The organism is Microbacterium sp. NPDC055683 (assembly GCF_053617895.1).
This window is the reverse complement of record NZ_JBSHGQ010000011.1, coordinates 1-88,229: the sequence shown is the minus strand read 5'-3', so window position 1 is coordinate 88,229 and position 88,229 is coordinate 1. Positions and strand designations below refer to the sequence as shown.

Sequence of the window (88,229 nt, the reverse complement as noted above, 5' to 3'; positions counted from 1 at the left end):
GCCCCCGCTTCCGCGGGGGCCTCGTGCCGTCAGCTCAGCGCTCGTTGCCGATGGCGCCGTCGAGGTTGTCGCGCACCTCGTCGATCTTGCCGTCCACCGAGTCGGGGAGCACCTTCTTCGCGAAGTCGGCGACGCCGCCGAGCACCTTGTCGCTGATGTCCTCGGCCTGGTCGCTCTTCAGCGCCTCGTCGACCTTGTCCTTGTTCTGCTCGTACAGGTCCTTGCCCTTGTTCACGAGGTCGTCGAGACCCATGTCACCCTCCTCCACGGCGCCGGCCATCGGCGCCGCGCTCATTCTGGCATCACGCCGTGGACGAGCGGAAGAGGTCTCGGGTGGCTGTATCCCCGGGGAGCGTCAGGAGGCCGTCTCGCCCGGGAACAGGGCCGCCTTGCCGGTCTTGAGCAGGATGACGATGTCGCCCATGACGCTCCAGTTCTCGACGTACGAGAGGTCGAGGCGAACGCTGTCGTCCCACGAGAGCGTGGAGCGTCCGGACACCTGCCAGAGGCCCGTGATGCCGGGCTTGACGAGGAAGCGCCGGTACACGTGCTCCGCGTACTGGTCGACCTCGCGCTGGATGGGCGGGCGCGGGCCCACGAGCGACATCGAGCCGCCCAGCACGTTGAAGAGCTGCGGCAGCTCGTCGAGGCTGAACTTCCGCATCACCCGGCCGACCTTCGTCACGCGCGGGTCGTCCTTCATCTTGAACTGGACCTCGTTGCCGTGATCCTGCTGCGCGATGAGCTCCTCGAGCAGGTGCTCGGCGCCCACCACCATGGAGCGGAACTTCAGCATCTGGAACTCGCGGCCGTGCCGCCCGATGCGCGTCTGCTTGTAGATCACGGGACCGGGCGACGACACCTTGACGACGAGCGCGAGCACGAGGAAGACGGGGCTCAGCAGCGTCACGATGACGAGCGATCCGAACAGGTCCATCATCCGCTTCACGAAGCGCTGACCGGGGGAGAACCGCGGCGTCTCCACGTGCATGAGCGGAAGGCCGGCGACAGGGCGCATGTGGATGCGGGGGCCGGCGATGTCGGTGATGCTCGGCGCGAGCACGAGGTGCTGGCGGCCCGCCTCGAGCGCCCAGGACACCTGCTTGACCCGCTGCGGACCGAGCTCGTCTGTGCTCGTGATGACGATCGTGTCGGCTCCCGTGACCTCGATGGCGCGTTCGACCGAGCCCACGGACCCCATCACGGGGATGTCGGTGTCGGTGAGCTGGCCGGCGACGCGGCCGGTGGGGATGCACGCGCCGACGATCCGGTAGCCCGCGCCCTTCGAGCGCTTCAGCTCACGGGCGATGTGCGCGACGGATCCCTCGGAGCCGACGAGCAGGACGCGTGCCGAGTACTCCCCCGCGGCGCGGCGGCGCGCCAGCCACCTGCGCCAGAGGAAGCGCTCGAAGAAGAGCGCGAGCACGCCCGTCGGGAGCGCGATGAGCAGGTAGCCGCGGGCGATCTCGACCTTGAGGAGGAACGCGGCGATCGCGATGACGCCGAACAGCATGAAGCTCGCGTCGAAGATGCGCTTGTACTCCGCCGTGCCCACGCCGATGACGCGGTCGGATCGGGTGTCGTTGAGCGCGAGCACCATCATCCACAGCAGCACGACGACGCCGGAGAGCAGCGTGTACGACGTGAGGCCAGGCCATGTCGGGATGGGCATGGCGATCACGGTGTGCATGCCGAGCCAGCTCAGCTGCGTGCCGAACACGACGATCGTGAGGACGATGAAGTCGGTGAGGCGGAGGAATCCCGCGTAGCGGCGGCGCCAGCTGTAGGCGGGAGGGGCGCTGGCCGCGACGACGGGCACCTTGCCGCTCGCAGTGCGCAGCACGGCGGGGAAGTCCGTCGGTCCGGTCAGCGCGCTGTGGACCGCCGCCGCCGCGGCGGAGGAGTCCGCCGGGCCGGCCCCGGATGCGCGCGTGATCTCGGTCGTCAAACGTCTGCCCCCGGTCGATCGTCGTACGGATTGACTGACCGAGTGTACCGCGCGGAATATCCCTGGCCGGTATCACCGCGCTCGCGCGGGCAGGACTCCCCGTCAGCCGCAGGGCGTGACGGTGCCCGTCGTCGTCTGCACCATGGGCGTCGTCCGCAGCGCCAGGGGGCCGAAGTCGCCCTCCCCCGAGAACGTCGCCGTCACGGTCGCGAGCTCCGACGGGTTGAGGTACGTCTCGAACCAGGCGACCGGCCGGTCGAGGTCGACGACGTCGTCGCGCTTGAGTGCGACCTCCTCGCCCTCGACCGACACCGACTCGACGGTCGTGCCGGGAGGACCGTAGACGTACACCTGGGTGCGGAACGTGGTCGGCCCCCAGTCGAGGTTGCCGCTCTTCACGTAGTCCGGCAGCGCGTCGGCCGCCTCCTGCGTGATGTCGAGGTGGAGGGTCGTCGTGACCTGCACCGACGAGCCGCCGTCGGTGCACGTCTGCGTCGCGTCGACGTTCGACTTCATGTAGTAGTCGATCTTCGACGCCGACTCGTCGCGGAAGAAGACGCCGACGGTCGTCTGATCGACGTTGTCCTTCGGGAGGATGCCTGCGACGCGCTCACCTGCGATCTGCGTCTGCACCTCCTCGTGCGAGGAGTGGAAGAGGATGTTGCCGCCCTCGATGCCGTGGTTGATGGCCCACAGCATGGACTGGATGTCGAAGTCGCCCGTCGACACCTTCGCGAACACCTGCTCCGCGACGCTCGCGAAGAAGTCGTCGACGACGGCCGGGTCCTCGTAGCTGTTCCACCGGCTGTACACGTCGCTGAGGAGCAGCTGCGCGGCGTTGCCGCTGTCCATCACATCGCCCGTCGTGAGGGTGATCGGCCCCGTCGCCTCGAGGATGTAGCCGAGCGCGATGGGATCGATCGAGGCGACGCCGTCGATCGTGTCGTCGGCGATGTCGCGCTGCCAGAACCTCGTGACGATGTCGGCCATCGTCGGGAAGTCGGGTCGCGACGACGACGTGTTGATGTGGTGCACGAGGTAGTCGCTGTAGAGGTCGATGGCGCTCTGGTCGACGTCGGCGTCGACCGGCACGAACTCCTGGTAGTCGGCGCTGGATGCCTGGTTCGCGATGGCGAGGTTGCCGGAGTCGGCGGTCATGAGCGTCTGCGAGGCGGCGGAGCCGCCGAGACCGACCGACTCGGCGTTGTTCTGGAAGACGAGCAGGTAGTTGCGCGCCCCGTTGGCGCCGAGGAGCTCGGGCCCGTATTCGAACGCGGGGGCGGCGACCTGCATGACGGAGTCGACGAGGTTGACGCCCGTCTGCACCTGCGGGATGAGCGCGCCGGAGTCCTTGACGGAGGCGATGCCGTCAGCGATGCGCACGACGTCGTCCGTGGAGCCCTCGAGGAGCGGCAGCACGCGCGCGATGATCGACTCGTCGGTGTCCTTCGCCATCTCCTCGAGGGCGGGCGTGCCGATCTTGTTCGTCACGACGTCGAGGGCCTCGGCGGCCAGGCGGACCCCCCGCAGGTTCTCTCCCGCCCACGGGACGAACTCGGCGAGCCGCCACACGGGGTCGACCGACACGGCGGCCGCGGCCGCGGCGTGCTCGCCGAGGATCGGGACCGACACCGGCAGCGTGCCGCCGTCCTGGATGTGGTTGACGACGCGCTGCGCCGCCTCGAGCTCGCTCTTCACGATGAGGGCGCGGGCGCCCAGCCAGAGCACGGCGAGCAGCAGCACCGACACGGCGATGAGGATGCCGTTGCGGATGCGGCGCCGGCGGCGACCTCGGTCGGCGCCGTCGGCGGACGGCGGCACGGGGGGCTCGGCGGGCGGACGGGTCATGTCGAGGCGCTCCGTCGGGGTCTCGTGGGCCGCGGGCAGGATGGTCGTGGCCGGCTCTGCGACGCCGGGAACCGCGGGCGCACCGGGCCCCGCGGGCGCACCGGGCCCCGCGGGCGCACCGGACGCCGCGGGCGCCGACGCGGCGGCGGGGTCGCCGTCCGGCCCCGTCACGGCGGCGCGGTCGAGGATGCCCCCGCGCGGCTTCCCGAGCTCGAGGCGCGCGGTGGCCGCGGCGTCGATGCCGGTCGCGTAGAAGCCGGCGACCTGCGTGGGGTCCGCGGCGCGCGCGGCCTCGGCGGCCTCGCGCGCGCGGCGCTGCTCGCGCCGGCTCTGGGGCGCTCCGGAGGCGCCGTCCTGCGTGTGGGGCATCCCCTAACCCTACGGAACGTTCTGGGAGAAAACCGCGATCACTCCTCCGGACGCGCGGACGTCTCGGAGGGCGATGGCGTCGCCGACGGCGTGCCCGTCGGCTCCGGCTCGTCGGCCGCCGAGAAGTCGCCCGCGAGGAACACCGCCTCGCCCGTGAGCGGCACCGTCACCTGGCCGTCCTCCGGCTGCAGCGTCGTCACGGCGCCCGACGCGTCGGTCATCTCGATGGGTCCCGACGCCGTGTAGGTCGCCGTCGCCTCGCCGTTCAGCGTCCACGCGACGCGCACGCCATCCTCCTCGTCGCCGAACAGGAACGAGAAGCTGCCGTCGCCGACGTCGTCCGCGCCCGCCGCCGGTCGCCCGCCCAGCTGGTCGATGAGCATCGCCTGCGTGAACGCCGCGGGCTTCGGGGCGGCCGTCGCGACCGACTGCGCCTCCTGGTAGAACATGCCGAAGTTGCCCTCGTGGTTGTTCGCATCGGTGCTGTCGTCGACGAGGTCGTACCAGTAGTACTTCTCGACGCCGTTGGCGAGGCTCACGACCTGCGCGGCCACGACGTTCTGCGCCTGCACGTCGAGCGAGCGGGCCTGACCGAGCTCGTTGCCCGTCGTCCATCCGAACTCGGTGATCCAGATCGGGATGGTCGACCCCGCGCCCGCGTTCATGTTGTTGTTCGCGTCGGAGATGGCGGCCGCGACGTTCTCGGGCTGCTGGTAGTAGCTCGGGTTGTAGGGGTGGAAGCTCATCGCGTCGGAGTGCGCGAGCGCATCGGTCTGCGACCACAGCTGCGCGAACCACGGGCTGTCGTAGTTGGCCGTCGACCCCGACACGACCGGCACCGACTCGTCGACGTTGGCCTCCACGGCCGAGATGAGCGGTGCGTAGCACGAGGGCGCCGTGCCGCATCCGCCCGTGTTGAAGCGCTCGTGGTTGAACTCGTTGAACACCTCGAGCCCGACGACGTCGAACCGGTCGGCGATGGCGCCGGCGTACCGCCCGTAGGCGTCGAGCGCGGTCTGCGAGGACGGCGGGTTGCCGCCGTCGTAGAGGGGGTTGCCGTAGTTGACGATGCCGAGGAGTCCGATGCCGTGGGCGTGCATCTTGTCGAACTCAGTCGTGTAGTGCTCGCTGAAGCTGTACACGCCGGGCGAGGTCTCGTTCTGCTCCCAGAGCACGTCGTTGCGGGCCGAGCCGAAGCCGACGGAGGACAGGATGTCGGCGGCGTCGGCGTACCAGTACTGGTCGACGTGCGTGATGGCTCCGATGCGCTCGTCGGGGGCGATGCGGGAGCCCTCGTAGTCGACGACGGCGACCGGGGTCGACACGCTCGCTCCCGACGCGTCGGCGACCGAGACGGTGTAGTAGCCCTGCGTGACGCCCTCGAGCGGCACCGACGAGACGCCGTCGCGAAGCGGGGCCGTGCCCTCGGCGGCGACCGAGCCGTCCTGGCGCGTGACGCTCCAGCTCGCTTCGCCCGCGGCCATCCGAACCCCGAGCGCCGCGCTGTCCTGGCGCAGCACGAGGCTGTTGTTGAGGATGCCCCAGTCGGCCGTGACCGACTCGAACGAGGGGTTCGGGACGACGTTCTCGCCGCCGTCGGCGGAGAGGACGACGTCGTCGACCCCGAGGCCCGTGACGGGCCCGTCGATCTGGATGGCGACGGTCGCCTCGGTCGCGCCGGCGGGCGCCGTGTACTCCCCCGTCACCTCGGTCCACGTCGCGTCGAGCTCTGGCAGCTCGATGCGCGTCTCGCCGACGAGGATGGCTGCGGAGACCGGCTCGGGGAGCGTCGCGAGCTGCCGCACCTGCGCGGAGAACGCGTACGTCGTGCCCTCCTGCACGGGGGCGGTGGTCGTGAGGGCCGCGACCGGCGCGTCGACGACGGGCGCGTCGACGTACGCCGCCGTCTCGCCGCTCGCGGCATCGCCGGTCTGCGCGCCGACGTCGGCGAGCTGCGCCGGCGAGGCGCCCGTCCACCCGTCGACGGCGCCCTCCACGGGCGTCGAGACGGGGAGCGCGACGGGCTCGGGGGTCGGCGTCGGGGTGGGCGTGGGCGACGGCGAGGCCGTCTCCGTCGGCGTGGGCGTCGCCGCCTCCGTCTCGACCGGGGCGGGCTGCTGCGTGAGCGAGAGGGCGAGCGCGGCACCGCCTCCCAGCACCGCGACGGCGCCGACGGCGCTCGCGGTGATGATGGCGATCTTCTTGCGGTTCCGGCGCGGTGACATCGGCCTGTCCTTCCCCCGAGGGCTGTCGATGCGTCCATCCTCGCATCCGCCCGCGTCGCGGCGAGCCAGGCGCCGCCGGAGCGCCGCCTCTCAGCAGTAGACGTCGACGACGCGCACGGGCGTCTCGCGGATCATCGGGGTCGACGTGACGTCGAGCTCGGGGGCGTCGACCCCTTCCGCGCGGAAGCGCACCGACACCTCGTCGGACGCCCCCGCCGCGAGAGCCACGCCGATCGTCACGACCGTGCGCCCGTCGTAGCGGCCGATCTCGAGGTCGTCGAGCGCGATCCGCGCGGCACCCTGGCGCACGCCGTCGACCGCGAACCCTGGCGGGGCGACGACGTCGACGCGCGTGACGGTCGTGCCCTCGGGCAGCTCGGCGTGCTGCAGCGCCTCGGGGAGGCCCTCGGCAGGCACGGACGACACGAGCGACGCCGTCACGGTGATGGCCGTCTCGTCGGCCTGGCAGCGGTCGGCGGCGACTTCGACCGTCGCATCCAGCCGCGCGTCGAGCTTGAGACCCGTGAGGTCGTTGAACGCGACGGCCACGTCGCTCTCGCGCACCTCGTTCTCGAGCTCGCCGGCCAGCCCCGTCCTCTCCACGAGTCGCTGCTCGGCGGCGTCGGCCGACCAGATCGAGAAGCGGCCCTGCTGCGCCGATTCCGCGAGGGCGGCGACGAGGGGCGGGAGCGGTGCCTGGCCGTTGACGACGGCGAGGAAGATCGACGAGCTCGCCCCCGCGTAGAAGGCGTCGTGCTCGAACGGGTCCGGATAGCGCTCGTAGACGTCCCACAGCAGCGTCTCGGCCGCGTTCTCGGACGTGAGCTCCGTGCCGTCCGACAGGGTCACGGGGCCCGTCGCCGCGAGCAGGTTCCCGAGGGCGACGGGGTCGAACGACAGCACGCCGTCGACGGCGTCGCCCGTGACCTGCTCCCAGCGCGTCGCGACGACCTGCGCCGTCGTCGCGAAGTCGAACGCCATCGCGGCGTGGTCGACGCTCGTCGCGGCCCCCTGGCCGAACAGCGCCACGGTCTCGCCGTCGACCGCCTCGATCTCGTCGTCGGCTGGCTCCCGCAGCTCGGCGGCGTCGACCGCCGGCGCGATCTCGATGCGACCGCCGTCGACCGTGAGCTCGGCGAACGCCGTGAGGGCGCCGCCGTGGGTGCGCAGCTCGGCGTTGTTGGGGAAGACGAGCACGTAGCGCCGCTCCCCCTCCGCGCCGAGAGCGGCCGGCAGCACGTCGGCCGCCGTCGCGAGCCCGTCGACGATGTCGCCCACGCGGGCGAGCTGGTCGCGCAGCTGGGTGACGGGAGCGGCCACGGGACCGATGAGAGCCGAGGTGTCGATGCCGTCCAGCACCTCGCGCGCGGCGTCGATCGTCGCGTCGGCGTCGCGCACGGAGGGGGCTGTCGCCGCGAGCGCCGCCAGATCGATCAGTCCGTCGACGGGGCGGAACGCCTCGATGTCGATGCCCGCGGCCTCGGCGACCGCTCCCTCCGCGACGGCGACGGCGAGATCGGCGGTCGCCGAGACGGCGCGGAGATTGGGCCCAGCGAGCGGGATGCGCTCGGCGGCGCGCCACAGGTCGTTGTCGACTGAGGCGGCGGCGTCGCGCGTGTGCCGGAGGAAGGCGTCGAGGTCGTCGTCGAGCGCCTCCCGGTCGTCGGAGACGATGTCGGCCTGGATGTCGGCGACGAGCGGCATGGCGCGCTGCAGCGCCGCCCGCGCGTTCGACGCGCTCACGAGGACGACGGCCGTGCACGCGGCGAGTGCGGCGACGACGAGCCCGACCGCGCTCCAGACGATCACGCGCCGCCGCAGCCGGCGGCGGCGGAGGTCGCGCGATCGAGGGGCGACGAGGGCGTTCACGACGTCGACGCGGGGTCGCCGTCGCGCACGGACGCGGCGGCCGGCTCCGCGGCGGGCCTCTCCGCGGCGGGACTCTCCGCCGCGGGCCTCTGTGCGGCGACCGGTGCCGCGGCGGCGGGCCGGCGCCTCGCCCGATCCTCCCGGCGGATGCGCGACGCCCATGCCTGGGCGGGCCGCTCGACCGCCCAGTACGTCGCCGACGCGGCCGCGACCGTCAGCAGCGCGACGACGACGACGTTCTGCGCCGCGCCGAGGGGGGTCTCGCCCGCGAACCAGCCGAGCCGGGTGACGACGATGAGCACGGGATAGTGCCAGAGGTATGCGCTCAGCGAGATGACGCCGAGGTAGTGCAGGGGCTGCACGTCGAAGGCGCGCGCGAGCCGCGAGACGCCGCCCGCGTGGGTCGGCAGGAGGAGGAAGAGCACGAGCGCCGCCGAGAACAGGCCGAAGGCGGCGCTGATGAAGCGCGGGGCCGTCGCCATGCACACGGCGGTGAGGGCGAGGCCCGCGAGGCCGACGACCACGCACAGCAGCCGCAGGGGCAGCCGCCCGATGCGGATGTCGGCCCCGGATTTCACGGCGAGGAAGAGCACGACGGCGATCATGCCGAGCCCGAAGTTGTCGCTCCAGACGAGCAGGCTGCGGCTGAAGACGCCGAGGGGGTTGTCGCCCCACTCCGCCTCGAGGATGCCCATGCCCGACGCCTTCTCGATCACAAGGCCGACGACGCGCGCGACGATGCCGATCGCGAGGAGCGCGATCGCGGGCAGCAGCGCCGCGGTGAGGCGCCCGACGCCGCGCCGTGCGACGAGCCACGCCGCACCCGCCGCGAGGAGCGGGAGCAGCGCGTAGAACGTCAGCTCGACCGTGAGGGTCCACGACGGGTTGAGCCCCGTCTGCAGCTCGCTCGGCAGGTAGTTCTGCAGCACGGTCATGTGCAGGAGCACCCGCAGCGGGTCGTGGATGCCGCCCGTGCCGGCGTCGGAGTAGTGCTCGAGCGACAGGGTCGCGTTGGTCACGTACACGGCCGACAGCAGGACGGCCGAGAGGAGGAAGATCGCGAGGTAGCCGGGGTACACGCGCAGCAGGCGCGACGTGACGTACACCTTCAGCGACGGCTGCGGGCGGTCGCGCAGGAGGGCGGCGGCGAACGGCCAGTAGATGAGGAACCCCGACATGACGAAGAAGACGACGATCGCCTGCCCGAAGATGTCGAAGCGCACCGTGGAGAGCACGACGGGGTTGAGGGCTCCCATGACGTGCACCGTGATGACGCACAGCAGCAGGATGCCGCGCAGGCCGTCGAGGCCGACGAGGCGGTCGGTTTTCTGGGCAGCGGCGGCGCTCATGCGGACTGCTCCTCTCGGATGGCGGGGGCGGAGATCGGGACGGGTTCCGAGCGCGCGGGGATGGTCGCGACGACGTCCTGCGCGCGCTGGACGAAGACGAGGAAGAAGGCGAAGGCCGCGGTCACGGGCGGGATGGTGATGACGGGGAAGTCGAGCTGGAGCGCGATGGCGGTGAAGCCGATGAACCCCGCGCCGACGAAGCCCGCGCGGGGGTCGTGGCTGCGCAGCTGCCGCAGCGACGTCGCGAGGCCGTAGAGCAGCACGGCGCAGAACGCGAGGCCGACGAGCAGGCCGCCGCGGTAGACGGCGAGGAGCGGGGCGTTGGCGACGTGGTTGACGCTGATGCCGACGGCGCCGTCGCGGAACTCGATGCGCCCCCAGCCGAGTCCGAAGAGCCACGCGCCCTCCATGTGCTTGGGGAAGTCGCGCAGCGCATCGGAGCGCGCGGACGAGCCCACGTCGCCCGCGCCGAAGGAGTCGAAGATGCGGTCCTGGACGCTGGGCACGGCGAGGAGCACGGCGGCGCCCGCCGCCGCGAGCATCACGAGGCCGGCCTTGGGCCCGAACCGGTCGCGCTGGAAGAGGATGTACACGGCGAACGCGACGACGACCGCGCCGAGCGCGGCACGGCTGAGCGTGAGGACGAGGGCCGCGACGAGGATGCCGGCGAAGACGACGCGCCACACGCCGCCGTAGAGCGCGAGCGCGAGGATGAACGCGACGAAGAGGAAGATGCCGCCGGCGTTCGGGTCGACGTACGTGCCGGTCATCCGCACGGTCATGGTGCCGCCGTCGACGACGTAGCGGAGGTTGTCCTCGCCGCTCGTGCCGTATCCGAGGAACGACAGCATCGCGAGGCTCGAGCCGCTCCGGTCGAAGGCGAGCAGCGCGAGGCCGTATGCGCCGGCGAGCACGGAGCCCACGACGTAGGCGCGGCCCATGGTGCGCAGCGCCTCAGGCTGCAGACGCAGGGCCGAGACGGTCGTCGACGTGGCGATGAGCCACTTGGCGAACTCGGTCACGTCGTACTGGGTCGACAGCGTGATGACGACCGACAGCGCGGAGAAGACGACGAGCGCGAGGACGAGCCAGTCCATGGGCAGCAGGCGCTCGGAGCGCCCGGCGGGCAGCTGCACGACCGCGGTGACGCCGATGAGCAGCCCCATCATCAGCACGAGCGGCAGCGGCGACGACGGCAGCACGCCGAACGGCACGGCCGCGAGCAGGAAGGCGTACGCCGTCATGATCCACAGCGGACGGCGCAGCGCGACCCAGATGCCCAGCGGAAGGCCCGTCAGGAGCAGCGCCGCGAGCCGCACGAGCTCGTTCGCGTCGCTCGCGAGGGCCGCGCCGAGCACGGGTGCGACGAGCGCCAGCAGCAGGATCACGACCCTCATGCGGCGAGCCACTCCTCGATGCGGCGGTGGGGCACGCGGTCGTCCCAGCGCGAGCGGTTGACCTCGTAGAGCCGGTCGCTCTCGCGCACGGCCGCGTCGCGGTCGAGCAGCATCCGCCGACAGCTCTGCACGAACTGCTCCCGTTCGTCGGCGACGGGGATGCCGAAGATGTCGGTGTGCGAGCCGAGCGCGGCCGCAGTGCCGACGACGGGGAGTCCGCGGCTCGCCGACTCGAGCAGCTTGACGCGCACGCCGCCTCCCGTGAGAACGGGCGCGACGAGCGCTCGCGCCGACTCGAGCACGGCGTCGAGGTCGTCGGCGAAGCCGATGTCGGTCATCCCGTCGGGCAGCGCGCGCGGTCCGTCGCCCGCGCGGCGCTTGCCGACGACGACGAGCTCGGCCCCGGGGATGCCGCGGGCGATGTCGGGCCACCACTGCGCGATGAGCTCGAACGCCTCGTGGTTCGGCGGCCACGTGCGGTCGCCGAGGAAGACGAGCCGCGTGCCGGTGCCCGCGACGGGCGCCTGCGCGGCGGGGGGCAGGGTGAGGTCGAGCCATGAGACCCGCGGGACGCCGCGCGACCGGTACATCTCGGCCTCGTCGCTGTCGTACACCCCCACGGACACGGCGGCGCGCGCCGTGCGCACCTCGTCGGCGAGGATGCGTACGGCCTCGAGGCGCCCCGGCACCCCGCGGATCTCACGGAAGATGAGCGACTCGGAGTTGACGGTGTTGAGGTAGAGGGGCGTGCGCCCGCGGTGAGCCGAGCGGAGGAACGACTCCGTCATGTAGTTGTGCTCGGCGACGAAGAGGTCGGGCTCGCGCCGCTCGATCTCGGCGCGCAGGGCAGGCACGTCGAATCGCTCGTGCACGGTGCTGCGGCGGTTCAGCAGGCTGCGCGCGACGAGCCGGGGCGCCGCGACGGGCGGCTTGGCGATGCGGGTGACGTCGGCGTCGGGCGAGGGCTCCGGTCTCCGCGAGAGCGCGATGGAGTCGACCGACATCGATTCGCGCGCGATCCGCATGACGAGCCGCGACAGCGCGATGTCGCCGCCGTGGTCGACGGTGGGGTCCTTCGCGAGCAGGAAGGTGGCGCGTCTCACTGCGGTGTCCTCTCGGGCGGCGGGGTGGGGGCGTCGACGGGAAGGGCGGGGGCGTCCACGCGCGGGGCGGGGTCGAGGACGGAGGGGGCGGGGTCGAGGACGGAGGGGGCGGGGTCGAGGACGGACGGCGCGGGGTCGACGTCCGCGGGGATCGGCGGGGCGCCGGCGGCGACGGGCTCGACGGGCGCGGCGAAGACGACGGGCTCCGCGGCCGGGGCCGGTTCGGGGGCCGGGGCCGGGCCCGGGGTCCACGCGCGCACGACGCGCAGGTACCAGACGACGAGGACGACCTCGGCGACGACGCAGGCGACCGCCGCGCCGATCGCCCCGGCCTCCGCGAGGAGCGCGACGAGGCCGAGCTTCACGGCGGCGGCCGTCCAGCCGGCCGCGACGCGGTGGCCGTCCTGGTGCTGCACGTAGAGGATCGTGGTGAGGATGAGCGCGAGCGCGTGCAGGGCCACGAACACGCCCATGATGAGCAGCACCACGCCGAGGCCCGTCCACGGGTTCGGCACGACCGAGAGCACGAGGCCGACGATGCTCGTGCCCCCGCCGAGGCCGAGGCACACGATCGCGATCACGCGGGCGCTCGGCCCCGCCTTCGGGTCGCCGCCGGCCTCGCGGAGGCGCTCGTGGTAGGTCTGCACGAACATCTGCGCCACCGTCGTCGCCGCGAGGGCGAGCACCGAGGCGAGGGAGAAGACGCCGGCGATCTCCTCTGTCGTGAGGAGGCCCAGGAGCAGGATGTCGCCCTGGAGGTACACGGCGAGGGCGCCGGCGTCGAGCCACAGCAGGCCCATCTCGCGCGGCCGCCCGGGCACGGCGGGCCGAGCGCCGCGCGCCGTCCACAGTGCGAGGGCGCACACGACGAGGTAGGGCGTCGCGTAGAGGAGCATGGCGACCGCGAGCTCCGCTCCTGGCGCGAGCACGAGGTACCCGCCCGCCACGAGGATCGACGCCGCCTGCCGGGCGGCGTCGCGCCGCATGACGACGTGGGGATGCCCCTCGCGGAGGCTGCGGCTCTTGAGGGCGTTGAAGGAGATCTCCCCGCCCGCGATGAAGAGCGCGAACCCGATGGACGGCGACAGCGCGAAGACGGCGGCCCCCGCGGCGAAGAGTCCTCCGCCGACGAGGGCGCGCGTGATCCGCTCGGCGCGGAACCGCTCGTCGTCGACGCGCAGCGCCCGGACGAGGAAGATGTTGTCGACGGGCGCGGCGATGATCGCCGAGACGGCGTAGGCCATCGCGTACACGCCGTAGTCGCCGATGCCGAGCTGCGCGATGAGCAGCAGCGTCCACAGCAGCCCGATGACGCGGCCGAAGACGACCCACCCCGAGGCGAGGCCGGCGCGCAGCAGGTGCGGGTTCCGCAGCAGGGCGAGCAGCTTCACGAGCTCCTCCAGAGCGCGAGGTAGTCGTCGACGACCCGCTCGGCGGAGCGCGACATGCGCAGCGCGCAGGCGCCCGCCGCGAGCGCCGCGAGGCGCTCGTCGTCGTCGACGAGGGCGTTCGCCGCTCGCGCGAGGTCGGCGCCGTCCCCGTCGACGACGACGGCGCAGCCATCCGCCTCGAGCTCGCGGAGCGAGCCCTGCGCACGCGCGATGACGGGCGTGCCGTAGGCGATGGCGCGCGACACCGTGCTGGCGGCCGGCACCGCCTCGAGACCGTAGATGCGCCGCGCGACGTACGGCACGACGAGCGCGCGGATCGAGGTGAAGAACGCGTCCTCGTCGGCGCCGTTCACCTCGCCCAGCACCTCGACGCCGTCGATGGGCGGCAGCTGCTCGGTGCCGCGCCCCGCGACCCGGATCGCGATGGAGGGGTCGAGGTGCGCGCGCAGCTCCGCGAGGCTGTCGAAGCCCTTGCCGCGGTAGACGTAGCCGAACAGCCCCACGGCGCGCGGTCGCTCCGACACGGGGGTCGCCTCGTCGCGCTCGGGCACGAACAGCGACGAGGCCCGCACCTCCGAGCGCGTCATGAGACCGCGCAGGTGGTCGGCGCCCGTGCGGCTGAGCGCGAACAGCGTGCGCCCGGCGTTGACGCGGCGCTCGAGCCGCGCCGTGAGGCCCTTGATCGGATAGTGGATGCCGTGGCTCAGCAGCCGCCTCGACGCCACGAACCGCGTGCGGAACGGCCACCACACGGCGAGGGGAGGATCGTGCACGGTCGAGGTGACCGTGACGCCGTCGAGCCCGTACGGCCCCCAGAACGGCAGCATCTCGCCGCCCGACTGCTCGGTGTGCACGATGACGGGCCCCGCCGTCTCCGCGACGATGCCGCGCACCCGGCGTCGGCCCGCCCGCAGGCCGCGCACCGTGTCGGTGCCGGGGCCGTCTGTGCGGATCTCGACGACGCGGCCGACATGCGGGCGGACGACGTCGATGAACTCGTCGGCGTAGTCGCCCACGCCGCTGCGACCGGAGCGGGGGGCGATGTAGACGAGCGTCGCGGAGGAGAGGTCCATCAGAAGAACGGCGGGCGGTAGCTGGGGCTGTACGCGAGCTTCGACTCGCGCTGGGCGCGGACCTTGGCCGGCACGCCCGCGGCGATCTCCATCTCCCCGATGTCCGAGGTCACGAGCGACTGGGCGCCCACGACGGCGCCGCGGCCGATCGTCACGTCGGGCAGCACCGTCACGCGGCTCGCGATCCAGGCGTGGTCGCCGATGACGATGGGCTTGAGGGAGTAGTCGAAGGTGTCGGAATGCGGGTCGTGGCTCCCGGTGATGAAGTGCACGTCGCTCGCGATGACGACGGAGTCGCCGATCGTGAGCCCGCCGCGCGCGTCGAGCAGGCAGCGGAAGGCGATCACGACGTCGTCGCCGATGTCGATGCGGTCGATGCCGAGCACGGTGGTTCCGCGGAAGATCCCGGAGCGCTTGCCGATCTTCGCGCCGAACAGGCGCAGCGTTCCGAGGCGCAGGGCGTGTCCGGGCAGATGGGTGATGAAGAAGTTGAAGAAGACGACGCCGAGCCGGTCCCAGATGCGGCGGGCCGTGGACGGCGCGTACTGCGGGTCGATCTCTTGCACGGGCTGATCCGTTCTCGCGGGGGCGGTCAGAAGAACTTGGGGCGGTAGACGGGGCGGTACGACAGGTTCGACCGCCGGTCGGCGATGTGCTTCGCGGGGATGCCTGCGGCGATCGTGCGCTCCGGCACGTCCTTGCGCACGAGCGAGCACGCGCCGATGACGGCGCCGCGCCCGATGTCCACGTTCGCGAGCACCATCGACCGGCTCGCGATCCAGGCGTGATCGCCGACCGTGATGGGCGCGAGGATGTACGAGAAGTCGTCCGAGTTCGGCAGGTGGTGGCCGGCGATGAAGTGGACGTCGCTGGCGATCACGACGGAGTCGCCGATCGTCAGCCCGCCGCGGGCGTCGAGCAGGCAGCGGAAGCCGATCACGCTCGCGTCGCCGATGTCGATCCCCCTGATCCCCAGCACCGTGGTCCCCCGGAAGATCGCGCTGTCCTTCCCGATGCGCGCTCCCCACAGGCGCAGCATCGCCTGCCGGAAGCGGTGCGAGGGGACGTGCGTGAAGACGAAGTTGTAGAGCACCTCGCCGAAGTGCACCCACACGGCGTGCAGCTTGGTCCGCACCTTGTTCATGCCTTCTCCCTGATCCGTTCGATGGGCGTGGGGGTCGATGCGAGCCCGGCGTCGCGGGGCGCGACGCCGACGACGGCGATGCCGCGCAGCGTGCCGGCCGGCGCGAGTGCGCGGACGGCCGCCTGGAGCGCCCCTCGTGTCGTGCGTCCGACGCGCGCGACGAGCACGACGTCGGAGACGTGGCGGGCGAGCTCGCGCGTCGATGCGCGGTCGTGGACGGCTCCTCCGTCCACGACGACCTCGTCGTGATCGAGCGCCGCCTGCTCCAGGACGGCGGCCAGCACCTCGGCGTCGAGGAACGCGGCGGCGCCGGCGGGGAGCCGGCCCGTCGTGAGGGTGCGGACGGCGGCGCTCCCCCGCCAGGCGCGGACGGCGGTCTCGAGGGGCTGCTCGCCCATGACGACGTCGACGAGCCCGCCGGCATCATCCGCGGCGTCCGCGCCTGCGGGCGTGGAGCGTCGGAGGTCGGCGTCGATGAGCAGCGCCGCCGCGCCCGTGCGCGACGCGGCGAGCACGAGCCCGGCCGCGACGGTCGACGCTCCCTGCCCGCGCTCGACGCCGAGCACGAGCGTGACGCGACGCGCGGGCCCGGGCGCGGCGTAGCGCGCGGACCAGCGCAGGGCGTCGACGCCGGCCGCGACGGGGCCGTCTCCGTCGCCCGCGGCGTCGACGGGATCGCGGCGGCGCACGACGGGGAGGATGCCCAGCACGGGCACGCCGGAGGCCCTGCGGACGTCGGCGACCGAGCGGATGCGCCCGTCGAAGCTCTCGAGGAGCAGCAGCGCCCCGAGACCCAGCAGGCCGCCCGCGAGGGCTCCCTGGCCGAGCGAGGGCCAGAGCAGCGGATAGGCCGCCGCCGACGGCACCGTCGGCTCGCGGACGACGACGACGGAGAGGGCGCTTCCCTCGCCCGTCATGGCGGACTCGAGCTGCAGCTCGATGACGTCGGCGAGCTGCTGCGCGACGGCGCCGGCGATCTCGGGCGCCTCGGTGTTGAAGGGGCTCGACGCCGTGATCTCGATCATCATCGCGTCGACGAGCGGGGTCGCGACGACGCGCTCCGCGAGCGCGTCGGGGGTCGTGTCGAGATCGAGCTCGTTGATGACGGCCTGCAGCACCACGGGGGTCGACACGATCTCCGCGTAGCTGAGCAGCCGCTGCTGCGCGTAGACCGACACCGCCAGCTCTCCCAGCGGCGTCTCCGCGCCCTGGACCGTGAAGGCGACGGTCGCGTGCGCGTCGAAGCGCGGCGTCGAGAGCGCGGCGGTCGCGAACCCTCCGAGCATCCCGAGCAGGAGGAAGACGGGCAGCACCCAGGCGCGGCGGCGCACGGCGCCGAGGGCGTGCAGGATGCGCGCCATCATGTCGCCGTCACCTCCGCGACGACGCGCCGCAGCTCGTCGGCGAAGCGCGCCTCCGAGAAGCGCTCTCCCGTGGCGAGGATGGCCCCCTCGTCCCAGTCGCGCTCCTCCAGCTCGTCGATCGCCCGTACGATGAGGCCGGGCTCCGGCTCATCGAAGTAGACCCCGGTCTCGCCCTCGCGCACGGTGTCGAGGAACCCGCCCCAGCGCAGCACGGCGCTCGGCCGTCCGAAGGCGGCGGCCTCGATGGGCGTCAGCCCGAAGTCCTCGTAGCTCGCCGCGACGACGCCGCGGCTCACGGCGTAGAGCCAGCGCAGCTGCGCGTCGGAGAGGTCCTTGACCATCCGGACGTTCCCGGTCGCCAGGGCGCGCAGGCGTGCTTCCTCCGGGCCGCGGCCGACGACGACGAGCCGCCGGTCGGGCATGCGGGCGAACGCCTCGATGACACGGTCGACGTTCTTGTACGGCAGCAGCCGCGACACGCACAGGTACGCGCCCGGCTCGATGCCGTCCACCGGCTCGAGCGCTCCCGCCACGTCGGTGGAGTGGGGGGCGGGGACGATCCGCGCGTCGCGCGCATAGGCGTCGCGGATGCGGCCCTGCACGACGGTCGAGATCGCAAGGTAGCGGTCGGCGGTCGCGGCGGCGCGGCGGTCCCACGTGCGCAGGGCGCCGCCGGCGAGCGAGAGGACGGCGCGCTTGAGCGTCCCCGAGTCGCCGAGATACGCGTCGGTCTGGTACAGCCAGCGCGCCGGCGAATAGCAGTAGACGATCTTCCGCCCCGTCGTCGGGAAGCCGTGCGCCCATCCGCTGCTGCTCGCCAACACGACGTCGGCAGGGACGCGCAGCCGGCTCGCCGCGAACGGCAGCGCCAGCAGGGCGCTGCGGTGGTCGCGGCGGAGCCTGCCGATGCGATTGAGCGGCGAGACGCGCACGTCGAGCTCGCGGAACTCGGGAAAGGTCCCCGCGGGGTCGTAGAGCGTCGTGTAGATGGGCGCCCCGGGGAACGCCCTCGCCATCGACAGCACGACCCGCTCGGCGCCGCCGCGCTGGGTGAGGTAGTCGTGGGCGATCGCGATTCGCGGCTCCGCGGGCATGTCGTCGCTCAGCTCTCGCGCGAGCTCGCGCCCTCGTACGCGTACCCGTACGACCCGTAGGCGTCGGGGCCGCGCGTGGCGAGCATGTTGACGACGATGCCGAAGATGTGCGCCCGGATGCTCTCGAGGTTGTGGAGCGCGTGCGTCAGCTGCGTCGTGCGCGTGCGGCCGACGGCGCACACGACGAGGGCGCCGTCGGCGACCTTGCTGAGGACGGCGGCGTCGGTGACGGGCAGGAGCGGGGGCGCGTCGATGACGATCTGGTCGAACTCGCCGCGCAGCTCGGTCAGGAGGTCCTCCAGCGCCTTCGAGCTCAGCAGCTCGCTCGGGTTGGGAGGCCGCGTGCCGGCCGCGAGCACCGCGAGCGAGTCGGATTCGCCCCACGGCTGCAGCACGTCGGCGAGCTCGGCCGATCCGACGAGCACGTCGCTGAGGCCCACGCCGCCCTCGATCCCGAGGTAGTCGGCGGTCTTGGGGCGCCGCAGATCGGCGTCGACGAGCAGCGTGAGCTTGCCGGCCTCGGCGAGCGCGATCGCGAGGTTCGCCGCCGTGGTCGTCTTCCCCTCGCCAGGGAGGGCCGAGGTCACGACGACGACGCGGTTGTCGGCGCCCAGGCTCGCGAACTGGAGGTTCGTGCGAAGCGAGCGGAAGGCCTCCGCGCGCGGGGCGAAGGCGTCGGCGTGCACGATGAGGGGCTGCTTGGCGGCCTCGGTGTCGAAGGTCATCCCGGCGAGGATCGGCACATCGGTGTGGCTCGTGACGTCGCGCTCGCTGTGGATGCGCGTGTCGAGCGTCTGACGGGCGAAGCCGACCGCGAGGCCCACCACCAGGCCGATGACGCCGCCGACGACGAGGTAGAGCGGGATGGACGGCGCCGACGGCGATTCCGGGGCGACGGCCCGCTTGACGAGCGCCAGGTTGACGAGGCTGTCCTCGTCGCCGACCTGGCTCTCGAGCTCGTCGACGACGACCGTGCGGAGGTTGTCGGCGACGGCGTTGGCGAGCTCCGCCGCGCGCTCGGGCGAGGCGTCTTCCGCCGTGATCTCGATGAGCACGGTGTCCGGCAGCACCCGGGCGGTGATCGCGCCCGCGAGCTCCTCGGCCGTCGTGTCGAGCTCGAGCTGCTCGATCACGGGGTCGAGCACGACGGGATCCGTCGCCACCGTGACGTACGACTGCATCCGCGCCTGGGTGTAGCTCGATCCCTGGAACGCCTCGACCGCCGACCCCACGGTCTGGGTCGCGACGAACAGCCGGGACGAGGCCTGGTACTGCGGCGTCGCCACGAGGGCGAGCCCCAGCGCGGCGGCGAGACCGAGGAGGACGGCGATCGTGATCGTGATCCACCGCCGTCGCAGGGTGTCGACGAATTCGCGCAGCTCCATCGGGTCAGGCCACCTCTTCCGAGAGTCGTCAGATCCGAGGGCGCACACGCGCGGGCTGGGTGCCCGGGCACATGCGGTGGACCCTCGAGAACGACCACGGGGGAGACGGTCGCGGCTCGAACACTACCGCACGGTTCGACCGGTATTTCGACCGCGGAGTTTCGCGAAGGTTTCGGCGAGCAGGGTGATCTCCTCGTCGATGCGATCCGCGGCGTCCCGGTACCCGGGCCGTTCCCCGCCGAACGGGTCGGCGATCTCCGTCGCGGCGGGGTCGTCGACGGGCGGGATCGTCCCCCGGCGGCGGGCGGCGGCTTCCGTCATACGACGCAACACGTCGGCGTCGTCGCCGTCCGACCGCCATTGCCCCGGCGGCCGCTCCGCGAGCGACGCCGCGAGGCGGGCGTACTCCGGAAGCGTGAACGCGCGGCGCAGGAGCCCCGGCACTCGACGCACCGCCGCCGTGCGCTGACCGCGCGTCATGGTGAGGACGAGGTCGGCGCGCGCCAGCAGCTCGTCGTCGAGCCCGCGGGGCGGCGAGTCGTCGACCGCTCCGCCGAGCCGCTCGATCTCCTCGCGGACGGCGGCCGGCTGCGACACGCCCGAGGCGGGTCGCGTGCCCGCGCTCTCGACGATGAGCGAGCCGGCGTCGACGACGGCGCCCAGGCGGTGCGCCAGCAGGCTCTCCGCGATGCGCGATCGGCACAGATTGCCGGTGCAGAGGACGAGGACGCGGAAGGGGCCGGTCGGGCCCTCCGCCTGCGAGCGGCGCAGCCGTTCGACGATCGAGGAGAGGGGCACCGGCTGATATTACGGTATCGTCCCGGCGGGGGCGCTCTTCGCGCCCGCTCCCCGATGCCGTCGCCGTCATCACGCCCCGACTCCCCGAAGGGACCGCCATGACCTCTGCTCGACGTGCCCGCATCGCCGTCACCGGCGCCGGAGGGTTCGTCGGCCGGCACGTGGTCGAGGTGGCGATGGCGCAGGGTCACGAAGTGGTCGCGATCGTCCGCTCCCCCCTCTCGAGCGCTGCTCTGGACGGCGTCGCGGACGAGGTCGTGATCGCCGACCTGGCCGCGGGGTGGCCCGACGTCGGCGCCGATGCGATCATCCATCTCGCGGGGCACGCGGCCGTCGGGGAGTCGTTCGACCATCCGCAGCGGTACATCGCCGACACGAGCGCGATGATGACGGCGCTGAGCGAATCGATGCTCGCCGCCCCCGATGCGCGCCGCCCCCGATGCGTCATCGTCTCGACGGGCGCCGTCTACGCATCGCCCGTCGACGACACCCCGCTCGACGAGGAGGCGCCGATCGCGCCGTCGTCGCCGTACGTCGTGAGCAAGATGCTCCTCGAGTTCCAGGCCGAGCACTATCGCCGCCGCGGACTCGACATGGTTGTGGCCCGGCCGTTCAACCACATCGGCCCCCGTCAGCGCAGCGGATTCCTCGTGCCCGATCTCATCGCCTCCCTGCAGGCGCTGCCCGAGGGGCAGCAGCTGCGGGTGGGCAACCTCGACACGCGCCGCGACTACTCCGACGTGAGGGATGTCGCGGCCGCGTACCTCATGCTCGCGCTCGCCCCGCGCCTCTCGCGCGCCGTCTACAACGTGTGCTCGGGCGTCTCGCGCTCCGGGCGGGAGATCCTCGCGCTCGTGTGCGCTGCGCTCGACCGCCCCGTGCCGCCGCTGCGGCTCGACTCCACGCGCATCCGCGCCACCGATCCGGCGGTGATCCGCGGCTCGGCCGACGCCATCCGCGATGAGCTCGGCTGGGCGCCGCGCGTTCCGCTCACGCAGACCCTCGCCGACCTCGTGTCCTCGTGGGAGACGGAGGCGGGGCCCCGCCGCTAGGCTCGTGCCGACCGGCCGACGACGCCCCGCTCCCCCGTCCAGAAGGAGCCCGATGCGCCGACTCACCCGCCTCGCCGCCGCCGGCGCCCTGCTCGCGCTGCTCGCCGCGTCGGGATGCGCCGGCGAACGGCCATCCGCGCTCCAGCTGCTCGACGAGGTCGCGGTGTACGACGCCGACGCGGCGCAGGTGCGCGTCGCGACGCCGACCGACGGGGTGTCCTACTCGCTGACGGACGCGGAGGGCGACACGGCGGCGTCGGGCGAGGCCCCTGCGCACGGCGGCGTCGCCGTCATCGACCTCTCGGAGGCGGGGCCGGGCTACTTCACCCTCACCGCGGACGACGGCACGGGCTTCCTCACCTCGAGCCTCGGCATCGTCGCCGACCTCGACGCCGCTCCGTCGCCCCGCTTCGGAACCACCGCCCACCCCTCGCTGCACGAGGGGGTCGACCAGACCGCCGCCGCCGTCGCGGTGGGGGCCGCCACGGTGCGCGTCGACTGGCGGTGGGAGGACGCGATCGAGGCGGACGGGCGGCTGACACCCGGCGACGACGTGGAGGGCGAGATCGCGCGCCTGCAGGCGCGGGGCATCACGCCGAACCTCGTGTTCGCGTACTACGGCGAGTGCGACGACGGCCGCACGCCGTCCACGCCGGAGTGCATCCAGGAGTACGTCGACTTCGTCGTCGAGGCGGCGCGCCACTACGGCACGGGTGTCGAGTACGGCGTGTACAACGAGTTCAACGCGACGACGACCACGAGCGCCTGCGGGACGACGGCGGCGTGCTACCTCGAGATCCTCGAGCCCACGGCCGCCGCCATCCGCGCGGCCGTCCCCGGCGCCATCGTGACGGGCCCCGCCCTCGGGGCGACCGACGGATGGTGGGACGTGGGAGGACCCGCGCGGGTGTGGTTCCAGGAGTTCGCGGATCTCGGGGGTCTCGCGCTCGTCGACCGGGTCACCGTGCACGCGTACTCGCTGACGACGCCGCCCGAGGGCAAGCAGGAGGCGGTCGTGCAGGCCGTGCGCGAGATCATGGCCGCCGCGAGCGTCGAGCGGCCGGTGGTGATGGAGGAGACGGGGTACACGACGACGGCGTCGGGTCTGCCGGAGGACGCGCAGGCGGCGTTCCTCGTGCGCGATGCGCTGCTCGTGCTCGCGGCGGGCGCGGAGCGGTACATGTACTACAACCTCGTCGACAACTGGGATCGACCGGAGGGCGGTGAGGCGAACTTCGGGATGTTCCGCCATGAGGACATCGCGCAGGGGACCCTCACGCCGAAGCCGGCCGGCATCGCGCACGCGGTGCTCGCCCGCCTCGTCGGCGCCGGTTCCGTCGTCGCCGTCGAGACGACGGCGGACCCCGATCTGCACGTCGTGCGCATCGACCAGCCCGACGGCTCGCAGGACCGGGTCGTGTGGTCGGTGGCGCGCGGCCATACGGTGACGGTCGAGGCGTCGACCGCGCTCGACATGTTCGGCACTCCCCTGTCGGGCGACCTCGACGCGATCGAGGTGGGCGGAACCCCGGTGATCCTGCGGGAGTCCGGAGCGGTCTCGCTCGTCGGTTAGCGATATATTCCCCGGTCCGCATAGCGAAACCACAGGGTTCCCCGACGAAACATCCCCGACCTCGGATACTGATATCTTCTGGCCAGAGCCGTCGCCCCCGAGACGGCCTGACCCGGACCCCCGTCCGAGATCGGACTCCCGATGTCCCGACCATCCCTCCTGCGCCGGATGCCCGTCCTCGCCCTCGCGGCCGCCCTCATCGCGGCCGCGCTCGTGCCCTTCTCGACGGCGCCGGCCGATGCGGCGAGCGCGCCCCGGATCACCGACCCGGTGACGATGTACGACGCGTCCTGGGTCGTGGTGACGTTCGCGTCGGCATCCACCACCGTGACGTACACGGCGAAGGACGAGAACGGCGCCGTCGCCGGCTCGGGGAGCGGCTGGGCGTACGGGGGGAAGGGCACGCTCGATCTCACGGCGCTCGGGCCGGGGTACTACGACCTCACCATCACGGATGCCGCGGGCTCGACGACGACGAGCATCGGCGTCGTCGCGCAGCTGAAGGCGTCGACCGACACCTCGCGCTTCGGCACCACGGCGCATCCCGACATCCACGCGGCCTCGGTCGACCAGACGGCCGCAGCCGACGCCGTGGGCGTCGCGACCGTGCGCGTCGACTGGCGCTGGGAGACCGCGTCGGTCACCCGCTCGGGCGTCACGCAGGACGCGAAGGTGACGAGCGAGGTCGACCGCCTGCTCGCCGCGGGCATCCGCCCCGTGCTCGTGCTCGCGTACTACGGATCGTGCGACGGCGGGAAGACGCCGTCGTCGCGCACGTGCATCGCCGCGTACGCCGACTTCGCCGCCAAGACCGCGCGGATCTACGGCACGCGCGTCGACTACGCCGTGTACAACGAGCCGAACGCCGCGACGAACACGAGCACGTGCGGGAAGACGCCCGCCTGCTACATCGCGCTCCTGAAGCCCGCCTACCAGGCCATCAAGGCCGCCGTGCCCGGTGCGACCGTGACGGGGCCCGCGGTGGGCGCCGCCGACGGCTGGTGGGACGAGGGCGGCCAGGCGCGCGCGTGGTTCGCCGAGTTCGCGGCGCTCGGCGGGCTCGCCTATGTCGACCAGGTCACGATCCACGCGTACACGCTCGCATCGACGCCCGAGGGCAAGGGCGAGAACGCCGTCCGCGCGGCGAAGGAGATCATGGCCAAGGCGGGTCGTGATCTTCCGCTCGTCGTCGAGGAGGCCGGCTACACCACGGCGACCGGCGGGCTGCCCGAGCACGCCGCCGGCGCCTTCCTCGTCCGCGACGCCGCCCTCGTCCTGGCCGCGGGAGCGACACGCTACATGCCGTACAACCTCATCGACGCGTGGAACGCGCCCGACAACGCCGCGGCGAACTTCGGCCTCTTCCATCACGAGGACGTCGCCTCGGGGTCGGTGTCGCCCAAGCACGCCGCCGTCACCATGGCCGTGCTGTCGCGGTTCGTGCAGAACGGCGTGCTCACGGTCGAGGAGACGGGGAACGACGACGTGCACTCCGTGAAGGTGACGTGGCCCGACGGCCGCGTCGGCCGCATCGTGTGGGCGGTCGCGCAGGCGCACGCGATCGCCATCGCCGACGGCGGCACCGTCACGGTGAAGGACGTCTACGGAGACGAGGCGTCGGCGACCGCCGTCGCGAACCTCACCGTGCTCGCCGTGGGCGGCCATCCCGTGTATCTCACGGGCACCGCTGCCGGCACCCTCCAGGTCCTGCAGTGACCCGATCGTAGGATGGGGGCATGCCTTCCCTCGACGTCGTCGTGCCCGTCTACGGCGGCTGGGAGCACGTCGAGCCCTGCCTCCGCGCGCTCGCGGCGCAGACCGTCGACGTCACCGTCATCGTCGTCGACGACCACTCCCCCGACGACAGCGCCGATCGCATCGCGGCGGCCTTCCCCGAGCTGACACTGCTGCGCAACACGCGCAACCGCGGCTTCGCGCACACCGCGAACCGCGGGATGGCGCATGGCGACGCGCCGTTCGTGATGCTCGTCAACAGCGACGTCGTCGCCGAGCCGACGCTCGCGGCGCAGGTGCTCGCGGCGTTCGACGAGGGAGGGGACGGGGTCGGGAGCGTCGCTCCGCTGCTCCTGCGTCCGGACGGCCGCATCGACTCCCTCGGGATCACCGCAGACGCGACGGCGGCGGGCTTCGTGCGCTACCACGGGGCGTCGCGCGCCTACCCCGAGACGCCGCCGCTCCTCGGGCCGTACGGCGCGGCGGCCGCGTACCGGCGGCGCGCCCTCGGCGAGGTGGGCCTTCTCGACGAGGGCATCTTCATGTACGGCGAGGAGCTCGACCTCGCGTTCCGGCTCCGCGCGGCCGGATGGCAGGCGGTCGGCCTCGACGAGCCGGGCGGCGTGCACATCGGCGGCGCGTCGGCGGGCGAGGGGTCACCGCGGCAGCGGTACCTGGCCGGGTTCGGGCGCGGCTACCTGATGCGGGCGTGGGGCGTCCTGCGCACGCGCCGCGCCGCCCGCGCCCTGCTCGTGGAGGCGATCGTGTGCCTGCGTCGCCTTCTCCTCCACCGCGACCTGAAGTCGCTCACGGGGCGCATCGCCGGATGGCGCGCTGCCCGCCGCGAGGTGCGACCCGACTTTCCGCTCGACGCGGTCGATCCGTCGATCGGCCTGCTGCTCTCGCTGCGGATGCGCGCGGAGTCGTACTGGGAGCGAGGCTGATGCGCGCCGCACGGGCGCTGCGCGACTCGCCGGTGCGGATGACCGGGGCGAGGCGCGGTGGCGGAGGCGCTCCCCAGTGCGGCGACGCTCGCCAGTGCGGATGTGCTCGCCAGTGCGGCGGCGCTCGCCAGTGCGGATGTGTCGATGTGCGCGCTCACATCCACTCGCCAGTGCGGATGTGCCCGGCGGGGCGACACCTCCCCGTCACTCGCCAGTGCGGATGTATTGATGTGCGCGCTCACATCCACTCGCCAGTGCGGATGTCCCGGGCGGGACGACGCTGATGTCGCTCGCCCGAAGGCTGCTGAGCTTCTCGACGATCCCGGCGGTGTCGGCGCTCGTCCCCTTCCTCATCCTCCCGATCGTCGCCAGGGCCGGCGACGACGCCTGGGTGGGCGTCGCCGTCGGGCAGTCGGTGGGCGGATTCTGCGCCCTCATCGTCGGGCTCGGCCTCAACATCGTCGGGCCGACCCTCGTCGCGTCGGCGCCCGCATCCGAACGCGCCGACCTGTTCGCGACGGGCACGCGGGCACGGCTCCTCGCCAGCGTGCCGGCCGCCGCGATCGCCGCCGTCGCCGCCGCATTGCTCGCCCCCGCGACAGAGACGGCGACGGCGGCCGTCATGGCCGTCGCGATCGCGCTCGGCGGGCTCTCCGCGAGCTGGTACCTCGTGGGAGTCGGGCGCCCGCTGCCGCTCATCGCGTACGAGCTCGCGCCGCGCGCCCTCGCGACCGCGGGAGGAGGCGTCGTCATCCTGCTGGGCGGCGAGGTGCTGTGGTATCCCGCGTTCCTCCTCACGGCCATCCTGGGCGGGCTGGGAGCGTTCGCCGTCTCCGTGATCCGCCCGAGTCGACTGCTCGGCGGCGGATGGCGCGGGTCGCTCGCGTTCGCCCGCGCCCACCTTCCCGCGGCGGCGACGGAGACCGTGAGCGGCGCGTACACATCGCTCGCCGTCACGCTCGTGACCGCGGGGACGACGACGGCCCAAGCCGCGGGATACGTGTCCGGCGACAAGCTGTTCCGGATGGGCCAGACCGTCATCGGCGCGCAGGGAAACGCGCTGCAGGGATGGGTCGTCGAAGACGGCATGGCCGTTCTCGGAGGCCGGGCGCGGCGTGCGCTCCTCATGCATGCCGTCCTCGGCATACTCGGCTTGGCGGCGTTCGCACTGCTCGGCCCCTGGCTCACGGGCGTGCTTTTCGCCGACCAGGCGATGGACGAGGCCACCGCCATCCTGTTCGGCGTCGCCGTGCTGTGCATCTCGCTCACGACCTCGCTCGGCCGCCACGCTCTCGTTCCCCTCGGCCGCACGAAGGCCGTGTTCGCGAGCGTCGTCGCGGGCGCTGTCGTCGGCGTGCCCACGACGCTCGCGCTCTCGGCGCTGTGGGGGTCGGTCGGCGGCGCGGCGGGGCTCGCATCCGCCGAGCTCGTCGTCCTCCTCGTGCAGGTCGCGCTGCTGGTCGGCGCCCGGAAGAAGGCGGCATGATGCGCATCCTCGTCGTGGTGCTCAACTGGAACGGCATCGCCGACACGGAGGAGTGCCTCGACGCGCTCTCGCGGCAGACGCAGCCGCACGACGTGCTCGTCGTCGACAACGGCTCGGGGCCGGACGACGTGCGGCGGCTGCGGGCGCGCGAGGGCGCGATGCGGCTGCGGCTCGAGCCGGAGAACCTCGGTTTCGCGGGCGGTGTGAACGTCGGCATCCGCCTCGCGCAGTACGAGGGCTACGACGCCGTCGCGCTCCTCAACAACGACGCGTTGCCAGAGCCCGGATGGCTCGCCGCGCTCGCGGCCACGCTGGAGGACGAGGATGCGTCGATCGTGACGGGCCTCCTCGTGCGGCGCTCCGACGACGCGGCTGTCGCCGGCACGATCGACACGGCGGGTGACGGGCTGAGCGTGTGGGGCATGCCGTACCCGCAGCACCGCGGCGAGCCGCGCGAGGCTGCGCCGGCCGCCGGCGAGGTGTTCTCCGCGAGCGGCGGCGCCTCGCTGTACCGCGTCGAGGTCTTCGACGCGATCGGACTCTTCGACGAGACGTTCTTCGCGTACTTCGAGGACATCGACGTCGGATTCCGCGCACGCCTCGCGGGGTACCGCATCGTCTACACGCCGGAGGCCGTCGCTCACCACCGCATCGGAGCGACGAGCGGGCGGATCCCGGGGTTCACCGTGCATCAGTCGTTCCAGAATCTGCCGCTGCTGCTCGTGAAGAACGTGCCGGCGGGGCTCCGCCGCATCGTGTGGCCGCGGTTCGCCCTGCTGTTCGCCCTGATGCTCGGGAAGGCCGTCGCGACGGGGTCGGGAGCGCACGCCATCCGCGGGGTGGTCGACGCCGGCCGCCTGCTGCCGCACGCGGTGCGCGAGCGGCGCCGCATCCAGGCCGAGGTCGTCGCCGACGTCGCGCCGCTGCTCCTGCGCGATCTGCCGCCCGAGCAGCACGGCATGCGACGGCTCCTGCGCGCTTTCCGTCGCTGACAGTGTGAGGGTGCGCCGGCGGCCCGGCCCGCTTGACGATGCCCGTCGCCCCGTCGGCCGGCGTTCGCTCCGCCCCGTCGGCCGGCGTTCGCTCCGCCCTGTCGGCGTTCGCTCGTGCGGATGCGTTTGCCAGCCCCGTCGACGTTCGCCAGTGCGGATGTCGACCGCGCCGCCACTCGCCAGTGCGGATGTCAGGCAAAACACCCCCTCACACCGACATCCGCACTGGCGAACGACGCGACCATCACACCGACGCCACGGATCGCCCCCGACGCGGCCATTGCCCCGCCAGGGGATGTCCTCCCGTCCACACCGCGACGATCCCGGCGTGTGGCGGATGGAGCCTGTGCACAACGACTCTCGGAGGAACCGACGTCCCGCATCGTGGGCCCATGCGCGAACTTCCTCCGATACCCGCCGCACTCGGCGATGCCTTCTCCGTCGCCGACGCGATCGCCGCGGGCGTGCCGCGCCAGCGGCTGCTCGCCGGCGACCTCGAACGCCCATTCCGAGGCGCCCGTGTCCGCGAGGGCGCCATCCTCATCGGGGTGCCCGAACCGGTCGCCGGCCGCGCGCCATCCGATGCTCAGCTCGAGGTCGTCGATGCGATGAGGCGCATGCGCTCCCTCGCTCCGGTGATGCCGGAGCGGGCGTTCTTCCTCGGCCCCTCCGCCGCCCTGGGGTGGAACACGCCGCTGCCCGCCGCTCTGCACGGTGTGCTCTACGTCGGCACGCTCCACCCCGGAACGCCGATGCGCCGGGACGGACTCCGCAGCGTGCAGATCATGCCCCACCTGGTCGAAGTCACCGAGCACGACGGATTCCGACTCACCACGCCGGCATCGACGTGGGCGACGCTCGCGCCGTTCCTCAGCGTCCGCGACCTCGTCGTCGTCGGCGACCATATGGTGCGGCTCGAACGCATCCCGGGGACGAGTCGGCTGCGGCGCCCGCCGCTCGCGAGCATCGATGAGCTCGCGGCAGCGGCGGGTGCTGGTCGACGCGTCGGCGTCGGTAAGCTCCTCGATGCTCTCCCCCAGGTGAGAACGGGCTCCGCGTCGCGGCCCGAGACCTTCACGCGACTCATCCTCCTCGACGCCGGCCTGCCCGAACCCGAGCTGAACGCCGACATCTTCGATGAGGATGGCGAGCTCGTCGCGTGCGGTGACCTCGTCTACCGGCGCGCCCGGGTGGTCGTCGAGTTCGAGGGCGACGGCCACCGCGAGCGTGCGCAGTTCCTGCGCGACATCGATCGGTATCAACGGCTGACGGAGATCGGCTGGGAGCGAGTCCGACTCACCGGCCATCACGTCTTCAGGCAGCCCGCCGAGGTCGTCCGCAGGGTGAGCGACGCACTGCTGCGCGCGGGCATGCACTTCTGACCGCACCTCGGCGTTCGCCAGTGCGGATGTAGGTACCCCGGCGCTTCGTCAGTGCGGATGGGCGAAAAGCCGCCTTCAGGCCGACGTCCGCACGGGCGAAGCACCGCCCCGCAAGCCCCGCCGCACCGCCGCGAGCACCCACCGCGACTCGCCAGTGCGGTTGTAGACATAAAACCGCCTTCAGGCGCACATCCGCACTGGCGAATCCTGAAGAGGCCCACATCCGCACTGGCGAAGGACCGCCCCGCAAAGCCGCTGCCGCGCCGCGAGCACCCGCCGCCATTCGCCAGTGCGGATGTAGACGTAAAACCGCCTTCAAGCGCACATCCGCACTGGCGAAGCGTGAAGAGGCCCACATCCGCACTGACGAAGCACCGCGCCGCCGCCCCGACCGCCGCCCCGCCGCAACCCCCTACAGCGCCGCGACGCCGTCGCGCCCGAGCTCGCGACGCACGAACGCGGCGGCCACCTCGCGGTCGAAGCGGTCGCGCTCGCCTGCGACGCGGGCACGGTACGGCTCCTGGGCGGCGAGCGCCGCCGCGGGGTCAGCGAGCACGGCGTCGAGCGCGCCGATCGCCGCGTCGACGACGTCGGGGAGCACATCGACCTTGTGCTCCCACGGCAGCGGCACGTCGACGTCGTTCGCGCCGGCGCCGCGGCGGGCGACGAGCACGATCGCTCCCATCGCGGCGGCCTCGCGCGGCATGCGATCCTTGCCGGGGTGCGTGCCGAGATCGAGGTACACGAGCGAGGTCCGCAGCGCCTCGGCGACCTCGTCGCCCGTCATCCCCCGCAGCGGCAGCAGCTCGAGGTCGGGGCGGCGGCGTGCCAGCTCGCGCATGATGACGGCCGACTTCGCCGGGTTGTACGCGATCCGCGGCGCCCGGCCCTCGACCGACGCGGCGACGGGCGCGAGCGGCGTGTAGTCGGAGAGGATGGTCCCGACGCGGCCGAGGTGCGCGTGCACGTGGTTCCAGGCGTAGTGCGACTGGACGAGGTGCCCCGCACCGGCGAGGATCGCGTCCTCCCCCGTCCGCCATCCGCGCAGGGCTCGCTTGAGGTGACGCAGCCACAGCAGCGGGGGCCGCGACATCCGCGTGCGCTCGATCGGCAGCGTCGAGCGGCCCGCCCGCTCGATGACGAACCGCGGCGCGTAGTCGATCGACAGCCACCACACGAAGGGGCGCGCGTGCTCGAGGTCGCGCAGCAGCAGCGCCTGCGTCTCGGGCACGACGACCTCGTTGCCCTCCGCGTCGACGACGGATGGCGCCTCCGGGGCGTCGTAGTGCGCGTAGCGCTCGGCGCGCGGCGCGCCCTCCGTGCCGGGCACGGGAACGAGGAACGCCTCCCTTCCCTGCCGACGGAGGGAGTCGACGAGCTGGTGGAGCGCCTCGGGCCCGCCCGTGGCGAGCCCGCGCGGGTAGTAGACGTAGGTGGTCATGCGGCCTGACTGACGGTGGGCGACGGGATGGCTCCATCCTGCCGCCTCCCGAGGCGCGCCGAGAACGCGACGGCGACGATCGCCCCGAAGAACGGCAGCACGTGGTTGTCGCCGAGGAACGTCGTCGTGTCGAGCATGCCGTGCGCGATGACCCACGTCACCCCCACGAACACCACGAGCAGCTCGGCCGACGAGCGCGACAGCAGCTTGTCGCCGCGATTCGCGGCGATCCGGCGCACGGTCGCGATCACGGGCCAGAACGACAGCACGAGCGTGAGGATGAGCGCGATGAGGCCGGCGTCGGCCCAGGCCTGCGCGAACAGGTTGTGCGGCGGGAAGAGCTGCAGCCCGCGGCCGGGGAACGCGATGCGCCACTGCTCGACGATGGTGAGCCGCCAGTTGCCGAACCCGAGCCCCGTGAACCAGTGCTCCGGCATCTCGCGGAGCACGACGCCCCACAGGCGCCCGCGCTCGTTGAGCGTGCGGATGGTCTCGAACAGCAGACCGGGGCGCACCGCCGCCACGGCCGCGATGCCGGCGGCGCCGACGGCCGCTCCGGCCACCGCGACGAGCACCGCGAGGAGCGGCCTGCGCACCGCGACGAGCAGCAGCACGCCGAGCACGGGCAGCGCCGCGATCGCGACGATGGGAGTCTTCGACCCGGTGCCGAGCGACGCGTCGAGCGCGATCGCGCCGATGGCGGCGAAGAGCCAGACCGTGAGACGTCCGGGGCGCTGCAGCGCGCCCCACAGGTAGAGGCAGGCGACGACGGCGAGGAAGAGCGACGCGGTGTTGGCGTTGAGGAAGGTGCCGCCGGCCTTGACGACGTCGTTGACGTTCTCCGTACTGCCGAGCGCGATGAACTCGACGCCCGGTTCCGTGAACAGGCGCGCGACGGGCGATGTCAGGTACGCACGCTCGAGGTCGGGAAAGAAGCGGAAGAGCGTCACGAGCCACGCCTGCAGGAGCACGGCCGGAGCGCCGATCCGCAGCGCCGAGACGAGCCCGTCGGGCGAGACGCGGATGGTCTCCCTCGCGAGCAGGAACGTCGCGGCCAGCGCGACGGAGAGCAGCACGCCGTACGCGGCCGAGCCGACCTTGTCCGCCCACAGCACGGAGATCGTCTGCCAGACGGCGAGCGCGAGCAGCATCCACAGCCATCCGTGTCCGCCCGTGCGGCGGAAGCGCCAGAGCGCCCCCGGCAGCAGCGCCGCGGTCGCGACGAGGCCTAGCGAGGTGAACCCGAACGGCCCGAAGAACTGCAGCACGCCGAGGACGAACGCCCCGCCGAGCAGGATGCGCGCCGGCAGGCGGAACGAGAGGAAGACGATGACGGCGGCGCCGACGGCCGCGGCCGCGAGCACGAGCAGGATCTCGATCGGGGTCCGCGAATCGAGGAACGACGGTTCCGCGACGACGATCATCGGCACCCCCAGTCCCGATCGGCTCCCTCCAGGCTAACCCGCGAGCGCTCGCGCGCCGGAATCGACGTACCCGGGTTACACGGCGGGCGGTCGCGTGGAGCCGCGCACGCGGAGCGCGGCGGGGCTCACGGCGTGCACGGGCTGGTCACGCCCGGCGATGCGCTCGAGCAGCAGGCGCACCGCGGTGCGCCCCATCCCGACGCCGTCCTGGTCGATCGTCGTGAGGTCGATGCCGGGATGGCCGGCGATGTCGACGTCGTCGTAGCCCGCGACCGAGACGTCGCGCGCCCCTGCGTCGGCGAGCGCGCGCTGCGCCTCGAGGGCGAGCGTGTCGTTGCCCGCGAAGATCGCCGTGGGCGGCTCATCGGCCGCGAGCAGGCGGCGCGCGGCGTCGTAGGCGGCGTCGGCCCCCTGCCCGGACCGCGCGACGAGCGGGGCCGTGCCGAGCTCGGCGGCGATCCGCTCGTACACGCCGAGGCGTCGCCCGTGCGGAGACGTGTCGCCCGACCGGGCCGTCGCGATCGTGATGTGGCCGATGCGCCGATGGCCCAGGTCGACCAGGTGCCGGAGCAGCAGCTCGGCCCCGCCCTCGTCGTCCCCCGTGACGGTGTCGTACAGCAGCGAGTCGTCGTGGCGGCCGATCATGACGATGGGCGTCGCGGGCGCGAGCCGCTCGAGCCACTCCTGCTCCACCTCGGGCGAGATCGCGACGAGCCCGTCGACCTGTCGGTCGAGGAGGGCGTCGATGGGGCGGCGCTCCGACTTGCCGGGCGGCGTCGGCGCGACGATGAGCTGATAGGCGGTGTCCTCGACGACCTCCGTCGCGCCCGTGAGGATCTTCGCGAAGAACGGGTTCGTCAAGGCGGGCAGCTCGAAGCCGATCGTGTGGGTGGCGCCGCGGAGGGCGCGGGCACCGACGCGCGGCCGGTAGCCGAGCTCCTCGATCGCGGCGTTCACGCGCTCGCGCATCGCGGGGCTCACGCCGTAGGCGTCGCGGATGACCTTCGACACCGCGGCGCGCGAGACGCCAGCCAGGGCTGCGACGTCCTGGATGGTCGCCTGAGCGGCGGCGGTGCGCGTCACCGCCTCAGGATAACAGCGCGGCAACGATTCGTAGATCAATCTACGTAGATCGATTGACAAACGTTTCAACGCCTCCCTACAGTCGGGGATTGCCGCGCGAGGACGCGCGGCCGAGACGATGACGTTCCCCCTCAGGAGGCCCTCCGATGTCCCTTCGCCCCCCTCGCCGGCTGCTCGTCGGCGCGACCCTCGCGGGCGCCTCGGCGCTCGTCCTCGCCGGGTGCTCCGGCGGCAGCTCCTCGGACGACGGCTCCGAGATCTCGATCCTCATCGACAACGCCGAGACGACCGTCGCGACCATGGAGGCGCTTGTCGCCGCCTTCGAGGAGGCGCACCCAGAGATCCACGTCGACATCGAGACGCGCCCGCAGGGCACCGAGGGCGACAACATCGTGAAGACGCGCCTCTCGACGGGCGAGATGACCGACCTGTTCGCCTACAACACCGGGTCGCTCCTGCAGGCGCTCAACCCCGACCAGATGCTCGTCGACCTCGGCGACGAGGAGTGGGTCTCGACCCTGCAGGACAGCTTCACCCCCGTGGTGTCGACCGACGAGGGCTTCTACGGCGCCCCGCTCGGCCAGACGTCCTCCGGCGCGATCTTCTACAACAAGACGGTCTACGCCGAGCTGGGCCTCGAGGTCCCGACGACGTGGGACGAGTTCGTCGCGAACGCCGAGGCGGTGAAGGCGCAGGCGCCCGACGTCGCACCGATCATCCAGTCGTACGGCGAGACCTGGACGTCGCAGGTCCTCGTGCTCGGCGACTTCGCGAACGTCATGGCAGCCGACCCCGACTGGGCCGACGCGTACACGGCGAACGAGGCGAAGTACGTCGACGACCCCGCGTTCGCGGGCTTCCGGCACCTCGAGGAGCTCAACGCCGCCGGCCTCTTCAACGAGGACTACGCGTCGACCACCTACGACGAGGCGCTCGCGATGCTCGCCGACGGCGAGGGCGCGCACTACCCGATCCTGTCGTGGGCCATCCAGAACATCGCCGCGAACAACCCCGACGCCGTCGACGACATCGGCCTGTTCGCCATCCCCGGCGAGTCGGCCGCAGACAACGCCCTCACCGTCTGGCAGCCCGGAGCCGTGTACGTGCCGACGTCGACCGAGGGGGCGCGCCTGGAGTCGGCGAAGACGTTCCTCGCCTGGCTCACGACGCCCGAGAGCTGCGCCGTGCAGGTGGAGGCGACGGGCGTGCCCTACGGCCCGTTCGTCATCGACGGCTGCGAGCTCGGCGACGACGTGCCGCCCGTCGTGACCGACGAGGTCGCGTACTTCGACGCCGGCACGGTGCAGAACGCGCTCGAGTTCCTCTCCCCCATCAAGGGCCCGTCGCTCGAGCAGATCACGGTCGCCGTGGGATCGGGCATCACCCCCGCCACCGAGGGCGCGCAGCAGTACGACGACGACGTGACGAAGCAGGCCCAGCAGCTGGGCATCGAAGGCTGGTGACCATGGCACGCCCCCGTCGCCGGAGCATGTACCCGTCGTGGTTCTTCCTTCCGGCCGGCGTCTTCTACGTCGTCCTGTTCCTCATCCCGACGGGGGCGTCCCTCTACTTCGCCCTCACGCGATGGACGCTGTTCGACTCCGAGTTCATCGGCTTCGACAACTTCGTCGCGTTCTTCCAGGACCCCGCTCTGTCGACCGGCTTCGTCAACACCTTCGTGTTCGCCGCGGTCACGAGCGCGCTCAAGGTCGTGCTCGGGATGGCCCTGGGCCTGCTCCTGAGCGCCCAGATCATCGGCCGCGGGTTCCTGCGGAGCGTCGTGTTCTTCCCCGTGCTCGTCTCCACGATCGGGGTCGGCATCACCTTCAAGGTGCTGCTCGATCCCTTCGACGGGCTCGTCAACCGCGTCATCGAGCTCTTCGGGGCCACGGGGCCGGGATGGCTGACCGACCCGGCGCTCGCCCTCCTCTCGGTCGCGCTCGTCGACGTGTGGAAGGGCGTCGGACTCGCCGCGCTCATCTACATCGCCGGGATCGTCGCGATCCCCCAGGAGTACTCGGAGGCGGCGCGCGTCGACGGCGCGAGCGCCTGGCACCACTTCCGCCACATCACTCTGCCGCTGCTGCGGCCGGCGACGGTCACGGTCGTGCTGCTGTCGCTCATCGGAGGCCTGCGGTCGTTCGACCTCATCTGGGCGATGACGAAGGGCGGGCCGGGCTTCACGAGCGACGTCATCGCCTCGGTCATCTACAAGCAGTACCAGGCCGGCTTCTTCGGGCTCTCGACGGCCGGCAACGTCATCCTCTTCCTCGTGGTCGCGGCGATCATCTTCCCGCTGTCGGCCTGGCTCAACCGCAAGGAGACCGAGCTGTGAGCACCCGCGTCTGGCGTGTCGGCGGCGGGCTGGCCGCCATCGTCCTCTCCGTCGTCGTCTTCATCGTGCCGTTCGCGTTCATCGTTCTGACGGCGTCGAAGACGCAGCAGGAGGCCTCGCAGCTCGGCTTCACGTGGCCGACCGAGTGGGCGTTCGTCGACAACCTCGTCGCCGTCGTCGAGAACCGCGACTTCCTGCTGCTGCGGGCGTTCGCGAACAGCATCGTGCTGACGGTGGCGTCGGTGGCGATCATGGTCGTCCTCGCGGCGATGGTCGGCTACGTCCTGCAGCGGAGGTCGTCGCGGTGGAACCGTGTCGTCAACGCGCTCGTGCTGTCGGGGCTCATCATCCCGCCCGCCGTCGTCCCGACGATCTGGGTGCTGCAGTCGCTGGGCCTGTTCAAGACGCTGCCGGGACTCGTGTTCGTGCACGTCGCGTTCGGGCTCTCGTTCTGCGTGCTGCTCTTCCGGGCGTTCGTGGCGACCATCCCGCGCGAGCTCGACGAGGCGGCGACGATCGACGGGGCGGGGCCGCTGCGGCTGTTCTTCACCGTCGTCCTGCCACTGCTGAAGCCCGTCGTCATGACGGTCGTCGTCGTGCAGTCGGTGTTCGTCTTCAACGACTTCACCTACGCGCTGTACTTCCTGCCCGGAGACGAGAACGCGACCGTGCAGCTGACGCTCTTCACGTTCTCGTCGCAGGCGGTGAGCAACTGGAACCTCCTCTTCATGGACGTGCTGCTCATCACGATCCCGCCGCTCATCATGTACATCTTCTTCAACCGTCAGATCGTCGCGGGCATGACCTCTGGCGCGGTGAAGGGATGAGGGCGGACGAGATCCTCGCGCTGTCGCGCGCGGCGAGCCCCGATCCGTTCCCGCTGCGGATGGCAGCGACCGGCGATCGCGACTGGCTGTACGCCCCGGGCGGGTTCGCCAGGGGGATGCTCGACACGGTCGTCGACGACGGCTACGCGGGCGCCGTCGACGTCGGCTACGACCGCAACCAGCGGCGGGCCGCGGCGCGCGTGCGGTTCCGTGCCGCCGACGGCGGGATGGTCGAGGCCGTCGCGGACGACGGCGGCCCTGCGTGCCTCGTGGACGACGGACGCGGCTGGCTCGTCGAGCACGACGGCGGCTGGGTCGAGCCGGACAGGCGGCGCGGCGGCGAGCATCCGCCCCACCGCGATGACGAGCCGATCGCCGTGCTGCGGCCGACCCCGCTCGGCGACGACCTCCTCGATGCGGGGGCGACCGTGCTCGCGCGGCCCGTCATCCGCGCGGCGGCGCTCCCCCGGGTGCGGGTGGGCGAGTCGATCGCGGAGGCGCGGGCCGAGAGCGGGCACGAGGCGCGGGTCGAGGTCGTCCGGCGCGATCACGGCACCTGGACGACGCGGGCGCGCGTGGGCCTGCGGTACCTCGTCGTGGAGGGCGCCGACGAGGTCGTGCTGGAGGCCAATGCGCGCAGCGTGGAGCGCCCGGGGGCCTTCGCCTGCTCGGACGACGCCCTCACCCGCGTGTGGGCGGTCTCCGCGTACACGACCCGCGTGTGCGCGCAGCGCCTCGACGTCGACGGCCTCAAGCGCGACCGCATGCCGTGGGGCGGCGACCTCGCGCTCAACCTCGTGTCGCACGCCTACGCCCTGGGCGACGGCGAGGCGACCCGCGACACCCTCGACGCGCTCGGCCGACCCGACGGCTACGTCAACGGCATCGTCGACTACTCGCTGTGGTGGGTGGTGTCGCACGCCGCGCATCGCCTGCAGTTCGGCGACACCGTGCCCCTCGCGCGGCGGGCGGCCGACGTCGCCGAGCTGCTCGAGGGGCTCTCGTCGGACGTCGACGACGACGGCGTGCTGCGTCCGCGGCGGCCCACCGGCTTCCCCGGCGGGCCCGTTCTCATCGACTGGGGCGTCGAGTGGACGCCTGACCGCGACCTGTGCGCGCTGCAGGTGCTGTTCGCGTGGGCGGCACGGGCGGGAGCCGGGCTGCTCGCGCTCGCCGGCCATCCGCGCGCCGCGCACTGGTCGGGGGTCGCCGAGCGGGCGGGCGCCGTGCTGCGGGCGCGCGGATGGGATGCGGAGCGGGGGGTGTGGCGCGAGCATCTCGAGCCCGCGAGCGGCCCTTCGCCGTATCCGAACCTGCTCGCGGTGCTGGCCGGCCTGCACGACGGCATCCCGGCGAGCGTGGCCGACGCGATCGCGACGCGGCTCGACGACGTGCGGACGCCGTTCATGACGGGGTTCGCGCTCACCGCGCTCATCACGGCCGGGCGGCCCGGGGCTGCCGTCGCGCGCATCCGCGAGAAGTGGCTGCCGATGCTCGACCTCGGCGCGACGACGTTCTGGGAGGAGTTCCCGGAGGAGGGCCGCTCGCCCTACGAGATGTACGGGCGGCCGTTCGGCAAGAGCCTCTGCCACGCATGGGGTGCGGCGCCGGCTGCGCTGCTCCCCCGCGCCGTGCTCGGCATCGAACCGCTCGCGCCGGGGTGGAGCGCGGCGCGGGTGGCCCCGGCCCTCGGCGACCTCGTGTGGGCGGCCGCCGTCGTCCCCACGCCGCTCGGCGATCTCGTCGTGCACGCAGAACGTGACATCGTGACGGTGGACGTGCCCGCGGGCATGCGCGTCACAGGGCTGGGCGACGACGTCGTCGGCCCGACCCGCGTGGAGAGGCGCTTCGCCATGGAGGAAGGAACCGCATGACCGTGCACGTGACCCCCGTCCGCTTCGAGCACCTCGACGACGCGCTCGGCGTCGGAACGCCGACGCCCCGTCTCTCCTGGCGCACGACCGCCGATCCCGGATGGGCGCAGGCGGGCTGCGAGGTGGAGGTCGTGCGCGGCGGAGCGGGCCGCGTGTTCGCGGTGCCGGGCGACGAGTCGGTGCTCGTGCCGTGGCCGGATGGCCCGCTCTCCTCGCGTGAGGAGGCGGTCGTGCGCGTGCGCGTCGTCGGCGCCGACGGATCGGCGTCGGGATGGTCGGAGCCGTCAGCCGTGGAGGCGGGGCTCCTCGATCCGCTCGACTGGGAGGGCGCCGCCATCCAGCCCCCGTGGGACGATGCCGGCGACGACCGCCGGCCGCCGCTGTTCCGCCGGGCGTTCGCGCTGCCGTCGCCGGTCCGACGGGCGCGCCTGTACGCCACGGCGCACGGCGTCTACGAGCTCGAGGTCAACGGCCGACGGGTCGGGGAGGACGTGCTCAACCCGGGATGGACGGTGTACTCCGATCGGCTGCGGTACCACGCGTACGACGTGACGGAGCTGCTCGGCGAGGGCGACAACGTCGTGGGCGCCTGGATGGGCGACGGATGGTGGCGGGGGCGCCTCGGGTTCGGCGGCGGCCAGGCCGACCTGTACGGCGCCGACATCGCGCTGCTCGCGCAGCTCGAGGTCGACCTCGCCGACGGGTCGCGCGTGGTGCTCTCGACCGACGGAGGGTGGACGGCCGCGCCGTCGCCCATCCTGCGCAGCAGCCTGTACCTCGGCGAGACGTTCGACGCGGGTGCCGTGCCCGCCGGCTGGAGCTCCCCCGGGTTCGACGACGCCGGATGGCCGCCGGCGCGTGCCGCGCACATCGCGCACGGCACGCTCGTCGCGCCCGAGGGCCCCGCGGTGCGGTGCACGGAGGAGCTCGCGCCCGTGTCGGCCGAACGGCGGCCCGACGGGCGCATCCTCGTCGACTTCGGGCAGAACTTCGCGGGGCGCGTCCGGGTGCGCGCGGCGGGCGGCGTCTCGGGCGAGCTGCTCATCCGGCATGCGGAGGTGCTGCAGGAGGGCGAGCTCTACACGCGGACCCTGCGCGACGCAGTCTCGGAGGACCGCTACCTCGGCTCGGACGGGTCGATCGACTGGGAGCCGCGGTTCACGATCCACGGGTTCCGGTACGCGGAGGTGTCGGGGTACGACGGCTCGCTCGACGGCATCGAGATCACGGGACGCGTGTACCACTCCGACATGCGCCGCACGGGTTGGCTCGAGACGTCGGACGCACGCCTCGACCGCCTGCACGACAACGTGCTCTGGAGCATGCGGTCGAACTTCGTCGACGTGCCGACCGACTGCCCGCAGCGCGACGAGCGCCTCGGGTGGACGGGCGACATCCAGGTGTTCGCCGCGACGGCGACGTACCTGTACGACTGCGCGGGGTTCCTCTCGAGCTGGCTGCGCGACCTGGCGGCGGAGCAGCGGCGCGTGGGCACGGTGCCCGTGTACGTGCCGTTCATCCCCGGCGGCTTCTGGTGGACGCCGGGCCGGCCGATCGCGGCGTGGGGCGATGCGGCGGCGCTCACCCCGTGGGACCTCTGGCGCCGCTACGCCGACCGCGAGCTGCTCGCCCGCCAGTTCGCGAGCGCGCGGGCGTGGGTCGACCAGGTGGCGGGGCGCGCGGGCGCGTCGCGGCTGTGGGACGGCGACCGGCAGCTGGGCGACTGGCTCGACCCGACGGCGCCGCCGGAGGATCCGGCCGCCGCGCAGACCGACCCTGCCCTCGTGGCGACGGCGTTCCTCGCGCAGTCGGCGCGGCGTACGGGGCAGATGGCCGAGGTGCTCGGCGACGCGTCGGCGCCGGCATACGCGGCGCTGGCCGACGAGGTCGCCGCCGCGTTCCGCGCGCGGTGGTTCGACGCCGACGGGCGGCTCGCCGACCCGACGCAGACCGGGTACGCGCTCGCGATCGTCTTCGGGCTACTCGACGAGCGGATGGCCGCGGTCGCCGGTGCGGAGCTGGCGCGCCTCGTCCGCGGCAACGGCTACCGGGTCGGCGCCGGGTTCGCCGGCGTCAACCTCGTCGCCGACGCGCTCACGTCGACGGGCCATCCCGACGAGGCGTTCGCGATGCTCCTCGAGGACTCGACGCCGTCATGGCTGTCGATGGTCGACAAGGGCGCGACGACGATCTGGGAGCGGTGGGACAGCCTGCTCGACGACGGCACGGTGAACCCGGGCGAGATGACCTCGTTCAACCACTACGCCCTGGGGTCGATCGCCGACTGGATGCACCGCGAGATCGGAGGCATCTCGCCGTCTTCGCCCGGCAGCCGCACGGTGCGCATCGCCCCGCGGCCGGGTGGCGGGCTGACGTCGGCGCGGGCACGGCACGCATCCCCGTACGGCGACATCGCGGTGTCGTGGACGCTGTCGGACGGTGTCTTCGCGCTCGACGTGGAGATTCCCGTGGGAGTGACTGCCGAGGTCGTGCTGCCCTCCGGCGAGACGTCGACGGTGTCGCACGGGAGTCACGGGTTCTCGACGCCGATGCGCTGAGCGGATCGGACGGAGCACCGCCCCCTCAGCGGCCGCCAGCGGCCGCCGTCTCCGCGAGGGTCGCGTCGATGATGCGCGCCGTGGCGTCCCAGTCGTAGCCCGTCGTCGGCGGCGCGACGCGGGTCGGCGACGCGAGCGACGAGCGGATGGCCGCGGCCCACGCCTCGACGTCGTGCGCGCCCTCGACGGCGGTGCCGCGGCCGTCCGCCGTCTCGGCCACGGCCGCGCATCCGCGCCAGTACAGCACCGGGGTGCCGGTCATGACGCTCTCGAGGGCGGGCAGGCCGAACCCCTCGAGGGTCGACGGCATGACCGTGGCCGCGGCGCCCCGGTACTCGCGGGCGAGCGCGTCGTCGTCGAGCCGCGGCAGCAGGTCGACGCGCTCCGCGATGCCGCGCTCGGCGAAGAGCCGCCGCGCCTCGTCGTGCTCGGCCGCGGGGAGCAGCGCGCGCAGGCGTGCGTCGGGTACGCGGGCGAGGGCGTCGAGCACCGTGACGAGGTTCTTGTGGAAGCGCAGGTTGCCGACGTAGATGACGTACGGGTCGGGGGTCTCAGCGGGCGCGATGTCGGCGCGGAAGGCGTCGGAGCATCCGATGCCGGCGTTGACGACGCGCACCGAGTCATCCCCGAGCCACTCCTCGACGGCGCGCTTCGAGGTCTCCGAGACGGTCAGCACGACGCCCGTGCGGCGGACGACGGGGCGCACGGCGAACCGGTAGTAGGCGAGGAACTTGGCGCGACCGGGCCAGTCGCTCTCGAGCTGGATGAGGTCGTGCAGCGTGAGCAGCTGCCGCCTGGCGCGGACGAACGCGTTGTAGCCGGGTGAGTAGACGAGGTCGACGTCGGGCACGCGGCGGAGGGAGTCGAGCGGGGCGAGGTGGTCGCCGTCGAACCCGAGCGAGACCCACGGGGTGCGCAGCCGCGGGAGGACCTCGCGGGAGTAGCGCTGGATGCCGGCGATGCCGTCCCAGCGGGTGTCGATGGCGATGCGGGTCATGGGGTCCATTCTCTCGCCGCGAGGATCCGCCGACGCAGGGGGCGGGGGAGCTCGAACACGACGCGGGCGGGAGTGCGCATGACGCCCGCGTGCACGCCGATGCACACGAGGGCGATGGCGAGCGCGACGACGAGCGGCGCGATGCTGCGGACGACGGGGCGGTCGATGAGGAGGCCCCAGTGCGGCACACCGAGCGCGAGCGCTTCGAGGGCGATCCCGTGGAGGACGTAGATCGGCAGCGTGCGACGGCCGACCCAGGCGAGGGCGGAGCCGATCGGGCGGGCCCGGCAGACCCCTGCCATCAGGGCGAGCAGCAGGATGGCCGCGGCCGTGTCGCGGGGGACGGAGAGCACGGCGGCGACGTCGGCGTCGCCTCCCGCCGCGATGATGCCGCCCGCGCCGAGGTAGGTCGCGAGGGCGGCCACGATGAGCGGGAGGTGGTGGCGGCCGATACGGTCGCGCAGCCAGGCGGAGCCGTAGACGCCGATCGCGAAGAAGACGGCGTAGCGGAGGACGTTGCGGTACTGATCGCTGTCGTCGGAGACGGGAACGTAGTGGCTGCAGATCGACAGCGCGGCGAGCAGGGTGAGGATGAGGGCCGGGTCGACGCGGTGGAGTGTCGTGAGGACGGCGGTCCACACGGCGAGGGCGAAGACGTACCAGAGGAGGGTGCGCGGGAGGACGAGCTGGTTGAGGAAGGCGCCCCAGGCGATCCCCTCCCCCATGCCGATGGGGCCGGTCCAGACGTACGAGCCGATGAACCCGGCGAACAGGGCGAAGGCGAGGAGCCAGACGGCGTACAGCCAGGACGATGAGGCGACGGAGGCGCGGACGCTGCGGTCGGACCATCCGGCCCGGATGCGGCGGGCGAGGAGCATGCCGCTGAGGAGGGCGAGACCGGGCATCCGGAAGGGGGTCATGGCGTCGATGAACCACGCCCAGAAGGCGGTGGAGTCGCCTGGCTGCAGATAGCCGATGTAGGCGGAGAGGGTCGTGTGCATGAGCACGACCGCGAGCACGCAGACCCCTCGAGCCGCGTCGATCCACCCGATGCGGTCGTTCGCAGCCATGGGTTCGATCCTATGCACCGGCGGCGGGGCGGATGGCCGCGCGCCGTCCGCGGGACGGCCCCCGCGGCGGCTCAGTGCGGCGCCGCCGTGTCCATCCCGAGTCGCCCGCGCAGGGTCCGCGGTCCCGACGCGCCCCACGCCATCCCGCGTTCGGCGAGGCGCGGGGCGACCTCGTCGACCAGCACGCGCATGGCCGTCCAGCTCGCGGGCAGCGCGATGAAGCCGTCGATCGCACCGGCGTCGGCGAAGCGCGCGATGCCGTCGGCGATGGCGGTGCCATCCCCGTCGAGCGTCCAGTGTGCGCCGCCCGCGCCTCCGACCGACAGCCCGGGGAGGAACCGGACCGCGTCGGGGTCGCGCCCCGCCCGCTCCGCGGCGGCACGGAGCGCCGACCGCTGGGCGAGCGCCGCGGCGAGGTCGCCCGCCATGCCGAACACGGCGTCGGCGGCTGATCCCGCGAACGCGACGCCGGCGGGCGATCCTCCGGCCTGGAACAGCGGCGGATGGCCCGAAGCGTGCGCTTCGACGGGCAGGGGGCCGGCGACGCCATGCGCATCCGCGCGGCCGACCCCGTGCGCGAACCGACCCGATGCCCGGTCGGCGACGATCGCCCCGGCGGGATAGCTGTCCCACAGCGCGTGCACCGTCTCGACGAACCGCTGTGCCCGGTCGTAGCGCTCCTCCGAGGCCGGCGGTGCCGCGATGCCGTGGTTCTCGTGGCCTCCGAGGCTCGTGACGGCGTTCCATCCCGCTCGACCGTCGCTGATGCGGTGCAGCGACATGATGCGCCGCGCCGTGTCGTAGGGTGACGCGAACGTGGTCTGCACGGTCGGCACGAGGCCGATCCGCTGCGTCACTGCGGCGAGCGCCGACACGAGGGTGTGGGAGTCGAGCGTGCTGAACCCCGGCGAGCGGTCGAGCACGTCGGGGTCGAGGTGACCGGCATCGGGCGCGAACACGACGTCGAAGCCGGCAGCCTCCGCGTCGCGCGCGAGGTCGGCGAACGGGGCGAGCTCGAACAGCTCCTCGACGCGGCTGTCCGCGCTGCGCCATCGCTCCGCCCGCAGCCAGGTGGGCGATATCGAGATCCCGAGGGCGAGGCGTCGCGTCATCCCCTCACGCTAGAACAGCGCAAGGCGGATGCCGCCCGCCCGCTACCGCGCGAGCACCGCCGCTCCGGTCACAGCCGCGATGATCCGTTCGGCGTCGATGCCCGCGGCCGTCGACCGCCAGGCCACGACATGGTCGGGCCGGACGAGCGCGATCCGCGTGCACCCGTCGAGCGCGTCGACGCGCACGACGTCGACGGGCGCTCCCTGGGCTCGGCCCGCTTCCGCGAGCGCCTCCGCCTCGGTCAGCGCGTCGTCGATGTGCACGATCGAGAATCCGCGTCCGAGGACGTCGAACAGCGACAGTCCGTCGGCGAGCCAGCGGTGCGGCAGGCGCCGACCGGGCACGACGTCGCCGGGGCGCGATGCGTCGAGCGGATCGTCGTCCTCCCGCAGGAGAAGGGCGGACTCGCCCAGCGTGTCGAACAGCGACGTGGCCAGCCGGTCGATCTGCCGTTCGGTTCCGGCGCGCACGGCGGCGCCCCAGGCCGCGCGCACGGCCGCCCCGTTGTCGGTGTCGAGCTCGGCGCCGTCCGGCACGGCGGGCGGGCGGCCCGAGGTGTCGACCATGGCGACGTACGCCCGCCCGAGCGGCAGCCTCTCGTCGTCGAGGGCACCGAGCACGGCCGGCCCGCCCCATCCACGCAGCACGGCGTCGAGCCGCCAGGCGAGGTCGGCCGCATCGACGCTGCCGAGGTGCAGTCCGTACCCGCCCGGCGGCATCGCATGCGCGGCGTCTCCCACGAGCAGCACCCGCCCGCGCACGAGGGTGCTCGCCGTGTAGGCGTTCGCCTGCCACTCCACGAGGTCGCCGGTCCACTCGATCGGGACATCCGCCCCCACCGCCCGGCGCACGAGCTCGCGCGGCTCGCGCGGCACGTCGTCGGCGATCCGGTCGAACCTCATGGTCCACAACGAGGTCGCGTCCTGCTGCAGCAGCCCGCCCGACACGTCGGCATTGGCGAAGTTGTAGCCGTTGTGCCTGCCCTTGCCCATCGTGTGCCGCAGCAGCGCGGAGCGGAACTCGACCATCCAGCGCGTCGCGAATCCCGCGCGGCCCTCCACGCCGATGCCGGCGGTCTCGCGCACGCGGCTGCGAGCGCCATCCGCGCCGACGAGGTAGAGCGCCGAAACGCGCCTCGCGGAGCCGTCGGGCCCCTCGAGCGCGATCTCGACGCGCTCGTCGCCGTCGCTCAGCTCGCCGCGGAACCGCCATCCGAACAGGGTCTCGACCGTCGGCTCGTCGCGCACGAGGCCGCGCAGGATGGTCTCGACCAGCCACGAGGGGGCGTTCTGCGGCATCTCGGCCGCGTACGACAGGAAGTCGAGGTGCGCGCCGGTGGGCGCGTACTCCCCCACGAGGTGCCCGGCGAGCCTCGTCGTGAGGATGTTCGACTTGGGCCATCCGGGCTGCAGCGGGGCGACGTCCTTGAGGATGGCGGCCACGCCGAGTCGCCGGAGGTGCTCCATCATCCGAGCGCTGAGACCCCCCGCCCGCACGCCCGGCAGCGGCGCGAGGCCCCGGTCGACGAGGATCGTGCGGATGCCGCGCCGGCCGAGGTCGAGCGCGAGGGCGAGCCCCGTCGGCCCGGCGCCGACGACGATGACCTCGACGTCGTCCGCGGCGGTCACTCGCCGGCCTCGATGAGGGCGTAGGCCTCGTCGACGAGCGAGCCGTCGAACAGCGATGCGTCGGCGTCGACCCCGTCTTGCGCGAGCGTGGCGAGCGTCTTGTCGACGAGCTCCTCTGGCATGGCGAGCACCTGCACGTCGTCGGATGGCCGGATGTAGTCGTTCGTGAGCGTCGCCTGCTCGAGCTGCTGCACGGCGTCGAGGTCGAGGTCCGCCCCCGGGCCCTCGAGCACGACGTCGACGGCCGCCTGCGGGTCGTCGATCACGCTCAGCCACCCCCGGATCTCGGCGGCGAGGTACCGCACGATCGCCGAGCGCCGCTCGGGATCATCGAGATCGGCGGTCGCGACGGTGTAGGTGAGGTCCATCGAATCACGTCCGAAGTCGCTGAGCTCGAGCACCACCGGCTGCTCCCCCGCGAGTTCGAGCGCTACCCCCTGGTTGGTCGCGAGCCCCGAGATCGCGTCGACCTGGCCGCTCACGAGCGGGGCGGCATCCCCCTGGATCGGGACGATCTCGACATCGGCCGCGTCGACGCCGGCCGACGCGAGCCATGCCGTGAAGCTGGCGGTCGACGCCGCCGTGACGCCCACGGAGCGGCCCACCAGGTCGGCGGGAGCCTCGATCGGGTCGTCTGCGAGCGAGATCACTGCGGACGGGCTCGTCTGGTACACGGCGCCGACGATCGTGAGCGGCGCGCCCTCGGCGACGGCGTGGGCGGTGTTCGCGGGGTTGCTCAGCCCGATGTCGGCCGTGCCCTGCACGACGAGCGGCTCGACGTTGACACCGGGCCCGCCCGGGGTGCTCGTCACGGTGAGCTGCTCGTCTTCGTAGAACCCGGACGCCTCGGCGACGAAGCCGCCCGCGAACTGCACGTTGTTCACCCAGCGGTTCTGGACGGCGAGCGCGGCGGGCGCCGTCTCGGTCGCGGCTCCCTCCGCCGTCGTCTCGGCGGCTGCGCACGAGGCGAGCAGCAGGGCGGATGCGGCGAGGGCGGTGGGAGCGAGCAGGAGGCGGAAAGAGGGCATGGCGATTCCTTCGGGGTGGGAGGTCGACGCGGGTGTTCGGGTGGCGAGGGGGCTCAGGAGAGGCGGCGCAGCACGACGCGCTCGGCGAGGGCGACGGCGAAGAAGACGAGGAGCGAGACGGCCGCCATCACGACGAACGCCGACCACATCGTGGTGAAGCGCGACTCCATGCCGCCCTGGATCATCAGGAAGCCGATGCCGTCGCCGGTCATGAGCCACTCCGCGCTCATGGCGGCCATCAGCGCGCCGGGAGCGGTGATGCGCAGAGCGCCGAAGAGCGCCGGCAGCGCGAACGGCGCGGTGACGAGCCGCTGCGTGGCGAAGGCGCCCGCGTTCGCGCTGCGTGCGAGCAGCACGACGTCGCGCGGCGTCGATCGCGCCGCCTGAACGAGGGAGATGAGCGTCGTGAAGAACGACAGGATGGCCGCGAGCGCGACCGCGGTCGCGGCGCCCGACCCGACCAGGAGCCCGATCGCCGGAGTCAGCACGAGCAGCGGCACGGCGCGGAACGCGACCACGAGCGGCATGGCGGCGCGTTCGAGCAGCGGGAGGCTCACGATCAGCCATGCCGCGAGGACGGCGGCGGCCGTGCCGATGGCGAGGCCCGCGAGCGCCTTGGCCAGGGTGGGTGCGAGGTAGGCGAGGATCTCGGCGAGGTTCTCCCGCGCGTCGGGCGAGGTGACGAGGTAGCCCCAGACGTCGGACGGGGTCTTCGCGAAGAACGCGTTGAGCCCGAGCCCGCGCACGGCGAGCACCCACAGTCCCAGCACGACGACGACCGTGACGACGCCCGTGAGCGCACTCACGGCCATCCGATGCGCCGGGGATGACGAGGTGGGCGCGGCGGCGCGGTACTCGGTGGATCGTGAGGCGGCCCATGGCACGACGAGGTCGCGGATGCGCCCGATCGCCCAGAACAGGGCGCCCGTGAGGGCAGCGCTCGTGAGCGCGATGGCCCACACGCGGGCGGAGTCCATGGCCTCGTACGCGGCGAGCATGATGCCGCCGAGCCCCTGCCCCACGACGAGGTACTCCGACATGATCGTGCCGACGACCGCGGCGGGCACCGCGATCATGAGGCTCGAGAAGATCGACGGCAGCGCGGCCGGAAGGCGCACGCTCCAGACGGCGCCCGCTGCGCGCCCGCCGGCCGCCCTGTGCACCTCGAGCATGAGGGGAGACGCCGCGCCGAGCCCCGACACGGTGCCCATCAGCACGATGAAGAACACCGACAGGCCCGCGAGGACCGATCCCGCCGTGTGCCCCGGCGCGACGATCACGACGATCGGGGTGAGAGCGAGCGTGGGCAGGCTCTCGAGCACGATGGCGGCACGCACGACCTGGGTGAGGGCGGGCGCCCACATCGCGGCGAGGCATGCCGCGGCGACGGCGAGCGCCGCGGCGATCGCATAGCCGACGAGCGCCGAGCCCGCCGTGAGCGGCAGGTTCGCCGCGATCGCCGGCGCCGAGTCGACGAGTCCTCCGGTGATCGCGATCGGGCCCGGAAGGATGTGGGCGGCCTCGAGACCCGACCAGGCGGCGGCCTGCCAGGCGATGAGGAGCAGTCCGGCGGCGCCCAGGACGGGGCGCAGGCGCGCGACGGCCGACCGCGCGCGCGATGCGGCCGATGCCGGGCCGGGTGCCGGCCGTTCCGAGCCGACACTGCGCACGGTCTCGTCGCGCACGGTGTTGGCGTCCGGCTCGCGGCTCGCGGTGACGGCGGTCATGCCGTCTTCCGCAGCCGCTCGCCCTGCATCTCGAAGATGAGGCGCTGCACGTGGTTGGCGACGTCGGCGAACGCGGGCTCGAGCATGAGCTCGGGTTCTCGGGGCCGCGCGAACGGCACCTCGACGACCTCGACGACACGGCCGGGGTGGGGCGACATGACGACGACGCGGTCGGCGAGGAACACGGCCTCGGCGATCGAGTGGGTGACGAGCACGGTCGTCGTGCGCTCATGCATCCAGATGCGCTGGAGCTCGAGATTGAGGTGCTGGCGGGTGAACTCGTCGAGGGCGCCGAACGGCTCGTCGAGCAGCAGGAGCCGGGGGTCGGTCGAGAGAGCGCGGGCAATGGCGACGCGCTGCCGCATCCCGCCGGACAGCTGGGAGGGCCGGCGGTCGGCGAACCCGTCGAGGCCCACGAGGTCGACCAGCTCGTCGACGCGGGCGGCGTCGATCTTCCGGCGCGAGACCTGTGCGGGGAATCCGATGTTGCCGCGCACCGACCGCCACGGCAGCAGCGCGGGCTCCTGGAAGGCGATGCCGAGATCTCCTGCCGTGCGGATCTCGCGCGGCGACCGCTCGCCGATCGCGACCGATCCGCTCGTGATGCCCTCGAGGTCGGCCAGGATGCGCAGGAGCGTCGACTTGCCGCAGCCGCTCGGTCCGACCAGCGCCGTGAACGACCCCGGCGCCAGGTGCAACTCGACGCCGTCGAGCGCCGTGACCGCGTGCGGGCCCGTTCCGTAGACCTTGGTCACGTCACGGACGACGATCGCCTCGTCCATCCTGCGCGTCATGCTCGGCTCCTCGCTCCAGTTACTGACACCATGTTGTTTATTGATGTTGACGCGCGCCCTCGACATTTACAACACGATGTCGGAAACTGTTACACGGCGTTCACACGTCGCGTGCTCGCGCGTAACGACCGGCGTCGACCGTGGAGACAGGGGGACCCATGACCATCGAGCAGGGCGCAACGAGACGGCGAGTCGGACGCCCGGCGCAGATCACGCGCGAGCAGGTCGTCGCAGCGGCGGTGAGCGTCGGCATCGACCAGCTGAGCATGGTCAGCGTCGCGGAGTCGCTCGGCGTCAAGCACTCTTCGCTGTACAACCACGTCGCGGGGCGCGACGAGATGCTCGCCCTCGCCGTCGACAGGATCTTCGCGGACGCGCCGTGGCCGGAACCCACCGACAGCTGGCGCGACGACGCCACGGCGCTCGCGGTCGAGGTCTGGCGGCTCATGCGCGCGCACCCCGGGCTGGCCGGCGAGCTCGCCCGGCGGTACACGACGCCCGTCGCCCTCGACGGGCTGCGCCCGCACTACTGGGCGTTCATCGGCGAGCTGCGCGCCACCGTGTCGCGCAGCGGACTCGACCCGGTCGACGTCATCGCGCTCGCCGACATCATCCTCGAGGTCTCGTACGCCCACGGCACCGCCGGATGGCGCTCAGACGATCACGATCCCGCTGCGCTGCGCGGTGCCGACGGAGCGCTGCGCGACGCACTGGCCGCCACGCTCTCGCTGCCGCCCGAAGAGATGCTTCGGCGCAAGCTCGCGCTCATCCTGCGGGGCGCGACGCCTTCCAGTACCCCATGAACGCCACCTGCGAGCGTCGCACGGCGTGGCGGTCGACGAGGTGGCGCCGCAGTGTCGTGACGATCGCGCTCTCCCCCGCTATCCAGATGTAGCGGCCGCCGACGGGCTCGCCTCCATCGTCGAGGTCCTGGCCCGTCCGCGAGTAGATCCGCGTCTCCCACGCGGTCTCGTCGCCGGCGATGTCGACGACGTCGAGGGCTCCGAGGTCGAACTCGACGCCTGCGCGACGATCGCAGCCGCTCGGCCCCGCGAGGAGGATGCGCTCGCCCGGCTGCGCGGCGCTCGCCCACGTCGTCGCGGGGCCCGTGCTGCCCGGCTCGAGGTGCAGCACGAAGTCGATGTCGACCTCGGTGCCCGCCGACCCGGCGCGCAGCTCGCGGATGGAGTAGGTGCGCATGGGGCCGCGTTCGTCGTCGGGAAGCGCACGGTAGTCGCTCATCCACCCTGCGCCGGACAAGCGGAGCAGGCGGCCGAATGGCGCGGGGAAGATGAGCCGGATGCGCGCGTCGAAGACGTGGCCGGGTGTCCCGATGCGGTCGAGCCCGTCTCCCCCGAACGTGATGCGCACGAACGTCGGCGAGAGCCGCATGACGCGCACGACCTCGGCCGTCGCGACCTCCGACTGGGGAAGCACGGTCACGGCGTCAGCGCCCTTCTCCGAACCAGCCTCGCAGCTCTTCTACGCATGCGTCGTGCGTCGTCGGGAGTGCGAGCAACCAAAGCATACTGCGCTCAGTGTCCCATGGGCCGTGACGTTCGGCGTCGGGGATGGCCTCCCAGCCGCGAGCGGGTATGCGAGCGCCGCGACGGGTGTCTCAAGCGTCGACGCGTAGGCATGTAGCTGGTAGAGGTCTTCACGGTCGACGCCGCGCCGCCCGCCAAGGCGCTTGTACTTCGCATCGAGGACTGCGGCGGTGGACGTCTCGCCGACGACGACGTCGGGATAGAGCCGCCCGATCGTGCGCGTGGGGTCGACAGCGGACTGCGCGAGGTGTGCTGACGTATCGAGGCGCACCGGCAGATCGGTCGCCCGCGCGATGCGTGCACGACGAACAGCTCCCACAGCTCGGCGACGTCGATGAGCACGCCGTGACTGGTGTCGTCGTCGGCGGACACACCCAGCGGGTCGTCGCGGAGGATGCGCCGTGACAGCTCGGCGGCCCTGAGTCATTTGAGAGAACGAGCACGAGCACGAGCGTGATCGCGACCGTCAACCGAGGCGCCAGCCTGCGGAGCAGGACACGCCGGAGAGCCGATGAGCATAGACGCCAAGCGTGGAGTCACGCCGAGATGACGGAAGTGTGCTGGGAGCGGATTCGAAGGATCCTATTCCGCAGAGGTGGTGGCATCTCGAAGAGCGCACGACCAATCGGAGACCGGGTCAGTATCCACTGCAGCCCGATGCTCGCTCCGATGATCGCCACGACGGCGAGTACCGGCGCGGAGATCCTGAGCAGGTAGATGTCGAACACCGGCATGAGCGCATCGCGGCCGAGGAGAATCAGCCAGATCAGCGGCACGTGCATGACGTACGCCGGCAGCGTACGGCTGCCGACGAAGCCGAGAACGCGAGCGACCGGACGGATCAGGCAGAGAGCGGACATGACGGCAACGATGCAGAGGATCGCGCTGATGTCTCTCAGGACGATCGCGCCGAAGTAACCGAACAGGCTCATCCGTTCATTCTGGAAAGTATCGATCGCGACGATGGCGATCATGACCATCACGGGCGCTCGCCACCAAAGCCCTCGCCAAGATCCGAAGTAGGTGAGGGCCTGCTTCCCGTACGCGCCGAGCGCGAAGAAGAAGAGGTAGTAGAGCCCTCGCTCGACCATGGCGAGGTCGTCAGGGAAGTTCAACCGGATGGAGGCCCAGGAGATGAATGCCGTACCGGTCAGGACGATCGACGGGTGCACACGGTGGAGCGTCGTGAGGAGGACAACGTTGATCGCAAGGAACATGACGAACCACAGCGGCGTCTGGGGTGCGAAGAGCTGCTTCACAAAGCTGGGCCAGGAGACGCCGACTGGCTGGACACCTGGGAGCAGTCCGGAGAGGGAAGCGTAGACGGCGAGCCATACGACATACAGGTAGTACGACGTCCACGCTCGGAGCGCGTTGCGACGGTCCGACCATCCGGCGCGGACACGATCCGCTACCAGGAAGCCCGACAAGGCGAAGAGCACGGGGAGACGGAAGGCACCAGTGAAGGACATGACCCTCTTCCACAGCGCCATATCGGGGAACGCTTCGTATAGCGGCGGGAAGACCCAGATGTTGAGGTGTAGGAGGATGATCGCGACGATTGAGAACGCCCGCGCCGCATCCAACCACTCGAGACGTCTGGATTCCGGCATGACGGGTAATATATCGGTGATCGTCCTTGCCCCCTAATCCGTCGAGCACCGTCGGCGGCGGGACAGATGTCGGCGCGCTGGAGATTCCGTCTCAAGCGTCGCGCACGTGAGCCGCTCCTTCCGACATACGTCGGAGGGAGGGGCTGTAGGTGGAGCGCGGTGCGCTCGTCGCCAGCGCTAGCCTGGTGTATCTCGCGCCACTTGCGCTCACCCATGGGCTCGGTCGCAGCAGCAACCAGGTCCCTCTCGGCCGGGACGATACTTCTTCGTCCGCTCTTACTAGTCAGAACGAACGCATCGAGGTCGCCAACGACTGTGATCTTTCCAGGCGCGAAGGTCCGAGGCGTCTCGGTAAACAACCGCATCGGCGAAGGCACGACCGCTGCCGTGAAGGCCTTCGTCATCCGATCTACAGGGGACTAAGACGTGTAGGGACATCCCACAACGAAGATCGCGGAGAGCCGCCCACACCCTCGCTTGGTCGCACCGGAGAACACGGCCACGCCTCATCCTCGCATCCCAGGCGAACGCAGAGGGCCGGGCCCTCAGCTATGCCGGGCGACGAAGCCCTTGATCTCACGGTCGAAGACGTCGGCGCCGAACTCCTTCGCGCGCTGGCGGCAGGCGTCCGCCGACGAGGCCAGGGCGCGTTCGACGGCTGCGCGCAGCTCGCTCGGCGACTCCCAGTCGTGCACGTGGGCGCCCGTGACGCCGTCGATGACCGACTCGACCGCGCCGCCGATGGCGTTCGCGAGCACGGGGGTGCCTGCGGCCATCGCCTCGACGGGGATGATGCCGAAGTCCTCGATGGGGGCGAACACGAGCGCCGAGGCACGCTGGAGGATGGCGGTGAGCAGCGGGGTCGACGGATGGTGCACGAACGTCACGCGGCCGGGGTAGGTCTCGTCGGCGATCGCGCGCAGGCGCTCCTCGTCGGGTCCGGAGCCGGCGAGCACGACGGGCAGGTCGGCGGCGCGGCCCGTGGCGATGGCGGCTTCGAGGCGCTTGTAGGAGACGAAGCGCGAGAAGCCGAGGATGAACGCGTCGGGCAGGGAGTCGAGCACGTCGGTCTCTTGCGCGGTGAGCCGCGGTTCGGCCATGAACTCGGCCACGGCGACGGGCGGGTAGATGACCTCGGCCTCGCGCTCCCAGGTGTCGGCGATGCGCTGCGCGATGAAGCGGCTGTTGGCCGCGACGGCGACGGCCTCCTGTGCGCGGCGGCGGTCGAGGGGCTTGAGGATGGCCGAGGCGGCACGGGCGGGCAGGCTGTCTCCGCGGCCGTCGAGTTCAGGCGTCCAGATGTAGCGCGCGGGCGTGTGCGCGTAGACGAGCTTGGGGGCCTGGCGCGCGGGGCCGCCGAAGCGCGCGTGGTGGGCGAACAGGTGCGAGCTCGCGAGCACCCAATCGGGATCGCGCGGAGGCAGGTTGTGCCAGACGGAGGGCATGAACGGCAGCGCGAGCGCCTTGCGACCGCGCAGCGGCGTGTGGGCAATGATCGTCTCGTTGACGGGCTGGAAGCGGTCGCCCGCGTCGTTCCAGAGGCACCACCGCTCGGCGTACGGGAACGCCTTCGCGATCGCCTCGAACACGTTCTCGGACCCGCCCGCGGGCGAGAGCCACTCGTGCACGATGATGCCGTTCAACGCCGTCTCCCCTTGTGGTGCTGTGGAGTCGATCCTATGCGGGGGAGGATGTGGGGACGGTGTAGTGGAAGACCGACGCAGAACACCCAGCGACCGCTGCACGCCCAGCATCCGCAGGAACGGAACGACTACCGTCGGACCGGTCGTCGCACGCGTCGTCCGCTCCGGAAGCAGACGAAGCGACTCGAGCTATGCCGAGCCGGTTCAATACGCTTGTCGATGTAGGCGCCGCCTAACGTGACGAGACGCAACTCATTAGGAAGGTGGTCGATGCGCTGGAGACGAAGGGCGCGCGCAGACAGCCAACAGCCCGCCGACCAGCTTCCTCGGACTGTCGCGTCTGACGACGAAGAACACGATGACACGCCCGATACCACGCGCGCAGAGAGCGTCGGGCGGGACCATGTGACCCGGAGAGTACTGATCACCTCCCTTGCTGCTGGAGCCGGAGCTGGCACTGCCACCGCGTTCGGAGCGCTCACAGCGCCGGACCTCATCTCTGCACTCACGCAGTCGCACGGAAAACCCCTCCACGAGACGTCTCCTCACTTCGATCGGTCCCTCGACGCCGCGTCCTTGCAGGAGCAGCTCGGCGTGTACCTGCCGGAGCTGCATGCCCTGGAGGGTGATCGGGACGACCAGGCCATCCGTCGCGCAGCGATTGCAGCCAGTAAGGTCGGCGGCGGGACAGTGCTCCTCACCCGCAGCCTGTACAGGCTCTCCGCTCCGATCGCACTGAACGGATTGCGCAACATCGTCTTCGAGTCCCGCTCGGGAAGTGTGATCACTTCCGCGGGCCCCGCCGATCGTCTCTTCGCCTTCCAAGGCAGCGCCGACACAATCGGGGCAGACGGCGAACCCCTCACCGACCAGGGCGCTCGCAATGTTGAAATCCGCGGACTTGTCTTCGACGGCGGGCTGACCAACGGCGATGACCTGGACGACGCCGACTTCTACGACTTCAACGCCGACGGTGAAAGAGTCGCGTCGGGAAAGGGCCAGTTCGCGCGAGATGCCAGGGCGTATGCCGGATCCGGTGACCAGCGCGAGGGGCTGATGCGGGCGCTCTATGTCCTGGGCGACGCGGAACCCACCGTCGAGGACGCGCCAGTCTTCACGAACATCAGCGTGAGCAACGTCCGACTTCTCGGTCTCGAGGACTTGCCCATCTATCTACGGGGCGTACGCGGACTGGCGGCAGTAGACGACAGCTACGCGTACCGATGTCTGGACATCGGATTCACCAACTGTGAGAACGTCAGGTTCAATCGCAATCGGATTGAGTACTCAGCAGACAACGGCGTGTCAATCTCGCGCGGCAATCGAAATGTAACCTGTTCCGGCAATATTATCGTCAAGTCATACTACTTCGGTATCCATCTCGGCGGATTCGCCGGCCAAGCAGGCCCTCGCAACGTCTCCTGCACAGGGAACACGATAGTGCAGTCTGGATCAATTGGAATAAATCTGTATGAGGGACCGCGTGATATCACGATCACCGGCAACTTCATCTCTGACATCCACCGCGGGAGCGACGACAAGGACGTCACCGCCAGCGGATTCGCCATACTCATCAGAGGCGGGGATAGCGGTACTGCAATCGCCCGCAACATCGTCATCGTTGGAAACAACATCACACGGCCCCACCGAGCAGGTGTCGCAATCGCGCGAAATGCGGAAGACGTACTGATCTCCGGGAATTCATTCCAGCGAATCGGGCTACCTCGGACGCCCGGGGGCGAGGACATTCCGCCCAACAGCGTGCAGGCGAATTTCGCGATCGGCAAGCCGGGCGATGCAACGCTTCACGCCGCCAGCGTCAACCGCGTCATCGCCACTGCGAACGCGGTATTTGAAGACCGGGGCGCCATGCTTGAAAATTTGCTCGTGAGAACGGTATGGCGTGGCGGCGCCGACCTCAATGCCGTCGCTAATTACGCATCATTTAACGAACGTAGCAAGGATACGGCTGGAGCCATTCAACCTACGACCATGCTTCCTTCGACAAACGATGTCGGAGCACCTGCACTGCTGCCTCCCGGGTCATTGGCATACGACGAGGATCGGCGCATCGTCGTCGTCTCCGACGGAGACAAGTGGCGGAAGACGGATGGGTCCCTGGCGGAGTCATAGCTAAATACTCTTTGGACTCGCTTGACGTGAATGTACGGAAGAACCAAGATTGGTGAAGTATGAGTGACACCACGCCATCCGCGCCCCGCGGAGCGCGTACTCTCATGTTGGCGCAGATCGCGAAGGCCGCAACGCTCTTTCTCGGAGTCTTCGTTCTTTCTCGAATTCTGACGCCGACTGAATTTGGATTGGTTGCGGTTCCCATCGCCTTGGTCGGGATCGGTGAGATTCTCCGCGATCTCGGCCTGTCTGCAGCCGCTACAACACACCCAGATCTCTCACGAGAGGCCCGCGATCTATTGTTTTGGGTGAACGTCGGAGTCGCAATCGTTCTGAGCGGCGCCGTGTTACTGCTCGCACCGATCCTTGCCGACGCCTTCGACAACAACACGATCGCGACAGCGCTGCCGTGGCTGTCCATCGTTTTTCTCCTCAACGGCATCAGTGCGCAGTATCGCGCCGACCTCAACCGTCGAATGCGTTTTGGATCGATGGCGCTCGCCGATTCGTCAGGTGCCCTTGGCGGGGTCGCCATAGCCATCTTTGTGGCCCTCGCCGGAGGATCGTTTTGGGCTCTCATCGTCCAGCAGATATCGAACAGCCTGATCGTCGGCCTGGTTGTTATTGTCGCGTGCCGATGGCTGCCAGGACTCCCGCGGCGAGCCAACGGTGCGAAGAAGCTCCTCACTTTCGGGCTGAGCGTGTCGTGGTCTCAGGCCTTGATATATGCGGGCAACAACGTCGACACATTGGCTCTCGGGTACTGGTCGCCAGCACAGCAGCTCGGCTACTACACACGATCGTTCCAGCTGGCAGTGCAGCCCTTCGTCATGCTGAAGCAGCCGGCCACGGCGGTGGCGCTTCCGCTCCTCTCCCGCCGAGCGGCCGATCCCTCGACATTCTCGTCCGCCGCGGTCAGAGGCCAGAAGCTTGTGGCTTACACAATCGTCCCGGCCGCGCTGCTCCTGGCGGGAGCTGCCGAGCCGCTCGTAGCGTTGATACTCGGCGACCAGTGGCTTCCCGCAGTACCGATCGTAATCGCGCTTGCCGCGGCGTCCGCCACGCAGCAACTCGTGTCTGTGGCCAACTGGATGATGATCGCGGGCCATCAAGGAAAGGCGCTGCGGCGCTACAGCCTCGTTTCACTTGTCGTGAAAGTTGCCTGCATCGTGACCGTCGCGCCGTTCGGCCCCGTCGCCGTCGCGCTCGGCTACCTGGCCGCGGCGGTCATATCGTCGCCGATCGCATTGGTATGGGCGTGCCGCGCGACGGGTGTACGAGTCCGAGCGGTCATCCCAGGCGTCCTCCAACCTGCCGCTATCGGAAGTGCCGCAGCCGCATTGGCGTGGGTCGCCGGAAGCGCAGCGCATCAGTTCGGCCCATGGATAGCGAGCGCGTGCTCAGTTCTGGTCTTTGCACTCGTCTACGCCACGGTATCGGGAGCGAGCAAAACGATTCGAAACGACATTCGCATGGTCCTCGATTCGCTACTTCGGAGGTCTCGATGAGTGAGGATGGGACCCTCAGCGCCATCCGGTATGATTAAAGTCCTTGCTAGCCCATTGACATGGGCTCATTACGACCAAATTCGAGATCGTCAAGCCAGCCCATACCATCAAGGGAGGAGCGGTCAATGATCCTATTGACAACCGCTTACGCGAAGGTGAAGGCGAATCTCAACGAGTTCAACTCCATTCCACTTCACACCAAACTCGTGCTCGCGGCGGTTGCGCTTATGCCGTTCCAATCCGCATTCACGATCGACGTCGGCGCACCTCTGAAGGCGAGTGAGATTCTCGCTTTCGCATCCTTGATCACCCTAGCATTCACGTGGCGTCGACGGACTAGACCGCGCACCGTGAGTCCTGACATCGTTTGCGTGGCGATCCTCGGAGCTTCAGTCATCCTCGCTGCCGTCGGCCCGCTTCTCTCGGCCGAGATCAGTGCACCGATTCGCGGCACTTCCAGGAGTGGCCTCCTCGATATTCTGTTGTACACGGTTTATGGGATCTTCGCCCTGGCGATTTGGCTTCTCGTAAGACAGACCGATGCGTCACTTCTCTTGAAGGCGCTGAGAGTCTCGATCTGGCTGTGCCTCTGCGCGATCGGATTGCAGGTATGGTTCCGCTTGGCAGGGTGGGGACCACTCTTGAGCGCGGTTGGCTTCGATATGACACCACGAGGCTTGACATTCCTCGGAGCCACGTTCTCCAGGTCCGGCCCGTTCGTGGAGGGTCAGCACCTAGGCTTCTACGCTGGCGCCGTCCTGGTTGTGATGCTGTACAGCAGGAATTATGCATCGGCCGTCGCGGCAGCGGTATGCGTCACTTTCTCGGAGTCGACAACAGGTCTCGCGGGAGCCGCAATCGCGATCATCGCGGTTGTCATCTTGCGACCGAACAAGATCGCTCTCATGGCCCTAGGTGGCGCAGCGCTGGCCTCCGCTGCGGCGGTCGCTATCTCTGCAGGTGCGCGCGATTTTGTCTTCCTGCAACTGGCGAAGATCGGCCTAATAACGTTGCCTACCGGAAACCCGATGAAGAGCCTTGATGTGCGCTCTGCGAAGGCGGAGATCGCATGGCGCATGATGTGGGATCACCTACCTTTTGGCGTCGGACCCGGGCGATACGCAGTTTACTTCGGCGATTACCAGGACGCCTATAATGCACTCGACGGCGTCTATGGCAAGAGCTCACGGCCGATAGTCGAGAACGGCTATTTTCAGATCGGCGCGGAGCTCGGACCAATCGCACTCCTTGCTTTCGTTGTGCTCGTCGCCTGGCTGGCCTGGCGCTCCTGGCGGACCGCCCGCCTCCCGCTCGCGCTCATCACGTTCATCGCGATCGGCTTCGCGACGCAGTCGTCCTGGACGTTCCCGCCGATACTCATGTTGTTGGGCATCGTTGCCTCATTTGTCAGGACTGGAAGTGCGCAGCACCGTGCGCCGGCCGAACCGAGCGAGCTCTCCGATGCCCCGCCGCCTGCGACACTGAGTCGTAAGCAGTGGCGAGATCTTTTCGCCGCCGAGAAGCCATCGATGCACGAGCCTCGCCAAAATGAAGAGAATATGGAGGGGCGATCTTGAGATTGCTGCTGCTGACGAAGGATCTGTCGGATAACTCCACGGGTCGAACGTACGTGCTCTGGCTTCTCGCTCGCCATCTTGACTGGGAGGCGAAGGTCATCGCTCCAGTCCCGGGGTCAGTCTGGGGGCCTGTCGCCGAAAAAGAATTCCTCGCTGACTGTAGTGTGGTTTCTCCCAATGATCCGACTTTGGACATGCTCGCTCGAGAATCTGACCTCATCGTCGCGGTTAAACCACTTCCGAACACTTTCGGACTAGCGCTTGAGCTCAAGCGACGCACCGGAGTCCCCATCCTGGTCGACGTCGACGACCCGGACATCGACGCGATCCTCTCGAAGGGGAAGCCTCTGCGGGCGCTAGGGAAGATGCTTCGTCGAGGGAGCTACTGGCCGACTCGACGTCTCGCTGCGCTGCTACCTCGAGAAGCGGTGATGGTCTCAAACCCTGTACTGCAAGAGGCGTACGGAGGGGTCATCGTGCCGCACGCTCGACTCGACACGGGCGCGGGTGCTGAGCATGTCTCGAGTGAACCGACACTCTCCTTCGTCGGCACGAACAGGCCGCACAAGGGCGTCGAGGTGCTCCGCAAGGCAGCGCGAGCCGTTGACGGCGGGGCGCTGCAACTCACCGTGACTGATGCTGCCCCGGCCGATGCGTCTCCCAACGAACGATGGATCGGGCAAACGACTCTTCTCGAAGGGATCGAGCTCGTGAAGTCGACCGACATAGCGGTCATCCCGAGCGTCCCGACAAGCCCGTATTCGCGCGGTCAGCTACCGGTGAAGATCATCGACGCCATGCTTGCTGGTCGCGCGGTGGTGGCATCGGATTTCGGTCCGCTGGCATGGGCGCTGAGCGGCACTGGAGTGACCGTTCGCCCTGACGATCCGGCAGACTTGTCTCGAGCACTCAGCGACTTGCGAGATCCTCGCCGACGACGAGCGCTCGGCGAGCGTGCACGTGAGCGCGCGATCCAGACCTTCACCGTTCAGGCCGTCGCACCTAGCTTCGAGGCGGCATGTCGCACCGCCGCGGGTGAATGAAGGCAACCGAAGATCGGACCTGGATCTCGCGGTCAGCGGGCAGACCAAAGGAACTACACGATGACTGATCAACCAAACGGCGTTCTCATTGGCGCGTACGAGCGCGACAATTTCGGCGATATTCTCTTCTTGACGCAGACGAGGAAGTATCTGACGGTGCCAACCATCGCCGCGGCCCCTTTCTCCGCGGATACGACTTCGTACGACGGCGATAAGATCTCCGCATACCCGGAGACATTCGCGACCAGCGATGTGCGCTTCATCTGGACTGTTGGGGGCGAGGCGGGAAGCACATCGATGGCTCAGGCCGACGCGATGGCGACCGGGGCTCACGCCGCCGCCGCGCGGGGCGTACATGTTCCCGAGTTCGCGTCACCCTACATGCCGCGCCCGTCGCGATACGCGTCGACGCGACATCGCCCCTCGGTCGTCAACTCTGTCGGCGTCTCAGGCGCGGAGAGGCTTACTGGCCGGCACCGCATTGAGACGTGGGCGGCGCTGCGAGAGGCAAGTTTCCTCTCAGTTCGAGACAGGGCATCGTCTCGATTTCTCACGCGCCAGGATATTGACCATGTTGTGGCGCCCGATCTTGTGCACTCGATGCGCCTCACCAACCCTGTTGCGCCCGGCGACGGGAACATCGCCCTCGTGCAGAGCAAGGTCAAGTACATCGATGGGATCGGGGTTGATGCGTTCGCTCGTATGCTGGTCTCAGCATCGTCTTTGAAACCGTTCCACCTACGCCTCTTCTCCGCAGGCGAGGCGGCAGGGCACGATTCGACGTCGAGGCTCCACGATGTAGCGGAACGGATCAATGTCATCTCGGGAACTGTCCGCGCAGATGTCTCCACATCGATCACCGCGTCAGAGAAGGCAACTGAGATCGCTCGTGCCGGCATGTGGATCGGCACCTCGCTTCACGGGCTCATCCTGTCCACCGCATACGGCGTGCCTCGCGTTGGTCTGCTCCTGGAGAAGCTCGAGAAGTATCGGTCGACGTGGGATATCCCCTATCCCGCTCAGGTTTCCTATACCGACCTCGATCGTGCGGTGGAGGCTGCGCTCGAGATGCATCGCCCCAGTGATGCCGACCGGCTCGCAGATCGCTTGGCTGTCGCTGCGGAAGCCAACATGCTCAGGGCAGTTGAAGCAGCAGTCGACACGACGCGAGTGGAACGCTCAGAGTCGAAAGTTGAGGCGGAGCTCCGCCGCATGACACCGCGCCGGGAGGCCACGGAGAATGCGGTGAAGTCGGGACGTGCGCTTCTTGGCAAGGTGCGTCGAAGGATTCGGGGCTGAACGTCAGGGGGGGAGGTCGCTGCTGACTGCCTGTGCCGCCAATCATCGTGACGATGGCGGTTGCGCACGTTGACGCCGAGACGCTGGCCTAAGCGCCCGAGCACCTCGCTCGCATCGACCTACCCCTGACCTTCCTCACCCCTCAGGTTTCAGCCTCAAGAGCCGCTTCGAGTTCAGGTCGGAACGCTTCAGTGCCGAAAGAACGCGTGAGCGGTACCGACACATGATGAGAGTCTCGGTACGCGGGTATGCCGCCGATCACCGCGTGGCAGCGGTCATCGCAGAAGACGTTCGTGTAGTCCACGAAGTGCAGCCTCTCATCGTCGATCTGTCCAGCTGCACGCTCCAGCAGAGTCTGCGTCACCGCCTGCTCGCGAGGCCGTGAGCAGGGGTCAACAGATCCGACGCCATCCTCCAGAATGCAGTCGACGATCGTGCCCTCGAGGCGTGGAGTGTCGTTGAGGACGATGACGGTCTTGCCTGCGTCGAGCCAAAGTTGCCATGCCTCCACGTAGCCCGACCCGTCGTCCTTCTCACCGTCAGCGGTGCGGTACGAGTCCGCCCATGCGGATGTCACGACGACATCGATGGTGGGATCATCAGCAATTCCGTGGATTGCCGGCTCCTTCCAGTTCTCGCAATCCTCTCGATCAGCGCCGTCCTTGGCGAAGATGTCGAGATCGAGGGTAGGAGGACACCCCGCTCGAAAATATGTGCTCACATGCATGTCGAGATCCCGAGCCGTCGCCCTGATGGCGTCGCGCCAGACCATCAGATGTGAATCCCCGATCAGGGCGATCTCACCCGCTACATCAGCGGCGGCAACGTCCTCGCGACATATACGGACCACACCTTCACCGCGCTCCTCATTGGTGCAAGTCAACGCGCCCAAGACATCGTCCTCCTCATTGAGTGTCTCGTCCGGCGAGGCGTTGAGGTACGAGGGGTCTGCAAGCACATGCGAGGATGCACACTCGGCACCACTCAGAACGGCTTGAGCGCCAAAGCACTCGGGACCGGCTGACTGAGCCTCTTCGAGAAGGCTTTGGGCGGCGGCCTCCGCCCGTTCCGCGGCGACGTGAACACCTCCCACGAGTCCGCCTCCGAGGACCACGACCGAGACTACGGCCCCGGTGAGAATGACCTTCGGCGAGACTGACCGCAGCACGCGGAACCGAACGGGATCCTCCACGTATCGTTTCGTGACGAATGCGAGAAAAATCGTAAGAGCAAGGATCGACACTTTATCAATTGCGCTGAGCCAGGTCCCAAGAAGGTATGGCGCCGCGACGATCAGCGGGAAGTGCCAGAGATAGGCGGAGTAGCTCACATCGCCCAGCCATTGCACGGCTCGAAGGTTCGTCAATGGTCGGGGCGTAATCTCGCCCTCTGCTTCACCGATCACGATGACGGCCGCGGTGGCGATAACTGGCAGAAGAGCGGCCCACCCAGGTACGCCGGAGCTCGGATCGAATACAAACACGCACAAGATGAGCAGCACCCACGCTAGCCAGAGGATCACAGATCCAACCCGAGCCCAAGTGGCTTTGACCGCAGGAAGGAGCGCCAACAAACCTCCGACCGCGAATTCCCACGCGCGCGCGGTCGTTTCGAAGTAGATCGCCTCCGGTTTTTCTCCGACCCCCCAGATCGCATACGCGAACGAGGCAATGGCGACCGATCCGATCACCGTCAGCAGCGCTTGACGGTGTCGCCCGCTCATCTTCTTCGCCGCGACAGCGAGGGCTGCCGCAATCAGAACTGGCCATACGAGATAGAACTGCTCTTCGACGGAGAGCGACCAGTAGTGAACAACGAGCGTCTGACTCGACTCTTGCGCGAAGTAGTCGAGTGACCCCATCGACAGCGCCCAGTTCAAGACATATGCCGCGGCCCATCCGATCTGCGTGAGGTCGTCCTGCCGCGCTGCCTCAGGGATGATGGTCACCGCGATGACTGCGGACACGAGCAGAACCAGAAGAGACGCGGGTAGGAGCCGCTTCGCCCTACGCGCCCAGAATGCACTGAATGAGATGCGCCCGGTCTGCGCATGCTCTCGCAAGAGATGGGCAGTGATCAGGTATCCTGATATCACAAAAAAGACATCGACCCCGATGTATCCCCCGGGGGCGTGCTCGGGCCACAGATGGTTCAACAGCACCGCCAGCACTGCGTACGCACGAAGCGCTTGAATGTCCGTTCTTATGCCAGCTGCAGGGGTGCTTGCCACCAGGACAGACTATCGGCCATGCCGTCTTCGATGCGACGTCGACCTCTAGCGAGACACGACCATGGCGCCTTGTACAGGAGAAGCGCAGCGATTACCTGCTGACGATCAGCGACAAAAGGCCCTGTACGTACGCCACGGCCATCGCGCGAGCAGAACCGACAGAGTCGCCAGCGAGCCCGCGGGCACGCGCCACCCGCTTGTTCGCCGCGGCGCGCATGCGCATCGGTCGCATCATCTCGATCTTGATCCCGAGAGAATCCGCGTAATGCGCCCGAATCGCTTCCTTCGCGCGAAGTGCAGATATGGCGGAACGCGCGGACTTTCCGCCGGCCATTTCATAGCGCATGGAAGGAAGGTCGTGGCGCACGATCTCTCCGGCGAGACTCAGCCGAATGAGAAGCTCATAGTCTTCTGCATAGCGAGGACGCAGCGCGGCGGGATCAAGTGAGCTAGAGACGCGCAGTGCGCGCGTGCGCAAGACAGCGGCCCCCGGTGGCCAAGGACCGTAGCCGACCGTGAGTAGAGTCTCGGTGGTCACATCGGTGTACGTCTGAGGGAGAAGTGATCCCTCGCCATCGCCGACGAAGCCGATCACACGTCCCGCGGCCACGGCGAGCCGCGGGTCTGCGGAGAGTAGTTCGATCGAGCGTCGCACGCCGGCCGCAATGACCTCGTCATCCGCGTCGAGGAACGTGACGTACTCCTCGCGGACGAGGTCAGCACCCGCTGACCTCGCTGCCGATGCTCCGGAGTTCTCCTGCTCCACCACCTCCGCCCCAGCCCGACGAGCCGCATCGGCTGTGCCGTCCGATGAACCGTCGTCAACGACGATGACGCGATGTGCGCCAGCGCCAAAAGCAGAGGTGATCGCGCGTCGAATCGTCGCTTCTGCGTCGAATGCAGGGATGACTACGGCGTAGCTCCCACCCGCGTCGGTCATGCCGTCGCCCCACGAACGGCGATCTCGGAGACGATCTTCGCTCGTGACTCCGCGATGCTGTCTTTCGCACGCAGGATGCGCGCGTCATAGTCTGCGCGAACGGCTGGATCCTCGAGGAGCGCGCGGGTCTGCGCCGCTACCGTCTCCACATGGAAGTGATTCACCGTATGCACCCATGGACTGATCCCGAGGTCACCGAAGGCGCCGAACCCCTTGCGCTCATACGCCAAGTGGACGACGTAATGCCCGGCTGCAAGCGCCATCAGTGCGGCATGCAATCGAACCGCGACGACGACTCGGGGGCGAGCTCCCGCTGACATGAGCTCGCTTCGCTCGACGGTCTGGCGCGGGGCCAACGTAGCCGCAGCGGGACGATCGTCGTTGCCCCCCACCGTGCTCTGAACGTAGCCATCGTACGGAGACAGTCGCTCAGCAAGGTGGTAGATGTCGGGGTTGATCTTTCCGTGGACGGCTCGAATCGACAGCACTGGAACGGGATCCACAGCCATACCGAGCTGACGACCTCGCACGACAGCTGCTGTCGCGAGGTCTGGTCGCCTTTCGACGCTCGGACCACCGACCTCCGCGACCGTCCGATCGTCGCGTGCCATCACGGTGTCGATCCGACGGAGCGTGCGCCGCAGCCACGTGCGCGTCCCAAAACGCGCGGGCCCGATGCTCTGCGGCAGATAGATCGTCGGAGCGGTCGTCCGGGCGGCCGCTCGCAGCTGAGGCGCATGCACCAGCGCTGTCTTCAGGGTCTCGACGATAGTTCCAGCTCGGAGATATCCGCCACCGACCGCGACGACGAGATCATAGTCATCGATTTCTCGGAGCACGGCGCGGGTCTCCACATTCCACCCGCGCTTCGTGGGGACTGTCGGGAGCGCACGAACCCGGAGATCCGTGAAGGTCTCCGGGCGCGAAGCCAAGAGGGTGATGTCGGTGTCTGCCCCCAGCGCGTCCTCGATGAGATCGAGGGTCTCCCTCACAAGCAGGCCGTCACCAGCGTTCTCGGCAGAGTATCCGTGGAGCACCAGTACGCGAACGGTCATCGGAGGACCTCCTTGTAGACCTCGATGTGCTTCTGGACGCTGGCTTCCCACGTGTACTTCGAAGCCCAGGCCTTCCCCTCCGCACGGCACTGTTCGCGCGCCTCCTCGTCAGTCACCGCACGCACGACCCCCGCCGCGATGGCGTCGACATCGTCGGCGTCGTCGAAGCGCAGCGACGGCCCTGCAACTTCGGCGAGCGAGCCCCGATCTGAGGTGATGACCACAGCGCCGGCCGCGAGCGCCTCAACGACGGGAAACCCGAACCCTTCGTAAAGGCTCGGAAAGGCGAACACCTCGCATGCTTGCATGAGAGCTGTTCGGTCCTCATCCGAGACGAAGCCGAGACGCACGACGTCTGGCGATGAATCGATCACCGCGAGCGACTCGTCCGCGTTCCACGCGGGTTTGCCCGCGATCACCAGTTTGATGCCCAGAGAACGGACGCTCGGCGTTGCGAAGGCCTGCACCAGGGCGCGAAGGTTCTTCCGCGGTTCGATGTTCCCCAGATAGAGCGCGAAGTGTCCGGGCAGCTTTGCCCGTATCTCTGCGGAGAGCTGGACAGGATTCGAGAAGCGCGCGAGATCAATGCCGTGCTCGATGACCGTCAGTCGATCCGTCCTGACACCGAAGACTTCACGAATGTCGGCCGCGCTCGAGTTCGAGACGGTGATGACGTGGTCGGTGGAGTCGATCGCCTTCTGGACACGAGTGCGCCAGACCTTCTCCTGACGGGCGTTGCGTGCGACGCTGATCCATCTGCTGGCGACGCCGTGCACAGTGACCACCGAGGGGCGCTTCGCTCTCAGAAGCGGGCCGGTGTCTGCCACGTAATGCAGGATGTCTCCTGCGGCACCGCGTTGAATTCCCGTCCAAGTCTCCTGTGCCATGGTCAGCACTGGATGAGGGTGAGCCGCGATGCGTCCGACCTCGATTCCCCGCTGTGCCAACCCATCTGCGATATGGCGAGCGTAGGTCGTATTGCCGCCTGTATGGCGATCGAGGATGCGGCTCGGCATGAGCACTCGCATAAGCGTCTCCCTCAGACCGAGGCGTACAGCGCGCGTAGAGCGTCTCGCTGGGCCGTGCGGTTCATGGTCTCATTAAGGTGCTTCGCCGCAGCGACAGCCTGCTCGTATGCAGGCCCTCGCTCGAGGATATCGAGGATCAACTGAGCCGCTGCCGTGGGGGTCTTGGCCTCTGGGATCCCCATGCCATCGAAGGGCGGGATCGATCGCACAGCGATCGGATGCTCGAACGCGGCGGCATCGAGGACGCTCAGTGGAAACCCTTCGTAGCGTGCCGAGTGAAAGTACACGCCGGGTCGGGAGAGAGCTGCCGCCAATTGATTTCCGTTGAGCCATCCGAGGATCTCAACGCCCGCCGCTCGCAGTTCGCCGAGCATCCGCTCGATCTTCGAATCGGGCTCACCATCCACATCGCCGAGCCACTGGAAACGAACATCCGGCGACTGCGCACGCACGAGCTTCGCGACTTCGGCGAAGTATGCGGGGTCCTTTTGCGCCGTGACGCGGCCGATCATGAAGACGGTACGGGCCGTCTCGAAGCGTGTCGCCGGGTGCTCGCGCGACGGTTCAACGGTCGCGACGTTCGGCAGGAAGGTCGTCTGAGCGTTCGGATCGAGCGACTTCGCCAGATCGTCTTCGTGTGGAGAGAGAACGACCGTACGCGTCGACCGTCGGGCGAGCACGCGTTCAGCCAATCGGTAGATAGATCGCAGCACCGCAGGCTGGTGACGGTCGTCGAACTTGTAGCAATGGGGTTCGTAGAGAATCGGCGCCTCGATTCGAGCGAGTCGGGTGTAGACGCCTCCGAAGCTCGAATGAGCGTGAACGATATCCGGCTTGACCTCGTTCACGACGGCGGTCACCCGCTGAATCGCTGCCAGTATGGACTTCGGCGATTGCGGCATCTCGTGAACGCTTGCGAAAGGAAGAGTCGGATCGGGTACTTCGTTGCCGGCCCAGAGCAGATGATGCTCAACGTCCGGCGCCAGTTCGATCAACGACGCGATCGCCCTGCTGATCCCCCCCGCGTACACCTGGGTGACGTGCAGAACCTTCTTCGCCGTCACGTGGACCCACCAACTCCTAATCGCGGGCCGAGATTTTCCCCCACCACGTGGGGACACGCTAGCAAACGCGACTGGGGAACGACCTGGTGGACATCTGCCCGTGTCGCGCGGTCGCATCAGGCCCTCGCGCATGCGCGAGTCTCGAGGATCGCGAGCTTCACGGGTTCTCGCCAGCCTCGGAACTATGCTGGGCAGACAGAGTCCGACGTGACGGCTGACCTGACGTGCATGCACGCGGTCGCCCGCGCCGCAGGCAGGAGTCCCGACAGATATGAGCGCCCGCAGGAGAAACGAGCCTCGGATCTCAACTGAATCCGATGAGAGCGCTCGGAGGCAGCGTCGTCGACGCCTCATTCGACGCTGGATCGGATGGGGCGTGCCAGCGCTTCTACTCGGCTGGGCGATCGTCCTCGGGCTGAGCGCCTATAACGCGTACAACGCGCTTCGCGATGTCATCCCGCTGGCCTCGGACATCCAAGCCAAGGTCGGGGCGGGTGACAGTGCTGGAGCACAGAGCGCGGTCGATGAGGTGGCCGAGAAGACGGGAGTCGCTCGTACCAGCACAGACCACCTCCTCTGGCGGGGTGTCGAATGGATTCCGGGCATCGGCGATGACATCCAGTCAGTGCGCCTGGCCGCAGCTGCGGCAGACGATCTTGTGACGGGAGCTTTGAGGCCATTCGCGGCGGTGGATATCGCCGCTCTGAGTCCCGTGGATGGCGCGATCGACCTCGAAGCCGTCAGATCGTTGGCTGACCCCGTCTCGCAAGCAGCTGTCGCGACCGAAGAGGTTCAGATCGACCTCTCCGCGATCGACGAGAGCACACTCCTTGGGCCTGTTGCTGACGCAGTCGGTCAGCTTACGGGCGCCGTGGCGACGCTCTGGCCCACGCTGAACCGCATCGACACGCTGATGCCGCACCTTCCGACGATGCTCGGCGCAGATGGTCCTCGAAGCTACCTTGTCCTCGTCCAGAACAACGCGGAGGCGCGGACGACGGGAGGGAATCCTGCGTCCGTCATGATGCTGACGGCCGATCAGGGCCGCCTCGCCATCACTCAGCAGGCCTCGTCCGCCGACTTCAACAACGGCCGAGACACTCCGGTGACGACTCTGAATGAGTACACCGAGTTCCTCTACGGCGACCGCGTGGGGCGCTGGATTCAAGACACGACGATGAGTCCGGACTTCCGACAGACCGCGAGCCTCGTCCGTGCGTTCTGGCAGGAGAGCTTCGGCGATCCCGGAGTCGGTGTTCTTTCCATCGACCCTGTCGCGCTCGGATACATCCTCGAAGCGACCGGCGGGATCGACCTGCCGGATGGAACCACTCTCAATGCGGATAACGCCGCAGCCACTTTGCTCAACGGCGTCTATTTCAAGTACCCGAACAACAATGCTGTCGACCGAGCCGCGCAGGATGCATTCTTCGCGGCAGCGGCCGGAGGAGTATTCTCCCAGATCACGGGCGGCTCTGCGGATATTATTCAGCTTGCTCAGGCGATCGGCAAGGCATCTGGCGAAGGTCGGATTCTCTATGCGTCGAGTGACCCTGTCGAGGCACAGGTGGTCGAGGGCACAACTCTCAACGGCCCGCTTCCGGCTTCGAACCTCGACTCGACGGCGGTCGGAGTGTTCATCAACGACACAACCGAAGGCAAGCTCGACTATTACGCCGATCTGAGCGTCAACGCTGCCGTGCAGGGGTGCTCGGAAACCACGGCTCCGACGTTCACGACGACGGCAACCTACAACTACACGCTGAAGAACTCGGACGTCGCAACGCTCCCCGAGTACATCTCCACGGGCGTCTTCTTCCCCAAGGGCGTGAAGGCGACCGACGTGGTCTTCTATGGACCCGTGGGTGCGACCTGGACCTCTGCGAAGGTCGACGGTGTTGAGATTCAGCCCGACGCCGGTACGACCGACCAGGGAAGACCGGCCGTTCGAATTCGAGTTCAGAATGAGCCCGAGACGTCGCACACGTTCGAGATCGTCTTCACCGGTTCCGAGGGTGAAGACTATGGCCCCCTCGATGTCGTTCACACTCCACTCGTGAATGCAGTGCCGGTGGAGCTAGACGCGGCATCCGGTTGCGACTGACCAGGGGTCATGGACCAGACAAAGCCAATCAAGGGAGAGTCAGTCGCGATGAAGTTGAGTGTGGTGGGGTGCGGGTATCTGGGTGCGGTGCACGCGGCGGCGATGGCGTCGTTGGGGCACGAGGTCGTGGGTATCGATGTGGACCCGGGGAAGATCGGGAAGCTGTCCGCGGGTGAGGCGCCGTTCTTCGAGCCCGGGCTGCCCGAGATCCTCGCCGATGCTCTCGCGTCGGGGCGGTTGTCGTTCACGACCGACATCGCCGCGGCCGCGGACGCGGAGGTCCACTTCATCGCCGTCGGCACCCCGCAGCGCAAGGACGGCACGGGCGCTGACCTGACCTACGTCGACTCCTCCGTGCACAACCTCCTCCCCCACCTGCGCCCCGGCGCGCTCGTCGTGGGGAAGTCGACCGTCCCCGTCGGCACCGCGGGCCGTCTCGCCGACCTCGTCGCGCCCACCGGTGCGCACCTGGCGTGGAACCCCGAGTTCCTCCGCGAAGGGTTCGCCGTGAAAGACACCGTCGAACCCGACCGGCTCGTGTACGGTGTCCACCCCGACACCGCCGACACCGACACCGCGACCCTCGACGCCGTGTACGCCACCGCGCTGACCACCGGGACACCGCGGATCGTGACCGACTACGCCACCGCCGAGCTCGTCAAGGTCGCCGCCAACAGCTTCCTCGCCACGAAGATCAGCTTCATCAACGCGATGGCCGAGATCGCCGAGACCGTCGGCGCCGACGTCACCCAGCTCGCCGACGCCATCGGACACGACAACCGCATCGGACGCCGCTTCCTCAACGCCGGCGTCGGCTTCGGCGGCGGCTGCCTCCCCAAAGACATCCGCGCGTTCACCGCCCGCGCCGAAGAACTCGGCAAAGGCGAATCCGTCGCGTTCCTCAAGCACGTCGACGAGATCAACCTCCGCCGCCGCCAGAGAGTCGTCGACCTCACCGTGAACAGCTTCGACGACCACATCAACGGCCACCGCGTCGCCGTCCTCGGCCTCGCGTTCAAACCCGACAGCGACGACACCCGCGACTCCCCCGCCCTCGACGTCGCCGTCCGCCTCAAAGGCCTCGGAGCCGACGTCATCGCCTACGACCCCGAAGCCATCCCCAACGCCCGCAAAGCCCACCCCCAACTCCACTACGCCGACACCCTCGACCACGCCCTCCAAGACGCCGAAACCATCGTCATCGTCACCGAATGGGCACAATTCCGCGACCTCGACCCCACCCTCACCCGCACCAAGGTCGCCCGCCCCGTCATCATCGACGGCCGCAACACCCTCACCCCCACCACCTGGCAGAACGCCGGCTGGACCTACCACGGCATGGGACGCTGAGCGGGAGCTGGCCTACATCGCCCCCTCCTCCCTGCCGCTCGAAGTGCGGAGCCCTGGGGCTCCTCTCCCCGTCTCTTGCGGCGACTCACCACCGCCCCGCTAGCATCGAGACGGTGACTTCCGGGGGGATCGACGCATGGCGAGCAGCACGATGACGGGTTCGAGCGCACGACGCTGGTCGCGGACGCATCGGTGGGTCGCGGTCCTCGCAACCGCACTCGCGATCGGCGGCCTCACTGCTACCGCCCCGATCACGCCGGTGCCCTCCGCTGTGGCGGCGAGTTCCGCACCTGATCCCGACGACAGCCGGCCCATCTACCGGTTCTGGAGCCAGGGCTACGACAACGCCCACTTCTACACGCTCGACCACTCCGAAGCGCAGAACCTCCACACGAAGGACGGCAACTGGGCGTACGAGGGAACCGACTTCCGAGTGTGGCCGGTCGAGTCGGGCAGGTGCCCCGCCGGCACGTCGCCCGTCCACCGGTTCTGGTCGTCGACCTACACGTCGCACTTCTACACGATGAGCGCGACCGAGGTCGAGCGCGTGCGCAGCACAGACTCCAACTGGAGCTATGAAGGAGTCCGCTTCTGCTCCGCCCAGGATCAGAGCGCCGGGACGACCGCCGTCCACCGCTTCTGGAGCCCTTCGTTCCACAAGCACTTCTACACCGCGAACGCCTCGGAAGCGCAGAACCTCCGCGACAACGACCCGAACTGGAACTACGAGGGCGTGGCCATGTACGCCCCGACCTCAGGCGCCGGCTCCGCACCGATCACGGGAGCCGCCGCACCCCGCGTCGGCTGCCAGTCTCCGGAGCTTCCGGCTGCCCTTGCCGCGAAGAACGCCGGGCGCATCACCCAGCTCTTCGGAGGCGCGGGCGCTCTCCGCGATGCCATCGCCGCCGGCCGCGCCGACTGCCTGCCGTTGGACGACCCGGCACTCCCCTGGGTCGTCGTCAACAAGCAGCGCGCGATCTCGCCGCTCAGCTACACACCGCCGTCGCTCACGGTGCCCTCGTCCTCGCTCGTCGACGGCGGCATCCGCTCGGACGCGATCGGCTCCTTCGAGCAGCTGCAGCGCGACGTCGCGAACAGCGGGGCGGGACGAATCGCGCTCACGAGCGGCTATCGCTCCTATGCGACGCAGGCGGCCATCCACCGCAACCAGGTCGCGCTGCTCGGCCAGGTCGAGGGTGAGCGTCTCGCCGCGCGCCCGGGCCACAGCGAGCATCAGCTCGGCCTCGCCGCCGACGTCGTCGCCTGCGGAACGAACGGCTGCGGGTCGCTCTACTCCTTCGCCGGCACCGCTCAGGAGACCTGGGTGCGCGACAACTCCTGGAAGTACGGCTGGATCGTCCGCTACGAGTCGGGTCAGACCGGCACGACGGGCTACAACCCCGAGCCCTGGCACCTGCGTTACATCGGCGTGGATCTGGCCCGGGTCTATCACGACGGCGGCTACCACTCGCTTGAGGCGTTCTTCGGGCTGTCTGCTGCCCCTGACTATCCCTGAACGCCACCGAATTATCCGGAGTAGCTGAGATTGCTCACCTCAAGCGTAGTCCCCGCCGTTCCAACAACAGCCGTCGTAACGTCGTGGAATATATTCATCCCGATCAGACTATTGGTCATGGATGCGCCGGAAATCCCTACTACAACCGACTCGAACCGGTTACCAATAATTTGCATCCCTCGGGTGCTGGGCGCATGCACGCCATTCGTGACCCCGCTCCCCCCGAGCCGGTTATTCGTGATCGTATGCCGCGAGTCACCCGAGTTGAGAACGTGAACGGCTGACTCTCGCGACCCCGTATTATACGAGCTGAGATCGCAACTGTCGATCGTGACGCGATCACACTGCCAAAGATACGCGCCGCGAGAGTGAAAACGCGACTTGACATTCTTCACCGTGAGATCGACCGCTTGCAATAGGTGAAGAACATGAGTAATCACCGGCGCCGGCGACTGCCCAGGTATACCCGCCACCGTCACGCCGTCAACGATGCAGCGAGTCGGCCGGTGATTCTCGGCTGACGAGACTATCTCCCTACATGCAACGATTGCATCCGCGGCCGTCCCTCCATACATGAGGACGGAATTATTCGCGAACGTGCATGCATAGACGCCACCCTGAAAACAGAGCGGAGCGCGAGTCGGCTCCCAATTTGATCCCTGATTATGACTCGAAGTTCGCGTCCAGAGTATTGTATTTCCGACAGCGACGCAAGAATGACACTGCATGGCAAAGCCGATTGCCCACCAATTAGTGCTCGCGACAGAGTTTCCCGTAACGACAACACCACGCAGATTCTCTGCAGTGATACCCCGCCTGAACATGCCACTACCCCTGCCGAGAATGATGTTCCCACTCACAGTGATCTGAGCATATGGGAGCGGAGTTGGAAACGGCTTATTCTCTACACCTTGAAGGTACTCGAGGTGTATACCCAGGAGGCAATCCGTCCCATCCTTCGCGATGATTATATTCTCCGAGATGACCCCCTGTGCACCCCAAAATGCAATCCCATACCCCTTATTTTCCTGCCCTACACCCCAAACGTCTTCAATCAGATTATGAGCTATTATATGATTACACCACTGTGATTGGGACGCGACGAGAATTCCGTTACCAAAGTTCTGCACATGATTATTGACCACTCGGCTCGAATTGGCATTGATGAGAACAGCGACATTTCGACCAGTCTCAGCAGAGGGTGTGGACCGATTGATCAGTGTTACGCCCTCCACCGAGGAACGATCAGCCCCAATCACCAGGGCAGGCTTCGATTCCATGCCGGAAACCCACTCATATGTGCCACCTCTAAGATGTACACCCTTCACCCAGTCCCTCGCGCCGAGATCGATTCGGTCACTGACGGTGAAGGTAGCGCCAGGATCAGCGACGAAAACGCTGCCGTCCTCATGAGCGGAAAAGAGCGCCTTCAATCCCTCAGTCGAATCGGCAGCGCCGGTTGGATCGATCCCGTCACCACGGACGCGTATGAATGAGGGAGAACTATCGTCCAGCAAGGCGAGTCGATCTCTGATGTCCTCGAGCGCGGCGTCGTGTCCGGAGAGAATCTCGTCAAGTCCCAACACATCCGCGATTTCGTGCAGATGCGGATCTTCAACCGACGCCGCTGAAGATCGTTCGTCGCTCGCGTTACCGAGAGCAGTCCCGACAGTCAGTCCGAAAGCGCCGCTCAGTAGGGATCTGCGTCCGACCTGGTTCATGGCTGGAGCCTATACGACCGCTGGTCGGAGCGCATCAAGATGCTGTATGGCCGACGACTGCGCATGCCGCAAGGACCCACCACGACCGCGCGCTTTCCGCGTGGGGAGATATAGGAGCTCGTTACAGCTCAATGGGCATTTCGTTGTGGCGAAGTCGACGACGTCGAGACTATTTACGCATACAGAATTATGCCTTGCGGATCTCATCAAGAGATCTCGCAGGGGTGTCGAGATCCCCCGCCACGCCTGTACGGGAAGCTTGCGGACGAAATGTGCATATGAATATCAGAATAGATCTGACGTCGAGTGTAAATACCGCCTAGCGCCCCGCTCCCGTGCTGCCGGCCGTCGTCGCCCGGCGACCTACTCGGAGCTCGTCACGGGCTTCTTCACGAGACCTGTGATGACGAGCACGAGGCCCGCGGCGCCCAGCACCGAAGCAGCGATCGACAGGAACAGCGAGGCGCCGTTCTCCAGGATCTGCGAGATCTTCACGCTCGTCGTCGAGAGCCCCCCAGGAGCAGGCTCGCCGCTGAGCGCGGCTGACGCTTCATCATGAGCATCGTCATCGAGACGGCGACGACTGCAATCCCGAGCGCGAGCGAGACGACGTTGAAGGCATCCAGGCTCTCGACTCTACGGCGACGCGATCTGGTCGCGAGCCAGACAGGAGCCCCCGCCTCAGCGCACCCCCGCGCGCACCCGCAGACCCTCCGCGCTCGCCCGACGGCGCGCCTCGTGGTCCCAGATCGCGCGCGCGATGAGCCTCTCGTCGCGCGAGGTGATGGCTCCGCGCACGACGCCGAGCGCCGCGAAGCCGATCCATCCGCCCATCGTGTTCGCCACGACGTCGAGCGGGCTCGCGAAGCGCTCGGCGAGGAGCGCCCCCTGCAGCGCCTCGATCCCGATCGAGAACGCCGGCACGATGAGGAGCGTGGCCCAGACCGCCCGTCGGGGCAGCGCCATCCCGATGAGGAACCCGAGCGGCACGAACATCCCGATGTTGGCGCCGAACTCGAGCTTTCGGTACCCGAACCACCACGGCAGCCCGTTGCGGTGCGCGATGTCGAGCAGGTCGTCGATCGCACCCGACCATCCGCGATCGATGGGCGTCGGCCACATCGTCGCCAGCAGCACGACCGAGGCGTAGGCGACGAGCAGCATCACCGACCAGGCGAGGCGCACACGGCTCGGCGGCGGCTTCCTCGGAATCGTGTCGCTCATCGGGCCTCCCGCGTGCGGCCGCTGAGCGGCTCATCGGTATCGCGCGGCGATGAGCGTATGTGTCGCGCCAGGATATCGCGGGTGCCCGCCCGGCGCACCCCCTCGGATGCGCCGGGCCGCGGTTCACTCCAGCCCGAGATTGCCGCGCAGCGTCGTCCCCTCGTACGCGCGCTTGAAGACCCCGAGGTCCTGCAGGTGCGGCACGACTGCACGACCGAACTCGTCGAACGAGCCGGGGAAGTGCGTGGGCGTGATGAGGAATCCGTCCGCCGACTCCGAGGCGAAGATCCCGGCGAGCTGCTCGGCGACCTCCCGCCCCGTCCCCACGATCTGCGGCGTCAGCTCGCTCTGCGAGAACGCGATCGCGGCTTCTCCGATCGTGGCGTTCGCCCGGCGCGCCCCGAGCAGGTCGTCGAGCGCGGCGATCGCGCGGCTCTTCCGCTGCTCCTCCGTCGCACGCTCGTCGAGCACCTTCAGGTACGACTCGTCGGGGTCGACATCCGACAGGTCCAGACGCGAGAACTGGCTGAAGAACACGAGACCCGCCTGCGGCGTCACGAGCTCGTTCAGGTGTGCGCGACGCGCCTCGGCGATCTCCGTCGTCTCGCCGATGATCGGCTGCACGGCGGCGAACAGCCGGATGCGCTCGGGATCGCGCCTGAGCGCGGCCGCCTTCTGCTGGATGTCGCGCTTCTTCGCGAGCAGCTCCTCCGGCGTGCGCTCGATCGCGAAGATCACCTCGCCCCACCGGGCCCCGAACTCGCGCCCCCGCGGCGAGTCGCCCGCCTGCAGCAGCACGGGATGCCGCTGCGGCGACGGCGGCAGGTTGAGCGGGCCCTGCACCTCGACATAGCGCCCCTTGTACTCGGGCGCCGTGATGCGACTCGTATCGGCGAACACACCCGTCTCCTTGTCGGCGACGAGCGCGTCATCCTGCCACGACCTCCACAGCGCCGTGACCGCCTCGACGACCTCGTCGCCGCGGTCGTACGTCTCGGTTCGACCGAGCTCCGCGACGTGCGGGAAGTTGCGGAAGTTGCGCTCCCCCTGCGACTGGATGATGTTCCACGCGACCCGTCCCCCCGACAGCACGTCGAGCGACTGCAGCGTGCGCGCGAGGTTGTAGGGCTCGTTGAAGCTCGTCGAGAGCGTCACCCCGACGCCGAGGTGCGTGCTCGCCGCGGCGATCTGCGCGGCGAGCTGAGCGGGGTCGTGCTTGATGCCGTTCGACAGGCCGTGCCGGGCGAACCCCTCGCCGTACGACACCGTCTCGGGGATGAACGCGAGGTCGAACAGATAGCGCTCGAGACTCTGCGCGGTCTGGTGGAAGAGCCCCGGCCCCACGAAGTCGCGGTCGGAGTACGGATGGCGCCACGCGCCGGCGAAGTGGCCGCTCGGGAAGAGGATGTAGGCGCCGAGGAAGAGCTGACGGGTCATGGAGGGCTTTCTCGTGTGGGGATGGTCAGACGCGCGCGGGCCGCGCGAGGCCGAGGTTGTCGCGGAAGGTGCCGTCCGCGTAGCCGGTGCGGTAGCGCCCGCGCGACTGCAGCTCGGGCACGAGCTCGTCGGTGAGACGGCGGAAGCCGTCGACGAGGTGCGACGGCAGCAGGTTGAACCCGTCGGCGCCGCCGCCGTCGAACCGTTCGAGCAGGAGGTCGGCGACCTGCTCGACGGCGCCGACCGGCGCCCAGTGCCCGCCGCCCGCGACCGCGAACTCGATCAGCTCGCGCAGGGTCAGCGCCTCGACGAGGGCCAGGTGCCGGAACAAGTCGTAGCGCGAGCGCACGAGGTCGACGTCGTCAGGCGCGGGGATGGCCGCCTCAGGGATGCGGTCGTCGAGCGACAGTGCCGACAGGTCGGCCCCGCCGAGCATGAACTCGACCTGGCCGCGGCTCGCGTCGTGATCGAGGTACTCGAGCAGCTCCGCCGCGATGCGGCGGGCCTCCTCCTCCGTTCCGCCGAGCACGGGCGCGAGACCGGGCAGGATGAGGACCTCCCGCGGGTCCCGACCCGCCGCCGCCGTGCGCGCCTTCACGTCCGCGTAGAACGCCCGCCCCTCGGCGACGATCGGCTGCGCCGTGTACACGACGTCGGCGAACCGCGCCGCGAGATCGCGCCCCGCCGACGACGACCCTGCCTGCGCGATGACGGGCCGGCCCTGCGGAGGCCGCGGCAGGTTGAGCGGCCCCGTGAGCGCGATGTGCTCGCCCTCGTACCGATCCGCGCGGACGCGATCGGGATCGCCCCACCTCCCCGTCTCCCGGTCGAGCACGAGCGCGTCGTCCGCCCATCCGTCCCACAGCAGCGTGACCGCCTCGAGGAACTCCGTCGCGCGCTCGTACCGCACGGCGTGCGCGGGCAGCGGCGCATCCGAGAAGTGCTCGGCCCCGCCGAAGGAGGTGACGACGTTCCACCCGGCCCGGCCATCCGAGAGATGATCGAGCGAGGCGAGCTGACGCGCGACCGTGTGCGGCGCGTTGAACGTCGTCGACAGCGACGGGATGAGCCCGATGCGGCTCGTGCGCCCCGCGAGGACCGCGAGGAGCGTGAGCCCCTCGAGATACCGGAGCGGACGGACGGGGAACCGCGCGGCGTCGTGCGTCGGACCATCCGCCACGAACAGGTGGTGGAGCGCCGCTCCCTCCGCCCAGCGCGCCTGATCCGAGTAGAGCGAGAGGCGGTACGCCTCTTCCACCCTGCTGCCGTCGCGCCGCCAGGCGCCGGGATGCGCGCCCGCCCCGTTGAGGAGGATGCCCAGCACGAGCTCACGCGGTTCCCGGTGCGTCATGCCCTGTGCACCTCCTGCGCGTACAGGTAGCGCGCCGACCGCGGCTCCCATGTCACGCCGCGCGAGATCACCGCGGTGAAGGGCGACGGATAGAGGAAGATCGTGTGCGCCTCGTCGTAGTAGTTCTGGACGGCCTCGTCGACCAGCGCACGCTGCTCGTCGACGTCGGTGGCGGCCTGCGCCTGATGCACGAGCGCGTCGAACTCGGGCGCGATCACGTCGCTCTGGATGTGGTCGGTCGTGAACGGGTCGAACAGCTGGAACCCGTCGCGGTACTGCCCGCCCCACATGATGTAGACGAGGTCGGCCCCCGCCTGCGCGTCGCCGTACTGCCGCTCGATCCAGGCGGGGAACGGCGTCTGCGTGATCGTCAGCTCGACGCCCACCTCCGCCCACTGCGCGGCGATCGCCTGCGACGCGAGCTCGGCGGCGACGTACGTGCCCGACGGCACGTCGACCTCGACCTCGAACCCGTCGCCGTAGCCGGCCTCGTCGAGCAGCTCCTGCGCCTTCTCGAGGTCGAAGGGATACGCCGAGACGTCGGGGTTCGGCTCCTGGAACGGCTCGTAGAGCACCTGGCCGGGCAGCGGATCGACCGACTCGCCGAACAGCGCCTGGATGATCGACTCCTTGTCGGTCGCGTAGTTCAGCGCCTGGCGGACGCGCACGTCTTGCAGCGGCGAGCCCTCCTTCTCCTCGTTGATGGCGAGGACGAGCGGCTGCGGGCCGATGCCGAGGATGGTGTCGTAGACGGCCGAGTCGGCGAACAGGTCGAGGCTCAGCGGGTCGACGTTGAGGGCGATCTGCGGCTCACCCGCCTGCAGCGCCGCGACCCGCTGGGCCTCGGAGGCGAGCACCGTGTAGTGCACGCTCTCGAAGTCGGGCGCCTCGCCCGCATAGTGCGGGTTGAGCGACAGCGTCACGCCGTTCTCGAGATCGACCGTCTCGACCTGGTAGGGCCCCGACCCGAGCGCCTCGGTGTTGAGGTCGTGGCTCTCGGCGAACGACCGGTCGACGATGTACGCGTTCCACAGCCGCCCCGGCAGGTCGATCGCGGGCGAGGAGAGGTGGAAGGCCACGGTGTCGTCGTCCACGGCGTCGACCGAGGAGATGTACTTCCGCAGCGCGGCACCGGATGTGCCCTCGTACTCCGGGTCGAGCAGCTGCCCGAAGTTCCACGCGATCGTGTCGGTCGTGAGCGGCGTGCCGTCGGAGAAGACGGCGTCGGTGCGCACCGTGAACTCCCATTCGAGGTCGGACAGCTGCTCCCACTCCGTCGCGAGGCCCGGAGCGACCTCGAAGTCGGGCGTGATCGTCGTGAGCGCCTCGTACACGGATCCGATGACGGAGCCCTGACTGTCGGGCGAGCCGCCCTTGTGCGGATGGATGCTCGTGAGCTGACGCGAGAGGGTGAGCTGGAGCTCCTCGCCGACCTCGACGGCTGCCGCGGCCGCGGCATCGTCGGTGTCGGCGGGCGCGACCGAGCTGCACGCGGCGGCGACGGCGATCGTGGCGGCGGTGGCTGCGGCGAGCGCGATGCGCGACAGGCGGCGCAGCGTCAGGCGGTGCAGCGTCGGGCGCAGCGATGCGCGGGGCAGGGGGACGGGCATGGTGACTGCTCTCTATCGGGAAGGCGGAAGGGGTCGGGTAGGGAGGAAGGGGTCAGGCGAAGGCTCGCCCGGGGATGGCGTCGACGAGCGCCCGCGTGTACGGGTGCTGCGGCCGGGAGAGGACGTCGTCGGTCGGCCCCTGCTCGACGATGCGGCCGTGACGGAGCACGACGACGTCTTCGCAGAGGAACCGCACGACACCCAGATCGTGGGAGATGAAGAGGTAGGTGAGATCGTGTTCGGCGCGCAACCGTTCGAGCAGCCGGAGGATGCGCGCCTGCACCGACAGGTCGAGCGCGGAGACCGGCTCGTCGGCGACGATGAGGCGCGGCTCGCTCGCGAGCGCCCTCGCGATGCCGACGCGCTGCCGCTGTCCGCCCGACAGCTCCGCCGGCAGGCGGTCGCGGAACCCGCGCGGCAGTTCGACGTCGTCGAGCAGCTCGTCGATGCGCGCCGACACGGCGCGCCGGTCGAGGCCGAGGCGCTGCAGCTCGAGCGGCTCGCGCAGCGTCTGCGCGACCGTGAGGCGTGGGTCGAGCGACGCGTAGGGGTCCTGGAAGACGTACTGCACATCGCGTCGCCAGCGCTGCCTGGCCGTGCCGCGCAGACGGCGGGGCTCGACTCCGTCGAACCGCACGCCGCCGCTGTCGGGAGCGTCGAGCCCCACGACGATGCGCGCGAGCGTCGTCTTGCCCGACCCCGACTCGCCCACGATCCCGAGCGACTGGCCCCGCTGCACGTCGAGCGAGACGCCGTCGAGAGCGACATGGCGCCGCCGGCCGTCGGGAGCGCGCACCGTGAACGAGCGGCGCAGGTCGACGAGCTCGACGAGCGGCGCCTCCGCGGCATCCGCATCCGCCGCTCGGTCACCGGATGAGGCGGGTCGCGAGGGGACGAGTCGCGAAGGGACGGCGCCCAGCAGCGTCTGCGTGTACGGGTGCTCGGGAGCCCCGAGCACGCGTTCGGTGGGGCCGTGTTCGACGACGGCGCCGTCTGCCATCACGTACACGCGCTCGGTGCGGTCGGCGATGACGCCGATGTCGTGGCTCACGAGCAGGATGCCGATGCCGAGCCGGTGACGCAGGTCGTCGAGCAGATCGAGCACCTGCGCCTGCACCGAGACGTCGAGGGCGGTGGTGGGCTCGTCGGCGATGAGCAGCGACGGGCGGCGGGCGAGCGCCATCGCGATGACGACGCGCTGGTTGAGACCGCCCGACAGCTCGTGGGGGAAGGCGCCCAGCGTCTTGTCGGCGTCGTCGATGCCGACGAGCCGCAGCAGCTCGGCAGCGTCGGCACGCCGTCGCGCGCGGGGCACGTCGCGGGGCAGCGCCTCCGCGAGCTGCGTCGCGATCCGCAGGCGGGGGTTGAGGGCGGAGGTCGGGTTCTGGAAGACCACGCCGATGTGCGCGGAACGATGGGCACGCGAAGCCGCCGGACGGAGCGCCCGCACGTCGGCCCCGGCGACCTCCACCTCACCGCCGTAGGTCGCGATGCCCCACGGCAGCAGGCCGGCCACGGCGAGGGCCGTCAGCGTCTTGCCCGAGCCCGACTCCCCCACGAGGCCGACCGTCGTGCCCGCGGGCACGACGAGGCTCTCCACGCGCACGAGCGGTCGTCCGCCCCCGGGGGCGGGATCGCCGGACACGGGCGCCCCCGTCGTCGCGCCCGGCACGGGTCCGCGCCGCGCGATGAGGTCGACGACGAGCTCGCGCACGACGAGCGCATCGGCCCGCGCCGCGCCATCCGCCGTCCTCTCGATCAGGGCGGGCGTCTGCAGGTCGGCGCTCATGCGCGCCCCCTCTCCTCGCGTGGTGCCGCCCCGAACCGCTCGGCGAGCCCGTCGCCCAGCAGCTGAAGGGCGACGATCGTGACGATGAGCGCGAGCCCGGGGAAGACCGAGAGCCACGGCGCGGCCGAGAGCCTGGCCTGCCCCGACGAGACCATCTGGCCCCAGTCGGGTTCGGGCGGCTGCACTCCCAGGCCGAGGAACCCGAGGCTCGCCTCGAGCAGCAGCACCGCCGATCCGCTCAGGGTGAGGGCGACGAAGAAGAGCGGCAGGACGCTGGGGAGCACGTGCCGCCAGGCGAGGGCGAGCCGACCGGCGCCGGAGATGCGGGCGGCTTCGATGAACGGCTGCGCGACGACGGCGCGGGCATGGCCGCGCACGACGCGGAAGGTGAGCACCCAGGCGCCGAGCACGAGCACGAGCACGAGCGGCGCGAAGGAGTTGCCGACGAACGACAGGATGACGATCGCGAGCACGATGCTCGGCACCGCGAGCTGCACGTCGGCGAGGCGGCCGCCCACGGCGTCGACCCATCCGCCGAGGAGGGCGCCGGCGAGGGCGAGCGCGAGGCCGAACACGGAGGCGATGATGCTCGCCACCGCCGTCACGCCGAGCGCCGTGCGCCCGCCGTGGAGAACCCTCGCGAGCTGGTCCCGACCGAGCTCGTCGGTGCCGAACGGGTGCGCCGCCGAGGGCGCCTGGAGGATGGCCGTGAAGTCCTGGGCGAGCGGGTCGGGTGCGATCCACGGCGCGGCGACCGTGACGGCCACGACCGCGGCGAGCGCGACCGCCCCCGCCACGCCCGACGCGCTGAGCCGCCGACGCGATGTCTGCGCAGGAGAGACCGCCTCGACGGCGGGCGGGATGTCGACGACGGTCATGAGCGGAGCCTCGGTTCGAGCAGGGCGGCGACGATGTCGACCGCGAGGTTGATGACGACGAAGCCGATCGCGATGACGAGCACGCACACGATCACGAGCGGGTAGTCGAGGTTCTGCACGGCGCTGATGGAGAGCTGTCCGATGCCCGGCCATCCGAAGACCGACTCCGTGACGACCGCGCCGCCGAGGAGCACGCCCGCTTGGATGCCCACGACGTTGAGGGTGGTCCCGAGGGCGTTTCCCACCACGTGGCGGAGCACGATGACGCGCTCGGGCAGGCCCTTGGCCCGCGCCGTGCGCACGTGATCGGCCTGCAGCACGTCGACGAGCGCCGTGCGGAACACCCGGGCGACCGCGGGGATGAACGCGACCGAGAGAGTCAGGGCAGGCAGGACGATGCCCGCCGGACCGGCCGAGGCCGTCGCGGGGACCCATCCCAGCCACACGGCGAACACGAGGATCGCGAGGACGCCGAAGAAGAACGTCGGGATGGCGTCGAGCGCGGTCGCCACGGCGAGGGGGACGCGTCGAGCCGCCGCCGAGCGCGCGGTCGCGGCCACGTAGCCGATCACGGCACCGACGACGACGCCGATCAGGAGGCTGAGCCCTCCGAGCGCGAGGCTCGCGGGGAGCCGGCCGAGGGCGACCGCGACCGGGTCGCCGCCGTAGCGGATCGAGTCGGGGAAGTCGCCGGCGACCACGGAGGCGAGAAAGCGCCCGTACTGCACCGGGAGCGGCTGGTCGAATCCGTACAGCGCCGTGAGCCGGACGATCTCCTCGGGAGGCGCGTCGGGGGCCACGAGCAGGATCGCCGGGTTGTTGGTCGAGTACAGCGCGAAGAACACGAGCGTCGCCGCACCCCACACCGCGAGGAGCCCGGTCGCGGCGCGGGAGGCCAGATAGCGCCAGCTCACGGGTGGGCGGATGCGGCGCAGCGCGGCCGGGATCGGAGGCGCGGCGACGAGGGGCGGAGACGACATGGCGGACCTTCGAGACGACGGCGGGGACCGCACCATGACGCCAGAGGTCCGCCCGCCACGTCCAAGAGGCGGCGCCGATGGGGATCCATCGCGATCCGTGATGACTGGCCGATTCCCCGCGCGGCCTGGCCGTCATCCGCCGGCATGGGCGCCCGCGATGTCGCGGCGTTCCCGTCCGTGACGCCGTCTTTCGTCACACGGCGATATCGGCGGGCGGGAGCGCATCCCAATATCCGACACGTGTCGCGCGGGTCAAGCCTTCCGCGCGCGTTGCGCGAATACGTCGTGATTCGCGGCAAAAGACGTCCTGAGGTGCGGCAGTCGATTGCGTGAGGTGGAACCCGGGTACCCGGTCTCATGGAGAGAGAACCCGAACCCCCGACGAGGAGACGCCAGTGGACCCGACGCGCCCCCTGCCCTTCCTAGGGATCACGCTGGGCGCGAGCCGTGGCCTGCGCAGCGTGTACCGCTTCGCCGGCTCCCAGGGCATCGACCGGATGTCGCTCGGCGTGCGGGTGTGGGGCGATGACGCCGAGAGCTTCTCGGCCCGGCTCATTTCCGTCCCCCTCGAGGAGATCGCGTTCGAGGATGTCACGATGTCGAGGGGATCGATCGAACGCACCGCCGACCACATCGCGGCGCTGCCGCTCGACCTCGTCCGCCTCCTCTACGTGCTCGACGGCGCCATGCACTTTCGGAGCGGCGATGCCGACTTCCGCGTCGAGAGCGGCCAGATGATCGCCATCGCCCCGACCGAGACGTTCCGGATCGTCTTCGAAGGGCAGGCACGGCACCAGACACTCATCGCCCCGGCTCGGCTCCTCCGCCTCCTCCCCGGACGGATCGACGTCGTCCGCCGCGAACCGCTGCCTCCGAGCGCCTCGCTCGGTCTGCTCGCCGCGATCATGCGGTCGCTCCCGCAGCATTCGCCTCGCGACAACACCGAGGAGTCGGAGCTGCTCGCGCACTCCCTCATCGATCTCATGCAGGCGGTCGTGCGCACACGCGGCCGCGGGATCGCGTCCTCGAGCCCCGAGGACGACATCAGGCGCCGCGTCTACGACATCATCGAGCGCGAGTACAACGATCCCGATCTGCGGGCGAGCACGATCGCACCCCGACTGACCGTGAGCGTGCGGAACTTGCACCGGCTGTTCGCGGATGAGCCGCGCTCGATCGCGCACGCGATCCGCCTGCGACGCGTCGAGGCGATGGGCCGCGATCTCCTCATCACGCAGGACGCGTTCGAGATCATCGCCCACCAGGCCGGGTTCGGATCCGATGACTCCGCATACCGCGCTTTCCGAGAGGAGAAGGGGATGACGCCTGCGGAGTACCGGCGACGCGGATTCCGCTCACGGGACTCCTCAAGCCCCTGGACTTGACCGTTCCGGTGCGTCCCTAGAGCGACGCGATCCACTCGGCGAGCTCGCTCATGATGGCCCAGAGACCGTAGCCGAGGCCGATCACGCCCAGCACGATCCACCACCACTCCGAGCGCTCCCGCAGTCGCCGCCCGGCCTTCGCGACCCCGCGCGGGCGCACGAGCGGAGGCGACCCCGCCCTGCCGAGCCGCTCGTCGCGCCAGTTCTCCCACTGGCGGGTCTTCACCGTGATCGCCTCGACGGTCGCCAGCACGGAGCGCCAGCGGTCGGGGTCGGTCGTCACGATGCCGCGCGGCGCGCAGAGGTACAGCGCGTCGTCGCGGATCTCGACGTCGAGGTCACGCGCATGATCGAGCATGACCGCCAGCACGTCCGGTGAGAACAGGTAGAGCGCGTCAGCCTCGTAGCCGGCGGGGCAATACAGGCGGAACGCATCGGCGGTGGGGCCCTCAGGGACGAGCTGCTGCCCGCCGGCGAACTCGAGCGGCAGGTTGCTGCGCCCGAACGCGCGGTCATTCAGACGGGCATCCAGCACGATGTGCGGCAGTGCCGTTCCGAGCGGCACGCGCACGTAGTCCGTCTGCCGGATGGTCGTGCTGCGTCCTGAGCCCGTCTTGCCCCGGTATGTTCCCAGCTCAATCGGGTCGCCTGCCTCGATCTCGATGCGGTCGAAGACGTCGACCACGGCGCCGGGGGCGGCGTACATGCCTGCGTACGCGCTCGCTCCCGCCCAGGGTGCGTAGCGCCATCCGTTGTCTCGGGCGAACAGGTGCAGCCGATATCGGCGCCGGTCCTGCCGGACGAGGCGCACCGTCACCCACACCCAAAGCGCGACCACGGTGAGCGGCGCGAGCAAGCCGATCGCGAGGATGCCGATGTCGGCGGCGCTGAGCCGCCCGCTCGAGAAGGCCTCGACCATCGGCCAGCTGATGACGAGGACCACGAGCAGCAGCATCGCCCCGATGGCGGCCAGCAGTCCCCCGTTCGGCGCGACCCGCTTCGGGAGTCCCGCACGGACGAGCGTCGCGAATGCGCGCACCTCGGCGCCTGAGACCGGTGTGGTCAGAGCGCGGGTGTCGATGTGGAGACGAGCGGAGATGGCGGTCACCTCAGAGCGCGGGTGCTGCATCGTCCATGAGACGAGGATAGTCCAGCTTGAACGCAGGTTCAGTCATCCGCCCACGATCGGGCGCCGTGACCCGATGAGCGAGCCGACACGCAAACCCCGCGTGCGCGCCGCCCAGATCCGGCCGCACCTGCGGAAGTTCCTGACGGCGGATGCGGTCACGTCCTGCGTGAGGAACAGCCGGTGGGAGCGGTCTCATGGTGGGGAAGAGAACGGCGACACGAGGAGTGGGATGGCGACGCACGCGCTCACCGCCGACCGCGGTCATCGGATGGTCCACCGCTACGCGGGCCAGAAGGGACAGGAGCAGCTCTCCCGCGAAATGCGCGTGTCGGCCGGCTCCGAGGAGTTCCAGGCGACCATGGTCTCCATTCCGATCGATGAGGTCACCATCGAAGAAGCGACGATGTCGCCGAGCGTGATCGAGCGCACGCGGGAGCATCTGCGAGCCTCCCCGGCGGACCTCGTCCGGGTGATGCTCATCGTGGAAGGCGACGCACGGTTCCGGAGCGGCGACGCCGACTTCCGGTTGAGCGAGGGCCAGATGGTCGCCTTCGCAATGACGGCGCCGTTTCGCCTGGACCTCGAGACGCGGGTGCGCCACCGGACGCTGATCGTCCCCACGCGCCTCCTGCACATCGTCGCAGGGCGAATCGACACGATAGCGCGCCAGCCGATCCTCCCCTCCCCCGCGCGGGGCCGACTCGTGTCGGCGATGAACGGGCTCTCGCGGCATGCTCCTCGCGACAACACCGAGGAGGCAGAGCTCGTCGCACATGCCCTCGTCGATCTCGTCCGTTCCGTGATCCGCTCGCACGGCAGGGGGCTCTCCCCGTCCGTCGACGACGACCTCCGCCGTGAGGTCTACGCTCTCATCGCCGCCCGGCACTCAGACCCGGACCTGCGTCCGACAGCGATCGCAGGGCAGCTGAACATCTCCCTCCGCACCTTGCACCGGCTGTTCGCAGAGGAACCCCGGAAGCTCGCCGACGTGATCCGGGGCTGTCGTGTCGATGCGCTTTCGCGCGCCCTGCAGACATCGACTGAGCCGTTCACCGTGCTCGCCCGCAGGGCAGGGTTCGGTTCGCCGGATTCCGCCTATCGAGCCTTCAAGGAGCTCCGCGGCGCCACGCCGTCGCGGTACCGAGCGGAGCTGACCGCACCGCATCTGATGCCGGCTTCCCCCGCAAACCGCGCGCTCGGTGACCGTTCGACATATCGATCTGACTAGATGTGCCGCGACAGCACAGGCGCGACCGAGGGAGTGCGAGATGAAGGAATGGTGGGCGTGGATCGGCGTCGCGGTACTGGCGGTGATCATCCTCGCGGTCCTCGCCCTGCGCGCGATGGACCTGCTCATTCCCGAGGTCGCGACGGCGGCGGGCGCCGCCATCGTCGTCGCGACTGGGATGAGCTTCGTCGCGCTGACCTTCTCGCCGCTGCGACGGAAGCGGCACCGCCGGCGCTAGGGCAGAAACGGATTCGGGCCCGTGCCGAACCCGCGGGCGCTGCGTGCCCTCCCCGGCCCATCGCAGCGCCCGCCCCTCTCGTCCGCATCGAGCGACGGACTTCGACGCGTGATGTGGCCGCCATCGGCCGGCGTCCCGTGAAATCGAGACGACGGCGGCGCTTGACCGAAAGAGGAAGAGGGGCAGGCGA

The 88,229-nt window shown here is 69.8% G+C and carries 69 protein-coding genes; 24 read left to right on the top strand and 45 right to left on the bottom strand.

Annotated elements, in window-relative coordinates:
* Positions 1 to 34 precede the first annotated feature (34 nt).
* The 16 genes from ACWGPF_RS06650 to ACWGPF_RS06575 form a co-directional block, all read right to left on the bottom strand.
* Positions 35 to 253 (bottom strand): hypothetical protein, encoded by a 219-nt coding sequence (locus ACWGPF_RS06650; RefSeq protein ID WP_452332081.1) that lies wholly within the window; start codon positions 251 to 253, stop codon positions 35 to 37.
* Positions 254 to 355: 102 nt separating this feature from the next.
* Positions 356 to 1,948 carry a sugar transferase gene (locus ACWGPF_RS06645; RefSeq protein ID WP_452332080.1) on the bottom strand — a complete coding sequence of 531 codons (1,593 nt, stop codon included), beginning with the start codon at positions 1,946 to 1,948 and terminating at the stop codon, positions 356 to 358.
* Positions 1,949 to 2,050: 102 nt separating this feature from the next.
* Positions 2,051 to 4,165 (bottom strand): DUF4012 domain-containing protein, encoded by a 2,115-nt coding sequence (locus ACWGPF_RS06640; protein ID WP_452332079.1) that lies wholly within the window; start codon positions 4,163 to 4,165, stop codon positions 2,051 to 2,053.
* A gap of 38 nt (positions 4,166 to 4,203) precedes the next feature.
* On the bottom strand, positions 4,204 to 6,390 hold the full coding sequence (locus ACWGPF_RS06635) for a carbohydrate binding domain-containing protein (protein WP_452332078.1): 2,187 nt from the start codon (positions 6,388 to 6,390) through the stop codon (positions 4,204 to 4,206).
* Between the two features lie 90 nt (positions 6,391 to 6,480).
* Entirely contained in the window at positions 6,481 to 8,259 is a 1,779-nt protein-coding gene (locus ACWGPF_RS06630; RefSeq protein WP_452332077.1) for a DUF4012 domain-containing protein, read from the bottom strand.
* Complete coding sequence (locus tag ACWGPF_RS06625) at positions 8,256 to 9,608, bottom strand: acyltransferase family protein (RefSeq protein WP_452332076.1); 1,353 nt, start codon at positions 9,606 to 9,608, stop codon at positions 8,256 to 8,258. Before ACWGPF_RS06625 ends, ACWGPF_RS06630 begins: the two co-directional genes overlap by 4 nt.
* Positions 9,605 to 11,005 (bottom strand): O-antigen ligase family protein, encoded by a 1,401-nt coding sequence (locus ACWGPF_RS06620; protein WP_452332075.1) that lies wholly within the window; start codon positions 11,003 to 11,005, stop codon positions 9,605 to 9,607. Before ACWGPF_RS06620 ends, ACWGPF_RS06625 begins: the two co-directional genes overlap by 4 nt.
* Positions 11,002 to 12,108: a glycosyltransferase gene (locus tag ACWGPF_RS06615; protein WP_452332074.1), complete on the bottom strand. Its 1,107-nt coding sequence runs from the start codon at positions 12,106 to 12,108 to the stop codon at positions 11,002 to 11,004. Before ACWGPF_RS06615 ends, ACWGPF_RS06620 begins: the two co-directional genes overlap by 4 nt.
* Positions 12,105 to 13,499: a hypothetical protein gene (locus ACWGPF_RS06610; RefSeq protein ID WP_452332073.1), complete on the bottom strand. Its 1,395-nt coding sequence runs from the start codon at positions 13,497 to 13,499 to the stop codon at positions 12,105 to 12,107. The genes ACWGPF_RS06615 and ACWGPF_RS06610 overlap by 4 nt, the downstream gene beginning before the upstream one ends.
* A complete protein-coding gene (locus ACWGPF_RS06605) occupies positions 13,496 to 14,572 on the bottom strand; it encodes a glycosyltransferase (protein ID WP_452332072.1) in 1,077 nt (358 codons plus the stop codon). The genes ACWGPF_RS06610 and ACWGPF_RS06605 overlap by 4 nt, the downstream gene beginning before the upstream one ends.
* A complete protein-coding gene (locus tag ACWGPF_RS06600) occupies positions 14,572 to 15,138 on the bottom strand; it encodes an acyltransferase (RefSeq protein ID WP_345439194.1) in 567 nt (188 codons plus the stop codon). Before ACWGPF_RS06600 ends, ACWGPF_RS06605 begins: the two co-directional genes overlap by 1 nt.
* A gap of 26 nt (positions 15,139 to 15,164) precedes the next feature.
* Entirely contained in the window at positions 15,165 to 15,716 is a 552-nt protein-coding gene (locus tag ACWGPF_RS06595; protein ID WP_452332071.1) for an acyltransferase, read from the bottom strand.
* Positions 15,713 to 17,080: a Wzz/FepE/Etk N-terminal domain-containing protein gene (locus ACWGPF_RS06590; protein ID WP_452332070.1), complete on the bottom strand. Its 1,368-nt coding sequence runs from the start codon at positions 17,078 to 17,080 to the stop codon at positions 15,713 to 15,715. The genes ACWGPF_RS06595 and ACWGPF_RS06590 overlap by 4 nt, the downstream gene beginning before the upstream one ends.
* Positions 17,077 to 18,174: a glycosyltransferase gene (locus ACWGPF_RS06585; RefSeq protein WP_452332069.1), complete on the bottom strand. Its 1,098-nt coding sequence runs from the start codon at positions 18,172 to 18,174 to the stop codon at positions 17,077 to 17,079. The genes ACWGPF_RS06590 and ACWGPF_RS06585 overlap by 4 nt, the downstream gene beginning before the upstream one ends.
* An 8-nt stretch (positions 18,175 to 18,182) precedes the next feature.
* Positions 18,183 to 19,559, bottom strand: coding sequence for a polysaccharide biosynthesis tyrosine autokinase (locus ACWGPF_RS06580; RefSeq protein ID WP_452332068.1), 1,377 nt, complete (start codon positions 19,557 to 19,559; stop codon positions 18,183 to 18,185).
* A 123-nt stretch (positions 19,560 to 19,682) separates the two neighbouring features.
* Complete coding sequence (locus ACWGPF_RS06575) at positions 19,683 to 20,357, bottom strand: arsenate reductase/protein-tyrosine-phosphatase family protein (protein ID WP_452332067.1); 675 nt, start codon at positions 20,355 to 20,357, stop codon at positions 19,683 to 19,685.
* 98 nt (positions 20,358 to 20,455) lie between these two features.
* On the opposite strand from ACWGPF_RS06575, the gene ACWGPF_RS06570 reads away from it, so the two are divergent.
* The 7 genes from ACWGPF_RS06570 (at position 20,456) to ACWGPF_RS06540 (ending at position 29,520) form a co-directional block, all read left to right on the top strand.
* Positions 20,456 to 21,409 carry an NAD-dependent epimerase/dehydratase family protein gene (locus ACWGPF_RS06570; protein WP_452332066.1) on the top strand — a complete coding sequence of 318 codons (954 nt, stop codon included), beginning with the start codon at positions 20,456 to 20,458 and terminating at the stop codon, positions 21,407 to 21,409.
* Between the two features lie 52 nt (positions 21,410 to 21,461).
* On the top strand, positions 21,462 to 22,982 hold the full coding sequence (locus ACWGPF_RS06565) for a hypothetical protein (protein WP_452332065.1): 1,521 nt from the start codon (positions 21,462 to 21,464) through the stop codon (positions 22,980 to 22,982).
* A gap of 141 nt (positions 22,983 to 23,123) precedes the next feature.
* Complete coding sequence (locus ACWGPF_RS06560; protein WP_452332064.1) at positions 23,124 to 24,698, top strand: hypothetical protein; 1,575 nt, start codon at positions 23,124 to 23,126, stop codon at positions 24,696 to 24,698.
* Between the two features lie 20 nt (positions 24,699 to 24,718).
* Complete coding sequence (locus ACWGPF_RS06555) at positions 24,719 to 25,660, top strand: glycosyltransferase family 2 protein (protein WP_452332063.1); 942 nt, start codon at positions 24,719 to 24,721, stop codon at positions 25,658 to 25,660.
* Positions 25,661 to 25,943: 283 nt separating this feature from the next.
* Positions 25,944 to 27,146, top strand: coding sequence for a polysaccharide biosynthesis protein (locus tag ACWGPF_RS06550; RefSeq protein ID WP_452332062.1), 1,203 nt, complete (start codon positions 25,944 to 25,946; stop codon positions 27,144 to 27,146).
* Positions 27,143 to 28,138, top strand: a complete 996-nt coding sequence (locus tag ACWGPF_RS06545) for a glycosyltransferase family 2 protein (protein WP_452332061.1) — start codon at positions 27,143 to 27,145, stop codon at positions 28,136 to 28,138. Before ACWGPF_RS06550 ends, ACWGPF_RS06545 begins: the two co-directional genes overlap by 4 nt.
* A 392-nt stretch (positions 28,139 to 28,530) precedes the next feature.
* Positions 28,531 to 29,520, top strand: coding sequence for an endonuclease domain-containing protein (locus ACWGPF_RS06540; RefSeq protein WP_452332060.1), 990 nt, complete (start codon positions 28,531 to 28,533; stop codon positions 29,518 to 29,520).
* 412 nt (positions 29,521 to 29,932) lie between these two features.
* Here the strand turns inward: ACWGPF_RS06540 and ACWGPF_RS06535 are convergent, their stop codons facing one another.
* The 3 genes from ACWGPF_RS06535 to ACWGPF_RS06525 form a co-directional block, all read right to left on the bottom strand.
* Positions 29,933 to 30,961: a hypothetical protein gene (locus ACWGPF_RS06535; RefSeq protein ID WP_452332059.1), complete on the bottom strand. Its 1,029-nt coding sequence runs from the start codon at positions 30,959 to 30,961 to the stop codon at positions 29,933 to 29,935.
* Positions 30,958 to 32,385: an O-antigen ligase family protein gene (locus ACWGPF_RS06530; protein WP_452332058.1), complete on the bottom strand. Its 1,428-nt coding sequence runs from the start codon at positions 32,383 to 32,385 to the stop codon at positions 30,958 to 30,960. The genes ACWGPF_RS06535 and ACWGPF_RS06530 overlap by 4 nt, the downstream gene beginning before the upstream one ends.
* A gap of 75 nt (positions 32,386 to 32,460) precedes the next feature.
* Complete coding sequence (locus ACWGPF_RS06525; protein WP_452332057.1) at positions 32,461 to 33,468, bottom strand: LacI family DNA-binding transcriptional regulator; 1,008 nt, start codon at positions 33,466 to 33,468, stop codon at positions 32,461 to 32,463.
* Positions 33,469 to 33,614: 146 nt separating this feature from the next.
* Between ACWGPF_RS06525 and ACWGPF_RS06520 the strand changes: the two genes are divergently transcribed.
* The 5 genes from ACWGPF_RS06520 to ACWGPF_RS06500 are packed head-to-tail and all read left to right on the top strand — an operon-like array spanning position 33,615 to position 41,062.
* Positions 33,615 to 34,931 carry an ABC transporter substrate-binding protein gene (locus tag ACWGPF_RS06520; RefSeq protein ID WP_452332056.1) on the top strand — a complete coding sequence of 439 codons (1,317 nt, stop codon included), beginning with the start codon at positions 33,615 to 33,617 and terminating at the stop codon, positions 34,929 to 34,931.
* A 2-nt stretch (positions 34,932 to 34,933) separates the two neighbouring features.
* Entirely contained in the window at positions 34,934 to 35,803 is an 870-nt protein-coding gene (locus ACWGPF_RS06515; protein WP_452332055.1) for a carbohydrate ABC transporter permease, read from the top strand.
* Positions 35,800 to 36,630 (top strand): carbohydrate ABC transporter permease, encoded by an 831-nt coding sequence (locus tag ACWGPF_RS06510; RefSeq protein WP_452332054.1) that lies wholly within the window; start codon positions 35,800 to 35,802, stop codon positions 36,628 to 36,630. Before ACWGPF_RS06515 ends, ACWGPF_RS06510 begins: the two co-directional genes overlap by 4 nt.
* On the top strand, positions 36,627 to 38,504 hold the full coding sequence (locus ACWGPF_RS06505) for an alpha-L-rhamnosidase-related protein (RefSeq protein WP_452332053.1): 1,878 nt from the start codon (positions 36,627 to 36,629) through the stop codon (positions 38,502 to 38,504). The genes ACWGPF_RS06510 and ACWGPF_RS06505 overlap by 4 nt, the downstream gene beginning before the upstream one ends.
* Complete coding sequence (locus ACWGPF_RS06500; protein WP_452332052.1) at positions 38,501 to 41,062, top strand: glycoside hydrolase family 78 protein; 2,562 nt, start codon at positions 38,501 to 38,503, stop codon at positions 41,060 to 41,062. Before ACWGPF_RS06505 ends, ACWGPF_RS06500 begins: the two co-directional genes overlap by 4 nt.
* Before the next feature lie 25 nt (positions 41,063 to 41,087).
* On the opposite strand, the gene ACWGPF_RS06495 is transcribed toward ACWGPF_RS06500, so the two are convergent.
* The 7 genes from ACWGPF_RS06495 to ACWGPF_RS06465 form a co-directional block, all read right to left on the bottom strand.
* Positions 41,088 to 42,059, bottom strand: a complete 972-nt coding sequence (locus ACWGPF_RS06495; protein ID WP_452332051.1) for a glycosyltransferase family 4 protein — start codon at positions 42,057 to 42,059, stop codon at positions 41,088 to 41,090.
* Positions 42,056 to 43,129, bottom strand: coding sequence for an acyltransferase family protein (locus ACWGPF_RS06490; protein WP_452332050.1), 1,074 nt, complete (start codon positions 43,127 to 43,129; stop codon positions 42,056 to 42,058). The genes ACWGPF_RS06495 and ACWGPF_RS06490 overlap by 4 nt, the downstream gene beginning before the upstream one ends.
* A gap of 71 nt (positions 43,130 to 43,200) precedes the next feature.
* Positions 43,201 to 44,241: an LLM class flavin-dependent oxidoreductase gene (locus tag ACWGPF_RS06485; protein WP_452332049.1), complete on the bottom strand. Its 1,041-nt coding sequence runs from the start codon at positions 44,239 to 44,241 to the stop codon at positions 43,201 to 43,203.
* A 42-nt stretch (positions 44,242 to 44,283) separates the two neighbouring features.
* Entirely contained in the window at positions 44,284 to 45,870 is a 1,587-nt protein-coding gene (locus ACWGPF_RS06480) for an FAD-dependent monooxygenase (RefSeq protein WP_452332048.1), read from the bottom strand.
* On the bottom strand, positions 45,867 to 46,898 hold the full coding sequence (locus ACWGPF_RS06475) for an ABC transporter substrate-binding protein (protein ID WP_452332047.1): 1,032 nt from the start codon (positions 46,896 to 46,898) through the stop codon (positions 45,867 to 45,869). Before ACWGPF_RS06475 ends, ACWGPF_RS06480 begins: the two co-directional genes overlap by 4 nt.
* A gap of 53 nt (positions 46,899 to 46,951) precedes the next feature.
* A complete protein-coding gene (locus ACWGPF_RS06470; RefSeq protein WP_452332046.1) occupies positions 46,952 to 48,625 on the bottom strand; it encodes an ABC transporter permease in 1,674 nt (557 codons plus the stop codon).
* Entirely contained in the window at positions 48,622 to 49,485 is an 864-nt protein-coding gene (locus ACWGPF_RS06465) for an ABC transporter ATP-binding protein (protein ID WP_452332045.1), read from the bottom strand. Before ACWGPF_RS06465 ends, ACWGPF_RS06470 begins: the two co-directional genes overlap by 4 nt.
* A 92-nt stretch (positions 49,486 to 49,577) precedes the next feature.
* On the opposite strand from ACWGPF_RS06465, the gene ACWGPF_RS06460 reads away from it, so the two are divergent.
* Positions 49,578 to 50,222: a TetR/AcrR family transcriptional regulator gene (locus ACWGPF_RS06460; protein WP_452332044.1), complete on the top strand. Its 645-nt coding sequence runs from the start codon at positions 49,578 to 49,580 to the stop codon at positions 50,220 to 50,222.
* Here the strand turns inward: ACWGPF_RS06460 and ACWGPF_RS06455 are convergent.
* From ACWGPF_RS06455 to ACWGPF_RS06440, 4 genes are all read right to left on the bottom strand, one after another.
* Positions 50,185 to 50,862 carry a siderophore-interacting protein gene (locus ACWGPF_RS06455; RefSeq protein ID WP_452332043.1) on the bottom strand — a complete coding sequence of 226 codons (678 nt, stop codon included), beginning with the start codon at positions 50,860 to 50,862 and terminating at the stop codon, positions 50,185 to 50,187. The two genes, ACWGPF_RS06460 and ACWGPF_RS06455, sit on opposite strands and share 38 nt — an antisense overlap.
* Before the next feature lie 39 nt (positions 50,863 to 50,901).
* Positions 50,902 to 51,393, bottom strand: a complete 492-nt coding sequence (locus ACWGPF_RS06450; protein WP_452332042.1) for a 5-methylcytosine restriction system specificity protein McrC — start codon at positions 51,391 to 51,393, stop codon at positions 50,902 to 50,904.
* 109 nt (positions 51,394 to 51,502) lie between these two features.
* On the bottom strand, positions 51,503 to 52,579 hold the full coding sequence (locus ACWGPF_RS06445; protein ID WP_452332041.1) for an acyltransferase family protein: 1,077 nt from the start codon (positions 52,577 to 52,579) through the stop codon (positions 51,503 to 51,505).
* Positions 52,580 to 53,124: 545 nt separating this feature from the next.
* Positions 53,125 to 54,222 carry a glycosyltransferase gene (locus ACWGPF_RS06440; protein ID WP_452332040.1) on the bottom strand — a complete coding sequence of 366 codons (1,098 nt, stop codon included), beginning with the start codon at positions 54,220 to 54,222 and terminating at the stop codon, positions 53,125 to 53,127.
* Positions 54,223 to 54,798: 576 nt separating this feature from the next.
* Between ACWGPF_RS06440 and ACWGPF_RS06435 the strand changes: the two genes are divergently transcribed.
* From ACWGPF_RS06435 to ACWGPF_RS06415, 5 genes are all read left to right on the top strand, one after another.
* Positions 54,799 to 56,355 carry a right-handed parallel beta-helix repeat-containing protein gene (locus ACWGPF_RS06435; protein ID WP_452332039.1) on the top strand — a complete coding sequence of 519 codons (1,557 nt, stop codon included), beginning with the start codon at positions 54,799 to 54,801 and terminating at the stop codon, positions 56,353 to 56,355.
* Between the two features lie 59 nt (positions 56,356 to 56,414).
* Positions 56,415 to 57,863, top strand: coding sequence for a lipopolysaccharide biosynthesis protein (locus tag ACWGPF_RS06430; RefSeq protein ID WP_452332038.1), 1,449 nt, complete (start codon positions 56,415 to 56,417; stop codon positions 57,861 to 57,863).
* 125 nt (positions 57,864 to 57,988) lie between these two features.
* On the top strand, positions 57,989 to 59,440 hold the full coding sequence (locus ACWGPF_RS06425) for an O-antigen ligase family protein (RefSeq protein ID WP_452332037.1): 1,452 nt from the start codon (positions 57,989 to 57,991) through the stop codon (positions 59,438 to 59,440).
* Complete coding sequence (locus tag ACWGPF_RS06420) at positions 59,437 to 60,483, top strand: glycosyltransferase family 4 protein (protein ID WP_452332036.1); 1,047 nt, start codon at positions 59,437 to 59,439, stop codon at positions 60,481 to 60,483. Before ACWGPF_RS06425 ends, ACWGPF_RS06420 begins: the two co-directional genes overlap by 4 nt.
* Before the next feature lie 60 nt (positions 60,484 to 60,543).
* Positions 60,544 to 61,782, top strand: coding sequence for a polysaccharide pyruvyl transferase family protein (locus ACWGPF_RS06415; RefSeq protein ID WP_452332035.1), 1,239 nt, complete (start codon positions 60,544 to 60,546; stop codon positions 61,780 to 61,782).
* A gap of 142 nt (positions 61,783 to 61,924) precedes the next feature.
* On the opposite strand, the gene ACWGPF_RS06410 is transcribed toward ACWGPF_RS06415, so the two are convergent.
* From ACWGPF_RS06410 to ACWGPF_RS06390, 5 genes are all read right to left on the bottom strand, one after another.
* Positions 61,925 to 64,012, bottom strand: a complete 2,088-nt coding sequence (locus ACWGPF_RS06410; RefSeq protein ID WP_452332034.1) for an acyltransferase family protein — start codon at positions 64,010 to 64,012, stop codon at positions 61,925 to 61,927.
* Between the two features lie 91 nt (positions 64,013 to 64,103).
* Positions 64,104 to 64,952 carry a glycosyltransferase family 2 protein gene (locus ACWGPF_RS06405; protein WP_452332033.1) on the bottom strand — a complete coding sequence of 283 codons (849 nt, stop codon included), beginning with the start codon at positions 64,950 to 64,952 and terminating at the stop codon, positions 64,104 to 64,106.
* Entirely contained in the window at positions 64,949 to 66,007 is a 1,059-nt protein-coding gene (locus tag ACWGPF_RS06400; RefSeq protein WP_452332032.1) for a polysaccharide pyruvyl transferase family protein, read from the bottom strand. The genes ACWGPF_RS06405 and ACWGPF_RS06400 overlap by 4 nt, the downstream gene beginning before the upstream one ends.
* Positions 66,004 to 67,023, bottom strand: a complete 1,020-nt coding sequence (locus ACWGPF_RS06395; RefSeq protein ID WP_452332031.1) for a glycosyltransferase family 4 protein — start codon at positions 67,021 to 67,023, stop codon at positions 66,004 to 66,006. The genes ACWGPF_RS06400 and ACWGPF_RS06395 overlap by 4 nt, the downstream gene beginning before the upstream one ends.
* A gap of 23 nt (positions 67,024 to 67,046) precedes the next feature.
* Positions 67,047 to 68,099: a glycosyltransferase gene (locus tag ACWGPF_RS06390; protein ID WP_452332030.1), complete on the bottom strand. Its 1,053-nt coding sequence runs from the start codon at positions 68,097 to 68,099 to the stop codon at positions 67,047 to 67,049.
* A gap of 376 nt (positions 68,100 to 68,475) precedes the next feature.
* Between ACWGPF_RS06390 and ACWGPF_RS06385 the strand changes: the two genes are divergently transcribed.
* The 3 genes from ACWGPF_RS06385 (at position 68,476) to ACWGPF_RS06375 (ending at position 73,069) form a co-directional block, all read left to right on the top strand.
* The gene (locus ACWGPF_RS06385) at positions 68,476 to 70,203 is read left to right on the top strand and encodes a DUF4012 domain-containing protein (protein WP_452332029.1); all 1,728 of its coding nucleotides are present in this window, start codon (positions 68,476 to 68,478) and stop codon (positions 70,201 to 70,203) included.
* Between the two features lie 48 nt (positions 70,204 to 70,251).
* The gene (locus ACWGPF_RS06380) at positions 70,252 to 71,553 is read left to right on the top strand and encodes a UDP-glucose dehydrogenase family protein (protein ID WP_452332028.1); all 1,302 of its coding nucleotides are present in this window, start codon (positions 70,252 to 70,254) and stop codon (positions 71,551 to 71,553) included.
* Between the two features lie 271 nt (positions 71,554 to 71,824).
* A complete protein-coding gene (locus tag ACWGPF_RS06375) occupies positions 71,825 to 73,069 on the top strand; it encodes a D-alanyl-D-alanine carboxypeptidase family protein (RefSeq protein WP_452332027.1) in 1,245 nt (414 codons plus the stop codon).
* An 11-nt stretch (positions 73,070 to 73,080) separates the two neighbouring features.
* Here the strand turns inward: ACWGPF_RS06375 and ACWGPF_RS06370 are convergent, their stop codons facing one another.
* From ACWGPF_RS06370 to ACWGPF_RS06330, 9 genes are all read right to left on the bottom strand, one after another.
* Positions 73,081 to 74,790, bottom strand: coding sequence for a hypothetical protein (locus ACWGPF_RS06370; protein ID WP_452332026.1), 1,710 nt, complete (start codon positions 74,788 to 74,790; stop codon positions 73,081 to 73,083).
* Between the two features lie 363 nt (positions 74,791 to 75,153).
* On the bottom strand, positions 75,154 to 75,285 hold the full coding sequence (locus ACWGPF_RS06365; protein WP_452332025.1) for a hypothetical protein: 132 nt from the start codon (positions 75,283 to 75,285) through the stop codon (positions 75,154 to 75,156).
* A 186-nt stretch (positions 75,286 to 75,471) separates the two neighbouring features.
* Complete coding sequence (locus ACWGPF_RS06360; RefSeq protein WP_452332024.1) at positions 75,472 to 76,014, bottom strand: VanZ family protein; 543 nt, start codon at positions 76,012 to 76,014, stop codon at positions 75,472 to 75,474.
* 123 nt (positions 76,015 to 76,137) lie between these two features.
* On the bottom strand, positions 76,138 to 77,451 hold the full coding sequence (locus ACWGPF_RS06355; protein ID WP_452332023.1) for an NtaA/DmoA family FMN-dependent monooxygenase: 1,314 nt from the start codon (positions 77,449 to 77,451) through the stop codon (positions 76,138 to 76,140).
* Positions 77,452 to 77,476: 25 nt separating this feature from the next.
* Positions 77,477 to 78,802, bottom strand: a complete 1,326-nt coding sequence (locus ACWGPF_RS06350; protein ID WP_452332022.1) for an NtaA/DmoA family FMN-dependent monooxygenase — start codon at positions 78,800 to 78,802, stop codon at positions 77,477 to 77,479.
* Positions 78,799 to 80,412 carry an ABC transporter substrate-binding protein gene (locus ACWGPF_RS06345; protein ID WP_452332021.1) on the bottom strand — a complete coding sequence of 538 codons (1,614 nt, stop codon included), beginning with the start codon at positions 80,410 to 80,412 and terminating at the stop codon, positions 78,799 to 78,801. Before ACWGPF_RS06345 ends, ACWGPF_RS06350 begins: the two co-directional genes overlap by 4 nt.
* Positions 80,413 to 80,464: 52 nt before the next feature.
* Positions 80,465 to 82,201, bottom strand: coding sequence for a dipeptide ABC transporter ATP-binding protein (locus tag ACWGPF_RS06340; RefSeq protein WP_452332020.1), 1,737 nt, complete (start codon positions 82,199 to 82,201; stop codon positions 80,465 to 80,467).
* Positions 82,198 to 83,079 carry an ABC transporter permease gene (locus ACWGPF_RS06335; protein ID WP_452332019.1) on the bottom strand — a complete coding sequence of 294 codons (882 nt, stop codon included), beginning with the start codon at positions 83,077 to 83,079 and terminating at the stop codon, positions 82,198 to 82,200. The genes ACWGPF_RS06340 and ACWGPF_RS06335 overlap by 4 nt, the downstream gene beginning before the upstream one ends.
* A complete protein-coding gene (locus ACWGPF_RS06330; RefSeq protein WP_452332018.1) occupies positions 83,076 to 84,059 on the bottom strand; it encodes an ABC transporter permease in 984 nt (327 codons plus the stop codon). Before ACWGPF_RS06330 ends, ACWGPF_RS06335 begins: the two co-directional genes overlap by 4 nt.
* 395 nt (positions 84,060 to 84,454) lie before the next feature.
* Here ACWGPF_RS06330 and ACWGPF_RS06325 point away from each other — a divergent pair, with 395 nt between their 5' ends.
* The gene (locus ACWGPF_RS06325) at positions 84,455 to 85,444 is read left to right on the top strand and encodes a helix-turn-helix domain-containing protein (protein WP_452332017.1); all 990 of its coding nucleotides are present in this window, start codon (positions 84,455 to 84,457) and stop codon (positions 85,442 to 85,444) included.
* Between the two features lie 16 nt (positions 85,445 to 85,460).
* Here ACWGPF_RS06325 and ACWGPF_RS06320 read toward each other — a convergent pair whose 3' ends face one another.
* Positions 85,461 to 86,573 carry a hypothetical protein gene (locus ACWGPF_RS06320; RefSeq protein ID WP_452332016.1) on the bottom strand — a complete coding sequence of 371 codons (1,113 nt, stop codon included), beginning with the start codon at positions 86,571 to 86,573 and terminating at the stop codon, positions 85,461 to 85,463.
* Positions 86,574 to 86,802: 229 nt separating this feature from the next.
* Here ACWGPF_RS06320 and ACWGPF_RS06315 point away from each other — a divergent pair, with 229 nt between their 5' ends.
* Both ACWGPF_RS06315 and ACWGPF_RS06310 read left to right on the top strand, forming a co-directional pair.
* On the top strand, positions 86,803 to 87,801 hold the full coding sequence (locus ACWGPF_RS06315; protein WP_452332015.1) for an AraC-like ligand-binding domain-containing protein: 999 nt from the start codon (positions 86,803 to 86,805) through the stop codon (positions 87,799 to 87,801).
* 40 nt (positions 87,802 to 87,841) lie between these two features.
* Complete coding sequence (locus ACWGPF_RS06310) at positions 87,842 to 88,039, top strand: hypothetical protein (protein ID WP_452332014.1); 198 nt, start codon at positions 87,842 to 87,844, stop codon at positions 88,037 to 88,039.
* Positions 88,040 to 88,229: the final 190 nt, after the last annotated feature.

Excerpts from the sequence above, each read along its gene's own strand:
- ACWGPF_RS06545 (WP_452332061.1), top strand. The coding sequence starts at position 27,143 with ATGATGCGCATCCTCGTCGTGGTGCTCAACTGGAACGGCATCGCCGAC.
- ACWGPF_RS06465 (WP_452332045.1), bottom strand. The coding sequence starts at position 49,485 with ATGTCGAGGGCGCGCGTCAACATCAATAAACAACATGGTGTCAGTAAC.
- ACWGPF_RS06505 (WP_452332053.1), top strand. The coding sequence starts at position 36,627 with ATGAGGGCGGACGAGATCCTCGCGCTGTCGCGCGCGGCGAGCCCCGAT.
- ACWGPF_RS06625 (WP_452332076.1), bottom strand. The coding sequence starts at position 9,608 with ATGAGCGCCGCCGCTGCCCAGAAAACCGACCGCCTCGTCGGCCTCGAC.
- ACWGPF_RS06475 (WP_452332047.1), bottom strand. The coding sequence starts at position 46,898 with ATGCCCTCTTTCCGCCTCCTGCTCGCTCCCACCGCCCTCGCCGCATCC.
- ACWGPF_RS06355 (WP_452332023.1), bottom strand. The coding sequence starts at position 77,451 with ATGACCCGTCAGCTCTTCCTCGGCGCCTACATCCTCTTCCCGAGCGGC.
- ACWGPF_RS06565 (WP_452332065.1), top strand. The coding sequence starts at position 21,462 with ATGCGCCGACTCACCCGCCTCGCCGCCGCCGGCGCCCTGCTCGCGCTG.
- ACWGPF_RS06635 (WP_452332078.1), bottom strand. The coding sequence starts at position 6,390 with ATGTCACCGCGCCGGAACCGCAAGAAGATCGCCATCATCACCGCGAGC.
- ACWGPF_RS06460 (WP_452332044.1), top strand. The coding sequence starts at position 49,578 with ATGACCATCGAGCAGGGCGCAACGAGACGGCGAGTCGGACGCCCGGCG.
- ACWGPF_RS06415 (WP_452332035.1), top strand. The coding sequence starts at position 60,544 with ATGACTGATCAACCAAACGGCGTTCTCATTGGCGCGTACGAGCGCGAC.
- ACWGPF_RS06585 (WP_452332069.1), bottom strand. The coding sequence starts at position 18,174 with ATGCCCGCGGAGCCGCGAATCGCGATCGCCCACGACTACCTCACCCAG.
- ACWGPF_RS06360 (WP_452332024.1), bottom strand. The coding sequence starts at position 76,014 with ATGAGCGACACGATTCCGAGGAAGCCGCCGCCGAGCCGTGTGCGCCTC.
- ACWGPF_RS06335 (WP_452332019.1), bottom strand. The coding sequence starts at position 83,079 with ATGACCGTCGTCGACATCCCGCCCGCCGTCGAGGCGGTCTCTCCTGCG.
- ACWGPF_RS06550 (WP_452332062.1), top strand. The coding sequence starts at position 25,944 with ATGTCGCTCGCCCGAAGGCTGCTGAGCTTCTCGACGATCCCGGCGGTG.
- ACWGPF_RS06350 (WP_452332022.1), bottom strand. The coding sequence starts at position 78,802 with ATGACGCACCGGGAACCGCGTGAGCTCGTGCTGGGCATCCTCCTCAAC.
- ACWGPF_RS06570 (WP_452332066.1), top strand. The coding sequence starts at position 20,456 with ATGACCTCTGCTCGACGTGCCCGCATCGCCGTCACCGGCGCCGGAGGG.
- ACWGPF_RS06345 (WP_452332021.1), bottom strand. The coding sequence starts at position 80,412 with ATGCCCGTCCCCCTGCCCCGCGCATCGCTGCGCCCGACGCTGCACCGC.
- ACWGPF_RS06330 (WP_452332018.1), bottom strand. The coding sequence starts at position 84,059 with ATGTCGTCTCCGCCCCTCGTCGCCGCGCCTCCGATCCCGGCCGCGCTG.
- ACWGPF_RS06535 (WP_452332059.1), bottom strand. The coding sequence starts at position 30,961 with ATGACCACCTACGTCTACTACCCGCGCGGGCTCGCCACGGGCGGGCCC.
- ACWGPF_RS06400 (WP_452332032.1), bottom strand. The coding sequence starts at position 66,007 with ATGACCGTTCGCGTACTGGTGCTCCACGGATACTCTGCCGAGAACGCT.
- ACWGPF_RS06580 (WP_452332068.1), bottom strand. The coding sequence starts at position 19,559 with ATGGAGCTGCGCGAATTCGTCGACACCCTGCGACGGCGGTGGATCACG.
- ACWGPF_RS06530 (WP_452332058.1), bottom strand. The coding sequence starts at position 32,385 with ATGATCGTCGTCGCGGAACCGTCGTTCCTCGATTCGCGGACCCCGATC.
- ACWGPF_RS06425 (WP_452332037.1), top strand. The coding sequence starts at position 57,989 with ATGATCCTATTGACAACCGCTTACGCGAAGGTGAAGGCGAATCTCAAC.
- ACWGPF_RS06650 (WP_452332081.1), bottom strand. The coding sequence starts at position 253 with ATGGGTCTCGACGACCTCGTGAACAAGGGCAAGGACCTGTACGAGCAG.
- ACWGPF_RS06445 (WP_452332041.1), bottom strand. The coding sequence starts at position 52,579 with ATGCCGGAATCCAGACGTCTCGAGTGGTTGGATGCGGCGCGGGCGTTC.
- ACWGPF_RS06640 (WP_452332079.1), bottom strand. The coding sequence starts at position 4,165 with ATGCCCCACACGCAGGACGGCGCCTCCGGAGCGCCCCAGAGCCGGCGC.
- ACWGPF_RS06485 (WP_452332049.1), bottom strand. The coding sequence starts at position 44,241 with ATGACGCGACGCCTCGCCCTCGGGATCTCGATATCGCCCACCTGGCTG.
- ACWGPF_RS06320 (WP_452332016.1), bottom strand. The coding sequence starts at position 86,573 with ATGCAGCACCCGCGCTCTGAGGTGACCGCCATCTCCGCTCGTCTCCAC.
- ACWGPF_RS06595 (WP_452332071.1), bottom strand. The coding sequence starts at position 15,716 with ATGAACAAGGTGCGGACCAAGCTGCACGCCGTGTGGGTGCACTTCGGC.
- ACWGPF_RS06515 (WP_452332055.1), top strand. The coding sequence starts at position 34,934 with ATGGCACGCCCCCGTCGCCGGAGCATGTACCCGTCGTGGTTCTTCCTT.
- ACWGPF_RS06500 (WP_452332052.1), top strand. The coding sequence starts at position 38,501 with ATGACCGTGCACGTGACCCCCGTCCGCTTCGAGCACCTCGACGACGCG.
- ACWGPF_RS06590 (WP_452332070.1), bottom strand. The coding sequence starts at position 17,080 with ATGATGGCGCGCATCCTGCACGCCCTCGGCGCCGTGCGCCGCCGCGCC.
- ACWGPF_RS06620 (WP_452332075.1), bottom strand. The coding sequence starts at position 11,005 with ATGAGGGTCGTGATCCTGCTGCTGGCGCTCGTCGCACCCGTGCTCGGC.
- ACWGPF_RS06315 (WP_452332015.1), top strand. The coding sequence starts at position 86,803 with ATGGCGACGCACGCGCTCACCGCCGACCGCGGTCATCGGATGGTCCAC.
- ACWGPF_RS06495 (WP_452332051.1), bottom strand. The coding sequence starts at position 42,059 with ATGACCCGCATCGCCATCGACACCCGCTGGGACGGCATCGCCGGCATC.
- ACWGPF_RS06395 (WP_452332031.1), bottom strand. The coding sequence starts at position 67,023 with ATGCCGAGCCGCATCCTCGATCGCCATACAGGCGGCAATACGACCTAC.
- ACWGPF_RS06540 (WP_452332060.1), top strand. The coding sequence starts at position 28,531 with ATGCGCGAACTTCCTCCGATACCCGCCGCACTCGGCGATGCCTTCTCC.
- ACWGPF_RS06520 (WP_452332056.1), top strand. The coding sequence starts at position 33,615 with ATGTCCCTTCGCCCCCCTCGCCGGCTGCTCGTCGGCGCGACCCTCGCG.
- ACWGPF_RS06370 (WP_452332026.1), bottom strand. The coding sequence starts at position 74,790 with ATGAACCAGGTCGGACGCAGATCCCTACTGAGCGGCGCTTTCGGACTG.
- ACWGPF_RS06555 (WP_452332063.1), top strand. The coding sequence starts at position 24,719 with ATGCCTTCCCTCGACGTCGTCGTGCCCGTCTACGGCGGCTGGGAGCAC.
- ACWGPF_RS06560 (WP_452332064.1), top strand. The coding sequence starts at position 23,124 with ATGTCCCGACCATCCCTCCTGCGCCGGATGCCCGTCCTCGCCCTCGCG.
- ACWGPF_RS06470 (WP_452332046.1), bottom strand. The coding sequence starts at position 48,625 with ATGACCGCCGTCACCGCGAGCCGCGAGCCGGACGCCAACACCGTGCGC.
- ACWGPF_RS06405 (WP_452332033.1), bottom strand. The coding sequence starts at position 64,952 with ATGACCGACGCGGGTGGGAGCTACGCCGTAGTCATCCCTGCATTCGAC.
- ACWGPF_RS06490 (WP_452332050.1), bottom strand. The coding sequence starts at position 43,129 with ATGGCTGCGAACGACCGCATCGGGTGGATCGACGCGGCTCGAGGGGTC.
- ACWGPF_RS06340 (WP_452332020.1), bottom strand. The coding sequence starts at position 82,201 with ATGAGCGCCGACCTGCAGACGCCCGCCCTGATCGAGAGGACGGCGGAT.
- ACWGPF_RS06605 (WP_452332072.1), bottom strand. The coding sequence starts at position 14,572 with ATGGACCTCTCCTCCGCGACGCTCGTCTACATCGCCCCCCGCTCCGGT.
- ACWGPF_RS06310 (WP_452332014.1), top strand. The coding sequence starts at position 87,842 with ATGAAGGAATGGTGGGCGTGGATCGGCGTCGCGGTACTGGCGGTGATC.
- ACWGPF_RS06450 (WP_452332042.1), bottom strand. The coding sequence starts at position 51,393 with ATGACTCAGGGCCGCCGAGCTGTCACGGCGCATCCTCCGCGACGACCC.
- ACWGPF_RS06430 (WP_452332038.1), top strand. The coding sequence starts at position 56,415 with ATGAGTGACACCACGCCATCCGCGCCCCGCGGAGCGCGTACTCTCATG.
- ACWGPF_RS06380 (WP_452332028.1), top strand. The coding sequence starts at position 70,252 with ATGAAGTTGAGTGTGGTGGGGTGCGGGTATCTGGGTGCGGTGCACGCG.